Origin of the sequence: Ureibacillus sp. FSL W8-0352, assembly GCF_038004345.1 — a bacterium.
Taxonomy (GTDB): Bacteria; Bacillota; Bacilli; order Bacillales_A; family Planococcaceae; genus Ureibacillus; species Ureibacillus thermosphaericus.
The window spans coordinates 2690515-2805857 of record NZ_JBBOQT010000001.1 but is presented as its reverse complement, the minus strand read 5'-3'; the positions used below and the strand labels follow the sequence as shown (position 1 = coordinate 2805857).

General features: G+C 36.8%; 112 protein-coding genes, 5 tRNA genes, 3 rRNA genes, 11 pseudogenes and 3 riboswitches (1 of these 134 running past the window's edge). Of the genes and pseudogenes, 25 read left to right on the top strand and 106 right to left on the bottom strand.

Annotated features, from left to right (window positions below; translation table 11 throughout):
- Nucleotides 1-125 precede the first annotated feature (125 nt).
- Complete coding sequence (locus tag NST98_RS14155; RefSeq protein ID WP_340704611.1) at nt 126-626, bottom strand: pyridoxamine 5'-phosphate oxidase family protein; 501 nt, start codon at nt 624-626, stop codon at nt 126-128.
- Between the two features lie 197 nt (nt 627-823).
- On the opposite strand from NST98_RS14155, the gene NST98_RS14150 reads away from it, so the two are divergent.
- A complete protein-coding gene (locus NST98_RS14150) occupies nt 824-1051 on the top strand; it encodes a phosphate-starvation-inducible protein PsiE (RefSeq protein WP_096550153.1) in 228 nt (75 codons plus the stop codon).
- Between the two features lie 44 nt (nt 1052-1095).
- Here the strand turns inward: NST98_RS14150 and NST98_RS14145 are convergent, their stop codons facing one another.
- A complete protein-coding gene (locus NST98_RS14145; protein ID WP_340715360.1) occupies nt 1096-1464 on the bottom strand; it encodes a thioredoxin family protein in 369 nt (122 codons plus the stop codon).
- Between the two features lie 34 nt (nt 1465-1498).
- Between NST98_RS14145 and NST98_RS14140 the strand changes: the two genes are divergently transcribed.
- Nucleotides 1499-1762 carry a YqhV family protein gene (locus NST98_RS14140; RefSeq protein WP_016839055.1) on the top strand — a complete coding sequence of 88 codons (264 nt, stop codon included), beginning with the start codon at nt 1499-1501 and terminating at the stop codon, nt 1760-1762.
- Between the two features lie 9 nt (nt 1763-1771).
- Here NST98_RS14140 and corA read toward each other — a convergent pair whose 3' ends face one another.
- The 14 genes and pseudogenes from corA to NST98_RS14075 all read right to left on the bottom strand — a co-directional run bounded on the left by corA (nt 1772) and on the right by NST98_RS14075 (nt 15273).
- Entirely contained in the window at nt 1772-2722 is a 951-nt protein-coding gene (gene corA / locus NST98_RS14135; RefSeq protein WP_340715359.1) for a magnesium/cobalt transporter CorA, read from the bottom strand.
- A gap of 39 nt (nt 2723-2761) precedes the next feature.
- On the bottom strand, nt 2762-2938 hold the full coding sequence (locus NST98_RS14130) for a hypothetical protein (protein WP_016839053.1): 177 nt from the start codon (nt 2936-2938) through the stop codon (nt 2762-2764).
- 10 nt (nt 2939-2948) lie between these two features.
- Nucleotides 2949-3233: a Ger(x)C family spore germination C-terminal domain-containing protein gene (locus NST98_RS14125; RefSeq protein ID WP_340715358.1), complete on the bottom strand. Its 285-nt coding sequence runs from the start codon at nt 3231-3233 to the stop codon at nt 2949-2951.
- Nucleotides 3234-3388: 155 nt separating this feature from the next.
- Nucleotides 3389-3562 (bottom strand): hypothetical protein, encoded by a 174-nt coding sequence (locus tag NST98_RS14120; RefSeq protein ID WP_340715357.1) that lies wholly within the window; start codon nt 3560-3562, stop codon nt 3389-3391.
- A gap of 22 nt (nt 3563-3584) precedes the next feature.
- Nucleotides 3585-3734 carry a Ger(x)C family spore germination protein gene (locus tag NST98_RS17350; protein ID WP_445684060.1) on the bottom strand — a complete coding sequence of 50 codons (150 nt, stop codon included), beginning with the start codon at nt 3732-3734 and terminating at the stop codon, nt 3585-3587.
- A gap of 518 nt (nt 3735-4252) precedes the next feature.
- Complete coding sequence (locus NST98_RS14115) at nt 4253-5221, bottom strand: bile acid:sodium symporter family protein (protein WP_340715356.1); 969 nt, start codon at nt 5219-5221, stop codon at nt 4253-4255.
- 258 nt (nt 5222-5479) lie between these two features.
- Nucleotides 5480-6358, bottom strand: coding sequence for a LysR family transcriptional regulator (locus NST98_RS14110; RefSeq protein ID WP_340715355.1), 879 nt, complete (start codon nt 6356-6358; stop codon nt 5480-5482).
- A gap of 361 nt (nt 6359-6719) precedes the next feature.
- Nucleotides 6720-7868, bottom strand: a pseudogene (locus tag NST98_RS14105) (methyl-accepting chemotaxis protein); the annotation flags it as partial.
- A 497-nt stretch (nt 7869-8365) separates the two neighbouring features.
- A complete protein-coding gene (locus NST98_RS14100) occupies nt 8366-9199 on the bottom strand; it encodes an SPL family radical SAM protein (protein WP_340715353.1) in 834 nt (277 codons plus the stop codon).
- A 250-nt stretch (nt 9200-9449) separates the two neighbouring features.
- Nucleotides 9450-10010, bottom strand: coding sequence for a DUF4256 domain-containing protein (locus tag NST98_RS14095; RefSeq protein ID WP_340715352.1), 561 nt, complete (start codon nt 10008-10010; stop codon nt 9450-9452).
- A gap of 173 nt (nt 10011-10183) precedes the next feature.
- Entirely contained in the window at nt 10184-11047 is an 864-nt protein-coding gene (locus tag NST98_RS14090; RefSeq protein WP_340715351.1) for a thermonuclease family protein, read from the bottom strand.
- 673 nt (nt 11048-11720) lie between these two features.
- Nucleotides 11721-13001, bottom strand: a complete 1281-nt coding sequence (locus tag NST98_RS14085; protein ID WP_340715701.1) for an IS4 family transposase — start codon at nt 12999-13001, stop codon at nt 11721-11723.
- Nucleotides 13002-13445: 444 nt separating this feature from the next.
- Nucleotides 13446-14570 (bottom strand): IS4 family transposase, encoded by a 1125-nt coding sequence (locus NST98_RS14080; RefSeq protein ID WP_339287653.1) that lies wholly within the window; start codon nt 14568-14570, stop codon nt 13446-13448.
- 118 nt (nt 14571-14688) lie between these two features.
- Nucleotides 14689-15273 (bottom strand): hypothetical protein, encoded by a 585-nt coding sequence (locus NST98_RS14075; RefSeq protein WP_340715350.1) that lies wholly within the window; start codon nt 15271-15273, stop codon nt 14689-14691.
- A 170-nt stretch (nt 15274-15443) separates the two neighbouring features.
- Between NST98_RS14075 and NST98_RS14070 the strand changes: the two genes are divergently transcribed.
- A complete protein-coding gene (locus tag NST98_RS14070; protein ID WP_340715349.1) occupies nt 15444-16877 on the top strand; it encodes a DDE-type integrase/transposase/recombinase in 1434 nt (477 codons plus the stop codon).
- 382 nt (nt 16878-17259) lie between these two features.
- The gene (gene mscL / locus NST98_RS14065; RefSeq protein WP_016839032.1) at nt 17260-17655 is read left to right on the top strand and encodes a large conductance mechanosensitive channel protein MscL; all 396 of its coding nucleotides are present in this window, start codon (nt 17260-17262) and stop codon (nt 17653-17655) included.
- 85 nt (nt 17656-17740) lie between these two features.
- Here the strand turns inward: mscL and NST98_RS14060 are convergent.
- Nucleotides 17741-18004 (bottom strand): annotated as a pseudogene (locus NST98_RS14060) (GyrI-like domain-containing protein); the annotation flags it as partial.
- Between the two features lie 301 nt (nt 18005-18305).
- Between NST98_RS14060 and NST98_RS14055 the strand changes: the two are divergent.
- Together NST98_RS14055 and NST98_RS14050 are read left to right on the top strand one after the other, a co-directional pair.
- Nucleotides 18306-18797, top strand: a complete 492-nt coding sequence (locus NST98_RS14055; protein ID WP_340715348.1) for a hypothetical protein — start codon at nt 18306-18308, stop codon at nt 18795-18797.
- A gap of 225 nt (nt 18798-19022) precedes the next feature.
- Nucleotides 19023-19359, top strand: a pseudogene (locus tag NST98_RS14050) (winged helix-turn-helix transcriptional regulator).
- A 587-nt stretch (nt 19360-19946) separates the two neighbouring features.
- Here the strand turns inward: NST98_RS14050 and NST98_RS14045 are convergent.
- The 3 genes from NST98_RS14045 to NST98_RS14035 are packed head-to-tail and all read right to left on the bottom strand — an operon-like array spanning nt 19947 to nt 21591.
- Nucleotides 19947-20591, bottom strand: coding sequence for an FMN-binding negative transcriptional regulator (locus NST98_RS14045; protein ID WP_340715347.1), 645 nt, complete (start codon nt 20589-20591; stop codon nt 19947-19949).
- A gap of 5 nt (nt 20592-20596) precedes the next feature.
- On the bottom strand, nt 20597-21118 hold the full coding sequence (locus NST98_RS14040; RefSeq protein WP_340715346.1) for a GNAT family N-acetyltransferase: 522 nt from the start codon (nt 21116-21118) through the stop codon (nt 20597-20599).
- Between the two features lie 20 nt (nt 21119-21138).
- Entirely contained in the window at nt 21139-21591 is a 453-nt protein-coding gene (locus tag NST98_RS14035) for a MarR family winged helix-turn-helix transcriptional regulator (protein WP_016839016.1), read from the bottom strand.
- A gap of 173 nt (nt 21592-21764) precedes the next feature.
- Nucleotides 21765-21876, top strand: a riboswitch (TPP riboswitch).
- 53 nt (nt 21877-21929) lie between these two features.
- Between NST98_RS14035 and NST98_RS14030 the strand changes: the two genes are divergently transcribed.
- The 6 genes from NST98_RS14030 to NST98_RS14005 are packed head-to-tail and all read left to right on the top strand — an operon-like array spanning nt 21930 to nt 27730.
- On the top strand, nt 21930-23018 hold the full coding sequence (locus tag NST98_RS14030; protein ID WP_340715345.1) for a LuxE/PaaK family acyltransferase: 1089 nt from the start codon (nt 21930-21932) through the stop codon (nt 23016-23018).
- Entirely contained in the window at nt 23015-24454 is a 1440-nt protein-coding gene (locus NST98_RS14025; protein ID WP_340715344.1) for an acyl-CoA reductase, read from the top strand. The genes NST98_RS14030 and NST98_RS14025 overlap by 4 nt, the downstream gene beginning before the upstream one ends.
- A gap of 12 nt (nt 24455-24466) precedes the next feature.
- Nucleotides 24467-25216 (top strand): ABC transporter ATP-binding protein, encoded by a 750-nt coding sequence (locus NST98_RS14020; RefSeq protein WP_340715343.1) that lies wholly within the window; start codon nt 24467-24469, stop codon nt 25214-25216.
- On the top strand, nt 25213-25962 hold the full coding sequence (locus NST98_RS14015) for an ABC transporter permease (RefSeq protein WP_340715342.1): 750 nt from the start codon (nt 25213-25215) through the stop codon (nt 25960-25962). Before NST98_RS14020 ends, NST98_RS14015 begins: the two co-directional genes overlap by 4 nt.
- Nucleotides 25932-26969, top strand: coding sequence for an ABC transporter substrate-binding protein (locus NST98_RS14010; RefSeq protein ID WP_340715341.1), 1038 nt, complete (start codon nt 25932-25934; stop codon nt 26967-26969). The genes NST98_RS14015 and NST98_RS14010 overlap by 31 nt, the downstream gene beginning before the upstream one ends.
- A complete protein-coding gene (locus NST98_RS14005) occupies nt 26966-27730 on the top strand; it encodes an SDR family oxidoreductase (protein ID WP_016839010.1) in 765 nt (254 codons plus the stop codon). The genes NST98_RS14010 and NST98_RS14005 overlap by 4 nt, the downstream gene beginning before the upstream one ends.
- A 196-nt stretch (nt 27731-27926) precedes the next feature.
- On the opposite strand, the gene NST98_RS14000 is transcribed toward NST98_RS14005, so the two are convergent.
- The 20 genes and pseudogenes from NST98_RS14000 to rocF all read right to left on the bottom strand — a co-directional run bounded on the left by NST98_RS14000 (nt 27927) and on the right by rocF (nt 45648).
- Nucleotides 27927-28115, bottom strand: coding sequence for a hypothetical protein (locus NST98_RS14000; RefSeq protein ID WP_340715340.1), 189 nt, complete (start codon nt 28113-28115; stop codon nt 27927-27929).
- Nucleotides 28116-28420: 305 nt separating this feature from the next.
- Nucleotides 28421-28825 (bottom strand): annotated as a pseudogene (locus tag NST98_RS13995) (Lrp/AsnC family transcriptional regulator); the annotation flags it as partial.
- A gap of 438 nt (nt 28826-29263) precedes the next feature.
- Nucleotides 29264-29743, bottom strand: coding sequence for a GNAT family N-acetyltransferase (locus NST98_RS13985; protein ID WP_016839575.1), 480 nt, complete (start codon nt 29741-29743; stop codon nt 29264-29266).
- A gap of 17 nt (nt 29744-29760) precedes the next feature.
- Nucleotides 29761-31062 carry an NAD(P)-binding domain-containing protein gene (locus tag NST98_RS13980; protein ID WP_340715339.1) on the bottom strand — a complete coding sequence of 434 codons (1302 nt, stop codon included), beginning with the start codon at nt 31060-31062 and terminating at the stop codon, nt 29761-29763.
- Nucleotides 31063-31064: 2 nt separating this feature from the next.
- Entirely contained in the window at nt 31065-31271 is a 207-nt protein-coding gene (locus tag NST98_RS13975) for a hypothetical protein (RefSeq protein WP_016839577.1), read from the bottom strand.
- Nucleotides 31271-31687 (bottom strand): arsenate reductase (thioredoxin), encoded by a 417-nt coding sequence (arsC, locus tag NST98_RS13970; RefSeq protein ID WP_016839578.1) that lies wholly within the window; start codon nt 31685-31687, stop codon nt 31271-31273. Before arsC ends, NST98_RS13975 begins: the two co-directional genes overlap by 1 nt.
- Before the next feature lie 19 nt (nt 31688-31706).
- Nucleotides 31707-31853: pseudogene (locus NST98_RS13965) on the bottom strand (ArsB/NhaD family transporter); the annotation flags it as partial.
- A 168-nt stretch (nt 31854-32021) separates the two neighbouring features.
- Nucleotides 32022-32312 (bottom strand): ArsR/SmtB family transcription factor, encoded by a 291-nt coding sequence (locus NST98_RS13960; RefSeq protein WP_340715338.1) that lies wholly within the window; start codon nt 32310-32312, stop codon nt 32022-32024.
- Nucleotides 32313-32420: 108 nt separating this feature from the next.
- A pseudogene (locus tag NST98_RS13955) lies at nt 32421-33297 on the bottom strand (IS982 family transposase).
- 267 nt (nt 33298-33564) lie between these two features.
- Nucleotides 33565-33910, bottom strand: a pseudogene (locus NST98_RS13950) (transposase); the annotation flags it as partial.
- 344 nt (nt 33911-34254) lie between these two features.
- A complete protein-coding gene (locus NST98_RS13945) occupies nt 34255-34887 on the bottom strand; it encodes a LysE family translocator (protein WP_016839582.1) in 633 nt (210 codons plus the stop codon).
- A 57-nt stretch (nt 34888-34944) separates the two neighbouring features.
- Nucleotides 34945-35634, bottom strand: a pseudogene (locus NST98_RS13940) (YqcI/YcgG family protein).
- A gap of 568 nt (nt 35635-36202) precedes the next feature.
- Nucleotides 36203-38005: a glutamine--fructose-6-phosphate transaminase (isomerizing) gene (gene glmS, locus NST98_RS13935; RefSeq protein ID WP_340715337.1), complete on the bottom strand. Its 1803-nt coding sequence runs from the start codon at nt 38003-38005 to the stop codon at nt 36203-36205.
- 643 nt (nt 38006-38648) lie between these two features.
- A complete protein-coding gene (locus NST98_RS13930; RefSeq protein ID WP_168412075.1) occupies nt 38649-39179 on the bottom strand; it encodes a type 1 glutamine amidotransferase domain-containing protein in 531 nt (176 codons plus the stop codon).
- 427 nt (nt 39180-39606) lie between these two features.
- A complete protein-coding gene (glmM, locus tag NST98_RS13925; protein WP_340715336.1) occupies nt 39607-40959 on the bottom strand; it encodes a phosphoglucosamine mutase in 1353 nt (450 codons plus the stop codon).
- Between the two features lie 108 nt (nt 40960-41067).
- A complete protein-coding gene (locus NST98_RS13920) occupies nt 41068-42102 on the bottom strand; it encodes a CdaR family protein (protein WP_016839587.1) in 1035 nt (344 codons plus the stop codon).
- Nucleotides 42095-42931 (bottom strand): diadenylate cyclase CdaA, encoded by an 837-nt coding sequence (gene cdaA, locus NST98_RS13915; protein ID WP_016839588.1) that lies wholly within the window; start codon nt 42929-42931, stop codon nt 42095-42097. Before cdaA ends, NST98_RS13920 begins: the two co-directional genes overlap by 8 nt.
- Nucleotides 42932-43404: 473 nt before the next feature.
- Nucleotides 43405-44025: an anti-sigma factor family protein gene (locus NST98_RS13910; RefSeq protein ID WP_016839644.1), complete on the bottom strand. Its 621-nt coding sequence runs from the start codon at nt 44023-44025 to the stop codon at nt 43405-43407.
- A gap of 12 nt (nt 44026-44037) precedes the next feature.
- Nucleotides 44038-44601, bottom strand: a complete 564-nt coding sequence (gene sigW / locus NST98_RS13905) for an RNA polymerase sigma factor SigW (protein WP_016839643.1) — start codon at nt 44599-44601, stop codon at nt 44038-44040.
- Between the two features lie 141 nt (nt 44602-44742).
- Nucleotides 44743-45648, bottom strand: a complete 906-nt coding sequence (rocF, locus tag NST98_RS13900) for an arginase (RefSeq protein ID WP_016839642.1) — start codon at nt 45646-45648, stop codon at nt 44743-44745.
- Between the two features lie 170 nt (nt 45649-45818).
- On the opposite strand from rocF, the gene NST98_RS13895 reads away from it, so the two are divergent.
- A complete protein-coding gene (locus NST98_RS13895; protein ID WP_340714442.1) occupies nt 45819-47252 on the top strand; it encodes a DDE-type integrase/transposase/recombinase in 1434 nt (477 codons plus the stop codon).
- A gap of 549 nt (nt 47253-47801) precedes the next feature.
- On the opposite strand, the gene NST98_RS13890 is transcribed toward NST98_RS13895, so the two are convergent.
- From NST98_RS13890 to NST98_RS13845, 10 genes are all read right to left on the bottom strand, one after another.
- Nucleotides 47802-47876: transfer RNA gene (locus tag NST98_RS13890), tRNA-Gln, on the bottom strand.
- Between the two features lie 5 nt (nt 47877-47881).
- A tRNA-Tyr gene (locus NST98_RS13885) sits at nt 47882-47966 on the bottom strand.
- Nucleotides 47967-47988: 22 nt separating this feature from the next.
- Nucleotides 47989-48064, bottom strand: a tRNA-Val gene (locus tag NST98_RS13880).
- Between the two features lie 18 nt (nt 48065-48082).
- Nucleotides 48083-48154, bottom strand: a tRNA-Glu gene (locus NST98_RS13875).
- A 149-nt stretch (nt 48155-48303) separates the two neighbouring features.
- Entirely contained in the window at nt 48304-49083 is a 780-nt protein-coding gene (locus tag NST98_RS13870; protein WP_016839641.1) for an ABC transporter ATP-binding protein, read from the bottom strand.
- A 78-nt stretch (nt 49084-49161) separates the two neighbouring features.
- On the bottom strand, nt 49162-50409 hold the full coding sequence (locus NST98_RS13865) for an ABC transporter substrate-binding protein (RefSeq protein WP_016839640.1): 1248 nt from the start codon (nt 50407-50409) through the stop codon (nt 49162-49164).
- A gap of 39 nt (nt 50410-50448) precedes the next feature.
- Complete coding sequence (locus NST98_RS13860; RefSeq protein ID WP_445684059.1) at nt 50449-51510, bottom strand: branched-chain amino acid ABC transporter permease; 1062 nt, start codon at nt 51508-51510, stop codon at nt 50449-50451.
- A gap of 5 nt (nt 51511-51515) precedes the next feature.
- On the bottom strand, nt 51516-52397 hold the full coding sequence (locus tag NST98_RS13855) for a branched-chain amino acid ABC transporter permease (RefSeq protein ID WP_016839638.1): 882 nt from the start codon (nt 52395-52397) through the stop codon (nt 51516-51518).
- On the bottom strand, nt 52372-54291 hold the full coding sequence (locus tag NST98_RS13850; protein WP_340715334.1) for an AMP-dependent synthetase/ligase: 1920 nt from the start codon (nt 54289-54291) through the stop codon (nt 52372-52374). Before NST98_RS13850 ends, NST98_RS13855 begins: the two co-directional genes overlap by 26 nt.
- Nucleotides 54285-55076 (bottom strand): ABC transporter ATP-binding protein, encoded by a 792-nt coding sequence (locus NST98_RS13845; protein ID WP_340436456.1) that lies wholly within the window; start codon nt 55074-55076, stop codon nt 54285-54287. The genes NST98_RS13850 and NST98_RS13845 overlap by 7 nt, the downstream gene beginning before the upstream one ends.
- A 385-nt stretch (nt 55077-55461) precedes the next feature.
- Between NST98_RS13845 and NST98_RS13840 the strand changes: the two genes are divergently transcribed.
- Nucleotides 55462-56586 (top strand): IS4 family transposase, encoded by a 1125-nt coding sequence (locus NST98_RS13840; RefSeq protein ID WP_339287653.1) that lies wholly within the window; start codon nt 55462-55464, stop codon nt 56584-56586.
- Between the two features lie 344 nt (nt 56587-56930).
- Here NST98_RS13840 and NST98_RS13835 read toward each other — a convergent pair.
- From NST98_RS13835 to NST98_RS13820, 4 genes are all read right to left on the bottom strand, one after another.
- Nucleotides 56931-57005, bottom strand: a tRNA-Asn gene (locus tag NST98_RS13835).
- A gap of 1109 nt (nt 57006-58114) precedes the next feature.
- Nucleotides 58115-58230, bottom strand: a 5S ribosomal RNA gene (rrf, locus tag NST98_RS13830).
- Nucleotides 58231-58298: 68 nt separating this feature from the next.
- A 23S ribosomal RNA gene (locus NST98_RS13825) occupies nt 58299-61225 on the bottom strand.
- 137 nt (nt 61226-61362) lie between these two features.
- A 16S ribosomal RNA gene (locus NST98_RS13820) occupies nt 61363-62915 on the bottom strand.
- The 16S, 23S and 5S rRNA genes sit together here, the layout of an rRNA operon.
- A gap of 243 nt (nt 62916-63158) precedes the next feature.
- Between NST98_RS13820 and NST98_RS13815 the strand changes: the two genes are divergently transcribed.
- On the top strand, nt 63159-63809 hold the full coding sequence (locus NST98_RS13815; protein ID WP_096550122.1) for a hypothetical protein: 651 nt from the start codon (nt 63159-63161) through the stop codon (nt 63807-63809).
- 101 nt (nt 63810-63910) lie between these two features.
- Here NST98_RS13815 and NST98_RS13810 read toward each other — a convergent pair whose 3' ends face one another.
- On the bottom strand, nt 63911-64585 hold the full coding sequence (locus tag NST98_RS13810) for a KinB-signaling pathway activation protein (protein WP_096550121.1): 675 nt from the start codon (nt 64583-64585) through the stop codon (nt 63911-63913).
- A 153-nt stretch (nt 64586-64738) separates the two neighbouring features.
- On the opposite strand from NST98_RS13810, the gene gerD reads away from it, so the two are divergent.
- Complete coding sequence (gerD, locus tag NST98_RS13805) at nt 64739-65359, top strand: spore germination lipoprotein GerD (RefSeq protein WP_340715333.1); 621 nt, start codon at nt 64739-64741, stop codon at nt 65357-65359.
- A gap of 101 nt (nt 65360-65460) precedes the next feature.
- Here the strand turns inward: gerD and NST98_RS13800 are convergent, their stop codons facing one another.
- The 4 genes from NST98_RS13800 to NST98_RS13785 form a co-directional block, all read right to left on the bottom strand.
- Entirely contained in the window at nt 65461-66513 is a 1053-nt protein-coding gene (locus tag NST98_RS13800; RefSeq protein WP_096550118.1) for an Mrp/NBP35 family ATP-binding protein, read from the bottom strand.
- A 78-nt stretch (nt 66514-66591) separates the two neighbouring features.
- Complete coding sequence (cwlD, locus tag NST98_RS13795) at nt 66592-67305, bottom strand: N-acetylmuramoyl-L-alanine amidase CwlD (RefSeq protein WP_016839509.1); 714 nt, start codon at nt 67303-67305, stop codon at nt 66592-66594.
- 322 nt (nt 67306-67627) lie between these two features.
- Complete coding sequence (locus tag NST98_RS13790) at nt 67628-69433, bottom strand: ABC transporter ATP-binding protein (protein WP_340715332.1); 1806 nt, start codon at nt 69431-69433, stop codon at nt 67628-67630.
- The gene (locus NST98_RS13785; protein ID WP_340715331.1) at nt 69426-71165 is read right to left on the bottom strand and encodes an ABC transporter ATP-binding protein; all 1740 of its coding nucleotides are present in this window, start codon (nt 71163-71165) and stop codon (nt 69426-69428) included. Before NST98_RS13785 ends, NST98_RS13790 begins: the two co-directional genes overlap by 8 nt.
- A gap of 197 nt (nt 71166-71362) precedes the next feature.
- A riboswitch (cobalamin riboswitch) is annotated at nt 71363-71537 on the top strand.
- A gap of 88 nt (nt 71538-71625) precedes the next feature.
- On the opposite strand from NST98_RS13785, the gene cobT reads away from it, so the two are divergent.
- Nucleotides 71626-72696, top strand: a complete 1071-nt coding sequence (gene cobT / locus NST98_RS13780) for a nicotinate-nucleotide--dimethylbenzimidazole phosphoribosyltransferase (RefSeq protein WP_340715330.1) — start codon at nt 71626-71628, stop codon at nt 72694-72696.
- 233 nt (nt 72697-72929) lie between these two features.
- Here cobT and NST98_RS13775 read toward each other — a convergent pair.
- A pseudogene (locus NST98_RS13775) lies at nt 72930-73603 on the bottom strand (SOS response-associated peptidase).
- Nucleotides 73604-73740: 137 nt separating this feature from the next.
- On the opposite strand from NST98_RS13775, the gene NST98_RS13770 reads away from it, so the two are divergent.
- Both NST98_RS13770 and NST98_RS13765 read left to right on the top strand, forming a co-directional pair.
- Nucleotides 73741-74595: a carbon-nitrogen hydrolase family protein gene (locus NST98_RS13770; protein ID WP_340715329.1), complete on the top strand. Its 855-nt coding sequence runs from the start codon at nt 73741-73743 to the stop codon at nt 74593-74595.
- A gap of 13 nt (nt 74596-74608) precedes the next feature.
- Nucleotides 74609-75274: a GNAT family N-acetyltransferase gene (locus tag NST98_RS13765; protein ID WP_340715328.1), complete on the top strand. Its 666-nt coding sequence runs from the start codon at nt 74609-74611 to the stop codon at nt 75272-75274.
- A gap of 65 nt (nt 75275-75339) precedes the next feature.
- Here NST98_RS13765 and NST98_RS13760 read toward each other — a convergent pair whose 3' ends face one another.
- From NST98_RS13760 to NST98_RS13740, 5 genes are all read right to left on the bottom strand, one after another.
- Nucleotides 75340-76410, bottom strand: a complete 1071-nt coding sequence (locus tag NST98_RS13760; RefSeq protein ID WP_340715327.1) for a PQQ-dependent sugar dehydrogenase — start codon at nt 76408-76410, stop codon at nt 75340-75342.
- A 134-nt stretch (nt 76411-76544) separates the two neighbouring features.
- A complete protein-coding gene (locus tag NST98_RS13755) occupies nt 76545-77366 on the bottom strand; it encodes a cobalamin-binding protein (RefSeq protein ID WP_096550111.1) in 822 nt (273 codons plus the stop codon).
- A gap of 37 nt (nt 77367-77403) precedes the next feature.
- Complete coding sequence (locus NST98_RS13750; protein WP_168412782.1) at nt 77404-78795, bottom strand: ABC transporter ATP-binding protein; 1392 nt, start codon at nt 78793-78795, stop codon at nt 77404-77406.
- The gene (locus NST98_RS13745; protein WP_016839499.1) at nt 78796-79860 is read right to left on the bottom strand and encodes a FecCD family ABC transporter permease; all 1065 of its coding nucleotides are present in this window, start codon (nt 79858-79860) and stop codon (nt 78796-78798) included.
- Nucleotides 79826-80800: an ABC transporter substrate-binding protein gene (locus NST98_RS13740; RefSeq protein WP_016839498.1), complete on the bottom strand. Its 975-nt coding sequence runs from the start codon at nt 80798-80800 to the stop codon at nt 79826-79828. The genes NST98_RS13745 and NST98_RS13740 overlap by 35 nt, the downstream gene beginning before the upstream one ends.
- Before the next feature lie 150 nt (nt 80801-80950).
- Nucleotides 80951-81150: riboswitch (cobalamin riboswitch) on the bottom strand.
- A gap of 150 nt (nt 81151-81300) precedes the next feature.
- Here NST98_RS13740 and NST98_RS13735 point away from each other — a divergent pair.
- Nucleotides 81301-81933, top strand: coding sequence for a LysE family translocator (locus NST98_RS13735; RefSeq protein ID WP_016839496.1), 633 nt, complete (start codon nt 81301-81303; stop codon nt 81931-81933).
- 179 nt (nt 81934-82112) lie between these two features.
- Here the strand turns inward: NST98_RS13735 and rpsI (NST98_RS13730) are convergent.
- A pseudogene (rpsI, locus tag NST98_RS13730) lies at nt 82113-82181 on the bottom strand (30S ribosomal protein S9); the annotation flags it as partial.
- A 352-nt stretch (nt 82182-82533) separates the two neighbouring features.
- Here rpsI (NST98_RS13730) and istA (NST98_RS13725) point away from each other — a divergent pair.
- From istA (NST98_RS13725) to NST98_RS13710, 4 genes are all read left to right on the top strand, one after another.
- On the top strand, nt 82534-84066 hold the full coding sequence (istA, locus tag NST98_RS13725) for an IS21 family transposase (RefSeq protein ID WP_016839663.1): 1533 nt from the start codon (nt 82534-82536) through the stop codon (nt 84064-84066).
- On the top strand, nt 84063-84818 hold the full coding sequence (gene istB, locus NST98_RS13720) for an IS21-like element helper ATPase IstB (RefSeq protein WP_016839664.1): 756 nt from the start codon (nt 84063-84065) through the stop codon (nt 84816-84818). Before istA (NST98_RS13725) ends, istB (NST98_RS13720) begins: the two co-directional genes overlap by 4 nt.
- 910 nt (nt 84819-85728) lie before the next feature.
- A complete protein-coding gene (locus NST98_RS13715) occupies nt 85729-86253 on the top strand; it encodes a hypothetical protein (RefSeq protein ID WP_016839624.1) in 525 nt (174 codons plus the stop codon).
- 47 nt (nt 86254-86300) lie between these two features.
- Nucleotides 86301-86870, top strand: coding sequence for a hypothetical protein (locus NST98_RS13710; protein ID WP_016839623.1), 570 nt, complete (start codon nt 86301-86303; stop codon nt 86868-86870).
- Between the two features lie 296 nt (nt 86871-87166).
- Here the strand turns inward: NST98_RS13710 and NST98_RS13705 are convergent, their stop codons facing one another.
- The 3 genes from NST98_RS13705 to NST98_RS13695 form a co-directional block, all read right to left on the bottom strand.
- Nucleotides 87167-88441 (bottom strand): ISL3 family transposase, encoded by a 1275-nt coding sequence (locus tag NST98_RS13705; RefSeq protein WP_340715043.1) that lies wholly within the window; start codon nt 88439-88441, stop codon nt 87167-87169.
- Nucleotides 88442-89010: 569 nt separating this feature from the next.
- Entirely contained in the window at nt 89011-89664 is a 654-nt protein-coding gene (locus tag NST98_RS13700; protein WP_016839622.1) for an IS3 family transposase, read from the bottom strand.
- Nucleotides 89621-89848: a hypothetical protein gene (locus tag NST98_RS13695; RefSeq protein WP_016839621.1), complete on the bottom strand. Its 228-nt coding sequence runs from the start codon at nt 89846-89848 to the stop codon at nt 89621-89623. Before NST98_RS13695 ends, NST98_RS13700 begins: the two co-directional genes overlap by 44 nt.
- A 64-nt stretch (nt 89849-89912) precedes the next feature.
- Between NST98_RS13695 and istA (NST98_RS13690) the strand changes: the two genes are divergently transcribed.
- Entirely contained in the window at nt 89913-91427 is a 1515-nt protein-coding gene (istA, locus tag NST98_RS13690) for an IS21 family transposase (protein ID WP_050988866.1), read from the top strand.
- A 54-nt stretch (nt 91428-91481) separates the two neighbouring features.
- On the opposite strand, the gene NST98_RS13685 is transcribed toward istA (NST98_RS13690), so the two are convergent.
- The 37 genes and pseudogenes from NST98_RS13685 to rpsC form a co-directional block, all read right to left on the bottom strand.
- Nucleotides 91482-91970, bottom strand: coding sequence for an ATP-binding protein (locus NST98_RS13685; protein WP_016839619.1), 489 nt, complete (start codon nt 91968-91970; stop codon nt 91482-91484).
- Nucleotides 91963-93489, bottom strand: coding sequence for an IS21 family transposase (istA, locus tag NST98_RS13680; protein WP_340715746.1), 1527 nt, complete (start codon nt 93487-93489; stop codon nt 91963-91965). The genes NST98_RS13685 and istA (NST98_RS13680) overlap by 8 nt, the downstream gene beginning before the upstream one ends.
- An 84-nt stretch (nt 93490-93573) precedes the next feature.
- A pseudogene (locus tag NST98_RS13675) lies at nt 93574-94122 on the bottom strand (transposase); the annotation flags it as partial.
- 49 nt (nt 94123-94171) lie between these two features.
- On the bottom strand, nt 94172-94897 hold the full coding sequence (gene istB / locus NST98_RS13670; RefSeq protein ID WP_016839616.1) for an IS21-like element helper ATPase IstB: 726 nt from the start codon (nt 94895-94897) through the stop codon (nt 94172-94174).
- Nucleotides 94890-96320 carry an IS21 family transposase gene (gene istA / locus NST98_RS13665; RefSeq protein WP_016839615.1) on the bottom strand — a complete coding sequence of 477 codons (1431 nt, stop codon included), beginning with the start codon at nt 96318-96320 and terminating at the stop codon, nt 94890-94892. The genes istB (NST98_RS13670) and istA (NST98_RS13665) overlap by 8 nt, the downstream gene beginning before the upstream one ends.
- Nucleotides 96321-96638: 318 nt before the next feature.
- Nucleotides 96639-97913: an ISL3 family transposase gene (locus NST98_RS13660; RefSeq protein ID WP_026019163.1), complete on the bottom strand. Its 1275-nt coding sequence runs from the start codon at nt 97911-97913 to the stop codon at nt 96639-96641.
- A 106-nt stretch (nt 97914-98019) separates the two neighbouring features.
- Nucleotides 98020-99594, bottom strand: coding sequence for an IS66 family transposase (gene tnpC, locus NST98_RS13655; RefSeq protein WP_445684046.1), 1575 nt, complete (start codon nt 99592-99594; stop codon nt 98020-98022).
- A gap of 48 nt (nt 99595-99642) precedes the next feature.
- Nucleotides 99643-99996, bottom strand: a complete 354-nt coding sequence (tnpB, locus tag NST98_RS13650; protein WP_197722754.1) for an IS66 family insertion sequence element accessory protein TnpB — start codon at nt 99994-99996, stop codon at nt 99643-99645.
- Nucleotides 99986-100183, bottom strand: a complete 198-nt coding sequence (locus NST98_RS13645; protein ID WP_016839676.1) for a hypothetical protein — start codon at nt 100181-100183, stop codon at nt 99986-99988. The genes tnpB and NST98_RS13645 overlap by 11 nt, the downstream gene beginning before the upstream one ends.
- A 271-nt stretch (nt 100184-100454) precedes the next feature.
- A complete protein-coding gene (rpsI, locus tag NST98_RS13640) occupies nt 100455-100847 on the bottom strand; it encodes a 30S ribosomal protein S9 (protein WP_016839401.1) in 393 nt (130 codons plus the stop codon).
- Nucleotides 100848-100869: 22 nt separating this feature from the next.
- Nucleotides 100870-101307, bottom strand: a complete 438-nt coding sequence (rplM, locus tag NST98_RS13635) for a 50S ribosomal protein L13 (protein ID WP_016839400.1) — start codon at nt 101305-101307, stop codon at nt 100870-100872.
- 163 nt (nt 101308-101470) lie between these two features.
- Complete coding sequence (gene truA, locus NST98_RS13630; RefSeq protein WP_339287623.1) at nt 101471-102211, bottom strand: tRNA pseudouridine(38-40) synthase TruA; 741 nt, start codon at nt 102209-102211, stop codon at nt 101471-101473.
- A gap of 15 nt (nt 102212-102226) precedes the next feature.
- Complete coding sequence (locus NST98_RS13625; protein WP_339287621.1) at nt 102227-103024, bottom strand: energy-coupling factor transporter transmembrane component T family protein; 798 nt, start codon at nt 103022-103024, stop codon at nt 102227-102229.
- A complete protein-coding gene (locus NST98_RS13620; RefSeq protein WP_016839397.1) occupies nt 103021-103890 on the bottom strand; it encodes an energy-coupling factor ABC transporter ATP-binding protein in 870 nt (289 codons plus the stop codon). The genes NST98_RS13625 and NST98_RS13620 overlap by 4 nt, the downstream gene beginning before the upstream one ends.
- Complete coding sequence (locus NST98_RS13615; protein ID WP_339287619.1) at nt 103866-104711, bottom strand: energy-coupling factor ABC transporter ATP-binding protein; 846 nt, start codon at nt 104709-104711, stop codon at nt 103866-103868. Before NST98_RS13615 ends, NST98_RS13620 begins: the two co-directional genes overlap by 25 nt.
- Nucleotides 104712-105080: 369 nt before the next feature.
- Nucleotides 105081-105461 carry a 50S ribosomal protein L17 gene (gene rplQ, locus NST98_RS13610; RefSeq protein ID WP_016839395.1) on the bottom strand — a complete coding sequence of 127 codons (381 nt, stop codon included), beginning with the start codon at nt 105459-105461 and terminating at the stop codon, nt 105081-105083.
- Between the two features lie 42 nt (nt 105462-105503).
- Complete coding sequence (locus NST98_RS13605; RefSeq protein ID WP_016839394.1) at nt 105504-106448, bottom strand: DNA-directed RNA polymerase subunit alpha; 945 nt, start codon at nt 106446-106448, stop codon at nt 105504-105506.
- 128 nt (nt 106449-106576) lie between these two features.
- A complete protein-coding gene (gene rpsK / locus NST98_RS13600) occupies nt 106577-106966 on the bottom strand; it encodes a 30S ribosomal protein S11 (RefSeq protein ID WP_340715325.1) in 390 nt (129 codons plus the stop codon).
- Nucleotides 106967-106990: 24 nt separating this feature from the next.
- On the bottom strand, nt 106991-107356 hold the full coding sequence (rpsM, locus tag NST98_RS13595) for a 30S ribosomal protein S13 (RefSeq protein WP_016839391.1): 366 nt from the start codon (nt 107354-107356) through the stop codon (nt 106991-106993).
- A 21-nt stretch (nt 107357-107377) separates the two neighbouring features.
- A complete protein-coding gene (rpmJ, locus tag NST98_RS13590) occupies nt 107378-107491 on the bottom strand; it encodes a 50S ribosomal protein L36 (protein ID WP_000868344.1) in 114 nt (37 codons plus the stop codon).
- Nucleotides 107492-107527: 36 nt separating this feature from the next.
- Nucleotides 107528-107746: a translation initiation factor IF-1 gene (gene infA / locus NST98_RS13585; RefSeq protein WP_016839390.1), complete on the bottom strand. Its 219-nt coding sequence runs from the start codon at nt 107744-107746 to the stop codon at nt 107528-107530.
- Between the two features lie 409 nt (nt 107747-108155).
- A complete protein-coding gene (locus NST98_RS13580) occupies nt 108156-108812 on the bottom strand; it encodes an adenylate kinase (RefSeq protein WP_096550073.1) in 657 nt (218 codons plus the stop codon).
- A 58-nt stretch (nt 108813-108870) separates the two neighbouring features.
- A complete protein-coding gene (gene secY, locus NST98_RS13575) occupies nt 108871-110166 on the bottom strand; it encodes a preprotein translocase subunit SecY (RefSeq protein WP_340715324.1) in 1296 nt (431 codons plus the stop codon).
- Nucleotides 110166-110606, bottom strand: a complete 441-nt coding sequence (rplO, locus tag NST98_RS13570) for a 50S ribosomal protein L15 (protein WP_016839387.1) — start codon at nt 110604-110606, stop codon at nt 110166-110168. The genes secY and rplO overlap by 1 nt, the downstream gene beginning before the upstream one ends.
- Nucleotides 110607-110641: 35 nt before the next feature.
- Entirely contained in the window at nt 110642-110824 is a 183-nt protein-coding gene (rpmD, locus tag NST98_RS13565) for a 50S ribosomal protein L30 (protein ID WP_016839386.1), read from the bottom strand.
- A gap of 12 nt (nt 110825-110836) precedes the next feature.
- Nucleotides 110837-111337, bottom strand: coding sequence for a 30S ribosomal protein S5 (gene rpsE, locus NST98_RS13560; RefSeq protein WP_016839385.1), 501 nt, complete (start codon nt 111335-111337; stop codon nt 110837-110839).
- 21 nt (nt 111338-111358) lie between these two features.
- Nucleotides 111359-111718 carry a 50S ribosomal protein L18 gene (rplR, locus tag NST98_RS13555; protein ID WP_016839384.1) on the bottom strand — a complete coding sequence of 120 codons (360 nt, stop codon included), beginning with the start codon at nt 111716-111718 and terminating at the stop codon, nt 111359-111361.
- Nucleotides 111719-111749: 31 nt separating this feature from the next.
- A complete protein-coding gene (rplF, locus tag NST98_RS13550; RefSeq protein ID WP_016839383.1) occupies nt 111750-112289 on the bottom strand; it encodes a 50S ribosomal protein L6 in 540 nt (179 codons plus the stop codon).
- 30 nt (nt 112290-112319) lie between these two features.
- Complete coding sequence (rpsH, locus tag NST98_RS13545; protein ID WP_096550071.1) at nt 112320-112718, bottom strand: 30S ribosomal protein S8; 399 nt, start codon at nt 112716-112718, stop codon at nt 112320-112322.
- 32 nt (nt 112719-112750) lie between these two features.
- Nucleotides 112751-112936 (bottom strand): type Z 30S ribosomal protein S14, encoded by a 186-nt coding sequence (locus tag NST98_RS13540; RefSeq protein ID WP_016839381.1) that lies wholly within the window; start codon nt 112934-112936, stop codon nt 112751-112753.
- Between the two features lie 18 nt (nt 112937-112954).
- Nucleotides 112955-113494, bottom strand: coding sequence for a 50S ribosomal protein L5 (rplE, locus tag NST98_RS13535; protein WP_096550070.1), 540 nt, complete (start codon nt 113492-113494; stop codon nt 112955-112957).
- Between the two features lie 27 nt (nt 113495-113521).
- Nucleotides 113522-113830: a 50S ribosomal protein L24 gene (rplX, locus tag NST98_RS13530; RefSeq protein WP_016839379.1), complete on the bottom strand. Its 309-nt coding sequence runs from the start codon at nt 113828-113830 to the stop codon at nt 113522-113524.
- A gap of 37 nt (nt 113831-113867) precedes the next feature.
- Nucleotides 113868-114236: a 50S ribosomal protein L14 gene (rplN, locus tag NST98_RS13525; protein ID WP_016839378.1), complete on the bottom strand. Its 369-nt coding sequence runs from the start codon at nt 114234-114236 to the stop codon at nt 113868-113870.
- A 44-nt stretch (nt 114237-114280) separates the two neighbouring features.
- On the bottom strand, nt 114281-114544 hold the full coding sequence (gene rpsQ / locus NST98_RS13520; RefSeq protein WP_016839377.1) for a 30S ribosomal protein S17: 264 nt from the start codon (nt 114542-114544) through the stop codon (nt 114281-114283).
- Nucleotides 114545-114562: 18 nt separating this feature from the next.
- Nucleotides 114563-114763, bottom strand: a complete 201-nt coding sequence (gene rpmC / locus NST98_RS13515) for a 50S ribosomal protein L29 (RefSeq protein WP_016839376.1) — start codon at nt 114761-114763, stop codon at nt 114563-114565.
- A complete protein-coding gene (rplP, locus tag NST98_RS13510) occupies nt 114753-115187 on the bottom strand; it encodes a 50S ribosomal protein L16 (RefSeq protein ID WP_016839375.1) in 435 nt (144 codons plus the stop codon). Before rplP ends, rpmC begins: the two co-directional genes overlap by 11 nt.
- 2 nt (nt 115188-115189) lie before the next feature.
- Nucleotides 115190-115343: the final stretch of a 30S ribosomal protein S3 gene (gene rpsC / locus NST98_RS13505; protein ID WP_016839374.1), read on the bottom strand. 503 nt of this gene lie beyond the right edge of the window; 154 of the gene's 657 nt are visible here — the last part of the coding sequence; its start codon lies beyond the right edge, outside the window; it ends in the stop codon at nt 115190-115192.

Sequence of the window (115343 nt, the reverse complement as noted above, 5' to 3'; positions counted from 1 at the left end):
AAGCCTTAAATTAGAAATAGCCGTAAACATTTTACAATCGTAAAATGTCTTCGGCTATTTTTACCACTGAAGCGAATTTGCGCCTAGCCTTCAATCGGTTTGTTATGCAACTTAATCACTATCTACTAATGACTTAAAGCCTCACTCCATTTTCCTGTAACATTTTCAATGTCTACTTCAAATAGTTCGGTTTTTGGCAAAGCAGGATAACCACCTTTTTCAAATTGCCAATTTGGATCGCCATACTTTTTCCAAAGGCGATCATAAAACCATTCTTTCTTTTGTTCATCTTCAATGCGATGAATCGTCCCAAATAATACGACGCTTGTATAAGCTAAAGCCGATTGACAAGCGTATTTCTTTCCAGGAACGATAGCTCCCATTTCACAAACTTCAATACTTACCCGCGGATTCTTTTTAACATTTTCCCAAAAATGACTTTCTCTTAAATTGCCTATATGCAAGTACAATTTTTTCCCTTCTTCATAAACAAAAACAAACGGAATGACATAAGGATAGCCGTCTTCTCCTACTGTTGCAACATGAGCAACTTTCGCTTCCCGCAAAAAAGCTAATGCATCATCAACTGAAATTTCTCTTTTTTTGTTGTTTATAATTCCTCTCACTTCTCCCAACTCCTTTCTACAAATATATATTCTAAATACTTCTTTAAAACCCTTTTAAAATAGCAAAATTTTTATCATGGATAAAACTAGTGCACCAATTCCATTAAAATTCCATTTTTCAAATATATTTCAATATCCAAAAAAGTATAATATTATGGTACTATGAACTATAGGAAAGATTTTAGGGGGGAATAAAAATGGGTAGCAAAGCATTGAATACAAATGCCAAAATTACACCTGAACGCGTAGATGAAGCATTAGACATTCGTGACCGTTTAATTATCGAATTGTTAGTAAGCGTACTTGACGAAAAACAAGTTATTGAACGCCATATTTTAAAAGAGCGCCTTGCTAACTTAATTCAACTTTCCGATCACGATGATGAATTAAAAGAAACAATACATGCGCTTGTGAACAAGCTATAAAAAGGAAAAGGAGACGTCAAATTGGAACGCCTCCTTTTTCTTTACTATTTTTCTTCATACAATTGCACAATTTTATTTAATTTTTCTTTTAAAATATCCATGTGCACAAATCTTGCTTCTCGAATAAATTCTTTTCCTTCCACCAAAAACAGTAGTACAGGCACTGTAAATATCGAAAAGCGTCCTGCTGTCTCCTCCACTTTATCTACTTTTATATACCCAAAAGCGATTCTAGGATAATTTTTTAACATTTCCTCTACCCGAGGAAGTAATGCATGACAAACCCCGCAATTCATTCGTGAAAAGTAAAGAAAAGTAAGTGGGTTTCTTTCAATAAAAGAATGAATTTCATCCAACGTAGATAGCTCAATCATAATCTCACCAATTGTTAATAATATTTCTTGGCCAAGCATATCATTTTCCAAGAAACAGTGGAAGGATGACGAATTGGAAAGTGCACTTCTTTATATGGTGTTGTTAAGATATTTATCTGGAAGTATCGAATTATCAATTGCCACACTGATGTGGAAGTCCAATGACTTAGAAAAAGCGTTGATGCTCAATTCAATGTTAGCGTTAGTTGGTCCAACTATCTTAATAGTGACAACTGGAATAGGAATTAGCGGACTTTCTGAAAAAATTTCTTTCTTAAAAATGCTTTGTCTATTTTCAGGCATCGTGCTCATTATTATCGGCATGAAAATGAAATAATTCAGGATATTATCTGAACCAGCCTTTTCTTTTAAACCACAAGAGCATCGATATTCCAATGAGGAACATTATAAAAAGAATTACAAAATAACCATATTTCCAAGATAATTCAGGAATGTTTTTGAAGTTCATCCCATAAATACCTGCAATAAATGTTAATGGGGCAAAAATAGATGTAATAATTGTCAGTAGTTTCATGACATTATTGGTTTGATGTGCATTTAAGGAAATATAACTGTCACGAATATCTGCCGTTACTTCTCGATTAGACATGACCATTTCGGATAATTTTAATAGATGGTCATGAATATTTGAAAAGTATTCTCTTCTCTCGTCAATTTGATTTAAATTCAAATGATGAGAGTTTAACATGCGATATAATAAATCCCTCATAGGATTGACAGAATGCAACAACTGTAAAAGCATATTTCTAGCTTCCATCAAGCTATTCATCGGTTGAATGCCTGTTTGTATAATAATTTTCTCAAGTTCATCTTCTATTTTATAGATAATGGGAAAATAATTATCGACAATTTTATCTAATAATTCATAAAATACATAATACGTATCCCATTGTTCGATTGAAGTTTGAGCAAGCAATTCACTCCATACTTTTGTAACTTCTACAGAAGGATGTTTGTGAAAGGTAACAATAAACGATTCTCCTACAAAAAAATCTAGCTCCTCTTTAATTAGTCTACCGTTTTCTTCACGAACTGTATGAGTAACGAAAAAGGTGTAATGATTAAAATAATCTAATTTCGGCCTTTGAAGATCTTGTACACAGTCTTCTATTGCTAAAGGATGAAAGTGGAAGGTATTTGATAAATGCTTCATTTCTTCTTCTGTCGGTTCGCTAAAATCTACCCAAAACCATTTATAACTGGTAATGTCAATATTATTTATTGAATCTCCTTTTTCTAAATGGTTATCTTTTGTAATGCCTATATAGTAAATCATGAAATGCTCCTTTTCTTTCGAAATTCCGATGAGCAATTTCTAATTATCTTGCTGTTCTTCATTATTTCCTTTTAACCGATCCTCTTGTTTCCAAGGTGGATCCATCACAATATGAATTTTCTCATTAATTTTGTACACAGTAAAAGGAACTAAAAATGCGAAAACTGTGCAAACAATTGCATATGTTGTAGGTAAATGCTCGATAATAAATTTCATGTGCATCACCTCATTTAGATGTTGTTTTATTAATGCTTCCTGGTTCCTCGATTACGATCTTCACTTCACAATCGATATCACTTTTTGAGAAATAATTTTTCCCATTATCCCATTCATCTTGTACTTCCTTCCATATTTTTGGATAATAACGGTTTAAATACTCCCCCAATCCCATGGCATCTGTTTGAAAATCATTTTGAATTTTATCAATTGTATTCTTCACGATTTTTTCTATTCTATCGCTCGTTTCTTCATGAAACTTATTTAGCACTTCATATTTTTTAAATTTTTCCATCCTGACTGGTCAGCAATTGATCCCTTTATTTGAATTTTAATATGGTATTGTAAATGATTTGGATCCTTATTCATTAGTGTAATTTTTCTTTTTATCGTAAGCACTTCAATCGTCTGTCCACCATCGACTTCTGTATTAATGGAACCATTATTTTTTTAACCTCTGATATAACTTAACGCTTTCGCATCGTCTCCTTTCAAAACTCCTACCATCCGCTCTTCTTTACCGTTATAAATAGCCATTCCTTCATAATCAATGACTGTGGAACTTATTTTTGTTGGGTATGGTAAAGGGAAACTTGTCTCTTCATATAGCTTTTCATCGACCAAATCAGTAATATCCCATCTTTTTTTATAAATTTTTTATATATTCTGCTGGTATTTTTTCATGTTCCGCTTCAACATATAGTAAGTCTTCCGCTATCCCATTTGTAACCGCTAACTGAATGCCTCTACGCATGCGTTTTTTACGAAAAAATACATTAAAATGTTCTTGATAAATCGAAGGTCGGAAAGATCATATTCCTCATCGTCGTATTTCCAAAAACGATGGCATTGGCACTGGTTACCTTGTTGAAACTGTACATTTTGATTTGGTTATATGATTCGAACATCTTGGCTACGTTGCAATCCAGAATTCTCATTATTTAAATTCCTTCGTGTTCCTTGTATATGTTGAGCATTTTGATTCAAATGAATATTGTGATTTTGCTGAAACTGAAGAGTGCCACAACATTGACACTGTTGTACATTATTTTCTTGTTGAATACCATTTATGTCATTTTTTATGTGTTAAGTATTTATGTTATTTTGATGCTTGTTTATTGGATTTTTTCTAGGCACTTTTCGATAAAATCGTCTCATACATATACTCCCACTAATAGCATTTACCATTAATGTGGTTCATATATTTGTTTTTATACCATCTACTGTTACCTTTATTAATTTATTGCATAAATACAAAAGACTGCTCAAAGCATGTATCACTTTGAACAGTCTCCCAATTAAACATTTGTTTACTTAACTTTTCACTTCATTTCCAACATTCCGATCAAACTTCTCTCGATATTTCTCCAACCCTTTACTAAATTGTGATGCCAATACTTGTTGGAACAGCATACCAAATACAACGGGAAGCACTACTCTTGATGGGAAATATGTACTGGCCACAACAACACCAACCGCTATGTTGCGCATTCCACCTGTAAAAACAAAGGTTGTAATCAAATCGATTCTTCTCCATAAAAAATGTCCAATAATCAGACAAAAGGTATAGCCTGATAAAGATACAACTAAAACTAATAGAATAATTCCAACTATATCCCACGAGATATTTTTTAAATAGGGTGCAATGACACTACTATTGATAAACACGATGAGGAATATACTGACTTTCTGAAAAGGAGCGAAAGTTCGGGATAATTTTTTGACAAACTCACTTTTTCCCCACTCATTCATCAACATGCCAAGCATGGATGGAAATGCAATCATCCAAAGTAAATCGATCATGATAGACGTGGTGTCAATCGCTACTATTTGTCCCGCAGCCAATTTAGCTATGAGCGGTATGATGATGGGAGAAAGTATTGTATCAATTAATATAATAGACAAGCCAAGTGGAATATTCCCTTTACAAATGTTAATCCAAATAAAACTTGTCACACCTGTTGGAACTGCTACTGACAAAATAAAACCAACCGTCAATAAATGATCATTCACTATTAGCGCTGACAATACGTAAGCCCAAATCGGCATCAATACATGTAAAAACAAAATCGTAATGAAAATGAACTTTGGATATTTTTTTAAAGTTTTTAATCCTTCAAAGTTGATGCTAAGACTACCAGCAAAGGTCATAAAAGCAAATATCCAAGGAACTAGGAAAAGCAAATGCCCACCGACTTTTTCAAATATCACCCCTATCATTAGACTTAATGGCGTCAAAATAGGCATTAACTTTTGCAAGTATGCGTTAAAACGGTGTAACATTTAGCAAAGCCTTCTTTCATTAGATGTCTTTATATTTTATCAAATTTTAAATAAGAAAAATTCCTATTTGATAAGTTAAAGAAGAAACTTGTTATTTAAGTGTTCATACCGTCTTTAGTTTTCAAAAATGGATAAGTCTTTAGTAATTTTGGCAAATTACCGCTAAATTGGACCCATATTGTTTTGTAAAATTAAATTCCAAAAGTTGAACTTCTTATGCTGAAAATAAAAAAGCAGCACAAATCATGATTTGTACTACTATTGATTGAAATGCCCATGCATGAATCGCTTATTTTCTTCAATTGTTTCTATAAATTTTTCCATACTTGATGTTAAATACGAATCGGCCCTTCTTATAAAAACAGTTTTTACTTTACTATATTTTTCAGGTAAACTATAATAGCGAATTTCTCCGCTTTGTTCTAAATGAGCAACGGCGGATTTCGGTACGAATGAAACACCGAGCCCCATAGCTACACTTCGTAAAATCGTTTCTAGGGTTCCAAATTCCATGATTTTTTGTGGTGTGATGTTCTGATCCTTGTACCACTGTTCTAAACGTGCACGATATCCACAACCATTGCTAAAACATAAGATTGGTTCATCTTTTAATTCTTCCATCGTCAGTTCCCGATTATCTGAAATTAATACTAACTCTTCATCAAATACATCATACGTCTCCAATTCAGGATGAAAATCCGACTTCGTGACAAATGCCCCATCCAATTTATGATTTAATACTTCTTCTTCTAAACTGTCCGTTACCCCTGTAAAAAGAGATAACTCCACATTTTTATATTTCTTTATATAATAAGAAAGTATTACGGGTAAATGATAAACTGTTTCGACTGTACCAATCTCTAACTTTCCAGAAGGTTCGTCATGATTTTGGACAGCCTTTTTCATTTCAGCTGTTAACCTTAATATTTTTTCACTGTAAGATAATAGTTTTTTTCCTTCCGGTGTTAAGGTCATCCCTCGACGATGACGATGAAATAAAGGGGTATTCAGCTCCGCCTCAAGTTTTTGTATACGAGATGTAATGTTCGATTGAACATAATTTAATTCCTTTGCTACTTCGGTAACTGTCCCTTTCTCCGCCACTAACTGAAAAATCTCCAAATCCTTTAATTCCACTTTCAAACCTCCTAGGAATTCCTATTAACTATTATACTATCAAAAATAATGATAATAATCTTCCATTTCACGCAATATTTTTGATGTTAAGGCGATTTTTTGAAAGGAAAATTATTCATATTGCAAATAGAAAGAGGCTGTCCAGAAAGTTGAACACTTTCTGAACAGCCTTACTTCTTATTAGTAATCTTCTCTTAAAAACTGTGCTTCTGCGGTGGTCACATCAAACGCACCTTCTCGTCGCAATTTATCTGCGGCGAAAGCTCTAGCGACAGCCGCAAAGGGGGCGTCTCAAAATGACTTTTTAAGACGCCCCCTTTACAAACAGTATATTAAATTTACTTATCCCGCCCGATGCTCTCTATAGATTAACAGTTTTTTCATATAATTCTCTTGCTTGATTAGCAACCTTTAAAGTATATTGATTGATATTATCTATGGTTTCAACGAGAGTTTCTATGTCATTACCAACCGTTTCAATCTGCTTTTTATTTTCTTGCAGTGCATTTTCAATTTGATTAAATGTCTTTTTCACTTTTATTCCACTTTCTAACCCGATTGTTACCGTTTCTCGAATAGTCCGAGTTGTAGAAACTGTATTTTCCGTAATTTTAGATGTATTTTCTATAATCTCAGTAATTTGTTTTACTGATTCTTTAGACTGGTTCGCTAATTTTCGTACTTCTTCTGCTACAACCGCAAAACCTTTTCCGTGTTCTCCAGCTCTTGCAGCCTCAATTGCTGCATTTAACGCTAAAAGATTTGTTTGGTCAGCAATTTGGGTAACGATGGATATAATGTTATTGATTTTTTCAGAAGATTTTTGTTGTTCTAAAACAAGATCTTCCATTTCTTTTGTTCTCTCTGAAATGGATACGATTTTTTCCTCCAAATGTTCCATTAAAATATTTCCACCGCTAGTATTCTTCTCCATTTCTTTTACTTGACCAATATAACTTTTAATATCGTTTTTAATTTCTAATGAATAATCGATAATTTCTTTGATAGAATTTGTTGTCTCCTCTGACAATTGCGTTAAATTTTTCATAATGAGGGAAAGATTATTTTTTAATTCATCTTTCACTTGATTATGCTGTAATTCGATATATTGTTTTTTCTCTTTTTCATACTCTTCTAAAACTATTTGTGTTTCAAAATTTATAAGTTTTATACTTAGTACTGTTGCTTTTTCGATACTTTCTTTTGACCAATTACTTCGATTGATAATGTTAATAATTGAATTTAAGATATTTTGAAAAGCCCCAATATACCATTTCGGCAATAAGCCAATTTTTAAATGTACTTGGGCAATGCGCATTCTTTTCTGAATAAATTCTTCATTTATTTTTCCAGAAAACATTTCTAATATATGTACACTAAGGGTCTTTTTCAATCGTTCCACTGTACTATGTTGATTAATAATACTCTTTAGTTGTGGAATGGAGGTTAATGCATCATAAAAAGTATCTACTATTTCTTCAATTGATTTTTCAATGTATGGTTTAATACAAGCTAATAAGTTTAAATCTTCTTCTGTTAAATGAATCAATTTTAATTGTGCATAAACGTCTGAATCTCTACTAATTTCCAGTAAATTTTCCTGTTGGCTGTTCACTCCAATCCATTTAGGCTCTTCGTAATTAGGATTTTTACTGATTCTTCTAAAAATGGCCAACTCTACCCCTCCTTTTTAACCAATTGACACTACAACGCACCATTATATATTCCCCATTCCCCTTATAACAAACAGGAAGATAACTTGAATATAAATTACTTTTTTCTTATTATCATACTATCATTTTTTTATAAATCATGTCTTTATAATCGAAATATCCATAGAAAAATTTATCAAAAACAAAAATATAGACAATATTAACTATTATTTTAAAACATTCACAATAGTTTTTGTTAATTTTAGGAATAATAGTAATGAAATGTTTGTGACAATTTATCTATCCAACAGAACATTCCGACTATTATTTCTCATGTACTTTCTAAAACGAATATTTATTTTAAAAAAGCTTCTTGTTTAGAAACCCGAATCATTTCGTTTGGAAAATATCGCTTAAAATATTCCGCCACTTTTATATGTAAATCTTGTTTGTACCATTCTGAAAAATGATTTTCTACAAAAAGATCTGGCATTTTTAATCGCAACGAACGTTTCCCGTCCGCACCGTCGCCAATTGTTAATGTATCAATCCAAATATAATCCACTTTATCTTTTAACCTTTTTGGGAATTCATGAGTAAATGGTAATACAGGGGAGACGGCAGCTTGAGTTGTAATATTAGCATCATGCAATTTTTTAAGAACCTCTAATCTCTTGTTAATACTTGGGGCATAAGGAGCAAAAATTTGTTTCACATCCTCTCGATCAGTTTCAATTGTCAGTGAAACAATCAGCTTACATTTTTCTTTCAGTTCAACAAGTAAATCTATATCTCTTTCTATTAAAGTACCTCTCGTTTGAATGACCAATACATCAGGTTGGTATTCCAGCATCTCTTCCAATACTCCCCTTGTAATTTGAACTTTCCTTTCTATGGGTTGATAAGGATCTGTTGCAGAAGACATATAAATATTTACTGGTTGTTGTTTTCGACGAAGGCTTTTCATCTCTTTTCGATAATTTTCCCTTGCATTCTTTTTTATATCAATCCATTGTCCCCATGGAATCCCTTTAAACCTTTGGATTGGCAATTCTCGAACATAACAATACCGGCAAGCGAAAGCACAACCACTATAGGGATTTAAAGAATGAGTAAAACCGATATCTAAATATCCCGTCGCTTCAGTTAAAATCTTTTTTGAATTTATTTCTTTTAATTGGATAGCCATTATCGTCTACTCCTTCCGTAAACTTTCAAACGACGCAATGTTACTGTTATTCTGCGAATTGCTCAAAAAATCAATGAAGGAGGGCACATTTAGTAATATGGTAACCATTCTTCTTCTGGCCCATATTCTCAGACAGTCTAAAGCTTTACAAATGACAATTGATATAGGAAAATAATTTCCAATATACAACGTTAAAATCGAAAGAACTTAGGATTATCCTAATCTCTTTCGATTGAATACTGCGAATTGATTATACCTTTAATAACCCACGAAATCCTCTTGAGCTGTAATAAGAATCAGCTCCGTTGTGGTAAACAAAAACGTGGCCATAGCGATAATCACAAAATAAAGCTCCACCCCGTTCTCGGATATCTGCCGGCGTCTTTATCCAACTGGAAGTTTTTGTATCAAACGGCTCTAACTTTTGCAGTTCTCGATATTGTTCTTCCGTTAGTATTTCAATTCCCATTTCTTTTGCCATATCCATGGCGCTATTTTCTGGTTTATGCTTTTTCCTAGCTTCTAATGCCTCTCGATCGTAGCACAAGCTTCTGCGTCCTTTAGGACTTTCTTTCGAACAATCACAAAAAAGATATTCTCCTGTCTTCTCATCAAACCCGATGACATCTGGTTCGCCCTCCGTTTTTTCCATTTCATGTAACGACCATAGCTTCATAGGATTCGCTTCAAGCTTTTGTTGAACTTGATCCCACTTAAGTCCTTCATGACGGTGCATATTTTTTACAAACCGTTCTTTCAATACGTTAAACAATTCTACTTTTTGCTCCTCGGTTAATTCGCGATTTTCCATGTAGAACCTCCTCTTATTTCCCCTTTGCAATTCTAAGGTCTCAACAAGCATCATTTTCGTTTTACTTTCTATTTTACCCCTTTTAAAAGGATATAGTCTGATATCATTTCAAAAAAGGAATTGAGATAAAAAATGCCTCTACATAATAGTAGAAGCAAAAATTATTTTGATGATTATCTTTGACTTGGTCTGAATCCTGCTTGTTCCGCTTCTTCTCGACTGCAGAAGTATCGCTCACCTTTTGAAAGATCGATTTTGGTCACATCATAAAATTGTTGACCCGGCATGTGATAAATTTTTTCACCATTTGATGAAATATTTCCTTTGATATTACAATCTCCTGAGGTGTTTGAATTTGGTTGATTATTTGTTTTTTCATTATTCCCTACATGTTCTTCTATTACTTCTTTATGAAATCCATCTTCTTGTGCATAGTTTTCAATGCTCCAAATACCAATCCCTTTCTTTTGAGCCTCTTTTTGAATTTCATAGTATCGGTCTACATATTTTGTATTCGGTACATAGACGTAAGCAACCCTTGCTAGTCCATTTCTTAACAATTCTTCTTGAACACTTTTCCCATCAACATAAACGTAATATAAAAGGCGACCGTATTTATCCCGTTCACTCACATCTTTTTCAAGTTGAACAGTTTTGCCTTCTAACATCTTCTTCGTAAAGGCTTTTGCCTCTTGGCCAAAGGGTTGTTCACCGAGCCGTGGATGGTTTGTTTCCGGTGTATCTACAAGTAAAAATCTTACGGATTCTACTTTTCCATTAATCTTTACTTTAATAGTATCTCCGTCCACAACTGATACGACTTCCGCATCGAATGTTTTAATATCCGCTGGCAGCTCAGAGTTTACCGGAATTTGTTGTTCTTCATTGGGGTTAACATCTATCGATTCATCCGCTCGATCTTCTATTAGATTATCCTCTAGTTCTTTTTCATCTAAATAATCTGCACCTTCACTGGCACAACCAAATAACATCACGATGGAAAGTAAAACATATAGTAGGAACATTCTTTTTTTCAATGTTGCTCTCTCCTTTGTTGCATTGGCATATACATTTTTCTACAATACTTCATTAGTATATAAAATATTTAACTGTTATTGTAACAATTACAAATAAAGTTTTTTCTTTGCTGTATAATTATTGAATTTATCGATTCCAACATATTAAATTAATAAATTTTTGTAAAATGCATTTACAAAGAATCAATAAATTAGAGAGTATAATTAACTTTCATAACTCACTATAACAGACTATATTATAAATAATAAGAGGCTGGGACATAACTAATAAAGTGAACGAGCTGCAAAAAGATTTTTTGTAAAAAATTGATTGGAGTGACGGGGCGAGTGCTCCTGTCGCGCACGCTTAGTCGCAAAGCGGAGCAAGCTCAAGGAAGTAAATTCAAAGCTTTCCTGCGACGAGCCCTCTCGAGACCCCGCAGGAGCGAAGGATTGAATCAGAGGAGACTCGAGCCCAATGTCAGAAACTTATACAACCAATAATTTACAGTTAGTAGGCAACCATCTGGTTGTCTACTTTTAAAAATACTATTCAACCTACAAAGTGTTGATAATTTTCTAAAATCGGCTAAAAAAGGCAATAGGATGCCCGGGGCTTAAATTTTTATTTTTTTAAGCCCCTAATTTATTTACATTTAATAAACAAATAGGATATATTTATCCTATGTATTGTTTATAGACACCTTTTTTGGTTTAGGGGATACTTTGTTGAGGACAGACCATTCCTTCGTGGGTAGCTTCTCCCAAACCGAATAGGTGTCTTATTTCTTATAATCACTTTCATGATTTTTGTAAACATTCTCTCTCTTTTGATTGGACAATCTTCTAATAATAAGTGAACCATCCTATCTTTTAATTTTCCTATTAAGATATTTGTGTTTACTTGATAATCATGTTTTCGTCTTTTTTTCTTACTCTCCTCATTAATTGTTTCATTGGCATCATTTCTCAATAAACTGACCATATTCGATAAATATATTGATGCATAGAAATCTTGTTCAATTGCGATTTTCGAACTACCCGTGAAATTTTCTATTTCGATTTTATTTTTCACATCATTATATTCTGTTTCAATTCCCCAGCGTTTAAAATAAAGAGATTTAAACTCAGAGATATCAAACTCTTCCTCGGTTAAATTTGTGACAAGTATTTCTTCCGTGCCAGAATCCAGTGGGAATCTAACTACACGAGCAGTAATCACTTGTTTCCTATGTATTATATGAATGTTTTGATCAGCATCTTTCGCTTCGACAATTTCCTTTATCGTATTTTTTTGACATCGCATCACATATTTGATACCAAGGGCATCTAAATAGGCAATAAAATCTCTCGATGGATACCCTCGATCAAATAAAAAAAGATCATTTTTTAATCCAATTTGTACGAGTTCTTCAATCATATCCTTTGCACTATCTCGCTCAGCTACCTTATATGGATTGATTCTAGAAGTAATAATGATTCCATTCTCAAGATCGTAAATACAAGAGGCACTAGCTCTTGCATAACTTGTCTTATGATTTTTTCCATACCCAAAATAATTTCGAAGCTCCTCAGTATCAGGGATTTGGAGCACACTTCCATCGATTGCGCAAAGTCTAAATCCACGATAAGTTTTAAAGGAATTTTCTTCATAATACCAATTCACAATCGCTTTTGTAAGTTTTACAAAAGCGAGAGGAGAAATCTTTTTTCGTGCGGCTGAATAGCCTTGTTTGGAAATACTAATTTCTGATAAATTAAATTTGTCGAAAAAGTCGTCAAGTTCAATTTGGAGGCTCTTTTTAACAAAGTTTAAGCTAAATAGAATAGTATTTTTAAAATTTAACTTCTTTTCTTTTCGTGTAAAATACGTTTCTTTTGTCCGAGATTCAAGCATAAACATCACATCATTCAGCAACTTTCGAGTAATCTCAATTGCCCCTAAAAAAGTACTTTTTGTTTTCAAAAAAACCACCATCCTCGTTTTATTAACTAAAAATTGGATTCTAAAACGATTTTGGTGGCCTTTTTAAAATTACAAGAGGCTTATTACCTAATTTTATAAAAGTTAAATTAAATATTATTTTCCATTAAATGTAACGTTAAGTTGATGACATTGGACTCGAGCCGGGCCCGCGGAAAGCGTCCCCGGAACGGAAATCAAATTTTCTTCAATTATCAAAAAAACACCATTTTCTCCCGTGAGAAAATGGTGTTTTTTTATCTTTTGTCCCAGCCTCTATTAAAATTTATCTTCTTAAATAATATTTGAAACACTACCGTCGCATAAATGATGTCTGAATTTTCAGTTTTATTTTTTCTGGACTTTAGAGAAAAAACGAAAACACCTAAGCGAGGGTAGTAAACATCCATTTTTTTACTATAACCTATGACTTGTGCAACAACGACTGGCAAACCTTTATGGGACGCCGTTTCCTTCGATTTTTCGTAACCAAATGTGAGCGGATTTCCACAAAGAAGCCTTCAAATAGCGACTAATTTGTAAGTAACTGCGTTCGCTATTCGTGTTCAACTGAGCTAAAACATTCAGACAGTACACTATCATGGCTACGTACACTTGATTATGTACAGCTTGTTCACTGTGACCAAAAAACTTTTTAATGTTCAGATGTTGTTTCATCCATTTGAAAAAAAGTTCGATTGCCCAACGTGATTGGTAGATTTCTGCAATTTCATCTGCGTCAATGTCAAACCGATTTGTCAGTAAATGAAGCTCATTTCCTTTTGTATCATGCAATTTGAGTAAGCGAAACACGTTTTCAGAACGATTTTGTGGTGTTCCAATGACAACCATTTCATCAGAGAATACGGGTGAATCTTCTGGTAACGAAAAGGATTCTAACACTCGGACAACAGCGTTTTTACGCAAACGGGTCACAAAGAAATAGCCATCTTCCGTCATTTGATCAAAGCGCCCATAATCCAAGTAACCACGATCAAACACGTACATGCATTCTTTGTCATCCACGAATACTTCTAGTTGACCACGATCATGTTCGTTGGCATTCGTGAGTACGGCTTTATCTGGATAGGAGAGTCCTTTTTCCATAAAAACAAGTCGTAAGTGAAGCTTTACTCCTGATTTTGTTTTTCGAAACTCTGCCCACTTATGATTGGTCAAATTAAGCGGTAATGTACTCGAATCAATGATTTTCAAAGGCGTTGTCACTTTTCTTCTTGTTTGGAAATTGGTTTTCCGATGAATTTGTGCCACTAAATCGAGAAAAATCGTTTGAAAGAACTCAGTTGGGATGGTATTGATTCGTCTCCCTAACTGTGAAAAACTAATCGATTCCAATCCCGTTGCTCGTTGTAATTCTTCTAAAAAGACAGCGTCACTCAACGCCCGTAAACTCTCGGTTTCATGGAGTTGGGCATACAAAAGCAGTTTCATAAATGAAGCCATATAAAGCTTCTTGGTATAGTGATTTAATTGATGTGTTTTCACTAGGTCGTCAAATAATGGACGATTAATCGGTGAAAACCATTGTTCAAATGATGTTTTTCGTGTAAACTTATCCATGGTTTTGTCCTTTGTATTGGATTTGGATGGTTTACTACCACCCAACCATTATAAAGGATTTTTTTGTGTTTAGATTATATTTCAGAAAATTCGGTTTATTTGAAGGTGTTAAATTATTTTAATGCGACGCTAGTGTATTTGAAATTACATAGGAAAAGATAAATGTAAAGAATACGATTGCAAGTACAATGCCTAAAACAATTGCTACAAGTACAGATTTCCAAGTGTAGCCCTTCAATTCCTTTACTGAAGAATAATCAATTTTTCGATTGTGGATAAGCAGCGAAACATTTGCTGTTATCAATAGTAAAATTGTGATTCCAACAAACATTCCAATCATATCTGGCCGGAGAAAATTCACTGTAGAATTCCAATTCATATAAGATTGTAGTAATGCAATACAACCTATTATCAAATAAACAATGTTTTTTAATTTGCTCTGCTTATACCATTCATCACCTAGTTTTTCTTTTTCATAGATCGCTACTTTTTCATAAATTGGAATGATTGACTTTGTAGACCCGCCTTTTTTCATCCGAACACCCGCATGAATGAAACATAGTATCCCTAGTACAAGAAGAATATGGGCAATGTTCATTGAAAAAAATATCATTAAATAAAAAAGTATAAGGCATGATAACAAAATGACATTTGTTACGGCTAATTGCTTCATTCTTAAATTTTTGATTTCATGTCCATTCATTTCTCCCACCCCTCAGGTATTTACGTATTGTCAAAACTTTATATAGAAATAGGTTATAGAATCCTATATTAGAGGGCTTTATAAGCAAAAAACTTGCCACCCCCTAAATTCTAGGGTATTAGTGAGGTAACCACACCAACACAAAATCCCTAGAAAGGAGAAGTGGCAAGTTGTTACCTCAAATTATAACCTATTTACTTACTTTTATAAACTTTCAAGAACAAATTATTCGAACTCTACTTACCCTACTAATTGGAAGAAGCATGTTCGATAAACCCAAAGAAGCTCCTGTTAATCAGCCTTATCGAAAGCTTCAAATTGATGATTTACCTATCATTGAAAAGGTAGAAAAGCTCGATTATCAGCTTTTATTAACGGAATATCTTCAATCCAAAGGAAAACAGTTAAAACCAGTACGCCGTCGAGCCAATTCTACGCCCGTACCGTCTACCTTATGTTGTCCTAAGTGTGGTGCTCCTTCTGCGTATTTGTACGCAAATAACGGAGGAAAAGGACAATATCAGTGTAAGGTGTGTGCGTGTGTTTTCAATAAAAAAAGTCGTTATCAGAAAGAGGCCATTCTTAAGTGTCCTCACTGCCTTAAAACGCTTGAAAAAATTAAAGAACGAAAAGATTTTCACGTGTTTAAGTGCAAAAATGATATGTGTACCTATTATCAAAAAAACTTGAGCGCCATGACTAAAAAAGAGAAAAAACAGTTTAAAGAAGATCCACAATCGCTGAAAGTTCGCTACATTTACCGGAAGTTCCACATCGACTATCAACCGTTATCCAAACAATCACCAAAGCAGCCAAAAGTCGATTTATCAAGATTGTATGTTTCACCGCATACACTTGGGCTCATCTTGACGTACCATGTCAATTACGGATTATCGGCCCGTAAAACGGCAGCGATCATGAAGGATATTCACGGCGTGTCTGTCTCCCATCAAAGTATCCTAAACTACGAAAACAGCGTCGCATTATGGCTCAAGCCTTATATTGACTACTTTCCGTATGAGCTGTCGGATCAATTCTGTGGGGATGAAACGTACATCCGGGTCAACGGTCGTTGGCATTATCTGTTTTTCTTTTTTGATGCGGTCAAGAAAGTCATTCTTTCGTATCCAGTGTCACCAAATCGCGACACCGCAACAGCAATACGAGCGATTGATGAAGTACTAGTGAAGCTGAAAGAAATACCCGAAAACCTACAATTTGTAGTAGATGGTAACCCTATTTACTTGTTGGCACAGCATTTCTTCGCAGAAAACCACATATCGTTTGACGTAAAACAGGTCATCGGGCTAACAAATGAAGATGATGTCTCCAGAGAGTATCGACCTCTCAAGCAAATCATCGAGAGACTAAATCGCACGTTTAAAGGAAATTATCGATCGACACACGGCTTTGGTTCTGAACAAGGTTCTGTTTCTTTTGTGACATTGTTTGTGGCTTACTTTAACTTCTTGCGCCCACATTCTTCACTTGAAGGTAAAGTGCCAGTAACAATTCCAGAATTAGAAAAGCTACCAACCATGCCAGCGAGATGGACAGCCCTTATTGGGTTAGCTCAAGACTGGATTCAACAACAGTCAGCCTAACTTTTGTTTAGCTGAGCCCTATTCAGCTATCGGCGAAGCGAACTCTTGACAAACCGAACTTACCAATGGTTTAAAATGGAAAAAGTCAAGGGTTTATTTAGCATGCCTTCTTTTGTTCCCTTCGCCCTTGATTGACCTCTGAATAAACCATTGGTGTGTTTGTCAAGAGCGATAGCGTGGCATTTCCACCTAATAAATGGTAGGTAGTATGAACCGTGCTAGTTTTTCATAGAACTTTTGACACTACCGGTATTTAAGTGTTTTGTAGAAAATATTTCTATATTTATTATACACAATCTGTTAATTCCTGAGAACCAAGTGGTTTATGATATAACATTTAAGGGAATAGGTTAACGAAATGCATTAATATTGGAGGCTTTTTATGTGGAAAGAATTTAAAGAATTTGCTATGAAAGGAAATGTCATTGATCTTGCCATTGCGGTCGTGATTGGTGCTGCATTTGGGCAAATTGTTTCTTCTCTAGTGGACAACATCATCATGCCGCTAGTCGGCATTCTTACAGGAGGAATAGATTTTACGAAGTCATTTATATGGCAAGTGGGAGATGCAACTGTTTCCTTTGGAATATTCCTTCAAAGTGTTATTGACTTCTTAATCATTTCTTTTGCCATATTTATGTTTATTCGAATCATAAATAAGATAGCAAAAAAGAAAAAAGAAGAAGCTGTGGAAGAAAGCGCACCTGAGTTAGATACGAAGGAAGAGTTATTAAAGGAAATTCGCGACTTATTAAAAGCCCAAAATACAAATAATTAAAGTTTGTAGTGATTGGGTAAAAAATAGGCATAACATATTCTATTAAATATGTTATGCCTATTTCTTTTACTCATACTCTATTAATTTAACTTCCCTTTTTCTTTACAGCAAACCAAATCTCGCTATACACATTGTTCATATCACTTAAATCGCCTGTAAAGGAAATGTTGGGAGCTTCTACTAATTCATAATCCGATGAAGGTAGCCATTCTGAAGCAACTTTTGCCCAAGTCTCTTGCATGACGTTTGGAAATGGCCCTTTTGATGAAAAAATCGCCCAAGTAAGTGCAGGAACTTCAACGACATCAAATTCTTCAAAATCTAAGTTTTTTGTAGTTAAGTAGCCAATCGTAAAAACATGTTGTGGAAAACTCGGTAGATACGGAAATCAAATTAATAAAATCTGAAACACCAAAGACCCGAAAACATAAATTCGGGTCTTTGCAAGTTTTATCCAAAGTCTTTTTACATCTTTCCAACATATAATGATTTAAATCCAAAAAGCTTTTCTCAATTTACATTATCCAAAGGCACGTCAAGACCGAGTGGAATGAACCATGTAGCGGTGTATTTCTCAATTTACATTATCCAAAGGCACGGTGTAATCAATTATAACTGGTATTCCCCCATAATTTTATTGGAGGTTTTTTATGACGAATTTTTATTCATTCAGTGGAACTGTTACTGCCATTAGTGATTTTTTTACAAGTCAAAGTGGTGAAATCGAGGGCTGCAATAAATTGTTTACCGTAGAAAATGACGATGGATTAATTGTTCATTTCATTGTTTCTCCTTCAACTTACTTCATTGATCAAGAAACGGTCAAAATTGGGGATAAGGTGACTGGTTATTACGATGGAGACTTACCTGCCATCCTCATTTACCCACCCCGATATCAAACGATAGTGATGGTGAGAGAGTATCCAAATCGAAATGTAAAAGTAAGTTATTTTAACCATCAACTATTGAGCAGTGATGGCCAATTGCAATTACATTTAACTCCTTCTACTCCCATATTGTTAACAAATGGTCAGTTCTTTTCAAAATATCCTGGGAACCGCGATTTAGTCGTGATTTATGGTCCAACAACTCGTAGCATTCCTGCACAAACTACTCCATATCGCATCATCGTTTTATGTTAAACTTACTATTTCTCCATGATGACAATCCCCAATCGTTAGAAGATCTTCTTACAATTGGGGATATTACTTATTTCACCAATTATGCGTTCTATCGTATTTAAGCGCTCCTCTAGAACCCCTCTTTCAAATTTCTGTTCACAATGCTAATATAGTCAGTAAAGTAAAAAAAGAAGTACAACTAAAAAGCATCATAATTGACAAAAAGATACTAAAGGAGTAATTAGAATAAATATAGAACCAGATTTTTGTCGTGTTGAAGATGCTTTAGGCATATTAGTCGGAAAATGGAAACCCATTATCTTATTGCATTTATTGAAAAATGGTACTCAAAGATTTAGTGATTTAAAACGAAGTATACCTGGAATTACACAAAAAAATGCTGACCAATCAATTACGTGAGTTAGAAAACGAGGATATTATTCAGCGTGTTGTCTATCCATAGATTCCTCCTAAAGTGGAATATTCGATTACCGAGTACGGCCGGAGCTTAGAACCAATCTTACACGCAATGCACGAATGGGGAACAAACCATATCCAGCATAAAAAACAAAAAAATGAATGAATCGATGAGTAAATAAATACTTAAAACACCCAGCTTCTTCGCTAGATAGCTGGGTGTTTTCAAAAAAGTAAAAGAAAGAATCATTCACATTCTGGCTCAATATCCAATTATCCTAACCTTCATTTCACCTTGCAATAATATGACTTGCTTAAACGACGGTTTGCTTCCCACCATTATCTTGTGCTTTTCCCTTGAATGTGTAATGTGTTAACACTTCTTTTTGCGGTTGCTGCAAATTGAAAAATCATCATTATTAGAACAATCACATTTACTTTCCTCTTTTCTCCGTTCTGGGTTGTATCAAATATTCTGTTAATGTTATTAAATTCTTCCATTCTAATTAATAGAAAAGAAGTTGATACTTAACTGGCTTAAATATAATAAAAAAGGAGAATCCTTCTTTTACTTCTGTACATGATGAATGGAATGGATATCCTGACAGTTTTCACATTCATCCTCGTTTAAAACCTAAAAAAAATTTAAACCCATGAAATTTTGCAATGTGCAAAACTTCATGGGCTATTTTTCTATTTAGGAGGATTTTGTCCCAGCTCCTCCTCAATTTCTATTCTAATAATCTCATCTTGTTATTCAGATTTTCCTAACTCGCCTTTTTTATTTTTTATTCTTCTTTTCATTACTTTTGCCATTTGTTTAGAGCTTAAATCGCCTTCGCATTCCAATTTTTCAATGATGTTCAGATAATCCTCTTCATTTCGGTTTTGACTTAATTTATAGGCAGCTTGCAATTCTTGAATTTTAATTTTTATTCCAACAATTCCTTTGATTTGTTTTTTTGTTTGAGCAGAAAGATTTTCCCATAATACAGGATTGTCACGATGCCCTTCATATTTTTTTAATAATAAAATAAGGTCTTCTTCTAACTCAGTTTTGTTCATAATACTAGCTGTTCCATAAACATGGACAGCTTGATAATTCCAAGTTGGTACATTTTCATGGCTATACCAAGATGATGAGATATATGCGTGTGGACCTTGGTAAATTACAAGCACGTTTTCATTTTGTGATTCAAAGCTTTTCCATTGAGGGTTGTTGATAGCTAAATGTCCCGTTATATAATAATCATCTCCTTGCTTTCGCAACTCCAACGGTAAATGAGTAGCAATTGGTTTATTTTCAAATGTCGAAACAATTGTGCCGAAGGAGTTTTTCTGAATAAAATCAATGATTTCGTCTATATCCGTCACTGTAAAATATTTCGGTATATACATGCTAATCAACCTTCCAATGTTTTGATCATAATCAAGTCAGTCTGCTCTTCATCCCCCATATAAAAGGAATGAGATTCTTTTTGAACAAATCCCATTTTCTTATAAAAACCAATTGCATTTTCGTTCTTTTCCCAAACCCCAAGCCAAATTTTCTTTTTATTCCATTCCTTTGCAACTTCAATCGCTTTATTTAGCAAGACTTTTCCAAGTCCATGCTTCTGAAATTTCTCTCGAATATAAATTCTTTCAATTTCAAGGAATTCATCGCCCATTTTTTCCGTCTGAGCATCATCACTATTGACTTTTAAGTAACCCGCCAATTCATTTTGGTAATAGACAAAGAAAAATTGTGAATGAATATTGGATAGCTCTTTCTCTAATTGTTTTATATTAAATGCCTTTTCTAAATATACTTTCATATTTTCAGGTGAATTTTGATCTTTAAATGTGTAATAAAACGTTTCAATGCCCACTTCTTGTAATGTGTGCAAATCTTCAAGGGTACATGTTTTTATTTTGATTGTCATAGTGAACATCTCTCCTCATATCAATAATTTCGTTTGTTTCCCTTCTTAACGTATTCCCAATCTTTTTCAACATTTTTTCTTACCCGCTGCAAAAGATTGAATAATGTTTCCACTTCTACTTCAGATAATCCTTGTAAAGCTACAGCGTTAGAATGATCATGTTCTCTTATTAAAAACGGATAAACATTATTGCCTTTCTCGGTCGCATAGAGTTTCTTAATTTTTTTATTTTGTGGATCCTCTCGCTTTTCAACAAATCCGTTCATTTCTAGTTTTTTTATTGCGCGTGATGCAGTTGTCCGATCCACTTTGATCATTTCAGCCAACTTTTCTTGAATAATTCCTGGGTTCTCACATATTCGTACAAGGTACAAATACTGACCTTTTGTTAAGTCATATTCTTTAAACTCGATATTACTGATTGAATCTAGTGCTCGTGCTATCATCCCAATTTCACGAAGAACTTCTTTCATAATGAACCCCTCTCATTTTGTTGTAAATGCAATATTTTTAGTTCATTATACTCAACTTTTGTTGCATTTACAATAAAAAATAAAACCAATTGAATATCTACATAATCTTAGGATGAAAATTCAAAAAAATTTGCAATCTTTCACAAGAATAAGTAGACTTTATATTGAAACTGAATATATTAACCGGGGGCTTGCGGAAGCAGGCTGAGAGTACGACTAATCCGTCGTTGACCGTTTGAACCTGATTTGGGTAATGCCAGCGCAGGGAGTGTAGTAAGTCGAATTATGCACTTTGCTTAGGCAGAGTGCATTTTATTTTGCGGAAAGGGTGAAAACCGATGACTCAGCAACGAGAAATCATAGAGGAACTTTCTCAATTTATCAAAAAGAATCAAGCTTCAGAAGAAGAGTTTAATAGCTTGGCTTTACATATTTTTAATTATCAATACAAACATAATCTCCCCTATCAAACATTTTGCCGCCAAAAAGGAAAGACACCGCGGCTTGTGAAAAATTGGCGAGACATTCCTTATGTGCCGATGAGTGCCTTTAAAGAGGTTCCATTGACATGTTCAGATCCAGAGGCAGCGGTTAGAGTCTTTATGACAAGCGGAACAACCCAAGGAAAACAAGGCAAACACTATCATTCCACTCTCGAAATCAGAGAACTTTCCATGATTATCAACTTTAAAGAACGGTTTATGAAAGAAACAAATCGCATCCGCATGGGAATTTTGTTTCCAACTGAAGAGAAAATGCCGCACTCATCCTTAGCCCATTATTTAGCTCTTGTCATGAAAGAGTTTGGCACAGAGGACAGCTGCTATTTATTAAAAGAGAACGGCGTACATATTCAAAAAATCATCAGTGAGTTGGAACATGCCGAAAAAACAGGAGAACCATTTGCTTTGCTCGGAGCAAGTTTCAGTTTTGTTCATTTGTTTGAGGAATTGGAGCGTTTAGGAAAAACGTTTAATCTGCCGAAGGGAAGCAAAATTCTTGATACTGGTGGTTATAAAAATAAATCAAAGGAATTGGATTTAAATGAATTTTATCAGTTGCTTGAAAGATATTTCGGTGTAGATAGAAGCAATTGTATTAATATGTACGGCATAACAGAGCTAAGCACGCAATTTTATGATGATGGCAATGAGGTCGTTCCATCTATAAAAACTGGACCTAGTTGGATTCGTACGAGAGTCATCAATCCGTTAACAGGTGAAGAGGTTCCAGAAGGAGAACGTGGTGTTTTAGTTCATTATGATTTAGCGAACTTTAATTCCGTAATGGCGGTTGCTACTGAAGATGTAGGAATGGCGGTTGATGAAGGATTTTATCTGTTCGGTAGAGTTCAAGGTGCCGAGGCAAGGGGATGCTCGCTAGCGGTAGAAGAGTTTATTCAATTGGCGAAAGGAACAGCAAAATGAGAATAACAGCTGGATATATTCCAAATATCGGAGAAACGAAATTTGATAAGAAAATCCTGAAGTTTCAGGATTTAGAAGTGGAACTGCCTCTCCTTACATTAGAGCAAATGCAGAGGGTCATTGACACGGTGAAAAGAGAAAGTGCGGAAATCTTAAAATCACTGTCGGTATCAACAGTAGTGGACATCATCGGTTATGTAACGGAACAATTTTTGGACCGCAGTTCATCTTATCGACAGCAGGCGGAAAAGTTGCTTCCGATTGTCACCGGCTATGATGAGGAGGTAATTCGCCTTGGTCTTACATCTTTTTTAAAAACATTTCGCAAGCACGAACTCCAGCGTTTCCTAGTAGAAGATTTAGGAAATCCATTATTATTAGATCATTTTCAGCCGCGCGCAAAAGGTGGTTTTTCAAAAGCAATTGGACCAGAACTCATTACCCATGTATGGGCAGGGAATGTTCCAGCACTGCCTATTTGGAGTTTCGTATCTGGTCTGCTAGTAAAAGCAGGAAATATCGGAAAAGTTTCAAGTTCTGAACCTCTTTTTGCCGGCTGGTTTGCAAAAGCCTTAGCAGAGGCCGAGCCGAGTCTTGCCAATTGCTTTGCAGTTGTGTGGTGGAAAGGCGGCGATGAAAAGCGAGAGAAGATGATATTTGAAAAGTCGAATCTCGTTATCGGATACGGTAACAACGAAACGCTGCAAGCTTTAAAAAAACAAGTTCCCATTACTACTCACTTTTTGCCTTTTGGTCATAAAGTAAGCTTTGGCATCATTTCAAAATCTGCCTTAGATGCGCACAAAGCATGGCGAATTGCTCATCAAGCCGCACTTGATGTCATTCGTTACGATCAGCAAGGTTGTTACTCACCGCACTTATTTTATGTGCAAAAAGGCGGAAAAGTATCGCCAGTGGAATTTGCCCGCTTGATTGCGGGGGAGCTAGAAAACTTCGAAAAGCGTTATCCAAGGCGTAAGCTTTCCATGGAAGAATCAGTTGCCCTTGCTTCATGGCGGCAAAAGGAAGAAATGAGCACTTTTACAGCAACAGGAAAAGAAGTGCTTGGAACTTCCACACATCAATGGACGGTTGTTTTTGAAGAAGAGGAAAAAGTTTTTACGGCAAGCCCGTTGAATCGAGTTATTCGGGTTATTTCTTTTGAAAAATTAGAAGACATTCTGCCATACATCAAGCCATACCGCTCATTTCTTCAAACGATTGGTATGGCCGCAACCCCTAAAGAACTTTTCCACTGGGCAGAGTTGTTGGCTAACGTTGGCGTAACACGAATCACAGCACTAGGAAAAATGACTTCCCCTGAAGCAGGTTGGCATCATGATGGACGCTTCAATCTAATGGATTTAATTCAAATGGTAGACATCGAATCATCGGCAATAGTGGATAGTGAACAATTTGCTCCTTATGTTGATTAGGAGGTTTTTAATATGAGTTTTTTGGTAATGGAGGATGTAACGTACAGTTACGAACAAGGAAAAAATCAAATTTTACGTGGGATTAGCTGGGAAATCAATAAAGGAGAGTTTCATTGTCTGCTTGGAAAAAGTGGCTGCGGAAAAACGACCTTATTAAAGCTTGCTGCTGGCCTGCTTTCATCTGAGAATGGAAGCATTCGCCTGCAAGGAAAGGAAATAATCAAACCTTTACCTAATTGTAGTTTTGTCTTTCAAACTCCAACTCTATTGGAATGGAAAACAGTTATTGAAAATGTGCTTCTCCCTATTAAATTGAAACGGAAAATCAGAAGTGAGGATATGGAGCAGGCAATGGAATACTTAGAGCTTGTTGGGTTAGCCTCTTATCGAGATTGTTACCCTTTACAGCTTTCCGGTGGACAACAAAGCCGGGTCGCTCTTGCACGGGCCTTAATGCAAAAACCTTCTTTATTATTTTTGGACGAGCCTTTTGCAGCATTAGATGCCATTACAAGAGAAGAACTGCAAGATGATCTTTTAAGAATGTGCTATATGCATAATATTACTGTGCTCTTTATTACCCATGATATTGCGGAAGCTGTATATTTATCCGATAGAGTTGCTGTCATGGCACATGGAGAAATTGTCTATCAAACCCCAATCATGCTTGAACGCCCACGTAGAATGGAAATGAGATATGAGCCTTATTTTAACGAACTATGTTTCACGTTACGTCAAGTGATGAATGGTGAACGCTTATGAAAAAAACATCCGTTTATTCATTCTTATTATTCATTTTTTTACTAGTTATTTGGGAAGTATCATCCAAGTCCTATTCCGAACTTGTATTACCAGCTCCTTCTGTAATAGTACTCACCCTTGTTGATGGACTTTTAAGCGGCTATTTTACACAGCATATTCAGCGGACTGCCGCTGAGGTAATTCTTGGTCTCTTTTTTGGTGGTGTAGCTGGATTTACGGTAGGAGTTCTAATGGGAGAAGTGGCCTTTTTACGTAAGCTTCTCTTTCCTTATATTATAGCGAGTCAAGCAGTTCCCAAGCTGGCATTGGCTCCGTTATTTATTCTTTGGTTTGGCTTCGGCATGACGTCCAAAGTTGTTATTACTGCGCTTGTATGCTTTTTCCCATTGCTTGAAAATACAGTAACAGCGATTCAGTCAAGCGATACACAAAAGCAGGAACTATTTAAAATGCTTGGTGCAACACGGTTACAAACATTAATTCACTTAAAAATTCCTTCTGGTATGCTGGGTATTTTAGCTGGACTTCGTGTTTCGGTTGTCCTTGCAATTGTGGGTGCGGTTGTCGGAGAATTTATCGGCGGCAGTGAAGGACTAGGGGCGCTTATTATCGCAACCCAAGCAATGATGGATACCGCCCTTATGTTTGCCACATTAATTTTATTAACAATTTTCGGTATGATTCTTTACTTAACTGTATCTTGGCTTGAAAAAATGTGGATAAAAAGATTGAAGAAGGAGATATGAAAGATATGAAGTTGAAACATATAATCATCGCATTTCTTTTATTACTTCTAACAGCATGCGGTTCAAAAGAGGAAGGCTCGAATGAAAAAGAATCATTTGCACAGCTGACAGTTGCACTCTGGAGCCAGCCTATTACAGAATCCGTCAACCTATTAGTCGATGATGAAAAAGGATTTTTCAAAGAAAAAGGCATTGATTTAAAGGTGATTCCCGGTGCTGGTGGTGGAGATGCTATTAAAAATATTCTTTCCGGTCAAGCAGATATTGCCTTTACTGACCCTGGATCTCTTTACTTTGCTTTAGACAAAGGAGAAAAATTAAAAGTTATTTATAATATTTATCCACAGAACGTGTTCAATATTGTGGCGTTAAAAGAAAGCGGTATTGAAAAGCCAGAAGATTTGAAAGGAAAAACAATTGGTGTTTACAGCCTAACAAGTGGAACGCGACAAAACTTATTAATCCTTCTCCACCAAGTTGGTTTGACGGAGGATGATGTCAAGATTGTGGAAACAGGCATATCAAATTTTGCCCCACTAATACAGGGTCAAGTGGATGCAACTGCAGCAACGGATACCGGATTATACCTTGCAAAACAAAAAGGATTAGGCGATGTAAATATAATTGAAGTGAGAGATTATTTAAATATACCAAGTGATGTCTTTGTTGTGACAGAAAAAACGTACGAAGAGAAAAAAGAGGAATTGAAGCGTTTCGTTGCCGCATACAGAGAAAGCGCCCAATGGATGCTTGAAAATCCGGAAGAAGCTGCAAAACTTGCGAAAGAATTTGCTATTGATGGAAAAGATGAAAACATCAATTTAGAGATAATTAAGCTACGTAATGCTTCTTCAGTTTCAGAAGATACGGAGATAAAAGGATTAGGGGCTATTGATGCCGATGTATTACAAAAGGGAGCAGACACATATCAACAGTTAGGTTTAGTGAATAATCAATTGGACATGTCTCAAGTCGTGACTGAGGAATTTTTGGAGGTAGAGCAATGAACTTTGAGGGGAAAGTTGTCCTAGTTACCGGAGCAAGCCGCGGCATTGGTGCAGCAATTGCTCGTGCTTTTGCAAAGGAAGGGGCTTTTGTCATTGTCAATTATTTGCAGAATAAAATGCTTGCTGAAAAAGTGGCAGCTGAATGCATACAGCTTGGTGGTGACGGTTATGCCATTCAAGGAGATGTTACATCTGAAGAGGCTGTGAATCAAATGATTGAGGAGATTATGTTAGAAGCAGGCAAAATTGATGTAGTCGTTAACAATGCCTTTAAATCCTTTCAGTTTAATCCTGAAACTCGCAAGTTAGCTTGGGAAGTGCAATGGGAAGACTATCAGGGGCAAATTGATGGAGCAGTACGCTCAGCCCATTATATTTGCCAAGCAGTCATCCCCATCATGAAAAAACAAAGCCAGGGCAGTATTATTAATATCATTACAAACTTAGTTGAACGCCCCATCGTACCGTATCATGAATACAATACTGCCAAGACCGCACTTATGGGGTATAGTAGAAATTTGGCTGTCGAAGTCGGCTCCTTTGGCATCCGCGTCAATTGCGTCGCCCCTGGTCTAGTTTATCCAACAGATGCGAGCCGAACAACAAAGGAAAATCTAAAGGAGCTGATTATCGCTCAAACGCCGTTAAAGCGAATTGCCACTCCAGAAGATATTGCTGGTCCTGTTCTGTTCTTAGCCTCTGACTGGAGCCGCTTTATGACTGGACAAACTCTTTATGTCGACGGCGGGTTTGTAATGTAGTAAGGGATTGCTCGCAGTATTTTATGCTGCAGCAATCGCTATTTATTTTTAAGACAAATTATATAAATAAAAAAACTCCTATTTGTATTGCAGTACAAATAAGAGTTTAAATAAAGTTTGTTTCCATGCTACCTCCTGAATTTCTGTCGTTAATAAGAGGGATCGGGTTTCAATATTCTATAATACAAATACTATTTCATTTATCAGAATTCCCATGCTCACTGTCTACAGCAAAGTCAGCAAATTTACGTATTGCTCCATCGACAAACATTTGATGGTCAATATCCAGTTGATTATATAAAGCTTCAAATTCTTTTTCATCCATTATTTCGATTTCGTTCATGATTTTAGCCACAATTTCTTTTTGCTTAGAATTACTCACCATACCACTCAACTCCTTTCATTGATTTATTAATTTAATCATATTGAATTTTTTAATTACCATTTTTTACAATACCGTGTCGTTCTTGAACAATCTATGTAGTTTATTTTTTATACCGTATACTCCGTTTCGAAATGAAAAGGTGCCAATACAAAATAAAAAAGACTGAATCCTAATTGGATCCAGTCCGAAACTATCAATTATATATGGTTGCCTGCTTTCTAACAGGAGTAGAAACGACTTCGATAACTTTATTCACTTAGGAAAGATTATATTTTTTTACATGATTTCTATTGATAAAAATACTCCTACAAAATGGCGTTGATTGGATGAGTATTTATAACTTCACTAATAGATATGCGTAATTGGTAGTTTCCAAATTTTGAAATTTCATCCAATAATGAATTTAATGTCTCTTGGATATCAAACTTAACTTTTAATAAGAAACAGCCGCTCCCTGAAATACGATGTGCTTCAATAATTTCTTTTTTACTGTTTATAAAATGTTTAAATGCCTCGTGATTATTTGAATCAAGGAAATAATAATAAACGCTGTATAAGTAAGACCTAATTTTGATTCATCTACCATCAAAGAATATGACTTAATGACTCCACTATCTTCTAATTTTTTTAATTCTATTTCCTATTGCTTGACCAGACATATGAATCAATTCTCCGAGATCTTTCCATTGAATACGAGCGTTATGCGTGAGTTAAATGATGAACAGACTTACATTTTAGATATCCTTTATGTTAATGAAACAGAAGGATTGAGGAAGTAGTCTATTATTATCCTACTCTCTATTAAACAATAAGACCTATCCTTCTTATGTTTGGATAGGTATTAAAATTTTCTTTAGTTCATGAATTTATTAGTCGTCAACAACATGTAAACAAATAATAAAGCTGTGAACTATCAACTCTTCAAATCCGCATTTTATATGACTAACTTTTGAAAAATAATAAAGTTATGAACCTAAAAACCATTTTTATCCACTTCAAATAAATTGGAATGAATAATAAAGTTGTGAACTGAACTTCCGTTATTTGTAAATGCTGCTTATAAAAAATACAGCATACTGTTTTTTACTACAATACTCTGTAAACGCTCCCGATTGTTGAAGATTATTTATATTTATAACTGTTAAACGTTAATCAAGAATTAAATGTTTATCCATCAATATTGTGTTCGTCCATTGGCCATTCTTTTTAGCAATCCCTTTTCGTACACCCACAATTACAAATCCTGCCTTTTTGTGAAGGTGGATACTAGCTAAATTCACTTCAAATATAGATGCTTGCAACATCCAGTAACCCGAGAGTTTGGCTTTCTCAATTAAATGTTGAAGTAATTGTGTACCTACCCCTTTGCCCTGTGCTTGAGGGTGAACATAAATACTAACTTCTCCTACGCCTTTATAAACCTCTCTTGAAGAAACAGGTGTAATGGATACCCAACCCAAAATCTTTTTATTTTCTTCATAGACATATCGAAGATACGGATGATATTTTTTGTCCCATTCCTTTATAGAAGGAGCTTTTGATTCAAATGTAGCAATTCCCGTATCAATTCCTAATTGATAAATTTTTAGTACATCTGGTATATCTTCCTTTTCTAAAAAACGAATCATTATACAAAACCCCTTTATTATTGGCAACACCCATCAATACCTGTATGACAAACACCCGTTTCAGGAAGTGATAATTTCACATCAAGAGCTGCTTCTGTATCTCCTGCAAGATGCGCAACAATTGAACGTACTTGTTCATAACCAGTAGCCATTAAGAATGTTGGAGCGCGTCCATATGATTTTGAACCAACGATATAAAAATTCGTTTCTGGTTGACGCAATTCCTTTTCTCCATGTGGTGGAACAGTCCCGCAACTATGCAAGTTTGGATTAATAAGTGGTGCTAATTTTGTAACAGCTTCTGTTGCAGGATCAACCTCATAACGTAGTTCACTAATAAATGAGAAGTCTGGACGATTGCCAGTATTGACAATTAATTCGTCGAACGGACCAATTTTTTTATCTGTACCTTTAAGAATCAATCCTTCTTCTTTTTCGAAAATAGATTGAATATAAAAAGGTGTTTCTACATAAATCACTTTTTCAGAGAGGATTTTTTTCATTTTTAAGCCAAGTTCACCACGTGCAGCTAATTCATCGGCAGTTCCACCACCTAGAGCATCTTCCACTCGTTTTTTGCGTAAAATCCATGTAATTTCAGTTTGTGGATGGGCATCTTTTAATTCCACTAATTGAAGTAGTGAATTGATTGCTGAATGTCCTCCGCCTATAACTGCAATCCGTTTGTTTGCATAGCGTGAAATATTAGCTGGCACGTTAGGAATTTGATAATTAATTTTATGTCTGGCTGCTTTTTCGCTTGGTAACATTACCCCATGACTAGCAGCAGGATTCGGATTTCCCCATGTACCTGTCGCATCAATAATTGCGCTAGCTTTATACATCTTTGTTGCCTGCCCGTTTTTAGTGAAAATTAAAAAAGGCTTATTTGCTCGATTAGACGATTTCATTTTATCAGTATCTAATTTTGTAATCGCAATTACTTCTTCATTCGTATGAAGCTGCTCTTTAAATAGCTCACTTAGAGGAAGTAAATAGTCTTCTCGTAATGCTTTACCTGTTGGAATTTCTTCTTTATTCGGCATCTTCCAGCCGTTTTTTTCTAATATTTGTTTAGCAGCACTGTCTACATTATATTTCCAAGAAGAAAATAGCTGAACATGCTCCCAAGAAGCAACATTTGCAGCAACCTCATTTTTTTCGAATATGATAAATGGCAGATTGTAAGACTTTAAATGGGCAGCGGCAGCTAATCCAATAGGACCTGCACCAATGATAGCAACTGGATATTTTAATTCACAACACCCTGAATTAGGTGTGCAACAAGATGAATTTGGTAAGATAGTAAAAAATTCCATTTTCATTCCTCATTTCTTAAAATTATTTGAAGCGCCTGTTTAAAATTAGCAAGCGTAATAGGACCAAGTGAAGATAGATCACTTTGAAAAAAGTGTTGAGTCATATATTCTTCAAGATTTTCAACTGTAGTGATGTTAGTTTGTAAAACAAGTTGCATATATGACGTGAAAAATTCGACTGATTTATTGCCAGATTTGTGTATTCGCATCAGTTTTTCTCCCTAGCAAACAATCGTATTCGTTCTTCAATCGCATCCCGTACTGTTTTAAATACAAGCCATTTTTCTTCTTCTGTTCCACTCGCTTTTGCTGGATCATCAAATTTCCAATGTTCTCGTTTTACATGAGGTGGCGTTACAGGACATTTGTCAGCTGCATCTTCACACAGAGTCACGACGAGCGTGGCGTTATTTAAAATATTGTGGTCAATGGTATCTGACGTTTGATTTGAAATATCGATGCCAACTTCAGCCATTGCTTTTACAGCCATCGGGTTTAATCCATGTGCTTCAATGCCCGCACTTTTAATATTCCAGTCTGATAAATATTTTTTGGCAAACCCTTCAGCCATTTGTGAACGACATGAGTTGCCAGTACATAAAAAATACAACGTTTTCTTTTCCATAAAATAAACACCTTTCATTAAAAATACGTAGTGCGACATAAAGACCGATTAAAGTAAACAACAAAATAGGTATCGTTAATAGAATCCCTGTTTTCAAATACATCCCCCATGAGATTTTGACCCCTTTTCCTGAAAGTACATATAACCACACAAGAGTAACGGGCGATTTGAACTAACAGCATAGCATTCATTCTATTGATTACTAAGCCAACATAAGAGAAATAACAATGCCAACAAGTAAGACTATTACAGCTCCTTCCATAGTAGTCCCACCAATATTCAGTCACCTAGGCTGCCAAATAACAAACATTTATGTTGTGATAGAGAGTTCTTGCTAACAAGAACATGTATTTCCTCCTTCATTAGTTTTTAATTCGTTAATAACTGCTTCGACAACAGGGGACAGTTGATCAGCAATTCGATAATATTTCCACGTACCTTCTTTTCTTTCTAAAATTATGCCTGCATCTTTTAACTTTTTTAACTGCTGGCTAACAGCAGGTTGCGAAATACCGAGCACTTCAACAAATTCACAAACACATACCTCACCATTTTTCATACAAGCTAAGAGCGTTAGACGATTTTTATCTGCCAATGCTTTTAATTGTTTTTCTAATAAATCCAAAATGAAACCTCCAATTCTTTATATAAGCAATTGCTTATATATAACATACCATCATTCTTTATATAAGTAAATACTTATGTATCAAAAACCCGTGGTGCTAGTTGAGTCTTAACGCTCAACTAGCCCAAGAACAACAAGGAGTAAGCCAGTAAAATACCATCCAGTGCCGTTTCAAATCCAGAAACCGAGTTTGCTCGAATCTCGGTGATCCGATACGAATCGACTAAAATCGAAAACACGGTTTCCACCACTTTACGTTTTCGCTTCATCCACTGTTTCCATGCGTCCGATTGGCGAATTCGCTGATTTTTTCGAACGGGCGTCCAAAAAGCGATTCGATGCTCTTCGTACAGCTTCTTTTGCAGCTTTTGGCTGATATACCCTTTGTCACCTAGGTTATACGGATGTGGAATTTGTGTCATGACGGTCTCCGCAGCCATCCGATCATGACAAGACGCTTCAGTGACGACATATCCCATCGGAAGCCCTTGGTCGGTGACCTGCAGATGAAGTTTCAACCCATAGAAAGCGATCTTTTTCGAAGCACAATAGCCAATATCGGCAATTCCACGAAACCGTTTGGCACGATACATTCGGGATGAATGACACCGATCGATCGGCAAGCTGTCCACGACCGCATACGCATGGTCTGCCCGCGTTTGGCCAGCTGGTGCCGTATCCACTTGGTCGCAAAGCCAAGCGCTCGGTAGCGATGGTTGTACCGAGAACGTTCAGGGAACAAGGCCTTGGGAAACAAATTCCCGATCACAAACTGGTGCCAAGCCCGTTCGGAAGTGAAGCCCAGCAACTTTCCAAGGACATGGATGGTGATGATGACTTCGTCTTTCTGTTTCAACCAATGACGATTTCGACGTTGAAGATGAATCTGGATGCTCGACAGTTGAGCGGATACAAAGAATAAAATCGCTGCATATTGTTTTTGAAGTTTGGCTCGATCTGTTGTAAGATGAAAGTGCTCTTGCATGGGGATTCTCCTTTTGATGTTTGGTCGCACTTTCATTTTAAGAAGATCTCATGCAAGGGCTATTTTTATGCTTATCTGATTTTATTAATTAGAATTTATTTATTTAAAATGAGGATGTCCCAAAAGCGAACGCTATGCGAACACTTTTGGGACATCCTCATTTCATTGAGAAATTTGAGATGCAACATAATCAAGATTATCGGAACTCAAATGTATCTAGAATTATAAAATATCCCCGTTCATCAAATTGATGATGGTGTTGCAAAACTAGAGTAAAAACTCGAAGTTATGCATAAGGATGCAGCATAACACATGTAGTAAATATCGATGAAATCCATACCATCGTGGCTGTTCCACCCCATCACTCTTTCGCTCGTTAAATACCCGTTCAATCCCGCGGCGAAGCCCAAACAGCCATTGGCCAAACCTCGTTTTCAAAAAGACAGGAAGAACCCGGCCATAGGCATCTTTCCGTTCCTCGCTATTTTCGGCGGTTGATGGGAGAAAGGAATAAGATTCCTGCTTGTTCGGCTGTTTGTCGAATCTTTTCGCTGCCATACGCGGCATCGCCTAACACAAACTCAATATCCCATTGCCCTAAAGAAATTACCATGGAATGGGGGGGATTTGTGTTGCACACAATTTGAAAAAGTGGGCGGCCACCGTCCACCCAATAAAAAGAAAAAGGGAGAACATACGGGGATGAGAAGAAGCAGATCCTTTGAGAGAACAAAAAATATCCAAATAATGTAAAAGAAAAAGCAGGAGGCTGTCCTCAAAAAGGTCGTTTTACCGATCTTTTGGGACAGCCTCTTTGTTACGTTTTATCAGGCCCTGCCTGATTCCACACCTTCAGTGAGGGCAAAAATTCCTTATGCTCTTACATGAGAAACCATAAATGTGGTAACTCGTCAACCTTCATTCTGTCAGATTTACCGTCGACAAACACCAAATAATTTAAATCAATTGTTTAACTGCAGAAATAGCTTCATAAACAAAATAACCCGAAAAACCAATTAACACTATACCAGCAATAATAGAACTTACTTTTATCATCGAACGGCTCATTAACTTTCTTGTAGTAGAAACAATGGTTAATAAGCCAATGTCATGTAGTAAAATTCCGGTTAACACACCCGTCCCAATGGTGATAAATTTAATTGGATTCGCCATATCATATGAGTTGGTAAGAACCGACCCGAATACGCTTAGCCAAAACACTATATTCCCTGGAGATATCGCAACAAGAAAACCATTTCTATATGAAGAAAACCAAGATTTTGTTGGCTTTTCACCTGATAATGTGATATCATGATCCGCATTTTTAATAGAATCATAACCAATTAAAAACAAAAATACTGCACCAACAATCCACATCGGGATTTGAATAAACGGTTGCTTCAAAATGGAGGCTAATCCGAAATAAAATGCTGCGATTAAAGCTAAATCAATCGTCATACCTCCTAATCCAACAGCCCAACCATGCCAAAAGCCATTCTTGAGACCTTGCTTGATCATTTCTACAGAAATGGCTCCAATTGGCATGGCAATAGAAAGGCCCACAATAACATAAGTAAGATACAATGCCATAAAACCCCACACACCTTTATAAACTTAGTATGATGTACAAATCAGTAATTCTGATTATCAAGATTTAGGATGGAATGGACATACCCCTTTTCTTGGATTATTGTCATCAGTGATTATATACTGTTTCCATTCTCTGTTGCTTTCGTCTCCATATCTTCCTAGATCCGGATGGATTGGGAGATTTTCTATCGACTCTACTTTTGATCGAATTAAATCAATAGCCTTTGGAGTAATATCAGCAAAAATTCTTCTAGGTTGAAAGATCAATATAAGGCTTTTTCCCATGTTCCTAGTAATTCTATGTTTATATGCTGGCATATTAGCTTATACAAAAATAGGTTCTCCATCAAAACAAAATTCCCAAAGTGGATCATCTGGATCAGTTGGAATATTTGCATTCCATTCTTTTTCATCATTCTCATGTAGATATTTTAAAATATTCCAAAAATAATTTTCATAGTAATCAAATGACTGTTCTGGAATTTCAGGTTGCACAAAAACAACCAAAGCATGTTTATTATGCTCATTTTCTCTTGATAATTTCAAAAACTCTCTTAATACATTCGGTAGAGGGCTTAAATCATGATTTTCTATATAAAAATATCTTAAATCGCCTTTTTTCTCAGCGATAGTTCCAAAGTGGCAAGGGAAATTCTTATCAGAAACAACTTTTTCCCAATAAGAATATTCATCTTTTAGCCATTCTGGTATATTATTACCATATTTGAGATCTGATTTGGTTAACATTGAAATGGCTCGTTGCAACACTTTTCTACTCAACTTCACTCAATTCCTTGTCAAAATTCTACATTTATTTTCTATTTTTCCTAATAAAAAGTATAGCACAAAATCTTTAATCCATAGCAAATAATTCCATAATATTTTTCACCCTTCAATTAATTGTATACGTGATTAAATACAGATATTTAACGTATTAATAATACGAATTATCTTTACACCATATGTATTAAAAATAAAATATCACCTTCAAACGAGAAGGTGATGATATAAATTCATAAAAAATGTTGTTCCTCAATATAGAAAACAATGCTGATTTTTCTACGGAATAGCACCCTATCGTTGAAGAGCACATTAGTTTTTTAGATAGTATTGAAGGCTGAGTAGTTAGCTTTCGTTCAAATAGATTTATCTAAATGCTACCTCCGCAACATAGATGTAGTTGAAATTCGATACACATTGCATACTCCATATTTAAAATAAAAAATAAAACCTATCCATCACCTTATTGAGGATAGGTTTTATATTAGTTCACAACTTTTTTACTTTAACAAAAGGTTAAAAGTGTATTGATTATTTACTCCACTGTTACAGACTTCGCCAAATTTCGCGGTTTGTCAACATCGCATCCACGATCTAAAGCAGCATAGTAACTAATGAACTGCAACGGCACTACAGCAACAAGCGGCGTAAGAAGAGCATGCACTTTCGGAATGACAAGTCGGTCTTCGTCTTCATTTAACCCTTCCATTGAAATAACGCACGCATTAGCACCACGTGCCACTACTTCTTTCACGTTACCGCGAATATTTAACGCTACTGGCTCTTGTGTAACGAGAGCAAAGACAGGTGTTCCATTTTCAATTAATGCGATCGTTCCATGCTTTAACTCCCCACCAGCAAAACCTTCCGCTTGAATATACGATATTTCCTTTAATTTAAGTGCCCCTTCTAAACTTACATAATAATCGATATTTCGACCAATGAAGAACGCATTACGAGTATGATTTAAATATTCATTTGAGATAATATGCAGTTCTTCTTTGGAATCCACGATTGTTTGAATTGCATTTGCAGCAAAAGCAAGCTCTGTTTTTAAATCGAAGTTTATGATGTTTCCTTTGCTTTTACCCGTAACATAAGCAGCAATTGCTAAAACGGCTAATTGTGCCACATATGCTTTTGTTGAAGCAACGGCAATTTCAGGACCAGCGTGTAGTAATAGTGTGTAATCCGCTTCACGGGAAAGCGTTGAACCCGCAACATTTGTAATGGTTAACGCAGGATAGCCTAATTCTTTTACTTTTACAAGCACCTGTCTGCTATCCGCTGTTTCGCCAGATTGAGAAATAAATATAAAGAGCGGCTTTTCAGATAGTAATGGCATATTATAGCCGAATTCGCTAGAAATATGAACTTCCACTGGAATTCCAGCAAGCTTTTCAAAGTATTGTTTTCCTACAAGTCCTGCATGGTAGCTCGTTCCTGCCGCAATGATATAAATTCGATCCGCATTGCGTAAAGCAGATAATATTGCTTCATCAATTGTTAATTCTCCAGCATTATTACTATATTCTTGAATGATTTTTCGAACGACACCAGGCTGCTCATCCATTTCTTTTAACATGTAATGAGGATATGTTCCTTTTTCGATGTCGCTAGCATCTAGCTCCACTGTATAAGGTTTTCGTTCAATTTGACGTCCATCTATTGTAGAAATTTCAACTTTATCCTTCGAAACCAATACAACTTCTTTATCATGTAATTCAATAAATTGATTTGTCACTTGTAACATCGCCATTGCATCGGATGCAACTACATTAAATCCTTCACCTACACCGACAAGCAATGGTGATTTGTTTTTAGCTACATAGATGGTTTCAGTATCTTCCATATCAAGTAAAGCAATCGCATAGGAGCCATGCAATAAAGATAGGGTTTTACGAAACGCTTCTTCAGTTGAAGAACCTTCATTAGAGAATAATTCTACAAGCTGTACAATTACCTCTGTATCTGTATCTGATAGCATTGGAGCATCTTTTAAATACTCTTTTTGTAGTAGGTGATAGTTTTCAATGACTCCGTTGTGTACAATCGTAAATCTGCCAGAAAGACTTTGATGAGGATGCGCATTGATTTTATTAGGCTCTCCGTGTGTTGCCCAACGTGTATGACCAATGCCGATGTTTCCTTTCATTTTGTCGTCTACAATTTTGCGTAAGTCAGCAATTCTTCCTTTTTCTTTGAAAACTGTAATTCCTTCTTGATTTTGAATGGCTATACCTGCTGAATCATAGCCGCGGTATTCAAGCTTTTCTAGTCCTTTTAATAAGATTTCCTTTGCATCTAAATATCCGTTATATCCAACTATTCCACACATTTACATACCTCCGTCAATAAGCGATACCATACTATCAATTTTCCAAAAAAATTGTAGAATTTTGTTTCCTGAAAAAAGGCAACAGAAAACTAAGCCTACTTTTTTGCTCTTTTTTTGAATTTGAACTCTGTCTAGTTCAATATGTCCAAAAAAAGAATTGTAGGTTTGATATCGCTATTTAATTTTTATTGCTTTGCCTTTTCGTTCCTTTGTCCATAAAATTGCTTTTATGTTTTAAGAACGAAATTGCGACCGGGCAATGCGATCGGGAGGCATCCGCCGAATATTTCGATAAACCTCCACCTCGTCAACTAAGGATTGATTGCCGTCCGATTTCCTTAGTCCTGGCGCTTTAATTGTTTTCCATCGCATTTATATAGCGCGAAACTAACCTCCTTTACCGCGCTCGCTTAATTTTTCTAAAAACTGGAAATTATATTTATAAAAAATTAAGCATTCTCATCATACAGAATATGTATCTATACGTCAATGATTTACTAATGTTACTTATTATTTTTAGATATCAAGAGTTACAATATTCCAAACAAATTTGCCCAAGGTAGGAAAATTCCTAGCTTGGGCAAGCAAATTCATATAATTTATTTTTATTTATAAGGGGGTATCAAAGGCAAGGAATGTTATTTTATTTCTGAAACTCTTTCTCCTTTAATAAATTTACAATTTCTCGGTTAAATTCAGGTAAATCATCTGGTGTTCTGCTTGTAACTAACTGATTGCCACATACAACAACTGGCTCGTCATGGAATTTTGCACCGGCATTTTCTAAATCGACTTGAATCGACTTATATCCTGTCACGTCACGTCCTTCTAATTCTCTAGCAGAAATTAAAAGTTGAGGCCCGTGACAAATGGCAAATACAAGCTTATTCGCTTTCATAAATGATTTAACAAATGCCACTACTCGATCATCATCACGCAACAAATCCGGTGAAAATCCTCCTGGTATGAATAAAGCATCAAAGTCATCTGGATCTACATCTTCAATTCCATAATCAATGTCGACTTTTGCTTCTCCCTTTTTGCCTCTAACGGTTTTGTTGCCCACTTTATCAATCGTCACAACTGTATGACCAGCAGCTTCTAACGCTTCTTTCGGACTTGTAAATTCTACATCCTCAAATAAATCTGTAATTAATGTCGCGATTTTTGCCATCATTTCACACTCCTTTTCATATTTCACATTTAATACTATTGCCGATTCCTTCTGTAAATAATCAAAAAGATGGATGAAAAACATCATGCGGGGATATTACACAAATGTAGTTTAAACTCGTATGGATATGATTGATGGCCCACTTGTGCAGATAACCTCTTCACTTGTGTGGATAGGGTACTAGCTTGTGTAGATAAATTAACAATTTGTGTGGATATAATTCCTGCTCGTGCTGATGTTTCCGTAACTTGTGTGGATGCAACTTTAGCTTGTGCAGATGAATACCTACCTTGTGCAAATAATAATTATTCATGTGCAGATATAACTCCCGATAACTTAGAAACTTATCCATTCTTCTATCCAGACATAATAAAAAAGCTGTGTGTAAAGTCAATGTATTTTGACATTACCCACAGCACTGTTTATGTTATTCAGTAATACCCATTTCTTTTTTTACAACTTCTGCAATGCGATTTACATAACTTTCGCATTCTTCGTCAGTTGGTGCTTCCACCATTACTCGAACTAATGGTTCGGTTCCAGAAGGACGAACTAGTACTCGACCATTGTTTCCAAGTACATCTTCCACTTCTTTAATTGCTTCTTGTACTTTTGGATTGTCTTTCACTTTATTTTTATCCGTAACACGTACGTTAACTAAACGTTGCGGGAATATTTTCATTTCTGATGCTAGTTCAGATAACCGCTTACCTGTTAATTTCATTATATTTACTAATTGGATAGCTGTTAGCATACCATCGCCAGTAGTGTTGTAATCAAGGAATACGATGTGGCCAGATTGTTCGCCACCTAAGTTGTAACCATTTTTACGCATTTCTTCAACGACATAACGGTCACCAACAGGCGTTTGTACACTAGTCATTCCGTTTTCTTCTAATGCTTTATAGAATCCCATGTTGCTCATCACTGTCGAAACGATTGTATTTTTCTTTAAAAGCCCTTTACTATTTAAATATTTCCCGATGATAAACATGATTTGGTCGCCATCGACAATATTCCCTTTTTCATCGACTGCAATCAATCGATCTCCATCTCCGTCAAAGGCTAGCCCAACATCCGCTTCTCTTTCCACAACGAATTCTGCCAGCTTTTCAGGGTGTGTAGAACCTACTCCATCATTAATATTTAATCCATCCGGAGAAGCACCCATTGTTGAAATATCTGCCTCTAAATCTGCAAATAAATGCGTTGCTAATGAAGAAGTAGCTCCGTTCGCACAGTCAATCGCAACGTGAATACCTTCAAAATCTTCATCAACCGTTTGCTTTAGATAGGAGATGTATTTCTGACCACCTTCAAAATAATCGCTGACTGTGCCTAAATCTGCCCCAATTGGTCTCGGCAGTGTATCTACCTCAGCATCTAGTAATTTTTCAATTTCTTCTTCTTGTTCATCTGTTAATTTATAACCATCTGGACCGAAAAATTTAATTCCGTTATCTTGAACTGGATTATGTGAAGCTGAAATCATAATTCCTGCATCTGCATTCATTACTCGAGTTAGATAAGCAACACCCGGTGTGCTAATGACACCTAATCTCATGACTTCAACCCCAATAGAAAGCAAGCCAGCAACTAACGCTCCTTCTAACATATGACCAGAAATTCTTGTATCTCGACCAATGATGACTTTTGGTCTTTCATTAGCATTTTTGGTTAAAATGTATCCCCCTACACGACCTAATTTAAATGCAAGTTCCGGGGAGAGCTCTGTATTTGCGACTCCTCGTACGCCGTCTGTTCCAAAATATTTTCCCATAACTATTCTCTCCTTCAACACTTGACATTCCATATTTGAATAATTCATGGAATCAAAACCAAGCAATTTATGTTATTTGAGTAGTTTTTTATTTTGAAATTCAAGATTTTATTCGCTTTTTATTTCCTCATCAACACCATTTGGCTCATCCATACTTTGGTCTTCATCGGTTTCTTCATCAACTGAATCTGGTTGAGTTGGTGTTTTTGTAACATTAGCGCGTACAATAATTTTATCAGTTCCTAATTTAGTAGCTCCCTTCGGCAAGTTTAGGTCCACTTCATAATTTCCTGAGTGGTCAACCTTCGATACGTCAAATTCTACGACTAAAGACTTTAGGGAGTCAATAATAGATTTTGGACCAAACAATTCAATCGTCTTTGTATCTGTATTTAGTTCATTAATTACTACACCTTGTTGTGGTGTTCCTATTTGCCTGAGTGTGATTGGAATATCTCTGCTATATTCCTCCACTTCAACAGTCACATTAACCGTTTCTGGTTGAATAGATACATCTAGTTTATTTAAATTACTATCTAATACTTTGACATTCGCTTCTTGGGTAAAAGATTCCTTAATTCCTTCCGGTGCTGAAACTGTTGCTTTTACATAACTTATGTTTTCAATTATGCTCTTGGCACCTGTTACAATCACTTTACTCGGCTCAGCCATCATCGATTTTAACACATAACCTTCCGCAAACAATCGGTTATTGATTTCAGGATCTACCCTAAACTCTTGAGTTACTTTTTCTTCAATAACAACATCCACTACCTCTGGGTCAATTGTCACATTCAGTTTATCAGAAAAATTTTCATGCTGTATTGTAACTCTATGTTCACCAATTAACAATGAATTTAAGTCAACAAATACTTTAAAATCTTTTTGGAATTTTGTTTTTAACACAATTTGCATTGGGCCTTCAATTGTTACATCTACAGTTTCTGGCAACCCAGTAACAATTAAATTTTCGGAATCATAATAGACCTCTAAAGGAACATCCGTAATAATATCTACATGATTATTCGATGTAGATTCTTTTCCACCACCAGTTAATTCCGCTTTCACGTAAAAGAAGAGAAGAAACGCTAATATGAAGGCTGTTGCTCTCAACACCCATATATTATCAAAAAATTTATCCATGTTTTTTCCCCCTCCAAGTCCACTTAGAGGATGCGTCTAGTTCCATTTCTGGCCCAAACCATAATGTTCTAAGTAAAGATTCGAAATTTTCTAATGTGAGATTTCTATGTAGATTGCCATTCACTGCAATACTAACTGCACCTGTTTCTTCCGATACAACAACTACGATAGCATCTGTAACTTCACTTAACCCAAGAGCAGCTCGATGCCTTGTACCAAGTTCTTTTGATATCAATGTGCTTTCTGATAATGGTAAATAACATGCCGCTGCTGCTATTCGATCTTTTTGTACAATTACTGCTCCATCATGAAGTGGGGTATTTGGAATAAAAGTATTAATAATCAATTCTGACGTAATATGGGCATCAAGTCGAATACCTGTTTCGATATATTCGTTTAAGCCTGTTTCTTTTTCAATGGAAATGAGTGCACCAATTCGTCTTTTCGCCATATAACTTACAGCTTTTTTCATTGCTTCAATAAGACGCGCTTGTTCATCTTCCAATTGATTTACTGGACGTTGAAATAACCTACCGCGTCCAATTTGTTCAAGGGCTCTTCGAATTTCAGGTGTGAAAATAATAATAATCGCTAAAAATCCCCAATCAATTACTTCTTGGAGCATCCAGCCTAATGTATCCAAACCAAAGATTTCAGTTGCAATTCTTGCAATGATAATGACGAATAAACCTTTTAATAACTGAACGGCTTTCGTCCCTTTTATAAGGGTTAAAATTTTATATATAACGTACCAAACAAGTATGACGTCCAATAAACTAAAAATAATATTTACAGGAGTAAAGTCAGTAAATTGCTCAATTATATTCATGTGGCATCCCCCACTTAATTCACCAAATCAATAACAAAAAACACATGCGATATAGTTTATGCATTTTTTATAAAAATAGTATATAAAAAATTCCATTTTTATAAATTTAAAAAATTCCCAATTATACTATCAACAAGTATATCATAATCAAATCCATAAAGCTTTTATAGTATTGACGAAACTTTTATATCAATTGTTTCTTTTTTTCTTTTCTTGTCTAAAAATATCGATTTTGATTAATAACAAAAAATTATCATCCATTTTCGGATGATAATTTTTTGTTTAAATCATTATTGTTTCAAAAGAAGAACATATTAGCAATGCTTCTTTGCCACTTTTCAGACATTACTTTCCTTAAGAATGCATGCATAGAAACTGTCTATATGTCCACGCCACATGTAAGATTACAGTTCTTTAAAAACACATTTAATTTTTGTTACATCTACTTGCTGCTGAACAATCCAATTCCTATTTTATTCTTCATCTTTTTCAAACAGTGTCACAAAGTCCGATGCCATTCGTTTAATCTCATACCATATCCATTCAAACACTTGATCAATTTCTTGAATCTGTCCCGATACAACTGCCGTAGATGCCATATACTCCCCATTAATGACGATTATATTGCCATCTACTTCTCCTTCAACTACAATATCTCCGTTTTTTACAACAATATCACCTTTTACGACTTCACCTTCAGGAACAATGACCGTTTGCCCTTCAACGATTAAGTTTGGTTGTTTCGTTACTGAAAATTTATCATCATTAAAACTTCCAAATAACGTTGCACTCATAAATAAAACAAACATTGCGGCCGCTACTAAAAATGGATGTCTTCTAAGCCATTTTTGCACGCCTACTCGACTTTTCGGTCTAGGCAGACGCTTCATTACCTTTTCCTCAAAATGTGGAGGTGCTGTAATATGCGCTGCACTTTTAATAAATGCAATCGTGTCACTCAGTTGATGCATATGTTGTTGACATTCCGTACATGTCTTCAAATGCTGTTTTAGCACTTGTTCGTGTTCACGGCTAATGTCGCCATCTAAATACTCGTGCATATAGTCAATAATGTGTTGTGGACACGTACTCATGCAATTCCCCTCCTACAATTTGTTAAGCTGCTTTCTTAACGCTTCACGGCCTCTATGAATTCTAGTTTTCACCGTTCCCAAAGGCAAGTCAAGTATTTCACTTATTTCTTGAAGAGAACATTCTTCAATATATTTTAGTACTATCACCGTACGATATTTCTCAGGTAATCTGCTAATTTCATATTGGATGCGTTCTTGAAATTCCATTTGGAGAGCTACATCTTCAGGTAGATCTTCTTCATTTGCAATATGTGAATACATATTTAATCCATCAGTACCATCTACCTCAGCATCTAAATAGTAATCTGGCTTTTTCTTACGAATTCGATCTATACACAGGTTCGTTGCTATGCGATAAAGCCAAGTTGAAAATTTCCTATTTTGATCGAACGTATGTAAATTAATATACGCCCGAACAAAAGCTTCTTGAGCAATATCTTCCGCCTCTTGTTTATTTCCAAGCATTCGATAACAAATTTGGTATAGCTTGTGCTGGTAGAGGCTCACAATATCTGAAAATGCGTTTTGATCACCTTTTAGCACTTGCTTTATTCTTTTGTTCACTAACGCATCCATGTGTTTCTCTCCACCTTTTTTGGCTTAACGTAATATACGAATGAATTCTTCACAAAGTTTCATTTTTTAGTTGAAATACAAAAAAGAATTCTGACCCTAATAAAGTATAAAATACCAAATTTATCAAATAAATAGTGCATTTTACACTAATTTTTCGCCTAGCAACGACCCCATTAATGCTACCGCAGTATCAGCCGTTTTATTGCGCTCATCAAGAATTGGATTTACTTCCACAAATTCACATGATGTAATAATTTTTGCCTCTTCCAACATTTCCATTGCTAAGTGGCTTTCTCGATAAGTAATTCCTCCAGGTACTGGCGTTCCTACTCCAGGTGTATAGATAGGGTCCAAAGCATCTAAATCAATGGAAATATGCACCCCATCAACTTCCCGTTCTCTTAAATATGCCACTGTTTCTTCTATTACTTTTGTCATACCCACTCGATCGATTTCATGCATTGTAAAAATTTTAATCCCCTTTTCTTTAATTAAAGCTCTTTCTCCCTCATCAATCGAACGAGCGCCTATAATGACCACATTTTCATATTTAATCGTTGGTGCATTTTTTGCGATATTAATTAATCGTTCATCACCAAGTCCAAGGTTTACCGCTAAAGGCATACCATGAATATTTCCGGAAGGAGTTGTTTCCGAAGTATTAATGTCTGTATGAGCATCAAACCAAATAACACCTAAATTGTTATAATGTTTTCTTATTCCAGCAATGGAACCGATAGAGATACTATGGTCTCCTCCAAGAATTACAGGAAATCTTCCTTGCTGAATAACTTCATCCACTTTGTCCGCTAATTTTTCACTAACCTCTAGAACTTCTTCTAAATTTAACAATTTCTTATCGCTAATCTCACTTTTTTTCGTTTTATGAACTGATACATTTCCTTCATCAATCACTTCATATCCTAATCTTTCTAATCTTTCAATTGCGCCAGCGTATCTCATCGCGCTTGGCCCCATATCTACCCCTCTACGTTGTTGACCATAATCTGATGGAACTCCTATAATTGATATTTTTTTTCTTTCCATAAAAACACCCCCTGATAAATTTACGTATTGTCAAAACTTTATATAGAAATAGGTTATAGAATCCTATATTAGAGGGCTTTATAAGCAAAAAACTTGCCACCCCCTAAATTCTAGGGTATTAGTGAGGTAACCACACCAACACAAAATCCCTAGAAAGGAGAAGTGGCAAGTTGTTACCTCAAATTATAACCTATTTACTTACTTTTATAAACTTTCAAGAACAAATTATTCGAACTCTACTTACCCTACTAATTGGAAGAAGCATGTTCGATAAACCCAAAGAAGCTCCTGTTAATCAGCCTTATCGAAAGCTTCAAATTGATGATTTACCTATCATTGAAAAGGTAGAAAAGCTCGATTATCAGCTTTTATTAACGGAATATCTTCAATCCAAAGGAAAACCGTTAAAACCAGTACGCCGTCGAGCCAATTCTACGCCCGTACCGTCTACCTTATGTTGTCCGAAGTGTGGTGCTCCTTCTGCGTATTTGTACGCAAATAACGGAGGAAAAGGACAATATCAGTGTAAGGTGTGTGCGTGTGTTTTCAATAAAAAAAGTCGTTATCAGAAAGAGGCCATTCTTAAGTGTCCTCACTGCCTTAAAACGCTTGAAAAAATTAAAGAACGAAAAGATTTTCACGTGTTTAAGTGCAAAAATGATATGTGTACCTATTATCAAAAAAACTTGAGCGCCATGACTAAAAAAGAGAAAAAACAGTTTAAAGAAGATCCACAATCGCTGAAAGTTCGCTACATTTACCGGAAGTTCCACATCGACTATCAACCGTTATCCAAACAATCACCAAAGCAGCCAAAAGTCGATTTATCAAGATTGTATGTTTCACCGCATACACTTGGGCTCATCTTGACGTACCATGTCAATTACGGATTATCGGCCCGTAAAACGGCAGCGATCATGAAGGATATTCACGGCGTGTCTGTCTCCCATCAAAGTATCCTAAACTACGAAAACAGCGTCGCATTATGGCTCAAGCCTTATATTGACTACTTTCCGTATGAGCTGTCGGATCAATTCTGTGGGGATGAAACGTACATCCGGGTCAACGGTCGTTGGCATTATCTGTTTTTCTTTTTTGATGCGGTCAAGAAAGTCATTCTTTCGTATCCAGTGTCACCAAATCGCGACACCGCAACAGCAATACGAGCGATTGATGAAGTACTAGTGAAGCTGAAAGAAATACCCGAAAACCTACAATTTGTAGTAGATGGTAACCCTATTTACTTGTTGGCACAGCATTTCTTCGCAGAAAACCACATATCGTTTGACGTAAAACAGGTCATCGGGCTAACAAATGAAGATGATGTCTCCAGAGAGTATCGACCTCTCAAGCAAATCATCGAGAGACTAAATCGCACGTTTAAAGGAAATTATCGATCGACACACGGCTTTGGTTCTGAACAAGGTTCTGTTTCTTTTGTGACATTGTTTGTGGCTTACTTTAACTTCTTGCGCCCACATTCTTCACTTGAAGGTAAAGTGCCAGTAACAATTCCAGAATTAGAAAAGCTACCAACCATGCCAGCGAGATGGACAGCCCTTATTGGGTTAGCTCAAGACTGGATTCAACAACAGTCAGCCTAACTTTTGTTTAGCTGAGCCCTATTCAGCTATCGGCGAAGCGAACTCTTGACAAACCGAACTTACCAATGGTTTAAAATGGAAAAAGTCAAGGGTTTATTTAGCATGCCTTCTTTTGTTCCCTTCGCCCTTGATTGACCTCTGAATAAACCATTGGTGTGTTTGTCAAGAGCGATAGCGTGGCATTTCCACCTAATAAATGGTAGGTAGTATGAACCGTGCTAGTTTTTCATAGAACTTTTGACACTACCTAAATTTAATTCTATAAGAGAATGATGGTTTGACTCAACTTGACAAAAAATTGTATAAATATACATAAAAAAACACAGAATATAGCGATTTCTTCATATAGAATGTATTTCAAAAATACGTTTTAACCAATCCATTAAACTTGTAAGCATGGAATTAAATTATAGTTTTTCGTGTACTCTTGACCTTTATACAATAAAAAAATCCTTTACTCATTGAGTAAAGGATTGACTAGTTAAAATTATTTATTCGATTAACACTTTATTGAAGGGTAATATACAATCTTAAGCAATATTATTTTAGTGGCTGGGGTACCAGGATTCGAACCTGGGCATGACGGAATCAAAATCCGGTGCCTTACCGCTTGGCTATACCCCAATAAATGGTGGAGGGGGGCGGATTCGAACCGCCGAACCCAAAGGGAACGGATTTACAGTCCGTCGCGTTTAGCCACTTCGCTACCCCTCCAAATGTATATCCAAACAATATATGGTGGAGGATGACGGGATCGAACCGCCGACCCCCTGCTTGTAAGGCAGGTGCTCTCCCAGCTGAGCTAATCCTCCTAAATTAATAAAAAATAATGACCCGTACGGGATTCGAACCCGTGTTACCGCCGTGAAAGGGCGGTGTCTTAACCACTTGACCAACGGGCCATTGTCTCCTTAACAAGACAATAATTATAATATCATGTATTACTGAACTATGCAATAGAAAAATTAAATTTTTTTCAAAAAAATTTATATCTACCTTAAAAGTATGCTAATACCTTTAAGGTAGCCAATTCTATAATTGTAAATACTTCTTACCAAACAATTCTTTGTCGGCGCCGATTGCTTCTACCTTCTTTTATATCTTTTCCAGTGCCTAAATAATGTTCACTAATATTTTTATCTTCTAATAATGCCGATGCTTCACCTTTCATTACAACCCTACCATTTTCGATAATATATCCATAATGTGCTATAGAAAGGGCGATGTTAGCATTCTGTTCGACGACTAATATCGTCAAACCTTCTTCTTCGTTAATCTTTTTTATATTCTCAAAAATTTCCTTTACAAGCAATGGGGCAATGCCCAGTGATGGTTCATCAAGCAGTAATAATTTTGGTTTTGCCATAAGTCCTCTGCCAATGGCCAACATTTGTTGTTCTCCACCAGATAAGTAACCTGCTTTTCGATGTTCAAGCATTTTTAATTTTGGGAAATATTCATAAATCTTTTCAATGTCACTTTTAATTGAAGAGCGATCTTTTCTTGTATATGCTCCTGCATATAAATTTTCTTCCACCGTTAAATCTTTAAATATTCTACGACCTTCCATACACAAAAAGATTCCCTTTTTCACCAACTGATCGGGAGAAATATTGTTTATGATTTCTCCTTGAAATTCAATTGTTCCGTCCGTAATATGTCCGTCTTCTGCAGCCAATAAACCTGAAATGGCTTTTAAAGTTGTTGATTTCCCCGCACCATTACTGCCAAGCAGTGCAACTATTTGCCCTTCTTTAACATTAAGCGAAATTCCTCGCAATGCTAGAATCATTTTTTGATAAACCGCTTCTAAATTACTCACACGAAGCATTTTTTTATCTCCTTCCATCAATCGTTAAAGAGAAAAAGGGACAATAGAATGTTGTCCCTTTCATTAATTTTGATTTTTTCAATCTTTATAGCTGAAGTAATCAGTAATTGGCTCCCATTTTCCGTTTTTCACAATACCAAGTCGAGTCATTTCTGTACCAGCATGATTATCTGGAGCAAAGGATACATTTGCAGCTAAACCGCCTAAATCTAAGTTTTGAATGGATTCAAGACCTTCGCGAATTTGTGGTCCTGTTAAATCGCCTTCAGGATATTTTTCTGCAGCGATTTTAATTGCTTCAACCATAATTTTTGCTGCAACCCATCCTTGTACAAATTTTTGGTTAATATCATCAACTGTCTTACCTTTTGCATCTAAATATTCTTTGATCTCCGCCATACCAGGCATATCTTCATACGGGAATGCATGGGAAAGGATACCTATATATCCTTCTGCAACATCTGCACCTGCAATATCAATAATTCCTTCACCTGCTGCCCAGTTTAATCCGATAAATTGCGTATCAATGCCTAATGTTTTTGCATCACGTAAAATTGTAGATGTAGCTCCCCAAGTTTGTTGAATAATAGCATAATCTGGATTTTTCTTTTCCATATTTAACAATTGAGATTGAGCTTCTGTTGCTTGAACATCAATAACTTGTTCATCAACTACTTCCACTCCAACTTCTTTTGCATATTCTTTAATATCTTCAATTGGTGAACGCCCAAATGCTGTGTCATTGTAAAGCAATGCTAAAGTTGGAGCATCGTCTCCTTCATGGTTTTCAACAATCCATTTAAGAATTGCTCGTCCTTGATCTGAATAGGAAGCAGCTGTTAAGAAGTTGTATGGACTTTCATTAATATTTTTCAAGTTTTCAGAGTAAGAAGCTGAAATAAATGGTAATTGGTCTGTAGCTACTTGCTGTCTTAAAGCTTCCGTGTCACCTGTACCCCAACCTAAAATAGCAACAGCCTTTTCCTTATCACGCAATTCTTGATAAATTTTTTGCGCTTCTGGAATTTGGTAGGCGTAATCTTTACCGATTAATTTTAGGTCAAGTCCTTCCACTCCGCCTTTCATTTCTAGATACTCAAAATATGCTTTTTCTCCTTCCGCATAAGGTGTTCCTACATCTCCAGTACCACCTGTGATATCATACAAACCTCCAACAACGACTGTGCGTTTGCCTCCACTATCGCTCGAATTCGATGAACTACCATCGTTCGAAGTGCTTGGATTTGCTGAGTCTCCACCTCCACAAGCTGAAAGGATGATGAGCAACACCCCTAGCATAATCCCCAAAAGTTGTTTGCTTTTCAAAACAAAATCCCCCTTTTTATATAAAATTTATTAACTAACTTAATAAGAGAATGGCCAAACTCTGAAATAGTTTTTTATGTTATGCCAAATATGAGCTAAACCACCTGGTTCAAAAATTAAAAACAGAATAATCGCTAAACCGAAAACAAATTCTTTAAAGGCTGAGAATAATTGGTATAAGTTAGGCATGTATGCAGTTAATAAATCAACAATAGATGTTAGTCCTACAGGTAAAAGGGTAATGAATATAGCCCCTAAAATAGATCCTAAAATGCTTCCTAACCCACCAATCAACACCATGGCGAGGTATTGAATGGAAACATGGATATTGTATAGTTCAGGACTCACAATCATTGTGTAATGAGCTAATAATGCTCCCGCAATCCCAACGAAAAAGGAACTTATAATAAAGGCTAGTACTTTATAGTAGAATAAGTTAATCCCCATAATCTGCGCAGCAATATCTCGATCTCGAACAGCTAAAAAGGCTCGCCCGACTCTCGTTCTTAATAAGTTCACCGAATATATGACGGTTAACATCAAAATGATAATCGATAAATAATAATAAGATGCGTTAGACATGAAAGAGTAGCTTCCGATGCTAGGCCGACTCAATACCATTCCTGCTGTTCCACCTGTGACGCTATCCCATCGGCTGATGATGAATGTAATAATCACTTGTGCTGCCAATGTGGCAATGGCTAAATATAACCCTTTTAGTCTTAAAGATGGGATTCCAAACAATCCTCCAACCAATGCTGTCACAATACCAGCTAGCGGGAGAGAAACCCAGAAACTTAAACCATAAGTTGTAGTGAGTATCGCTGTTGTATATCCTCCTACCCCTAAAAATGCACCAACTCCGATAGAGATTTGTCCAGTAAATCCGGTTAAAATGTTTAAGCCAATTGCACCGATAGCGGAAATAGCACAAAGGGTAAGAAGCCCTACCCAATAATTCGATACGTAGAGCGGTAATGTTAGTAAAATGATTAACAAAATAAGCCATTTTACGATTTCACTCTTCGTTCCAAAGAATTTCATATCTTCTTTATAGGATGTTTTGTAATTTCCACATTCTCTTACAAACAAATTCCTCAACAACGTCACACCCTCTCAATACCACGGCTACCAAACAAGCCATGTGGTTTTAACATTAGGATTAATAGAACCACAATAAATGGCACTACATCTTTTAATCCTCCTCCTACGAGAGGATCTAAATAACCTCCTGCCAAGTTTTGTATAATGCCAATGAGAAAACCTCCAATAATTGCCCCCATTACACTATCAAGTCCTCCAAGAATCACAACCGGTAATACTGTTAAACCAATTGCTGACATAGTAGGGCTAACTCCATTAATATTTCCAAGCAATATTCCTCCTATTGCGGCTACCATGGAGGCAATCATCCAAGTCATCGCTAAAACGAACTTTACGCTCATCCCCATGGATAATGCAGCTTGTCGATCGTCTGCAACCGCACGCATCGCTAGACCAATTTTGGAGTATTTGAAAAAAATTGAAAAAATAACTAATAAAATCATGACAATAATAAAGGACCATAAATAGACTGGTGTAATTATGATTCCTCCTATATTCAGCGGCGTCTGCGGGAACACCGGTGGAAAAGTTCTAGTTGTATGTCCCCAAATAATATGAACAGCACCAGCTAGTAAACTTGATAATCCTAGTGTTGCCATAATGACAGAAATTGTCGGTGCATTTTGTAATTGCCGAATGACTAGTCGCTCAACGACTAACCCTAAAAATGCACTAAATAATAACGTCCCTATAAATGCAACAAGGAAAGGCACGTTTAAAGCCGTCATAATGACTAAACAAACATATGGGCCAAATAATACAAATTCACCATTAGCTAGGTTTAGCGCTCCACTGGCTCGGTAAATCAAAACAAAACCGAGAGCTACAAGACCATAAATACTACCAACGACAATTCCATTAATAAGCATTTGCAAGAAGAACATCCTCAGGCACCTCCAAATTCTGCTCCAATTGAACGATGCGCAATGGAATCTCCTCTACTGATTCTGTTTCCGATATGCGCACTTGAATCAATTGATTATTTGAATACATTGCATCGATTAGCTCTTTATAAGCATTTTCAACGAAATTCCTTCGAATTTTTAATGTTCTTGTCAGTTCTCCTGCATCTGCTGAAAATTGTTTGTGTAAAATGATAAATCGCTTTACCCGTTCTTGTGGAGGTAATTCCTCCATTAACCTTTTTACTTCTTGTTGAATTAATTTAATCACTCTGTTATTTACTGATAAATCAGAAAATTCTGTATATACTATGCGCTCTTTAGCCGCCCATCTTCCAACAGTAGTCATATCGATATTAATAAGTGCAGATAAAAATGGACGATTTTTTCCAAACACAATGGCTTCTTGAATATATGGACTGGACTTTATTATATTTTCAATTTTGTGAGGATAAATTTCTCCTTTTGGCATGACGATCACATCTTCTTTTCTATCCAAAATATAGAGATGACCATCCTTATCAATAAAACCTTTATCTCCAAGGGAAATCCATCCATCAATCACCAATTCCTGATGTTCTTCGTTTAAATATCTAGAGAAAATGGCATTGTTTTTTAAATATACTAGTCCATCTTCTCCAATTTTTACTTCCGTATTTGGAAGCGCCATACCAGAACTGCCCACTTTGATATCATCATCTCGTTGAACAATGGCAATTCCCGCTACTTCTGTTCCACCATACGTCTGCTTCACATTTACACCGATGCTATGATAAAAATATAATGCTTCAGGGTGCAATGCTGCTCCTGCAACATATGCTCTTCTCGTTCTCGCTAAACCTAAATGATCGCGAATTGCACTAAAAATAATGACATCTCCAAGGAAGTACATAAAACGTTCAAATGCAGTAAGCTGGAGATTCTCCAACTTTGCCTTTGCGCGCTTATCACCATATTTTTTAAATAGTTGATATACTTTTCTTTTGAACCAACTAGCTCCTTCCATACGAACTTGAACATTTGACATGATCGATTGATACACTCTCGGAGAAGCAATTATTGTTTGTGGTCCAATTTCTCTTAAATCACCAATAACTGTATCCGAACGTTCAGGGAAATTTACTGTCAACCCAATAACTAAAGGAACCACAATCCCCATAATTTGCTCATGTATCCAAGCAAGCGGGAGAAATGAAAAATAATCATCCGTTTTTTTCATTTCATCTAGTTGAGTTAAATTTTTGGCTGCTTCAATTAGTTGATAATGGGTGTATACGGCTGCTTTTGGGTTTCCACCTGTTGCGGCACTGTAGGAAATAAGCGCTTCTCTTTGCTCTTCTAAGAGGCCAATCTGTTCTTCAAAAAAATTCGGATGTTCTTTTAATCGTTCTGCACCAATATTCAGTAATTCTTCCAAGTAAATTAGTTTTGGGTGACGATAATGTCTTAAACCTCGAGCATCATAATAAATAATATGTTCTATGAATGGGACTTCATTTTCAATTGCTAATAATTTATCCACTTGCTCCTTATCTTCAACAATGACGATTCTCGGTCTTGTATCATTCAAATAAAATCGAATTTGCTCTTGTAAAGATTCTTGATAAATTCCTACTGAAATTCCACCAATTGTCTGTGCTGCAAGCTGAGCATATAGCCATTGTGGTTTATTTTCCCCTATAATGGCTAGCGTTTCTCCTTCTTTAAAATCATAATGTTTCTGTAAAGCAATCGATAATCTCTTTACATTCTCTAAGTAATGACTCCACGTGAATTCTTTCCATATTCCCAATTGTTTCTGTCTAAAAGCTACTCCTAAAGAATCGATTTTCGCTCGTTCAAATAAAAGTGACGGTAACGTGACCGTTGTTACCATGTTTTTCCCCCTTCAATAACTGTTTCTTCTCCAATATAAGCTTTTATTACATCTGGATTTTCTCTTACTTCCTTAGGTGTTCCAAAACCTATGCGTTTCCCAAAATCCAACACTGCAATGTGATTAGATAAGCTCATTACAACACCTAAATCATGTTCAATAAGTACTACTGTAATTTTCATGACTTCATGCATATCTAATATAAATTGAGACATTCTTTCTTTTTCGGCACCATTCATCCCCGCCATTGGTTCGTCCAATAAAATCAGCTCGGGATTTAAGGCTAACGCTCTGCCTACTTCTACTCTCTTTTGTAGTCCATATGGAAGAGTGCCAACGGGTTTATGTCGAATATCCTGTAACTCTAAAAACTCTATTACTTCTTCTACTTTTTCACGATGTTCTATTTCTTCTTTTGATGCTTTACCTACATAAATTCCACCACTAAACACACCTGATTTCATTAATGTATGTCTACCTAATTTAATATTGTCCAATACTGACATATGCGCAAATAACGCTATATTTTGGAAAGCCCGTGCAATTCCGAGGGTTGTTCGTTCATAAGGTTTCATATTAGTTATATCTTTCCCTTTATAGCGGATTGAGCCGCTTGTTGGATGATACAATCCACTGATACAATTCAACATGCTCGTCTTTCCTGCACCATTTGGACCTATAAGTGAGAATATTTCTCCTTCGTTAATATGAAATGAAACTTGATCTAAAGCTTTCACTCCTCCAAAGTGTAATGAAACATTTTCTATCTCCAATATCGGCCCCAATAAAGTTCCCCCTTTTAGTTTATTAGTTACATTAGCAGTTAATAGATGAGATGTTTTGTATAATATACTAATCTTTTTTCTTATTTATGAATAAAATTTTCTAATTTTTGAGATTTTTTATAACAAAATACCCCCTTACTTTTTATTAGTAAGAGGGTATAAAATATTAAATTATTCTAATATGATATTTTAGTCATATGGAACATTAATAGTGTTGTGCTGATTTAAGAAAATTGTTTTATCATAAAATCACTAGCGTCGCATTAAAATAATTTAACACCTTCAAATAAACCGAATTTTCTGAAATATAATCTAAACACAAAAAAATCCTTTATAATGGTTGGGTGGTAGTAAACCATCCAAATCCAATACAAAGGACAAAACCATGGATAAGTTTACACGAAAAACATCATTTGAACAATGGTTTTCACCGATTAATCGTCCATTATTTGACGACCTAGTGAAAACACATCAATTAAATCACTATACCAAGAAGCTTTATATGGCTTCATTTATGAAACTGCTTTTGTATGCCCAACTCCATGAAACCGAGAGTTTACGGGCGTTGAGTGACGCTGTCTTTTTAGAAGAATTACAACGAGCAACGGGATTGGAATCGATTAGTTTTTCACAGTTAGGGAGACGAATCAATACCATCCCAACTGAGTTCTTTCAAACGATTTTTCTCGATTTAGTGGCACAAATTCATCGGAAAACCAATTTCCAAACAAGAAGAAAAGTGACAACGCCTTTGAAAATCATTGATTCGAGTACATTACCGCTTAATTTGACCAATCATAAGTGGGCAGAGTTTCGAAAAACAAAATCAGGAGTAAAGCTTCACTTACGACTTGTTTTTATGGAAAAAGGACTCTCCTATCCAGATAAAGCCGTACTCACGAATGCCAACGAACATGATCGTGGTCAACTAGAAGTATTCGTGGATGACAAAGAATGCATGTACGTGTTTGATCGTGGTTACTTGGATTATGGGCGCTTTGATCAAATGACGGAAGATGGCTATTTCTTTGTGACCCGTTTGCGTAAAAACGCTGTTGTCCGAGTGTTAGAATCCTTTTCGTTACCAGAAGATTCACCCGTATTCTCTGATGAAATGGTTGTCATTGGAACACCACAAAATCGTTCTGAAAACGTGTTTCGCTTACTCAAATTGCATGATACAAAAGGAAATGAGCTTCATTTACTGACAAATCGGTTTGACATTGACGCAGATGAAATTGCAGAAATCTACCAATCACGTTGGGCAATCGAACTTTTTTTCAAATGGATGAAACAACATCTGAACATTAAAAAGTTTTTTGGTCACAGTGAACAAGCTGTACATAATCAAGTGTACGTAGCCATGATAGTGTACTGTCTGAATGTTTTAGCTCAGTTGAACACGAATAGCGAACGCAGTTACTTACAAATTAGTCGCTATTTGAAGGCTTCTTTGTGGAAATCCGCTCACATTTGGTTACGAAAAATCGAAGGAAACGGCGTCCCATAAAGGTTTGCCAGTCGTTGTTGCACAAGTCATAGGTTATAGTAAAAAAATGGATGTTTACTACCCTCGCTTAGGTGTTTTCGTTTTTTCTCTAAAGTCCAGAAAAAATAAAACTGAAAATTCAGACATCATTTATGCGACGGTAGTGTCATAAAATAAATAAACTATTCTTCTATTATAAAATTTTTCCTACTTGTATACTTTATATTGTATTGTAAACATGGAAACTGTATTTAAAAATAATAGATGTTTTGCTGAGGAATTTGGAATATATCTAATAGAATGGTGTTAACGATATTGTAAGAAAATTGATAGAGGCATTGTTATTGTAAAAATGCAAAAAAAAATGGCTCCGAAGGTAGGATTCGAACCTACGACCAATCGGTTAACAGCCGATTGCTCTACCACTGAGCTACTTCGGAACAATGAAAAATTTATAATGTTATTGCATACAAAATATATTATATCCATTTTTATCATTTTTACAAGTGGATTATTATATTTTTTTGCCGCTAAATGTTATTTTGCTCTCATCTTTTAAACCGTTAGATTTTTACTTGCGAAATAAGCACCACTTTGCCGTGGTATTATGGAAAAGCAACGTCCTACCCTCACAAGGGGGGCCCCTTTCTACCATCGGCGTTAACTCCGAAGCACGTTGACCGGCGAATTTCTGTGTCAGCTTCCGCAGTCCGGTGCTCGTACACTGTATCTTCTCTTTTTTATTGAAATTAAATGTTATATATGCTTTTTCTTTTGTAGTGTTTCTTTAGTTGTACTGCGGTTTATTGAACTCGAGTGGACTTTTTGTCCTTGTTGTTATTTTCAATTAAATGCTGTAAATATTAACTATTTATTGTTTTTTTAAACCGTTGGGTTTTCACTTGTGAAATTGGCATTTTACAGTGGCATATTAAAAAACAACGTCCTACTCTCACAAGGAGGGCCCCTTTCTACCATCGGCGCTAACTCCGAAGCACGTTGACCAGTGAATTTCTGTGTCAGCTTCTTCAGTCCGGTGCTCACGTACATAGTACGCTCCGCTCCGGGCTGCCTCGCTTCCTTGAACTTCTTGGTCTCCGTGCTTCTCGTTTCCTCCAAATAATTGTTTTTCTTTCGTTTTAAATGCCACTCCTCTATCGCGCCGATCGGACTTTCAGTCCTTGGTAGTAAGGGGCATAAAAAAAGCCACTACCGACCTTACGTCAGTAATAGCTTTTTGAGCCTAGCAACGTCCTAATCTCACAAGGGGGACCCCTTTCTACCATCGGCGCTAACTCCGAAGCACGTTGACCGGCGAATTTCTGCGTCAGCTTCGGCGGTCCGGTGCTCACGTACACAGTACGCTCCGCTCCGGGCTGCCTCGCTTCCTTGAACTTCTTGGTCTCCGTGCTTCTCGTTTCCTCCAAATAATTGTTTTTCTTTCGTTTTAAATGCCACTCCTCTATCGCGCCGATCGGACTTTCAGTCCTTGGTAGTAAGGGGCATAAAAAAAGCCACTACCGACCTTACGTCAGTAATAGCTTTTTGAGCCTAGCAACGTCCTAATCTCACAAGGGGAAGCCCCTTACTACCATCGGCGCTAAAGAGCTTAACTTCCGTGTTCGGTATGGGAACGGGTGTGACCTCTTTGCCATCGTCACTAGACTCATTTGATTATGTATGTAATTTCAGAGAGGTTATTCTCTCAAAACTGGATAACGACATTGAAATGATTGGTTAAGTCCTCGATCGATTAGTATCCGTCAGCTCCACACGTCACCGTGCTTCCACCTCGGACCTATCTACCTCATCGTCTTTGAGGGATCTTACTTGCTTATGCAATGGGAAATCTCATCTTGAGGGGGGCTTCATGCTTAGATGCTTTCAGCACTTATCCCGTCCACACATAGCTACCCAGCGGTGCCTTTGGCAAGACAACTGGTACACCAGCGGTGTGTCCATCCCGGTCCTCTCGTACTAAGGACAGCTCCTCTCAAATTTCCTACGCCCACGACGGATAGGGACCGAACTGTCTCACGACGTTCTGAACCCAGCTCGCGTACCGCTTTAATGGGCGAACAGCCCAACCCTTGGGACCGACTACAGCCCCAGGATGCGATGAGCCGACATCGAGGTGCCAAACCTCCCCGTCGATGTGGACTCTTGGGGGAGATAAGCCTGTTATCCCCGGGGTAGCTTTTATCCGTTGAGCGATGGCCCTTCCATGCGGAACCACCGGATCACTAAGCCCGTCTTTCGACCCTGCTCGACTTGTAGGTCTCGCAGTCAAGCTCCCTTATGCCTTTACACTCTGCGAATGATTTCCAACCATTCTGAGGGAACCTTTGGGCGCCTCCGTTACCTTTTAGGAGGCGACCGCCCCAGTCAAACTGTCCACCTGACACTGTCTCCCAAGCCGATCAGGCTTGCGGGTTAGAATTTCAGTACAACCAGGGTAGTATCCCAAGGGCGCCTCCAGGGAAGCTGGCGCTCCCCCTTCTACGGCTCCTACCTATCCTGTACAAGTTGCACCGAAATTCAATATCAGGTTACAGTAAAGCTCCACGGGGTCTTTCCGTCCTGTCGCGGGTAACCTGCATCTTCACAGGTACTATAATTTCACCGAGTCTCTCGTTGAGACAGTGCCCAGATCGTTACGCCTTTCGTGCGGGTCGGAACTTACCCGACAAGGAATTTCGCTACCTTAGGACCGTTATAGTTACGGCCGCCGTTTACTGGGGCTTCAATTCGGAGCTTCGCTTGCGCTAACTCCTCCTCTTAACCTTCCAGCACCGGGCAGGCGTCAGCCCCTATACTTCACCTTACGGTTTTGCAGAGACCTGTGTTTTTGCTAAACAGTCGCCTGGGCCTATTCACTGCGGCTCATCAGGGCTTGCACCCCAATGAGCACCCCTTCTCCCGAAGTTACGGGGTCATTTTGCCGAGTTCCTTAACGAGAGTTCTCTCGCTCACCTTAGGATTCTCTCCTCGACTACCTGTGTCGGTTTGCGGTACGGGCACCTCCCGCCTCGCTAGAGGCTTTTCTTGGCAGTGTGAAATCAGGAACTTCGCGCGTAACGCGCTCCCCATCACAGCTCAGCGTATTAGGAAGCGGATTTGCCTACTTCCACGCCTTGCTGCTTGGACACGCTCGACCAACGGCGTGCATTCCCTATCCTCCTGCGTCCCCCCATCACTCAAACGGCGGGGAGGTGGTACAGGAATATCAACCTGTTGTCCATCGTCTACGCCTTTCGGCCTCGACTTAGGTCCCGACTAACCCTGAGCGGACGAGCCTTCCTCAGGAAACCTTAGTCATTCGGTGGATGGGATTCTCACCCATCTTTCGCTACTCATACCGGCATTCTCACTTCTAAGCGCTCCACCAGTCCTTCCGGTCTGACTTCGACGCACTTAGAACGCTCTCCTACCACTCGTGCAACGCACGAATCCACAGCTTCGGTGAATCGTTTAGCCCCGATACATTTTCGGCGCAGCGTCACTCGACCAGTGAGCTATTACGCACTCTTTAAATGATGGCTGCTTCTAAGCCAACATCCTGGTTGTCTAAGCAACGCCACATCCTTTTCCACTTAACGATTACTTTGGGACCTTAGCTGGTGGTCTGGGCTGTTTCCCTTTTGACCACGGATCTTATCACTCGTAGTCTGACTCCCGTGTATAAATAGCTGGCATTCGGAGTTTGTCTGAATTCGGTAACCCGAGGTGGGCCCCTAGTCCAAACAGTGCTCTACCTCCAGTATTCTTCACACGAGGCTAGCCCTAAAGCTATTTCGGAGAGAACCAGCTATCTCCAAGTTCGATTGGAATTTCTCCGCTACCCACACCTCATCCCCGCACTTTTCAACGTGCGTGGGTTCGGGCCTCCAGTGAGTGTTACCTCACCTTCACCCTGGACATGGGTAGATCACCTGGTTTCGGGTCTACGACCACGTACTCAAAACGCCCTATTCAGACTCGCTTTCGCTGCGGCTCCGCATTTTCTGCTTAACCTTGCACGTAATCGTAACTCGCCGGTTCATTCTACAAAAGGCACGCCATCACCCGTTAACGGGCTCTGACTACTTGTAGGCACACGGTTTCAGGTTCTCTTTCACTCCCCTCCCGGGGTGCTTTTCACCTTTCCCTCACGGTACTGGTTCACTATCGGTCACTAGGGAGTATTTAGCCTTGGGAGATGGTCCTCCCGGATTCCGACGGAATTTCACGTGTTCCGCCGTACTCAGGATCCACTCAGGAGAGGATGGATTTTCGACTACAGGGCTTTTACCTTCTCTGGCCGTCCTTTCCAGAACGGTTCATCTAATCCATCCTTTTGTAACTCCGTATAGAGTGTCCTACAACCCCAAGAGGCAAGCCTCTTGGTTTGGGCTGTTCCCGTTTCGCTCGCCGCTACTCAGGGAATCGATTTTTCTTTCTTCTCCTCCAGGTACTTAGATGTTTCAGTTCCCTGGGTGTGCCTTCTTAACGCTATGGATTCACGTTAAGATACTGTTCCATTACGAACAGTGGGTTCCCCCATTCGGAAATCTCCGGATCAAAGCTTACTTACAGCTCCCCGAAGCATATCGGTGTTAGTCCCGTCCTTCATCGGCTCCTAGTGCCAAGGCATCCACCGTGCGCCCTTAATAACTTAACCAAAATTAAGAACTTTACAGTAAATATCTTGCTTTCAATGTCGTTTATCCAGTTTTCAAAGAACAACACTATAACTTTGAAGGTCATAAACCTTCAAAACTGAACACAAAACGCTAATGCTTCCGTAAATATCCTTAGAAAGGAGGTGATCCAGCCGCACCTTCCGATACGGCTACCTTGTTACGACTTCACCCCAATCATCTGTCCCACCTTCGGCGGCTGGCTCCCGAAAGGGTTACCTCACCGACTTCGGGTGTTACAGACTCTCGTGGTGTGACGGGCGGTGTGTACAAGGCCCGGGAACGTATTCACCGCGGCATGCTGATCCGCGATTACTAGCGATTCCGGCTTCATGCAGGCGAGTTGCAGCCTGCAATCCGAACTGAGAACGGTTTTTTCGGATTGGCTCCGTCTCGCGACTTCGCGACCGTTTGTACCGTCCATTGTAGCACGTGTGTAGCCCAGGTCATAAGGGGCATGATGATTTGACGTCATCCCCACCTTCCTCCGTATTTGTACGGCAGTCTCCTTAGAGTGCCCAACTGAATGATGGCAACTAAGGACAAGGGTTGCGCTCGTTGCGGGACTTAACCCAACATCTCACGACACGAGCTGACGACAACCATGCACCACCTGTCACCGCTGTCCCCGAAGGGAAGGCTATGTCTCCATAGCGGTCAGCGGGATGTCAAGACCTGGTAAGGTTCTTCGCGTTGCTTCGAATTAAACCACATGCTCCACCGCTTGTGCGGGCCCCCGTCAATTCCTTTGAGTTTCAGTCTTGCGACCGTACTCCCCAGGCGGAGTGCTTAATGCGTTAGCTGCAGCACTAAGGGGTGGAAACCCCCTAACACTTAGCACTCATCGTTTACGGCGTGGACTACCAGGGTATCTAATCCTGTTTGCTCCCCACGCTTTCGCGCCTCAGCGTCAGTTACAGGCCAGGAAGCCGCCTTCGCCACTGGTGTTCCTCCATATCTCTACGCATTTCACCGCTACACATGGAATTCCGCTTCCCTCTCCTGCACTCAAGTCTCCCAGTTTCCAATGACCCTCCCCGGTTAAGCCGGGGGCTTTCACATCAGACTTAAGAAACCGCCTGCGCGCGCTTTACGCCCAATAATTCCGGACAACGCTTGCCACCTACGTATTACCGCGGCTGCTGGCACGTAGTTAGCCGTGGCTTTCTAGTAAGGTACCGTCAAGGTGCAGCCAGTTACTACTGCACTTGTTCTTCCCTTACAACAGAGCTTTACGATCCGAAGACCTTCTTCGCTCACGCGGCGTTGCTCCATCAGGCTTTCGCCCATTGTGGAAGATTCCCTACTGCTGCCTCCCGTAGGAGTCTGGGCCGTGTCTCAGTCCCAGTGTGGCCGATCACCCTCTCAGGTCGGCTACGCATCGTCGCCTTGGTAGGCCGTTACCCCACCAACAAGCTAATGCGCCGCGGGCCCATCCTATAGTGATAGCAGAACCATCTTTCAACATCAAAGTATGCACTCTGATGTGTTATCCGGTATTAGCACGCGTTTCCGCGAGTTATCCCAGTCTATAGGGCAGGTTACCCACGTGTTACTCACCCGTCCGCCGCTAACCTCATGAAAGCTAGGCTTTCAATTGGTTCGCTCGACTTGCATGTATTAGGCACGCCGCCAGCGTTCGTCCTGAGCCAGGATCAAACTCTCCATAAAAGAAAATTTGATTTGCTCAAAATTTAATGTCCGAATCTAGTTTGTCAACGAGGGTTAACAACTAGATAATTTATTGCATTAACGTTTTGTTGTTCAGTTTTCAAGGTTCATTTGACATATTTCGCTGTCTTTCGACGACTTTTATATATTAACATCTTTCATTCATGAAAGTCAACACTTTTTCATAAGTTTTTTTAGGAACCATTTTTACTAAACAAAATCCTATAAAAAGGGGACAAACTGATGTTTCGTAAAATGATATTGGCACTATTTATAGTAATGGTGATTTCTTTTTTAATTTATCCTCAGAAAACTTCGATTGTTTCAGTTTTTCGAATGACCCATGAACCGCTAGTTATATCTAAGGGTAATTATGGACAATCATTAATAGTGGAAATTTCTTTTACTCACGAAGGATTGCCTGAATGGTTGGAATCACTTCATGCTCCTTATCCTATATTAATGCTGGATGCAAAATGGATTGAACGTTCTCCAAAGCTAGTAGAGTTAATTCAGAAAAAAAACATTTCCACTGGCTTACTCGGAGGTTATGGTAAAGAAGAATATAGCATAAAAACTTTTAATAAAGAAGTGGAGATTTATAAAAAATATTTTAATCAGAAGCCTCTATGGTTTATGACGAAGGATTATGAATTTCCTGGAGAGTTGAAACAAGCTGCCTTTCACGAAGAAATCAATTTATTATCACCATCTCACATTTATGAAGAAGGTAACCACTATCATGATGTAAAAGGTGCTATCATTAGTTTACAACTAGATGAACAATCAAACCCTAATTTCAAAAATATTTCGAAATTTATTCAGCAACATAAATTCATTTCATTAGAAGAAAACATTTTCGGTTACTCCATTAAATCGACAAAAATGCCATGAAAATAATTAATAACATTACATCCAACAGAAAAAATATTAAATAAAAATTGAAGGCATCCGACTTGTGTAGTTGGATGCCCTTGATTATTTTTTAAATATTATTATTTACCAACATTCTTCTGCTTTCTTGTTTTTTTGCGCTCATCTAATTTTTTTCGATCTTCATTGGATTTTTGATTGTATTTTGGCAAAGCTAATAATTGATAAGCGTTTACTGCAATTAGAGGGAATAATAATAGGGCTACATATGTATCAATATTGCCCTTACGCCCCATCAACGGAATAATCCACTCTAAACAAGTAATAACAATCATAAAGAACAAAGATGAAATTAAAATATGTTTTTTTCCAGTTAATTGAACTTTTTTTATAGCAGTTGCAATAGCACTAGAGATTAGAAAAATTAATAGTCCTCCATAGAAGAGCCAATCTTTCGCGCTCTCGGCAACCGGAGCAAAACGGAAAATAATTAAATCTCCGACAACCACGATCATCAAAAGAACTTGTACCCAATTCCATAAAGTTAATGTTTTAAAAACACCGACTCCAATTTGATGAATTGTTAAATATGCAAAGAAGCCTGCTTGGGCAATTACGCTCATTGTAAAACCTAAAAAAATCATCCATACAAATGCGGCAAAAAACTCTACTATTTCTCCTGCGGCTAAATATGAACTAAAAAAATTCCATCGAATGATGATGCCTGCCACTCCTGTGACAACACCGCCAATTAACATACACATTGAGAAAAATTTTATCCAATTTCGTATTGTCACGACACAATGCTCCCTTTATTTTTTTCAATCTCTTCATTATTTTATCAATGGTTTTTTAAAAAAGCTATCGAAGTTATAAACATGTACATATTATGAAAAGAATTGTGAAGAATAAATAAAAAGAGAGCCTTTATATAGAAAGGACTGAGAAAGTTGAAAAATCCCCTGTTTAATCGATTATTGATCCTATTCTTCATGTTGATATTGCTCGCGAGTTGTTCCGATTCACCGAATGCCCAACCGTCTTATGAAGAAGTAAAGAAAATTGTCGTCGATGCTATTCAAACAGAAGATGGAAAAAAAGCAATTAGACAATTATTGGAAGATCCTAGTTTTAGGGAGTTAGTTATTTTAGAACACGATGAAGTGGAAACATCAATCAATAATTCATTATTGTCAGAGCAGGCCCAAGAATTTTGGAAAAAAACCTTTGAGGATCCAAAATTTAAGGAATCAATGGCTAAAAGCATGAAAGAACAGCAAACTGAAATTATGAAGCAATTAATAAAAGACGCCTCTTTTCAAGAAGACTTAATTGCATTTTTTGGACAACCTGAAATGAAAAAAGAATTAGAATCCATCTTAAAAAGTGCAGAATTAAGGAAAGAAATTGAAAAAGTTGTAATGGAGACAATTGAAAATCCGTTGCTGCAAACAAAATGGCAAGAGTTAATTAAAAAGAGCGGTGAATCTGGCGGTTCAAAAGAAAAAGGTAAAGAAAGTAGTAGTGGGGGACAAGATGAGCAAGGTCAAGACCAAGGTGGCAGCAGTTAATTATTTAATAAGAAAAGCAAATTGCGATTATATACTCGTTACTCAAAATTTTAGAGCGAATTGGAAAACATATCGTTTTCTCAATTCGCTCTTTTGCTATCCTATTCCAATTTATTAATAACTTTTTGAGCTATATCTAAATAGATTTTTCCTGTTGGATGGTTTTCTTCATAGATTGATGGAGCGAAATCCTCGTTATCCCAGTCAGGTTGTCCAAGCGGAATTTGTCCTAATAAATCTGTGCGCAATTCTTCAGCAAGCTTTTGTCCTCCGCCTTTACCAAAAACATATTCTCGCTCACCAGTTTTCGACTCATACCAAGCCATATTTTCAATAACACCAAGAACTTCATGGTTAGTTTGAACAGCCATTGCACCAGCACGTGCTGCAACAAATGCTGCTGTTGGATGTGGTGTTGTGACGATAATTTCTTTGGATGTAGGCAACGCTTGGTGAACATCCAATGCTACGTCTCCAGTACCTGGTGGTAAATCTAATAATAGATAGTCAATATCTCCCCATTCTACATCACGGAAGAATTGATCTAATACTTTACCAAGCATTGGACCACGCCAAATAATCGGTGCATTGTTCTCCACGAAAAATCCCATGGATATCACTTTTACCCCTTTACGTTCCACAGGATAAATTCGATCATTTTTTACAATCGGCATTTCCTCAATTCCCATCATATCTGGGACACTGAACCCATAAATGTCCGCATCAATTAAGCCCACTTTTTTCCCTAAACGAGCTAAAGAAACAGCTAAATTTACTGATACTGTGGACTTACCTACACCACCTTTTCCTGAGGCAATGGCAATCACTTTTACTGTTGATAATGGTGATAGAATATCTCGGGACTCGGCTTCATTTGCTTTTCCACGGAAACGTTCAAGAACTTCCGTTGGCAACTCTTCGAATCGAATTCCTACAGTTGAAGCACCGGCTTCTTTTAATTTTTCAACAATTTTCATTTGCAATTGTAATTGTTCTGGGGTATTCGTTTTAGCAATCGCAACTTTTACACTCACATGATTTTTTTCTTCTTTTATTGATACATTGACAATACCGTTTGTTTCTTCAAGCGTTCTATGTAAAAACGGGTCTTGTAGTTGTCCTAAAATTTCACGGACTTGTTGTTCATTGATCACGATAAACACTCCCCTATATTAGCTTCCGATTGATAGTATAAGTATAACATACCAAGTGTTTAATCATAGCGATATTGCTTATTCAATCTCCAAATTTACATAATTTTCAATTCCGTTAACAATTGCATCTGCCATTTTGTCTTGATACTTTTCATCTGCCAATAAACTTCTTTCCTCAGGATTGCTTAAGAATCCAGTTTCCACCAGAACCGCAGGAACTTCGGTTTTTTTCAGTAAATAGATTTGTTTGATTGCCAAAGCCTCTCGATCTGTATTTTGTAACTTTTCTCTTATTGAAGATTGAATGGCTTTAGCTAGCAGCTCACTGTTTGGGTGCCCTTCTTTATGATAAAATACTTGAGCGCCTCGCCACTTTTCTTCTGGGATAGCATTTGCATGAATCGTAATGAAAATATCGGGCTCATTTTCTTTTACAATTTTTTCTCTTAAGAAAATATCTTGTTTTTTCCTTTCTCTTAATGTAGAGAACTCTTCACTTGGTGCGTGTTCCGAAAGAACATCGCCATCTGAAGTTCTTGTCATCACAACTTCCGCACCCATTCGTTTTAATTTTTGTTCAACCTTTTTTGCAATTGCTAACGTAATATCTTTTTCAATAACATTTTCTGCCGATGCTCCTCCATCAATCCCACCATGGCCCGCATCAACGACGATTTTAACTCCTCCTAATGGTTCAGGAAGGAAAAATCGATTGTCCGATGCGCTTGTCTCATACATAACCACTAAAAAACAGCAGAGCAAAATGACAATTAGTGCAATCCATCGTTTCAAATCTACTACACCGCCTTTTGCAACCTTTTGCACTACTATACGCTGAAAGGAAGGCTTGTATGCATAAAGAATTTCTATAAAAAGTTGATTATTTTTATTACCCAACTTGCTTGTTAAAAGACTTTGTTCATCCTAATCTTTGTTTCAGTCATCTTAAAATTCAAATGATTATTAAGAAACGAATAGATTTAAAATGATTCCTGAAAGACACAAACTGAATACTTTACTAAACTCAAATATTTTATTCATGTATCCGAAATTTGATGATGATAGAAAAAAACTGCCCCCTATGCTTTGTAAACATTAGTGGGACAGTTTACTGCTAAATTTCTGCTTGATGATATTGTTTTTGCAATTGGGCATAAAATCCATCTAAGGACATTAAGGAATTATGATTTCCTTGCTCGATTATTTCTCCATCTTTTATGACTAAGATTCGATCTGCATTTTCGATTGTTTTTAAACGGTGGGCAATGACGAAACTCGTGCGGCCTTGCATTAAATTGTTTAATCCTTTTTGAATATGCCCTTCTGTCATTGTATCAACACTTGAAGTGGCTTCATCCAAAATTAGAATATCCGGATCTTTTAAAATAGCTCGTGCAATCGCAATCAGTTGTCTTTGCCCTTGACTTAAGTTTTTACCACCTGATTCAAGCAATGTATCATACTGCTCCGGCAAATATTTTATGAAGGAATGGGCATAGGCGATTTTTGCTGCCATTTCTACTTCCTCATCGGTAGCATCTAGTTTTCCATATCGGATGTTTTCTCTTACCGTTCCTGAGAATAAATACGTATCTTGCAATACAACACCTATTGAATCTCGTAAATGTTCCATTGAGTAAGATTGAATATTTTCACCATCTATTAAAATTTCACCTTCAGTTACATCATAAAAACGGCTTAATAACTGTACGATGGTTGTCTTCCCTGAACCAGTTGGGCCAACAAGAGCAACAATTTCACCAGCATTCGCTTGAAACGAAATGTTTTTTAGCACCGGCTTATCTTTTACATAATAAAAACTGACATTTCGAAATTCAACATTTCCTTCTAGAGATCGTCTAGGCAGAGAATGAGGTGAATCCATTAATTCAGTTCGTTCATCTAGTACTTCAAATACCCTCTCCGCTCCAGCAATTGCAGATTGAAAAGTATTTAATAAGTTTGAAAGTTGGTTAATTGGGCGGAAAAACTGTCTTGCATATGTTAAAAATGACGTTATAACACCTACCGTAACGAGAGAATTGGCCGTCATAATAGCACCAACTCCAACAATTAAACCTGATCCGAGGTTATTGATAAAGTTATTCGTTGGTCCTAACAAACCAGATACTATTTCTGATTGCATTGCAGAATAACGCAACTTCTCATTCGCTTCTTTAAATTGTTGAATAGTTTGTTGTTCTTTTCCAAAGAGCGTCACAACTTCCGAATTAGAAATCGTTTCTTCAATAAATCCATTTAAATTTCCTAAATCTCGTTGTCTATTTCGATAATTCATGCTACTACGTTTCACAATCTGTTTTGTAGCCCAAACAATTAACGGAACGACCAAAAGGGTAACAATGGCTAATATCCAATTTAAATACACCATCGCAATGGCGGTACCTACAAGAGATAATACAGACGATACGATTTGAATGACGCTTTGGGAAAGAGCGAAATTCAAATTGTCGATATCGTTCGTCATGCGGCTCATCAAATCGCCTTGCTGTTTTTGATCGAAAAACGAAATCGGCAATGATTGCATTTTCTCAAACAGTTCGATTCTCAAATTTTGAATTGTTTTTAAAGATGCTCGAATCATGACAAAAGTTTGCAACCAAGTTAATAAGGATGATGCGATAAAAATTGCTGCAAGCAACATTCCCATCCGAATAGTTCCTTCAATGTCGAGGGGAAGAATATAGTTATCTATAATAACACCAATCATCAAAGGCCCTAAAATATTTAACACCGATGTAATCAGCACAAGAATAATAACAAAATTAATGCTGAGTCTTTGTTTCTTTAAATAACTCCAAATTCTTTTAATTGTAGCCTTTTGATTTTTAGCCTTTGCTGCTGGACCACGGCTTCGACCACTACCTCTACCAGTAAGGGATTCTTGTAGCCTATTCATCAATCGCACCTCCCCTTTCAACTTGAGTTGCTACAATCTCTTTATAATGCTCGCTCATTTTCAGTAATTCTTCGTGGGTTCCTTGGGCAACAATTCGACCGTCTCCTAGCACAAGAATCAAATCTGCGTGTTTAATAGAAGAAATTTTTGATGATACGATAAATTTCGTATTGTCTTTAAGAGCTTCTTTCATGTTTCGCTGGATTATCTTTTCAGTGATGCTATCTACCGCTGATGTTGTATCATCTAATATTAAAATTTTTGGTTTTCTTATAATTGCACGACTCATTGCCAAACGTTGCTTTTGCCCACCGGATAAGTTCGTAGCTCCCTGCGTTAATTCATGTTGTTCTTTATGATCCAATTTTTCCACAAACTCAAAGGCGTTTGATGCAAAGAGCGCTTCTTGAATGTCTTCTTTAGTTGCGTCAATTTTTCCATACTTTAAGTTTTCTTCAATCGTTGTTGAAAACAATGTTGCCTTTTGTGGGGCAAAAGCCATAGCATTTCTTAACATGTCAATGTCATATTGCTGTATGGGAATGTTATCAATGTAAATAGTTCCTTCATCGACATCCATGAGTCGACCGAGCAATTTGATTAATGTCGATTTTCCACTGCCTGTCATACCGATAATCCCTACTGTACTGCCGGCTTTCGCTTCAAAGGAAATCTCTTTCAACACCGGTTCAACGTGTTTGTTATAAGAAAAACTAACCTTGTCAAATTTCACATTTCCTTGAATTTCTTTTTTCACTGGGTTTTCAATATTCGTAATATCAGACTGCTCTTCCAATACGACAACGACACGTTCTGCACTTGGTATAGCCCGCGCAATTTGAATCAGTACGTTGCTGGAACTCATAAGGCCGTTCAAAATCATCATCAAATAGTTGATGAATGCAACAATTACCCCAATTTCAATAGCTCCTGCATCAACTTTCACGACACCAAGCATAAGTGCAAGTACAATTCCGATGTTGACAACAAATTGGGTAATCGGCATTAAGGCAGCTACCACTTGATCTGCCGTCATATTGCGTTTCGTTAATTGATGATTGACAGTTGCAAATTGCTTCATTTGATATCGCATACGGTTAAATGCTTTAATGACGCGAATCCCCGCCAAGTTCTCCTGCACACGTGTATTCACTTGATCGATTGATTCCTGCACCTTTCGAAACAGCTTAATCGATAATTGAATAATAATATATAAACTGATGATTAATACAGGCACCACAAAAAATAGTACTGGAAATAAATCTCTTGCCGTAAAAAATACGACAATGACCGCCCCAACAAACATAAAAGGCCCGCGAACGAATATTTTTAATAACATGTTTAAGGCCCTTTGCAACATTTCGATATCATTTGTTAAGTTGGTAATCAATTTTCCTAAAGTGAACTTGTCCTTATTGCTATTCGCAAAATATGTAATAGTTTCATATAAATCCGCTCGAACATCAGATGCAAAGTTTACCGCCGCTTTCGAACTGAAATATGTACAACCTGCACCCCCAAGCCAACCTATCATTGCACACAAAATCATCGCAGCAAACATCATAATGATATACTGTGTATCATTCGTTGCAATTCCTTTATCGATTATTTTCTGCATAATTGTTGGCTGAATTAAATCCATCCCTACTTCCAACACCATAAGTATCGGCGCTAAAATCGCAAAATGCTTATAGGGCTTTAAATATTTTGAAAGCTTTAACGCTGCACGCATTTTGTTACTCCTTTTCTTTATTACCATCGTTTAATTTTTGTATACAATTGTATACTAACCGTCAAGTTGATACCCTTACATTTCCAACTATAACTGAATAGATTCCTTAATATTTCTCCACTAAAATAATCTTTTAGGCAATGGAAGTTTTCAAAAAACTTGACTAAAGTTTCATTTCATTTTAGATTATTTTAAAAAGTATATCTATGTAATTAGGTGCCCTTTTTAGGGAGAATAGGGAATAAAGTGAGAATCTTTAGCGGACCCACCACTGTATCGGGGAGCAATATAGAAAATGCCACTGGGAAACTGGGAAGGCCTATATTTGCGATGAACCTAAGCCAGGAGACCTGCCTAATTACTTGAAAACATACAGTACGATGGTAAAGTCTGTAGTTTATTTGGCATGCCAATAAACTGCAGACTTTTCTTATTTCAATAATCGATGGAGGAGATTCAATTGGAACTATTGCAATCGACATTACAAAACATTAAACAACTTAATAAAGAAGTGATGGGAAAAGCAAGAGAAAGAGTAGATGCTCTTTGTAAACCACCTGGCAGTTTAGGAAAATTAGAACAAATCGCGATACAACTTGCTGGAATAACTGAGAAACTAGAGCTTGATGTATCCAATAAAGCGGTTATTTCATTAGCTGCGGATCACGGTGTATATGAAGAAAATGTTTCAAATAACCCCCAATTTGTAACGGTAATGCAGGCAATTGGCTTTGCTAAAGGTTTTACAGGAGTATGTGCTATTGCAAAAGCAGCAGGTGCAAAAGTCGTTCCAGTAGATATTGGCATTAAAGAAGATTTACCAAAAGATTCTGGAGTCATCGTCAAAAAAGTGAAATACGGAACGGATAATATGGCTAAGGGACCAGCAATGTCACGTCAAGAAGCGATTCAAGCGATTGAAGTAGGTATTGAAATTGCCAATGAACAAGTGAAACAAGGTGTCAATGTTTTAGCAACTGGAGAAATGGGAATTTGTAATACCACTCCAAGTAGTGCTGTCCTGTCAGCATTCTGTGGTTGTGACCCGGCTATTGTAACAGGTATGGGAGCTGGGGTAGATTGTCTTCAACATAAGATTGACGTCATTCGAAGATCTCTTGACATAAATACGCCAAATCCAAATGACCCAATTGATGTGTTAGCTAAAGTTGGCGGTTTGGAATTAGGGGGAATGGCAGGCGTAGTCCTAGGTGCTGCAGCAAATCGTATTCCTGTAGTAGTGGACGGTTTTATTTCCACAGTTTCTGCACTTATTGCTTATAAATTAGAACCGAAAGTGAAGGATTACATTATTCCATCCCATCTGTCAGAAGAGCCTGGAGCAAAAATTGTAAACGAGTTATTAGGGTTAGAGCCTATGTTGAATATGAATATGCGATTAGGCGAAGGTTCAGGAGCAGCCCTTGCTTTTCCTATTCTTGATGCCGCATGTTCTATGATGAACACCATGACTACTTTAGAAGAATCTCATCAATATATGCTAAAAATCATGGGGAGTCAAACAGTTTAAAGGATAGAGGTTGGGACAAATCTAAAAAAAACATCATTTTCTCCAAGGAGAAGATGATGTTTTTTTGATATGTTATTAAAATTGATTTCCGTTCCGGGGACGCTTTCCACGGGCCCGGCTCGTCGCAGGAGTCGCCCCGTCACTTCAATCAATTTTTCGTTAGTTCAATTTTTTATCAAAACTATTTCAACTCCCCCTTTCATTTTTTGTTTATGTCCCCGCCTCCTTTATTATCATAAAGAAACTCTTTCAATTAATTCCTTTGAATTGTTTTTCGGAGAATTTACTAGATTAAATACTGGATAGGCAGTTAACCACTCTGAAAGGCAAGGTTTAAGCAGCGATTTTAATTTCTTTCACCCCTAATGAGAGTCTAACCATTCTTTTTGCTGTTCCTTATTTAAAATGACCGGCATTCGGTCATGGATTGGGGCCATTAATTCATTTTCCTTCGTTGTTAAGATCGTACACGTATGAATCTTTTCTCCCTCTTGACTGCGCCAAGTATTCCATAATCCCGCAACTGCAAATACTTCGTCATCTTTCCTTTTTATTCGCATTGGGACTTTCGAATTTCCTTCCCTTTTCCATTCGTAAAAGGAGTCATCGGGATAATACATCTCCGTTCATAAAATGATTTTTAAAAACTTGCTTTCTCGTCGACAGTTTCAGATCGGGCATTGATTATTTTTGATGCGATATTTCCGTCTTTTGCCTACGAAGGAAGGAATCCCTATTTTAAGAACCCCATACGATTTTTATCTCCATCATTAATGATTGCTACAATTTGTTGACTTGGAGCAATATTATAACTTTCCTTATATAACTCCTCGGAAAAAGCCTCTGCTACATCAAATTCTTCAATCAACTGATGATACGAGCAAAACAACGTAAATCGACCGCACATAGCCATCCCCCAAAAAATTAAAGTTTCCATTATAAGTATTTTCTACTTCATTTCATCATAAAAAAACAGTATGATAAAAATACAGTATGGAAAGCAATATCCGAACTTTCAATTACTGTAATAAAGGAGCAAAGCATATGAAATTAAGAGTATCTGCAGTTCAATATCATTTACACACGATTCAATCATTCGAAGATTTTGCCATGCAATGTGAACACTACATCAAAACCGCTTTGGAATTTGATTCGGATTTTATCGTGTTTCCAGAATTTTTAACAACTCAATTACTTTCTTTCAAAAAGCAAAATGGTTCAAATCAAACAATCCATGATTTACCTAGTTATACAGAACAATATGAAGATTTATTTATTAAATTCGCTAAAAAATACAATATCCATATTATCGGCGGAACACATGTAGTAGAAGTTAACAATCAACTACGAAATACCGCATTTTTCTTTGACCCTGAAGGCCGCATTATGCGACAAGAAAAGCTGCATATCACGCCAGTTGAAATCAGCGCTTGGAATATGGCAAAAGGAGAAGAATTAAAAATTTTTGACACCAAATATGGAAAGATTGCGATTTTAACTTGTTACGATATTGAATTTCCTGAAATTGTACGTATAGCGAAAGCGCGAGGAGCCGATATCATTTTTTGTCCTTCCTGTACCGATAACCAACACGGGTATTATCGTGTTCGATATACAAGTCATGCTCGGGCAATAGAAAATCAAGTATATGTCGTTCTATCTGGAACAGTAGGTTCACTTCCGACTGTTGATTTTATGAGATCGAACTTTAGTCAAGCAGCTATTATCACTCCTAATGATATTCCTTTCCCTCCAAAAGGGGTTTTAGCAGAAGGAGAAGTCAATCAAGATATGATTATTACCGCTGATTTAGATTTAAATCTTCTCTATGAAGTAAGGAACCATGGTTCAGTAACAACCTGGAAAGATCGTAGAACCGATTTATATACGGATTGGTAGAGGAGGAGAATCCATGTACAGAAGCGAACAGTTTATTTTAATCGGACAAAAAGCCGTTCCTATCGTCATTCGTAATTATAGAAAAGAAGATTTTATACAGCTAATCGACCTTCAAGTTGAATCTTTCCCTCCACCATTTCCACAAGAACTATTGTGGAATGAAAAACAATTAAAAAATCATATTAATATTTTTCCCGAAGGTGCTATATGTGTTGAAATTGATGGAAAACTAGCTAGTTCCTTAACAAGTCTCTGTGTACAATTTGACCCTGCCAAACCAAAACATTCTTGGGCAGAAATAACCGACAATGGTTATATTACAAATCATGATGCAAATGGAAATACTTTATACATTGTCGATATTTGTGTTCGACCAAGCTTTCGTTCATTAGGCCTTGGTAAACTCATGATGCAGACAATGTATCATATTGTAATCGAAAAGAAACTAGATCGCCTTTTAGGTGGTGGAAGAATACCGGGCTATAGCAAATATGCGAATAAGATGAGTGTGGAAGAGTATTTAGAGGCGGTCATCAACGGAACATTACAAGATCCCGTTATCACTTTTCTGTTAAGTTGCGGGCGTGTCCCTATTGCGATTGTTGAAAACTATTTAGAAGATGAAGAATCCTGTAATTATGGAGTGTTAATGGAGTGGAAAAATCCGTTTAAAAAGTGAGCAATAATGGGGCTCTCAAGGAATCATGACTGTGAGCAGCCCCATGTTTTTTCAATCTTTTCGATTTAATCGATAGCTGATAGCGAAATGCGATATAATTTATCATCATTTCTTTCTGGGTTTCCACGACCGTCTGTATTATTGGTGATAAAGTACAAGTTATTCTCCTCAATTAAGACATCACGAATTCTACCAAGTCCATTAACGATTTCTCTATTTGCACCAGTATTTAAGTTAAATTCCAATACAGCACTACCCCTTAAAGCGGCAACGTAAAGCTTGTTATCAAAATAGGCAATTCCGGAAGGAGCCCACGTATTGTCTGAGCCTGATGTAAAGAGAGGAGCAACCATATTTTCTTTTTCTCTAGTTCCTTCAATCTCTGGCCAACCATAGTTTTTACCAGGTTCAATACGGTTTATTTCATCATTCGCATTATTGCCATGTTCACTTGCATACATCGTTCCATCTGGTGCCCATGTTAAACCTTGAGGATTTCGATGTCCAAAACTATATACGTAAGAGTTAGGAAAAGGATTATCGGATGGAATCGATCCATCTAAGTGAAGTCTGAGAATTTTTCCACCTAATGAGTTAACATCTTGAGCGCTATCAGACTGTAATGCATCGCCAGTTGTTGCATAAAGTTTACCATCTGGGCCAATTTTAAGTCGACCTCCATGATGAACCCGTCCACTTGGAATTTGATCTAGTAGTACTTCCTCTTCTCTCCAAGTATCATTTTCTAGCTTTAAGCGAACAATGCGATTAAATTGACCTGTATCATCTTCGTAAGTGTAATATCCGTAAGCCTGATTTGATTCGACAAAGTCTGGTGCTAAGACAAATCCTAAAAAACCAGCTTCCGATGCCGTTGAAATAGGTTTTTCGAGTTGTAATTGCTGTTTTTCCACTTGTCCGTTTTCTACTTTTACAATATTTCCGCCACGCTCAGAAAGGTAGAATGTATTCCCTATTTTGTTGATGGACCACGGAATTAGAAGATCAGTTGCTATGATTTCTATTTGTTGGCTTGCTGTAGTTTCAGTCTTTTGTTCATTTGCTTTCGGTGGTTGTTTAGGTGAACAACCAGTTAAGACTAAAGCAATTATTAAAAAAGGAATATAAATCTTCATGTCCGTCCCCCTTGAGTTTTTTCTATCATTAACTTTAACCATTTTTTGATACACTAATCCTTTAAGATGAATCTTAATAGCTATAATTGAATGATTGCAACCAAACAAAAAATCCTACTCTCTATGAGCAGGATTTACTTATTATCTAATAATGGATCTTTCTTTTGATCATACGAAGGATAAATATGAGGATGTAAGATAGAACCTAATTTCACTAAACCTTGTGCGAGTTTTAGTGAAGGACGGCAAAATAAAGATTCTTCTAAAATATATAATTCATTGATTTGAATTGCTTTTATCTCATGTACACCTGGTCTTTTTAATATTACTTTTGGATTGACTCTTTTCGTTTCAACTCCTACCCAAGCCACACAAAATACGTCTGGATTTCTGCTTTTCACTTCTTCCCAATCTGTTTGGACACTTGATTTGTGTATATCTTGGAAAATATTTCGCCCTCCAGCAAGCTCACACATTTCGGTTAACCAATTCGTTGCACCAGGGGTAAAAATCGGTTTTGCCCACCATTCGAAGTAAACGGTTTTTGGATTATCAACTTGTTCTGATAAACTGCGATATTGTTCAAGCAAATGAATATATTGATCGTACAATTCCTTGGCCTTGTCCTTTGTGTTTGTTGCATTGCCAACGAATAATAAACTTTCTCCCACTTCCGTTAATGTGTTTGGATTAGGTACTATACAATATGGAATATTCCGTTTTTCCAGCCTTTCAATATTCTTTTCCATGCCCGGTACTGAGAGGGATGCCAATACTAAATCAGGCTGCAATGCTTCTACTTTATCTATATCAATATCTAAATCAGGACCTAATCTCGGCAATTGATGAATATCTTCTGGCCAGTCGGAGTAGTCATCTACTCCAACAAGTGAAGGTGTCAAACCTAAATAACCTACTAGCTCTGTATTGCTTGGACAAATGGAGATTAATCTCACCATACTCCCCCTTTATTGAAAGTATTCAATTGTTCAATCAAACAACAACTTTTTCTTTTTGATATACTTGTTTTACAGCAAGTTGTACCATCTCTCGCAAAGTTGCCTCGACAGCTCTTTGCGTTACTGACTTATCACCTTTTTGCGTAACCGCTAAATAGAGAGCCTCATTTGTTTCATTAGCTTCATCCATTCCAAATTGTTGCATTGCTTTCATTTTTTCTTTTGTTGCAATAAGCAAACTATTAACTAAAGCTCCCTCGTTAAAATATCCATCCATAAAAACCATCATATTGAATCCGCGAATTTTTTCATTCATTTTCGTAGGTGTAACGATGATGAGAATTTTTGTATCCTCAATTTCTCTCTCAACTTCAACGACATCACCTATGTTCCCTTCAACAATTGTGGCAACTGTTTGTTCGGGAGTAATAGAGTATTGTTCCATGATGGTTTGTATTTCTTCCTCTGGGGGAATTGTGGAATATTGTTTACACGAAAAGATGCAATAATCTTTTATCCACTGTATACCATTTCCTACCATTCCATTTGATATCGTTCGTAGTGGTTTTTGAAATTGAACATGAACAAATTGTTCATTGTTGTTTATTTTATAATTTCCCTTAAAGAACGTAGAATGTGTTGAATTCGGTAAACTTGGTGCTAGTAATAGTTGCGGTTTAGGGACTGTTGGATGCGGTTGGACATGGATTTGTACTTGATATATTTTATTTAAAGTATCTACTTCCTTTAGTAAGCTTGCATCCCCAACTTTTAATAAACTACCGTTGTACAGCAGTGCGAATCGGTCTGCATAAAGCGATGCCACATTTAAATCGTGTAAAATTGAAAAAATCGTTAATCCTTTTTCTTCTTGCCTCTTTTTTAATAAATCTAATAGTTGAAAGGTATGTTTTATATCTAAATGATTTGTAGGCTCATCTAACAGTAGTAGCTCCGGTTCTTGAGCCAACGCTTTTGCTAATAGCACCCGTTGCTTTTCACCGCCGCTAATCTTTCGAAATTGAGTATGCCTAAATTCAGTTACTTTCGTTAGTTCCATTACTTCTTCAATTATATGCCAATCTTTTTTTGATAAATTTTTCAATATTCCTTTTTGATGAGGGTATCGCCCAAGACTGACGATTTCTTCAACTGTATAGTCAAAAGAAACAGAAGTATCTTGGGAAAGAACTGCGATTTTCTTTGCTTTTTCTAATTTTGAATAAGATGAGATATCCTTACCCGATAACAATACTTTCCCCTTTTGAATAGGCAACTGACCGGTAATTAATTTAAAGAGCGTTGTTTTTCCACTTCCATTTGGGCCGAGAAGGGCAAAAAAATCACCATTTTGTACTTCTATATCAATATTTCTTAGGATCGGGTTATTGCTATATCCACCCGTCACATTTTGAATCTTTAGCATCTATTTTTGCCCCCTTCCAATCTTTTCTCTTATTAGCAGAAACGCAAATACCGGTGCACCGATAATCGCTGTTATAACTCCAATTGGCAATTCTCGCGGTGCAATAACAATTCGAGCCAGCAAATCCGCAAACATTAGAAAAGTACCACCAATGATAAATGACAACGGTAATACATGTCGATGATTTGGTCCAACAAGGAGTCGTACAAGATGAGGGATGACGAGACCAACAAAACCAATGGAACCAGAAACAGCAACCGATGCTCCAGTTAATAACGATGCACCAATTAATATCATAGTCTTGCCTCTTTTGACATTGACACCAATATGATCTGCAGCCTCTTCACCAAGTGCAAAGGCATTTAATTCTCGAGAATGAATTAACAAAATGAATGTCCCCAATATCATAAACGGGATGATGAGTTGTATGTATTCCCAACCTCTCATTCCAACGCTCCCATATAACCAATAAAGAATTTGGGTCATTGCATCTCGATCTCCCAATGAAATGATTAGAGAGACAATGGCACTGATAAAGGAACTGACGATAATACCTGCAAGCACAATCGTTTCGATTGCTAAACTTCTACTGCTTAGCCTTACCAACCCAAATACAATTAATAAAGTGATAAAACCACTTACAATTGCGACGATTGGAAGCGTAAAATTTCCTAATCCTATTATGGTAACTTGGAAAAATATAACTAACACTGCTCCTAAAGAGGCGCCTGATGATACACCAATTGTATATGGATCTGCTAATGGATTTCGTAAAAGGCCTTGGAAAGCAGCCCCCGCTAGCGATAGGGATGCCCCAACACAAAAGGCAAGGATGACTCTCGGCAATCGAATATTCCAAATAATCATTTCCTCATTTTTTGGTACTTCCATCCAAGTGATATGGAGGGTTTTCTCAAATATTATTTGGATAATTTTTTCCACAGCAACGGGTACACTGCTTATAAATAAACCTAAAATGATTGCCGCGGCAAAAAGAATACCACTCCCTACATAAATCCAACCAATTTTATTATTCAAAAATTTCAGGATAAATAAGTTTCGCAAGGGTCTCGACTCCTTCAATTAAACGAGGGCCTGGTCTTGTTACTGTATCGCTGTCCACATCGTAAACTTCGCCATTTTTTACCGCAGGAACCGCTTGCCAACCATCACGAGCAAGTACTTGTTCCTTTGGATTCTCTATATAATAGCCGTATGTCGTTATAATCACATCCGGGTTTAATTTTACTATTTCTTCCTCATTCATCTTTACCCATCCTACTTGATCACCTGCTACGTTAATGGCTTGGATGGATTCTAACATTTCATGCATAAATGTATTTTTTCCAGTCGTAAAAATATCTGGTTCTGGTGATACTTCAACCCAAACTCTTTTTTTATCTGCAATGGCTTTCGCTTTCTCTTTAATGGCTTCATGACGTTTTTTCATATCAGCAATAATCTCTAAAGCTTTATCTTTTGTTCCAGTGGCTAAACCTATCATTTCAATGTTTTCATAAACATCTTCAAAAGATGCTGCACTACCAACGACGATGGTTTGAATACCCGCCTCTTCAAATTGTTTTAATACCGTCGGATGAGCTTTGTAATGATAATCTGTCACTAATGCTATATCTGGAAGTAGAGATAGAACTAGCTCCACATTAATGTCCTGTCCTCCCACCTTTGTAATATTTTCTGTTTCAGCCGGGTAATTACAATAATCTGAAACACCGATAATTTTGTCGCCTAGTCCAAGAGCAAAGGCAATTTCCGTATTACTTGTTTGAATGGAAACGATTGTTTCTGGTTCTTCTTCAATCGTAATTTCCCTGCCTGCATCATCAGTAAATGTAACTGGGAAAGTAGCATTCTTCGATTCGTTTTCTTTTGTCACCGTTTCCTGGGTGTTATCATTTGTTTCATTGCTAGCACAACCAGCAATGAATGGGATGGTTAATAATAAAACTAATGCTAGAAGTATTGCTCGATTCATTTTTAACATCTTTCGTCTCCTCCTTTTATAAAAAATAAAAAACGCTTCCCCCTCTTGGAAAGCGTTGTAAAGGCAGATATGTATACTCTAACCATATGCATAATGACACATATACATTCAATTGGTATCTGCTCTTTAAACATCCCTTTCCTCGAAGGATGTTTAAAATACAAATAGGCAGGTCTCCTGACTTACGGATCATCGGTTTGTTACTCCTTCCCATGTTAAAAACACAGTGGATAATCGTAACATTCCTACCCGATTACAGTGGCGGGACCGTGTTGGATTTTCACCAACTTCCCTCTTAGTCTTAAATGTAATGAATTTACATTTAAGAAACCTATTTGTTTGTTATTCAATTATTCGTTCTAGTGCCATTATAGTAGAATAACCGTACCTTGTAAAATAATTGTTTTTTATCTTGCTCCTGGCCATTGAAAAAAACACTAATACTGAATACAATTTAACAATAAATATTCTGAAATTTCGTGTTCGAAAGGAATGAAATGATGGAAAACTTTTTTCTATTTGTGTTGATGTGTGTTTTGTTAATCCTTTTACCTGGCCCTGATTTTGCCATCGTCACTAAAAACACTGTTACTCGTGGCAAATTTGGCGGAATGAAAACTGCTTTAGGTACTTGTTGTGCCCTGCTAATTCACACTACTGCCGCGATATTAGGATTATCTGCGCTCATTGTAAAATCAGCCTTTTTATTTTCTATTTTTAAGTATGTTGGAGCCATTTACTTAATTTATCTTGGAATTAAAACTTTTTGGTCTTTGAGAAAAAAGAAAGATGAAGTAGAGGTAGAATTTGTGCAAGAAGGTACATTGAGTAATACATCTTGTTTCAAACAAGGATTTTTAACTAATATATTAAACCCTAAAGTTGCACTATTTTTCTTAACCTTCTTCCCTCAATTTGTAAATACTAGTAGCGATACATTTATGCCGTTCCTTATTATGGGAATTACTTATACCATTCTTACGGCCCTGTGGTTCATTTTCTATATTTATTTAATCGATCATATTAGTGCATTTATAAAAAATGCTCGCACTCAAAAAGTTATCGAAGGAATTACTGGTGCCATCTTGATTGGTTTTGGTTTAAGACTTGCCCTTGAAAAAGCCAACCCATAATAATTGAGACCCTCGAATTAGTCGAGGGTCTTTGTTTTATTAGCGGATAAAAATTTATGAAATGAATGTCTACGGCTCACGTTAAAAATACAAATTTAAGCGGTATCAGCAAAACAAATTTCTCATAAAAACACCCCTCTTCCCGAAAGCGAGAAGAGGGTTTGATAACGTTGATAATATTAACGTTTTGAGAATTGTGGTGCGCGACGAGCGCCTTTAAGACCGTATTTTTTACGTTCTTTTATTCGCAAATTTTACTACTTTATATAAACTTACACAGGACCTTGATATATCAATTTTTTATAGTTTTGTAGAATAAATCATAATTTTTATATTTTAATATAAAAATTACAGTCAATTTACATTCAATTTATAGTCCCCTACATTCATTCTTTTTATTCACATAAAGACATTTTAATATATCCACAAATATATATACGTATATTAAATTGTAAACGCTAAACTAGAATCAACAGTTTTCCACAAATAGAACTCAACAGAATTCCCCAAATAAGATTAAACAGTTTCCCCACCATCAATCACTTTCAAATATACTGTTACTAGTCTATTGAAAGTGAGGAATTAGGAGTGAACAGATTTATGCTTTACATCGAGATTCATCGTTTATACAAAGAGGGATTCTCCAAGAGTGCTATTGCAAGAAAACTAAATATTTCAAGAAATAGAGTGATAGATTATTTGAATATGAGTACTGATGAGTTTGAAGAATTTTTAAGTACATTACGTACAAGAGAAAAGAAACTAGACCCTTATCATGATCAAATTCTAGGGTGGTTGAAGGAACATCCTGATTTAACTGCTGCACAAGTTTATGATTGGTTGGAAGAAAAGTTAGGTTTCAGGGAAGTCGCTGAGAACACTGTACGAAATTATTTAAACGAAATGAGGGATTACTATCGGATTCCAAAGGTAAAGGTTCAGAGGACATATAGTGTAGTTCCAGAATTACCAATGGGAAAACAGGCTCAAGTGGATTTTGGACAAACTACCGTCAAAAACAGACAAGGTGAGAATAAAAAGTTGTATTTTATCGCATTTGTTTTATCACATTCAAGATATAAATATGTAGAATGGCTCGATCGACCTTTTCGTACTTCCGATATGATTCGAATGCATGAAAATGCATTTGAATACTTTGGAGGAATGCCAGAAGAAATGGTCTATGACCAAGATGCGTTATTAGCAGTTAGTGAAAATGCAGGTGATTTAATTCTTACAGCTGAATTTACTAAATATCATCATACCCGTAAATTTAATGTTTATTTATGTAGAAAGAGTGATCCGGAATCAAAAGGTAAAATTGAACAGGTTGTGAAATTTGTAAAAAATAATTTTAGCAAAAATCGAGTATTCGATCATCTTTCAGATTGGAATCAATCGTGCCACGCTTGGTTGAAAAGAACAGGAAACTATAAAGTTCATCATAATACGAAAAAGAGACCTTCTGAAGTGCACGCCCTGGAAAAGCAACACTTAAAGAAAGTCTCTGGTACTTACATTTTCGCAAATGTTTCAACTCCAAGTATAACAAGAAATATCCATAAGGACAATGTTATTCGTTATGAAGGAAATCGATATAGCGTTCCTAAAGGAACATATAGAGCAGATGCCCCAAATCTTGCTTATTTACAAGAAGAGGATGGTTGGTTAATTATTCGACTGAAAGAAACTGGGATGGAGTTAGCAAAGCACCGAATATCCGAAGGAAAAGGATTGATTATTACAGATCCCTCCCATCGGGAACATAGCACAAGTAAACGAGATCTTTTAATTCATCAAATTCAAGAAACATTCATAGATAAAGAGAATATTCAATGGTTAATACACAAATTGAAAGAACGATATCCACGTCATTTAGTGGATCAACTCAAAGTACTACAACAAGCCATCAGAATTTACCCAAATCATTGTGAGGAAGCTTTATCTGAAATGAAGAAACTTGGAATGACCAGTGCAAATGATTTTCGGGATATTGCACATGCATTATCTGTACAATATCAAAAAAGTTCACCTAAAATCGTTGAATTGAATGAGAAGTATAAAGATTTATCAGCACCAGAACGATCCGAAGACATTTATTTAAAAGTCTTATCTGGAGGTGAAAATGAATGAATCATCATCCCTATGAAATTTTACAAGATAAATGTCGTACCTTGCGCCTCGCTGAGACGGCTAAAGAATTACCGAATTTACTCCGTGAAGCTGAAGCAAAGAATTGGACATATCATGAACTGGTTTATGAAATCTTAAGCTATGAGATGCGATGTAGAGAGCAGAAAAATAATGAGAGATTAATGAAATGGGCAGAGTTCCCAGAAATATTGACGTTTGATACCTATGATTTGAAGGAACAAACAGCTCTTGGTGAAAAACAACTAAATGTATTAAAAGAACTGAATTGGATTGAAGAATTTTTTACTTTAATTTTGATGGGACCAACAGGAGCAGGAAAAACACATTTATCCGTTGCATTAGGAATACACGCTGTGGAGAGAGGATACAAAGTATCCTTTGTCTCCATGAATCAGCTTATGTATATTTTAAAAACAAAAGAATATATCAATAAATCTAAAATACGCTACAAACGTATTATAGCTTCGGATTTAATTATTATTGATGATGTCATGTACATGACTTACGAGACTCAGGAAGCCAATCTATTTTTCCAGTTTATCTATGATTTATATGATAAAGCAGCATTCATTCTAACCTCTAATAAAGGGCCAAATGAATGGGGAAAATTTCTTGGTGATCCTACTTTAACAACAGCTATACTTGACCGTTTATTACATAGGAGTGAAATTATCACTTTCGATAACGAAACGGATAGCATTCGTATGAAATACAGAAAGGTATTATTTTAATTTAGCAAACTGTTGAATCTTAATTGTAGAAAACTGTTTAAAATTATTTGTGGAAAATTGTTTAATTCTACTTGACGGTTACATAAATTCACCTGTATATTCATACATTTATATATCCTATACCTGTATATTTACATATCTATATATGATATATTTGTAGACTTGTTTATTTATATACCCATATATTGATATATCCGTATACATGGTTATTTTAGCGTCTCATTGTAGAATGATAACGCAAAATTCATTAGACCCAATACCCTCAACATTTTGAGTTATTCTCCTCTATGTAGAATAACTCAAAAACAACTCAAACTAACGTTCTATTCTGGTGCTTATTGGTGCAATTTTTAGGCAAAAAATATCAGTAAGCATGTTTATAGGAATGGGTGAGTTTTTTAACTAAGGATAAAAAACACCTAAAAAGTGTAGCTATTTTTGCATACGAATTAACTTTCATGAATGTATGGAAACGGCGGGAGTCGAACCACTTTTACACAAAATAACTACAGATCAATAAATAATTAGAAGTATTTTTGCACAAATCAAAATACATCAAATGCCATTCTAAATGCCATCTACAAAATGTTGTTGGGGGCAAGTTTAAAATTTATAATAATTTCTACACATAAGTAAACTTTAAATGTTGGATCACTTATTTTAACCGTCACACTTGAAAGAATAGAAACTCTTTCAATTACTATAAAACTATAAAAATGTTGTTATTACTAATATTTTCCTTATTTAGAAAATGATTTACACTTTATTACATAATCTATATTTTACAAAATTGGTAATTATATACTATTCCTTGTATTAACTGGTTGATTTTATAATATAAATAACTCGAGTTATAAATGGTACTATGCATAGTAATAACTAAAATATTTTTATAGGGTGGTAGATAAATATGAGTACAATAAAAAAATTTTTAATATATTTTTCAGTTTTAATATTATTAGTATCAAACATTCCAATGGTTAATGCTCAGGAAAATAATAACTTAGAAAAGGAATCTTTCATAGTAAACGAAAAAGAGTTCTTAGTTGAAACGGATAACTCAGTACAGCCTGCTGCTTTACCATTACTTGTAGTACCAGCAATTGCTATCTCTGATTATGTTTGGGCAGCAGCAGGATTAACTGTAGCAGCTGGAGTTTATCAATTATGGTTGAAAGAACCAACTTTAGTTGAAAATATTAATATAGCATACAAAGCAATTCCAAAAAAACTATTAAATAATGATGGTTATGTAGATTTGGGTAAATTTACCGATAAAGTAAATGGGAAAACTGCCTATAAAGATCCAAAAACGGGATGGCAAATAGATAAAGATACAGCAGGACATGGAGGTAGAAAATGGAAACTAAAAGATAATAAAGGAAATACTGTTGCTTCATTAGATGAAAAAGGAAAAATATTGAATAGATATTAAGATAGAAAAGTGGTGTTTATTATAAATTGAAAGAGAACTATAATAATATGACATATAAAGAAATAATTGCTTCATTTAATCTTTCAATTCCATTTGATAGTGATGGATTTATTAATGAAGAAGAGCTTTTCAATTTATATCCAGAAAATTTTGTATTGATAGATCGTTTTCCAATGATAATTAATAAAACTATGGAATGGTTTTCTCCACTAGATGTTTTTTTTACTCGAAAAGAGCAAACAGTAAATGAATATTTTGAAGTTGAAAGAAAATATATCAATACTTTAACAATATTGTCCTGCTATAGTCCGTTATGGGTACAAAGCTCTTTTTACTTCTCAAAAAGATTACCAGATTACCTCTCTGAGGAAGAAAGAAATTACCTTATAAAAATTAAGGATTATCTATTCATTCAAGTTAATACCCCCATAGAATTAGCATGTCTCTTAAAACTGAGCCTTAGAGGGTATGAACAAACTATAATCTATTTACCAGAATTAAAGGTGATTGCTTGGGTAAATGAATTAATAGTTTCTCTATATTATCAAGATGAAAAATCTAGAAAGCTTATTGAGATGATTACTACAACTGAAGGATTATATTTAAGAAAAAAATAAGTATTATTTATTATTTGAACTATTTTTTAAATGCCATCTAACCTATTTTCATATATAATTGCAGAGGCAGCTGCCCAGAAAGTGAAATGGTCCCTATTAAATAAATAGATAAAAAATCATCTCTCATTAATAGATGGCTTTTTATTATGACTCTTCAATATGTGGTGTTGGTGAGAAAAACCAGCACCAATTTTTTGTAAAAAGGGGTTCTTTGTCAAATGGTGTTGGTGAATAAATTTTAGTGACATTATTTGGTAATATGTAATCGGATGGCTTAGGGGAAATTCGAGGTTCCCCTAAGCTGTTTTTATTTTCGCTAAGTTTTGGGTAATGAATATTCGGTTTCTAAAGTGATAGAAGGATCGATAACCGAAAGAAATGCGTTTAATCACTTTGATTTTGTTATTAATCCCCTCTAAAATGCCGTTATTATAATCGTACTTTAGCGTATTCTCGACATAATTGATGTATTTGTTGATTGTCTTGATGGCGGTTTTCATATAGCTGGAAACGATATTTTGTTTATTCTCTAATGTTTTCTTTAGGAGCTCAAAGTCTTTGGTTTTGATGTAATGTCGAACGTATTGGTATAACTCATAGGACGCTTTTAATTCAGAATCTAAATCAATGAGATAGTGGAGAATCTCCACCTCACACATATGCTTTTTAAAGCAACGATGATATGTATAGTTCTTATAATCAAGTTTTGTTTGATCTTTCAGAAGGAGCTTCCAGTATTTTTTCAATTTATTGTAATTCTTTTTATCCCGATTCATGACGTTGATGCGCGTTTTGTTTAAAGCTCTGCTAAATAGTTGGAGGATATGGAATTTGTCGAGTACGATTTCCGCTTTAGGGAAAACTTCTTGGATTAAGGAAATATAAGGGCTATACATATCGATGACAATCGTTTTTACCGCATCTCTCGCCTTCTTGGAATACCGTAAGAAATACTCTTTGAGGACAGATAATCTCCGGTCCTCCACGATATCCACAATCTCCCCCGTTTCAGAGTCGCAGAAAATAAAGGACATCGCTCCAGCTGCGGATTTCACTGATTTAAACTCATCAAAACACAAATGCTTTGGAAGGTAGTGAACATTTGGTTGATAGTAGCTATAAAAGCTGTCAATGACACGACTGACAGTGGCATGAGAAACATTATGTTTCATCGCAATATCTTTTTCGGATATTTTATCTTTGGCGTTTAAAGCAATCGATACTTTGGTATTGTTGGAAATACAACAGTTTTTAGCCACGACGCTCGTTTTTAAAGTAAACGTGGAATGACAATGTTTACAGAAATAACGCTGTTTACGCAATTTTAAGTAGGTATGAAAACCTGAAATGCTAGGCATTTTAATGAGAGACGTTTTAAAACCGTGTTTAATGATTTGATCATCGAAGACATGTCCACAAGCATAACAAGCTTTTGGTTGATACGTTAACGTCCCATGAAAGACTTTCGCTTTTACTTTTTTGATTGTTTCGGTAGAACAAAAATTTTCATCAAATGTGATATTTTTGTCTTTTATATTGAGTAGGTTTCGTATAGAATGATGGTGAGACATGTGACACAACTCCTTTGGAAAATGTGTTTTGGCGATTACATTTTACCAGAGTTTTGTCACTGTCTCATTTTTTTTGTTCAAAAAAATTGGTGCTGGTTTATACTCACCAACACCAAATATTATAGAGCCTAAAAAGGAAGGGACTGTCCAGAAAGTCAATCACTTTCTGAACAGCCTCAATTTTTATATTAATATTCTCTTAAAAAACTTTTCTCTTGTTATGGTAACATCAAAATATCATCATCCTTATCACAAGGAAGGAGTGGAATGTCAACATTAAATTGAACAATATTTATAAGGGTTGGCCTAGTTTAAGAATTCTTGCTCTCCTTAAAAATTTCTTATGTTCCAAGTGGCTTGACATGGAGCCTCTACGGGCATGACTCTCGAGCCAAGGAACCAGCTTTATAATATGGCTGGCTCTGCCAATCAAGGCAGTCATGCCCACCTCTCCATGTAAAGCCTTTCTTCAATTAGATGTTTTCTTATCCCTTGCTTTGCCCATATTTTTGCTTATACTCTACTGGTGTTAAATAACCTAATGTTTCATGAATTTGTATGTGATTGCACTAGTTAACATGATCCCACATTTCGATGGTGAGTTGTTCAAGTGTTTGGAAGGTTTTCTGATACACAAATTCAATTTTGAAACTTTTAAATGTTGCTTCTGCTACGGCATTGTCATATGGACATCCTTTGGTACTTAAAGATCGCTGGATACAAAATGTTTCAATTGCTTCAACGATTAATTGATTGTTAAATTCTGAACCACGATCTGTATGGAATAATTGGACATTCATTAAATTCCCTTGAATGCTACTTAACGCCTTATAGACTAAGTTGGTATCTTTGTTTAGTCCTACACTTGTACCTACAATTTCCCTATTGAACAGGTCGACAAATAAACATACATAGTTCCACCTTTTTCCGACACGTACGTATGTTAAATCACTGACCAGTACAGAGAGTTTCTTTTCTTGTTGAAATGCTCGGTTTAAAATATTGGCGATTTTGGCTTCATTACTTTGTTTTTTCGGTGGTTTGTAATAGGCAACCGTATAGTTTGACACCAAATTTAACTGCTTCATGATTCGACCAATTCGGCGACTTGAAACAATCTTTTCTTTCTTTTCTAATTCTTTTTTGATTTTACGAGTACCATAGTTATTGCGACTTTGCTTAAAAATCTTGTAAATAAGCTTCTTCAGCCTGTCTTTCATCATCTTCACGTTTCTTTATGTGATGATAATAGGTACTTCTTGGAATTAGTAGGACGTCACACATTGTGACTGTCGCTTCGCTTTCGTCACATAAAACATTTGCTGATACCGAATGTATTTGATAATTTAATTTTGAGCCATTTTTAAGGCTTTCGATTACATATAAAATGAGCCACCCTATTTCCAATTTTTATCTTCCCTCTTAAGATTGAGTAATTCCGAATACTCAATCGAAGGAGAGATAAAAAAGGATGATTAAGATGGCTCAATTTCATATTATCAAATATCTATATGAGGTAGAAGGTTTATCTCAACGAAAAATAGCTAATAAACTTGGCATCTCAAGAAATACTGTAAGTAAATATTTGAAATCGAATCAGCCACCAACCATTATTCAACGTGAAAAGTCCTATGGAAAGAAGGAATTCTCAAGTGAAACGAAACGAATATTGCCTATTATCGATCAATGGCTTGAAGAAGATTTCAAACGATGGGGAAAACAGAGACATACAGCTGCGAATATTCATCGAAGGCTCGTTCGTGAATATGGTTTTAAGGAGTCTGAATCCAACATTAGAAAAATTGTGAGAGAACGCAAGAAAGTACTACAAGAAGTCTTCATTCCACTTGAATTCCAACTCGGCCACCAATTCCCATTCGACTGGGGAGAGGCGGATATTATTCTTCAGGGTAAAAAACGACGCGTTTTCCTCTTTTACGCTCAACTTTCGGCAAGTCGTGTACGTTTTGTCAGAGCGTATCTCCACGAAAAACAAGAGGCTTTCTTAGATGGCTTTGTTCATGCGTTTGAATTTTTTGGAGGTATCCCTACAGAAGGACTCTTTGATAATTTAAAAACATCTGTGCAGAAAATTCTTCAAGGAAGAAATCACTTAGAGCAGGAATCATTTCTGGCTTTACAAACCCATTATCTCTTTAAAGCAGAATTCTGTAATCCTAGCTCAGGTAATGAAAAAGGACGAGTTGAAGGTTCCGTTGGTTATGTACGAAGAAATGCTTTGGTGCCTGAACCTGAAGTTCAATCGATTGAAGAATTAAATGAATACTTATTCCATTGGTGTTTGGAAGATGCTAAGGAAAGAAAAGTTCCTCATTCCAACGAATTAGTTGTTGAAATGTGGGAAAAAGAAAAAGAATACCTTCATCCTCTCCCAGAACAACGATTTGAAGCCTGTAGGCTTGTTTCTCCCATTAATAAAACATTAGAAACCTATGATTTTAGCTTAATGCCCAGTTTAAACAAAAATCGATTGATGAAACTTGCAAAAGGTGAGTTTGTGGAAAGGAAAGAGAATATTATTTTCTTAGGCAATAGTGGTACTGGTAAAACTCACCTCGCAATCGCTCTTGGGATGGAAATGATTCTGAACGGCTACAAAGTAAAATTTACAACTGCCTACGAATTAGTGGAACAATTACTCATCTCCAACGACGAACATAAGCTAGGTGCATTTGAAAACAAGTGGCTCAAATATGATGTAATCATCGTGGATGAATTAGGGTATGTTCCGTTTTCTAAGATTGGAGTCGAATTACTGTTTCAGTTCTTTTCCAATCGTTATGAACGTGGCAGTGTAATGATTACAACTAATCTAGAATTCTCTGAATGGACAAATCTGTTTGGTAATGAAAAAATTACGACTGCATTACTAGATCGCTTAACTCATAAAGCACATATCCTTTTGCTTAATGGTGAACCCTATCGTTTCAGAGAAAGTTTAAAACATCGAAAAACAGAAGAATAATAATCAATCCACAAGGAGTGAGAGGATAATGTCCCTCTCCAAGGCATGATCTCCTCACTCCAAATTCTCCATTTTGTAAATTTCATTCAGTAAGTGGCTCAATTTTATATTGACAAAAACAATTAAATCTCCCATGGTGACAAAATATACTTGATATCCTTTTTCAATCGCTTCAATTCCCAAACCAACCGATAATAATGTTTTTCCCGCTCCTGGCGGACCAAGCAAGATGATATTGTAAGTTTGTTCAATCCACTGATACTCCCGGAGCTGTTTTAACTGACGTTCTGTAATCGCTGTTTGCTCGTTTATATCAAACGTTTCGATCGGTTTATGGAATGGAAAACGAGCCCAGTTTAATCGCTTTTGAATACTTTTTTCTTCGCGCCTTTTTAATTCAAATGTAGTCAGCTCCTCTAAAAATTCTAAATATGTCCATGAGGATTGCTCTGCTTTGCGAAGGAGCTCGGGGAGCTCCTCCGCTGTCTCTGCTAACCGCAATTGTTTAAAGGCTTGTTGAATTTCCGTGACACTCTTACTCATGCATATTTCCTCCCATTCGTTGAATGTAGTCCTTCAAATCTCTTGTTTCTACAGGTATTGAAACAGAGGTGGCGGATGCTACATGAATTTTGGGAATGGGATGCAATTGTTGCCGTTTTAAATAATCCACAACATCACGAAAGGCATTCGCACTATACAATTTTTCACCCATACACTTCTCAAGTGCAGCTGAAATCCATTGGGGATTCTCTTCGGCTACTTTTTTTAATAAAAGTAATTGGTCACGGCGATAACGCCCATAAATATGACAAATTTCCTCAATATACTGTTTTGCTTTTTCTTCTCTTTGAAAAAGGTTCAATACATGTCGTTTAAGTGCTTCTATTGATTTAGAACGATCTCTCGTATGATTCGTATTTTTAATCAGCTTTCCTTTTTCTGAACTAATTGTATGTTTGGCAAGAATCTCACCTGTAGTTGAGTTTACTATGATTAGTTGTTGCCCGTTGATTTGTAGCTTCACTTGAGGACACTTCGTGTATGTGCCAATCGGCACTGAATATCGATTCGATTGAAAACGAATCGTGTTGTCCTTATTCACATTCCTTGTTATAATTTCTGTAGGGTTGCTTTCAACTTCTGAAAGCGGTGAAGAGATTTTTCGTAAGTGTTGCTTTTCCAGGAGAAACACTTCGAAAGGTCTCTTTTTTATGGTTTGATGCACTTTGTAATTACCCGTTCGTTCTAGCCATTTCCACGCTTTTTCATTCCAATCTTCAATCGTTGAAAAAACACGATGAAGAGCGAAATTCTTTTTCACATACTTCACTACATTTTCAATTTTTCCTTTTGATTCTGGATCAGCCTTTCTACAAAGGTAAACCTTAAATTTTCGTTCCTTTACATACTTTTGAAATTCTTTTGTTAAAATAATGTCTCCTGCATTTTCATTCACTGCAATTAGATTGTCTTGACCATAAACAATTTCTTCGGTTACTCCTTCAAAAAATCGAAATGCATTTTCATGACAACGAATGGTATCCTGTGTAGTAAAAGGACGGTCCTGCCACTCCATATACTTTTGCCGAGAATGAGCCAACACAAAGGCAATAAAATAAAGCTTTATTTCTTTTTTCTGAGTGTTTTTCTGAATTGTTTGGCCCCAATCAACTTGCATCTGTTTGCCTGGTGGTTGCTCGACAACTGCTTCGTATTCTCTAGGTTCATTTGTTTTTTCAATATGATAGATTTCTCTCATTTCATTGACATATCTTCGAACAGTGCTTTCTCCAACTACAATGTCAGGAAACCTTTCTTGAAGCCAATCTAAAATTTGCGCTCCACTGATACTTGGATATTCTTGTAACCAATTCACAATCCAATCCCGATAGGGATCTAATTTTTTCTTTCGCTCAATTGGACCAAATTCTTCAACCGCTTCTTCAAATGTCATACTTAAATACTTATAAACTGTATTATGAGAAATTTTTAACTGCTTTGCAATTTGTGAAATTCGTAATTTCCTATCATGCAAGCGGTGAATATCTACATATAACACTAACTTCTCCTCCATTAGTACAGCCTCCAATAAACTAAAACTACTAGTTTACTAGAAGTGTATTGAATAGTGAAAAAGTGTTCAATCCAAATGAGCAAATTCTGTTGATTCTATTTTAGCGTTTACAAATTGAAAGTATTCCTTTAAATAAGCGTTTACGCGTTCGACTGCTGTACGTTCTTGATAAAGCAGTTTCCATCGTTCTGTCCCACGTGCTGGATAGGTAAATTTACGGATATCTATATCACATTTGATTTTGAAAACTTTTTGGCAAAGGGTGTCTTCTCGTAATGGGCAAGTTGCACATTCCTTTGGACGTGTGAATTTTAATGTATTGTACTTAGCGTCAAAGCTGTCATATTGGTAACTATGTTCACGCACACAGGTTGGACGAAAATGTTCATCGAATCCTATATATTCTCCTTCTCGGCGAACGTTGTAAGGAATCACGACTCGCATGGACTGTGATACGGCTTGACGGTAAATAGGTTCAACATCATAACCAGCATCAAATATAGCTATTGTAAATTGACCGTTTCCTAAGTGATGAAGTTTTTTCAATAATGGAATCGCAGCTTTACAATCACTTAAATTACCTGAGGACATCAAACGAGTTGTATTTTGCAAGATAAAAGTGCAGAGAATTGCAATGAAAAATGCAGAGTGTTGCCACCCATTATTTTTACTGTTTTCTCGACAATGCATTCGCTAAACGGAAGCTCTGTCCCGTATAAGAGATGATGTGGGCATGGTGAATTAATCGATCCACCAGAGCTGCCGTTAAACGCGAATCTGAAAAAATACGATTCCACTGACTAAACTCTAAATTTGACGTAATAATCAAACTTTTTTGTTCATAAAACTCTGAAATAATTTGAAAAAGTAACTCTGCTCCTTCTTTTCCAATTGGAAGATAACCCATTTCATCCAATATCATTAAATCATTTTTTTCTAACTTCTTTCTAAATTGCTTTAGTTTCCCTATATTCAAAGCCTGTTCCAATTCTTCAACTAGATGCGAAACTCGATAAAAGCGTACTTCAAAACCTTGTTCACAAGCTCTTCTACCAAGTGCGGATGCTAAATGTGTTTTACCTGTTCCAGGTGCTCCTACTAAAATGACATTCTCTTTTTTTCGAATAAAATCAAGTTGCACCAACTCTTCTTTGGATAGATGGCTAGGTAAACAAATATCTTTGTGCCATTCATAGCTCTCTAATGTTTTCATATCGATAAATCGGGCATTTTTTAAATTTCTTGCAACTTTTGCTTGTTCTCTACCTTCTTGTTCTTTTAATAAAAGCTGGTAAATATATTCTTCCGGTGTTGTAAATGGAACTTCGTGTATTGCTTCAGCGATATATGCTAATCGCAATTGTTTACACAATTGTAAAATGGCATTATTCATGACCAGATTCCCCCGTTCCTTTTGGAGATAGTGCATCATAATCAGTCCATTTTACACCGTAAGGATGTTCTTGTTCTTCTGTGTTGTTTCCAATTAATTCGTAAAAGTTCTGATTAATCTCCTTCATATCATGGTTTATTAAAAGTGTAATCAATTCATTTATTCGTTGTTTTCTCAATGAGTAAGAAGGGACCGTTAAATATTCCTTTATACGAGTTGGTAAGTAACCTGAATATCGTGAATAATCAACTACTAGGGGCTTTTTCAACCAATCTTTTAATATATCTTTCCAAGGAATGAAACGTCGTTTCTTCATATATGGTCTTGCATCTGATAATAAAATTTCTCCTTCATTTGTAATCACTTTGAATGAATCCCAATACGTAATGCAATATAACTGTACATAACTACGCGCTCTAGGCACATGAATTAAATGCTTATCCAATTTAAACTCATTATATTTATTAAACTTGATTGGAAATTGTTTAAATACTGGATACGGCTCTTTTGGTAATTTGTTTAATTGCTTTTGCTCTTGTTGCCATAAATCCTCAATGAGTTCTCCCTTTTCATAATGTAGTCGATTACGATCGTCCTTCAATTGTTTCTTTAGTTTCTCCGTTAAATCTTCAAAGTCTTTTATAACTGGTGGTAAGCTGAAGAAGTTATATCGAACATAACCCACTTTATTTTCCACATTTCCTTTTTCATTACCTCTCGATGGATTACACACTTGTACCTTAAAGCCATAATAGTTTTGAAAATGGCGAAATGCTTCTGTTAATTCAGCTTCTGTATCACCGTTACGTACTTTTTTGACCGCAGGTGTTAAATTATCAATTCGAATACTAAGGGGCACTCCACCAGCTTGCTTAAACAGTTCTTGTAATCCACCTAAGAAACACTCTAAATTTTCTCCAGGCATCGGTATCGCAAACCCTGTATTACTTGCCGGGAACGTCATCACTAAAACATGAACATCGACAATCTCTCCGTCTTGCACAGCTTCCATTACGCCAAAATCTAATTGTGCTTCTCCTTCTGGATGGTCTAATCGCTCATGTCCTTTACTGATTTCATCATCTTCTCTGGCACGCCATTCTTGAATAAAATTACAAACTGTTCTATAGGACCCTTGAAAGCCCATCTCTTTTAAATCTTCAACAATTTTTTTGTTTGTTCGACGAAGTTTTTTCTTTAACTTGAGATCTTCCTCAAGCCAGTCTATAACGATTTGTCCCCATTTCTCTTCATACATCATCCCTTTTTTAATATGCTTTTTTTCTTGAGGTAATTGATCGCCATCACCATACTTCTTGGCGGTACGCCAATTCACATTCATAGTTTCTGCAATTTTGGAAATAGACAATCCTTTTTCATTTCTTAAAGTTTTGATACAATTAATTTCAGACATTGCTAGCATCCTTTCAAACCACCACTGGTAAAATTCGACACTTTTACAGTAGAGGGACTTGGGGTGGCTGGCAAGTCTTTTTTTTATTGCACTAAAAAAAGTGCTAGACTCTGTACAAATTCGTTGCACTAGTCTGCACTTTTATTATGCAATAAACAGCAAATCTTAAATATCTTGAAAGAGTCATAATAAAATTCCGAAAAAAATTACATTCAAAATACATTCAAATACAACTTTTTATGGTTCTTTGTCAAATAGTGTTGGTGAAAAAATTTTGTGACTTTCCTGGTATATGCAACCGCACAGCTTAGAGGAACTTCGATTCCTCTAAGCTTTTTTCATTGTCATTAAATTTTGGGTGATCAGAATCCGAGTTTTAAAATGTCGGAAACAGCGATAGCCGAAAGAAATACGCTTTATCACCTTAATTTTGTTATTAATCCCTTCTAAAATACCGTTGTTATAATCGTATTTCAACGTATTCTCCACGTAATTTATGTATTTGTTTATTGTCTTGATGGCGGTTTTCATATAGCTGGAAACGCTGTTCCGTTTATTCGCCAAGGTTTTCTTCAAGAGCTCAAAGTCTTTGGTTTTGATGCAATGTCGAACGTATTGGTATAACTCATAGGACGCCTTTAATTCAGAATCCAGATTAATGATGTAGTGTAGAATATCCACCTCACACATGAGCTTTTTAAAGCAGTGATGATATTTGTAGTTTTTATAATCGAGTTTTGTTTGATCTTTCAGAAGGAGCTTCCAGTATTTTTTCAATTTATTGTAATTCTTTTTATCCCGATTCATGACGTTGATGCGCGTTTTGTTTAAAGCTCTGCTAAATAGTTGGAGGATATGGAATTTGTCGAGTACGATTTCCGCTTTAGGGAAAACTTCTTGGATTAAGGAAATATAAGGGCTATACATATCGATGACAATCGTTTTTACCGCATCTCTCGCCTTCTTGGAATACCGTAAGAAATACTCTTTGAGGACATGTAATCTCCGGTCCTCCACGATATCCACAATCTCCCCCGTTTCAGAGTCGCAGAAAATAAAGGACATCGCTCCAGCTGCGGATTTCACTGATTTAAACTCATCAAAACACAAATGCTTTGGAAGGTAGTGAACATTTGGTTGATAGTAGCTATAAAAGCTGTCAATGACTCGACTGACAGTGGCATGAGAAACATTATGTTTCATCGCAATATCTTTTTCGGATATTTTATCTTTGGCGTTTAAAGCAATCGATACTTTGGTATTGTTGGAAATACAACAGTTTTTAGCCACGACGCTCGTTTTTAAAGTAAACGTGGAATGACAATGTTTACAGAAATAACGCTGTTTACGCAATTTTAAGTAGGTATGAAAACCTGAAATGCTAGGCATTTTAATGAGAGACGTTTTAAAACCGTGTTTAATGATTTGATCATCAAAGACATGGCCACAAGCATAACAAGCTTTTGGTTGATACGTTAACGTCCCATGAAAGACTTTAGCTTTTACTTTTTTGATCGTTTCGGTAGAACAAAAATTTTCATCAAATGTGATATTTTTGTCTTTTATATTGAGTAGGTTTCGTATAGAATGATGGTGAGACATGTGACACAACGTAAGCCCGAAATATGTGAGATAAATAAAAAAATGCGCACCCTTCTGGTACACACGACGAATAGCCCTTCAATCCCAAGTTTTTTCGGATTGAGGGCTATTTTGCCATTGCACATGATTCACAAATTGTTTTCGACCATGGCAAATAGCGATCTAATATTTCTGGCTGTTGATGGATTGGTAAACTTGGGAGTTCCGACAATACTTTCACTAAGTATTGATAAAAATCAATTCCATTAGCTTTTGCCGTTTCAGCCAAGCTTAAACAGATGGCATTCGCATCGGCTCCAGATTCACTGACGGAAAACAGCCAGTTTTTTCTTCCAATGACATTTGGCCGAATCGCATTTTCAGCTGGGTTATTGTCCATTTCAATGCGCCCATCATACAGAAAAGCTTTTAAGCCTTCGGCATGCTTCAATGTATACTCCGCAGCTTTGGCAAGGGCATTCTTTCCATAGAAAGGAGATTCATCAATCCATTTGAAAAATGCCTCGACGATTGGTTTGGACTCCTTTTGTCTTGCTTTTCTACGTTCACTCGGTCGAAGTTTTTTAAATTTACGTTCTAACCGATAAAGTTGATTGCAATAATCCACACCAATCCGTCCATTTTTACTATCAGCTTTTAACCAGTATCGACGAACATGAGCCCAGCAGTTGGCAAAATGAATATTCGATACATCATGATATGCAGAATATCCATCGCAGATCATCGTTCCTTTAAAGCCTTTTATAAAGTCAGTCAAAATTTCCCGACTTCGAGATAAAGCACTATGGAACAGAACAATTGCTGGACCTTGAGATGCTACGCTACGGAATACCCAGTTGTAAGCCTTAGACTGGGCTGGCTTCCCATCAGAGCGGTTCAAAACTTGGGCATAGGTTTCATCGACATGAAGGATAGATTTTTTCAAGAGCGTTTCTTTCATCCGATTATATAATGGAAGAAGCCAATCTTCTGCAGTGCGAATCACCCAGTTGGATAGGTTCTTATCATTGGTTAGTAAACCATAACGATGCCATTCCTTTACCTGCCTATATAAAGGTAAATAAAGAATAAATTTATCATAGATGAGTTTTGCTAAGACCGTTGGTCCTGCGATACTTCGCTGAATGGCAGGTTGCGGTGCTTTTCCACGTTTGATTTGTGAGTCTTTATTCGAATCTTTTTTACAAGACCTGCACTCATAAGCGTGTTCAATATGCTGAACACGCTTCATAGTAGCTGGTATGAATTTTGCTTCTTCTCGTACAATCGTGCTGCCAATCTCTGTCATAGGTGATTGACAACACTCGCATTGTAAGTTTTCTGGATGATGATGAATTTCTTCAATTTCTAAACCATCCATAAAAGAATCATTTCGTTTTTTCTTGTTATGTCGTTTACGAACAACTGTGTATGTCACAGTGTCCGTGCTTTTTTCTCCTGTGTGCTCAGGTTCATTAAAAAAAGAGTCGTCATCAAACAAAGAATACTGTCCGTCTGGAGCTTGATACTTTGATTTTTCAGATTTTGAGCCATAAAGCCGTTTAGTTAAATAACGAACTTGTTGTGACAATAATTCAATTTGTTTCAACAGTTCATCATTTTTTTGATTGGCATGAGCTAGTTGCTCTTCTAATAACTGAATTAACTTTTCGTTTGAATCATTGTTCACAACATCCACCACTTTTCCGTACTGATTCTATATAGAGTTGATTATATCATGAATCGGTATTTAGAAGGCACCTTTTTTCGATTTTTGGATGGCTTTAGGTTGTTGAATCGAGAGCCCTTCGAGCAACCATCGAAGCTCCTGTTGAGTCAAATTTCGAACCTCATTTTCATTTCTGGGCCATTGGAGTTTGCCGTTATCGATTCGTTTGTATAACATGGCGAAGCCATCTCCATCAAAATACAAACATTTATAGCGGTCTTTCTTCCGTCCACAAAATAAGAAAATGGCGTTGCTATATGGATCCAGTTCGAAAGAATCCTGAATTAAGGTGGCAAGACCATCAATTCCTTTTCTCATATCCGTACGACCACAAATGATATAGATATTTTTACACTTAGTAAAATCATGAATCACTGCTATTCAACTCCTTGATGACCGTTTGAATGATGTGAGGTTTTACACCGGGGTAAAAGGAGATTTTAAAATTTGTTGCTTGAATAACGCATACAGGTTTGAGAGGACCACGACTCGTTGAGGGTGGAGTTGAATCAGAATCGGATTCCAAATTGACAGGGACGATATTTAGTTTTTCAACTGCCAAACAAAAACACCTCCTCTGTAATCGATAACTCTATCTTACAGGGAGGTACGATCGATTGATATGCGTCGTTTGAATTCGGGCTTACGACACAACTCCTTTGGGAAATGTGGTTTGGCGATTACATTTTACCAGAGTTTGTCACATGTTTCATTTTTTTGTGTAAAAAAATTGGTGCTGGTTGTATCCACCAACACCAAATATTATAGAGCCCTTTTTATTAAATATACAGCCCATTCTAAAAAATCCAGAATGGGCTGTAAACGTTGATAAATTAACGTTTTGAGAATTGTGGTGCGCGACGAGCGCCTTTAAGACCGTATTTTTTACGTTCTTTCATGCGTGGGTCACGAGTTAGTAAACCAGCTTGTTTTAAAGCTGGACGGAAATCTGGATCAACTTGAAGTAACGCACGAGCGATACCGTGGCGGATAGCGCCAGCTTGTCCAGTATAACCTCCACCTTTAACGTTTACTAATACATCGTAACTACCTAAAGTTTGAGTTAATTTTAATGGTTGTTTAATCACTTCACGTAATGTTTCGAATGGAATGTACTCTTCTACATCACGTTTATTAATAATGATTTTGCCTTCGCCAGGTACTAAACGTACACGAGCTACTGAGCTTTTACGACGACCTGTGCCAGTATATTGAACTTGTGCCAAGTGAATATCCTCCTCTAATTAATTATCCGCGAAGCTCGAAGCTTTCTGGTTTTTGTGCAGCATGTGGATGATTTGGACCAGCATAAACATGAAGCTTTTTGAACATTTTGCGTCCTAAAGAGTTTTTAGGAAGCATTCCTTTTACTGCTAATTCGATCATTCTTTCTGGATTTCTTTCAAGCATTTCGCCTGCTGTACGTTTCTTTAAACCGCCAGCGAATTGAGAGTGACGGTAGTAAATTTTATCTTCTAATTTGTTACCAGTTAAATGAATTTTTTCAGCGTTAATTACGATTACATAGTCACCAGTGTCAACGTGTGGTGTATAAATTGGTTTATGTTTACCGCGTAAAATAGCAGCGACTTCTGAAGCTAAACGACCAAGCGTTTTACCTTCTGCGTCAACTACTAACCATTTACGCTCTACTTCATGACCTTTCGCCATAAATGTTGTACGCATGTATATATCCTCCTAATCGATTTCATGAACCGTTAATTTTCCATTTTTCTCACTAATAAGTTTCGGGGCTTATAAGTGGAATGAAAATACCATATGTTATAATATTATAATTCAAAACATAAGTCAAGAAAAATGTTGAACACAAGGAAAAGTTGTTATCGCATTAATAGTATACTTTTTCTAAATATAGCCCGTGGGGAGGAGCCGTTGTTCCTGCCATTTCGCGATTTTTCGATTCAATAATGTCCTTAATAGATTTTGCCTCTCTTTTTCCAATCCCAACTTCCCATAAAGTACCAGCAATAATCCGAACCATATTATATAAAAAGCCACTACCCTCAATGACCATATGAAGTTCCTGATCGTGCCACTCAAAATCGATGGAATAAATCGTGCGAACTTTGTCATCAACAGGTGTACTCGCTGCACAAAAACTAGTAAAGTCATGAGTACCAACTAAATAAGCTGCGCCGTTTTCCATTTTACTTACGTCCGGCTTTCTTCCTCTCGTTTCAACAGTATAGTTTCTCTTGAAAGGACTTTGGACTTCATCACAATTCCATTTATACCGGTATCGTTTTCCTTTCGCATCAAATCGAGCATGAAAATCAGGGGAAACTTCTTCCATATCGAGTATTCGAACATCAGCTGGCAATTGTGCATTTAATGCCACTTTATAGTTTTCTGCTGGAATCGAAAGAGTCGTATCAAAATGAATGACTTGTCCAGTGGCATGAACACGCGCATCTGTACGTCCGCTAGCAAAAATGCGTATGTGTTCGCCCTTATGCATTACTGTTAATACCTTTTCAATTTCAGATTGCACCGTTCTTTTTCCCGGCTGCGCTTGGTAGCCAGAAAAGTGCGTTCCATCATAAGAAATAATTGCTTTTAAGCGTCGCAAGTCTCTCACCTTTTTCTAACTGCGGAAGAACACTAAAAGAGCAGTCATCAATACTAATGCAAAAATACAGGTTGTATCTTTCGCATCCCATTTTAACTGGCGATATCGAGTGCGTCCTTCTCCTCCTCGATATCCCCGCACTTCCATTGCTGTTGCTAAATCTTCTGCCCGTTTAAAGGCGCTTACAAATAAAGGCACCAGAAGGGGAACAACCGCTTTAATTCGATCTTTTATTGGTCCTGCTCCTAAATCGGACCCTCTCGCCATTTGTGCTTTCATGATTTTATCCGTTTCATCCATTAGCGTTGGAATAAAGCGTAACGCAATGGACATCATCAATGCTAATTCATGAATCGGCAATTTAAATTTCTTCAAAGGATTTAATAGTACTTCAAGTCCGTCTGTTATTGAAATAGGAGAAGTTGTTAATGTTAAGATTGTTGTAATAAATACAAGTACAACAAAACGGATCGATATGAAAATTCCTTGTCTTAAACCTGCTTCATAAACCTTTAGAAAACCAAGGTTCAGTAGTACATCTCCTTCTCTAGTAAAGAGAATGTGAATGAGAAACGTGAAAATTACTAAAATGATAACCGGTTTTAATCCATTTATTAAAAAATGTAATCGAATTCTTGAAATCAAAATGACAAACAATGTAAAAATTAACAATAGGCCATATGTAGCCGCATTGTTCGCTAAAAATACAATAACCACAAAAATAAACGTAAATATGAGTTTGGAACGTGGATCTAACTGATGTACGAAGGAATCTCCTGGGATAAATCGTCCGAAAATCATTTTCTCCATCATGAATGATCACGCTCCTTTAACGACCGAGCAATCTCATCCGCTAGCTCTTCCTCAGTTAAACAAATTTTTGAAAGTGGCTTTCCTATTAACTTTTCAATCTTTTGTTGAAATTTCACGATACGAGGAATTTCTAATCGATATTTTTTTAGCGTTTCACTTTCTGAAAATATTTCCCGTGGAACACCTGTTAACACACAGCGTCCTTCATGCATAATCGAAATTTGATCTGCGTATTTCGCCGCATCTTCCATGCTATGGGTGACTAGAATGGTTGTTAATTCTCTCTCTTTATGCAGACGATAAAACAAATCCATAATTTCTTTCTGTCCTCTAGGGTCGAGCCCAGCAGTAGGTTCATCTAATACAATCACATCTGGATTCATTGCAAGTACTCCAGCTATTGCAACCCGTCTCATTTGTCCGCCTGATAAATCAAAAGGCGACTTGTCTAACACTTCTTCAGGCAATCCAACTTGTTTGATGCCTTCGCGAGCCCTCTTCTCCGCTTCTTCTTCAGAAACACCAAAATTCATCGGACCGAACATAATGTCTTTTAATACTGTTTCTTCAAATAGTTGGTGCTCTGGGAATTGGAATACAATACCTACCTTTTGACGAATTGGTTTTAATTCTTTTGCCTTTTTTCCCGCTTCGATTTTTCGCTCTCCAATATGTACGATTCCTTTTGTTGGCTTTAATAATCCATTGAAATGTTGAAGAATCGTTGATTTACCAGAACCTGTATGTCCAATGATTGCATGATAGGTTTTAGATGGAATATCCATCTCCACATCAAATAAAGCATACTTCTCAAAAGGTGTACCTGCTGAATATGCATAGCTTACTTGCTGAAGTTTGATGTCCATAGATCATTCACCAACTCTTCTTCTGTTAAATTATTGCCTGATAAATGTACACCTTTTGCTTGGAGCAGCTCTGTCATCCTCATTGCAAAAGGCAATTCTAAACCAAATTCAGTCAATTTATCCCCTAATGCAAAAATTTCTTCTGGTGAACCTTCTGCATATTTCTTGCCCTGGTTCATAAAAATAACTCGGTCTGCGAGAAGTGCTTCTTCAACATCGTGCGTAATCGATAAAACTGTTAAGCCAATTTCTTTTCTTAATTCTAGAACTGTTTGCAATACTTCTAGTCGCCCTTGTGGATCAAGCATGGAAGTTGCTTCGTCTAAAATTAATAGTTTCGGATGCATTGCAAGGGCTCCGGCAATGGCAACACGTTGCTTTTGACCACCTGATAAATGATGGGGTTCATGGTTTAAAAACTCATACATTTTGACTTTCTTTAAAGACGAAGAAACCCGTTCAACCATTTCTTCAAAAGGCACTCCGTTGTTTTCTAATGCAAAGGCAACATCGTCTTGCACTGTCGCTCCAACAAATTGGTTATCTGGATTTTGAAAAACCATTCCAATTTTTGAGCGAATATCCCAAAGAGTCTCTTCATTTAATATGCTCTGCATGACGCGAATTTCCCCCTCCTGCGGGAAGAGGAGACCACAAACCATCTTCACCATTGTAGATTTGCCTGAACCATTATGACCGACAATGGCAATCCACTCACCCTCATTAATTGAAAACGAAACATTTTGAACAGCTTTACGGGCATCAGGTTTTTCAGGTGTGTATGAAAAAGATACATTATGAAATGATAGAATTTCGGTCACATCTATGCTCCTCTCTCCAGGGCTCTACATTTCTAGTTCTAAATGAATCTCCTATATATAAAAATAAAACACGTTTAAAAATTTTGAAAATTACAAGAAGAAACGTATTTTATTTTTACATACTCTTTAATAGATTTTGGTTTGAATAAAAAAGCGCGCACCTCATTCAGGAGAAATGCGCTAATAACATTTATAGAAGTACGGTTTATTAACGTTCCGTAATCTGATGAATGAGGTGCGGAGAGCTAGACGATACGAATTTTTCATTCGATCATCATAACGCTCATGTGCCATTTTATTGTCGTATAAATCACACATTTGTAAAAAAGGGGGGCGAGTTCAACCGGAAACCCGGACACCCCCTAAAAATTAAACTAACTCGATAATTACTACAGGCGCTCCGTCACCACGACGAGGACCTACTTTTAAGATACGTGTATAACCACCTTGGCGATCAGCGTAACGTGGCGCAACATCATCAAATAATTTTTGAAGAGCGAATTTAGTTTTTTCGTTTCCTTCTTCATCAGTAGTTGTCACTACTTCACGACGGATGAATGCTGCAGCTTGACGGCGAGCATGTAAATCTCCGCGTTTACCTAAAGTAATCATTTTCTCAACAACTGAACGTAATTCTTTTGCACGAGCTTCAGTTGTTTCAATGCGTTCATTAATAATTAAATCAGTTGCTAAATCACGTAATAACGCTTTACGTTGAGAACTTGTACGGCCTAGTTTTCTGTAACCCATGAATGTTCCCTCCTTTATTCGAACATAATAAATAACGATTGCTTAGTCTTCTTTACGTAAAGATAAGCCAAGCTCTGCAAGTTTTGCTTTTACTTCTTCTAATGACTTACGTCCAAGATTACGAACTTTCATCATATCGTCTTCAGACTTATTCGTAAGTTCTAATACTGTATTAATACCTGCACGTTTTAAACAGTTATAGGAACGAACAGAAAGATCTAATTCTTCGATCGTCATCTCTAATACTTTTTCTTTTTGGTCCTCTTCTTTTTCTACCATGATTTCCGCTGCTTGTGCTTCATCTGTTAGACCAACAAAAATATTTAGATGCTCTGTTAATATTTTCGCTCCGAGTGAAATCGCTTCTTTCGGACCGATGCTACCATCAGTCCACACATCAAGGGACAATTTATCGTAATCGGAATTTTGTCCTACACGAGTATTTTCCACTTGATAATTAACGCGTGAAACTGGAGTGTAAATAGAGTCGATCGGGATCACGCCGATAGGAAGATCCTCACGTTTGTTTTGATCAGCAGGAATGTAACCACGGCCTCTCTTAGCATACATACGTATACGCAAATGACCGTTGCTTGCGATTGTTGCTATATACAAATCTGGATTTAAAATTTCAACATCACTATCATGTGTGATATCACTTGCTGTAACTGTTGCTTCACCTTTCACATCAATCTCGAGAATTTTTTCCTCATCGGAGTAGATTTTCAGTGCAAGTTTTTTTAAGTTTAAAATGATTGAAGCAACATCCTCTACTACCCCTTCAATAGTTGAGAATTCATGTAATACCCCATCAATTTGTACAGAAGTAATCGCTGCACCCGGTAATGAGGATAGAAGGATACGACGTAAAGAATTACCCAAAGTAGTACCATATCCACGTTCTAGTGGTTCTATAACAAACTTACCATATGTGGAATCTTCGCTGATCTCAACAGTTTCAATCTTTGGTTTTTCAATTTCGATCATTCAATTTACCCTCCTTCAAAACATCGACTGTATAGGTCATACCATCATAATAGTCAAAAAATCTTGACTTTATAAATTTGTACAATTCTTCTTGCACAAGAATGATGTACTCCAAAGAGTTGCACCCATTACACACGACGACGTTTTGGCGGACGGCAACCGTTATGTGGAACTGGTGTAACATCTTTAATTGCTGTTACTTCAAGTCCTGCAGCTTGAAGTGCACGGATAGCCGCTTCACGACCTGCACCTGGACCTTTAACAGTTACTTCTAACGTTTTTAAACCATGCTCATGGGAAGCTTTAGCAGCGGCTTCAGCAGCCATTTGAGCAGCGTATGGAGTAGATTTACGAGAACCTTTGAATCCAAGAGCACCTGCACTTGACCAAGAAACTGCATTCCCTTGCATATCAGTAATCGTTACGATTGTATTGTTAAATGTAGAACGAATGTGTGCAATACCTGATTCGATATTCTTTTTCACACGACGTTTACGTGATTGTTGTTTACGAGCCATTACGGAAGGAACCCCCTTTACTTATTATTTTTTCTTGTTCGCAACAGTTTTACGAGGACCTTTACGAGTACGTGCATTGTTTTTCGTATTTTGTCCACGAACAGGTAGACCACGACGGTGACGGATACCACGATAGCAACCAATTTCCATTAAACGTTTAATGTTTAGTGATACTTCACGACGTAAGTCACCTTCAATTTTGTACTTATCTAATTCTGTACGGATTCTGTCTAATTCATCTTCAGTAAGATCACGTACACGAGTATCTTCAGATACACCAGCTGCAGCTAATACTTTTTGAGCAGTTGGTTTACCAACACCATAAATATAAGTTAATGAAATTACTACGCGTTTATCGCGAGGAATATCAACACCAGCAATACGTGCCATTTATTCGCACCTCCTTAAAAATTATCCTTGTTTTTGTTTGTGTTTTGGATTTTCACAGATTACCATTACTTTACCGCGTCGGCGAATAACTTTACATTTTTCGCAAATCGGTTTTACAGATGGTCTCACTTTCATTTAACTCAACCTCCTTAGTCTTCGGAGTGCAAAAGATTATTTAAAACGGTATGTGATACGACCGCGAGTTAAATCATAAGGAGATAACTCAATAGTAACCTTATCTCCAGGTAAAATTCGAATGAAATGCATACGAATCTTTCCGGAAACGTGTGCAAGCACCGTGTGCCCATTTTCTAATTCTACCTTAAACATCGCGTTTGGCAAAGTCTCAACAACTGTTCCTTCGACTTCAATTACATCGTCTTTCGCCATCAACCCTGTCTCCCTTCTATATGTGCTAAATCGTTCTCCCTAGAGAACACTCGCAACAGATTTTACAGGTTAGAAGCAACTCCATTAACAAACGTTGGATTGTATGAGAGATGTTCGAAAGACGCTCGTCTGGTTTCGCTTCACACAATCCAGGGAATGAACAGATCCGGTAAGGAAACTGTATTCCTTTGTTAAAATGTCCGGATATCATGGAAAATTCACACCCGTTCACTTGATGCTTCCACGAAACCCATAACACTCTTCACAAAAGAACTTTCTAAGTAAGTATAAGCACTTTCGCAAGTAGTGTATACCGGGCACTAATATGCTTTTGCAACTCTCAATATTTTATGTTGCCTCCGATTACCCCTCGCGAAAAGTATTATGACTTTCGAAAGAATGACGGGTATCAGCTGCGACTGCCCTGTAATAATAGAGCGTCAAGATCAGCAAACACTTTTTCAATCTCTTGCTGACCATTAATATTTGTTAATAAACCTTTTGATTCATAAAAATCAAGTAAAGGTTGTGCTTGTTTCATATTTACTTCCAGGCGATTAGCAACCGTCTCAGGATTATCATCAGCTCGAGTGTATAATTCTCCGCCATCCTTATCACATTTTCCTTCCACTTTAGGAGGATTGAAAATAACGTGATAAGTAGCACCGCAAGTTTTACAGATACGACGACCGCTTAAACGTGCAACTAGTTCATCTTTTTCAACTTGGATATTGATTACATGATCAATTTTTTTACCAAGTTCTTCTAAGATGTTATCTAATGATTCAGCTTGAGGTACCGTGCGTGGGAACCCATCAAGTAAAAATCCATTTTCACAGTCTTTTTGTGCAAGTCTTTCGCGCACGATGCCAATAGTAACCTCGTCTGGAACTAATGCACCTTGATCCATATAGGATTTCGCTTTAAGACCTAGTTCCGTACCTTGACTGATAGCAGCACGGAACATATCACCTGTAGAAATATGAGGGATTTCGTACTTATTCACGATTTTTTCTGCTTGCGTACCTTTACCAGCACCTGGCAAGCCCATTAAAACGATATTCATACGGTTATTTCCCTCCTAAGTGCTGGCATAGGAAACAATAATGTTTCCTAACCAACATTTATTTCATAAAGCCTTTATAATGACGCTTAACTAGTTGGGCTTCTAATTGTTTCATTGTTTCTAATGCCACACCGACAACGATGATAACACTCGTTCCACCAATTTGAGCGGAAGCCGGTAAATTCATAAAATTAATGAATAAGATTGGCAAAATCGAAACAACAGTCAAAAACAGAGCACCAACAAATGTTAAACGATATAACACTTTTGTTAAGTAGTTTTGTGTATCATTCCCTGGACGAATTCCAGGAATATATGCACCTTGTTTTTTCAGGTTATCTGCAACGCGTTCGGGATTTACTTGAATAAATGCGTAGAAATAAGTAAACGCAATAATTAAAGCAATATAAATAATCATTCCAACAGGTTTAGTATAGTCAAACGTGTTGATAATGAACGTGGTGATTTTGTTCTCACCGAAGAACGCAGCTAAAGTCTGAGGTGTAATGATGAACGCTACTGCGAAGATTACTGGAATAACTCCTGCAGCGTTCACTTTTAAAGGTAAGTGCGTTTGTTGTGCACCAACATTCATTGCTCGACCGGAAACTCTTTTTGCATACTGAATTGGAATCTTACGTAACGCTTGTTGTACGTAAATTACTCCAACAATTATAGCCAACATTATTAATGCAAGAAGTACTAAAAGGACAATGCGGATGAATAGTTGATCCCCTGCACCTTCAATTTGTTGAGCATAAATTTGGTTAACCGTTGTAGGTATTGCAGCGACAATACCAGCAAAGATAATGATTGAAATACCATTACCAACGCCGTGTGCAGTAATTTGCTCACCAAGCCATAACAAAAATGCTGTACCAGCCGTAAGCACTATCGCTATTGTCAAATAAGATAAAACACTAGTATCTGTAATTAATGTTCCACCATATAATTGGTTAAAACCGAACGACATAGCGAAGGCTTGGATGAAAGCTAACACTACAGTAAAGTAGCGGGTAAATTGGGCTAACTTCCGGCGACCTACTTCACCTTGACGTCCCCATTCTGCAAACTTAGGCACGACATCCATTTGTAACAATTGAACAATGATTGAGGCAGTGATATAAGGCATAATTCCCAATGCAAAGATTGAGAAGTTTGCTAATGCACCGCCACCAAACACGTTAAGAAAACCAACTAAGTTAAATTGATCCGTTACTTTTAATACATCTGCATCTACGTTAGGTACAGGGATAAATGTTCCTAAACGAAAGACGATAAGCATTAATAATGTGAAAAAGATTTTATTTCGAATATCACGAACGCGCATAAAGTTTGCGAATGTTTGAAACATTAAATCACCTCAGCTGTTCCGCCGGCGTTCTCGATTGCTTCTTTCGCAGAAGCAGAGAACTTGTGAGCTTTCACGTTAAGCTTTTTATTAAGCGTTCCGTTACCAAGAACCTTAATACCAGCTTTTTCTTTGCTCACGATACCTGTTTCGATTAGTAATGCAGGTGTAACTTCTGCACCATCTTCGAAACGATTTAATGCATCTAGGTTCACGATTGCATATTCTTTACGGTTCACATTTGTAAAACCACGTTTTGGTAAACGGCGGAATAGTGGGTTTTGACCACCTTCAAATCCTGGACGTACACCGCCTCCAGAACGAGCGTTTTGACCTTTTTGACCGCGACCAGATGTTTTACCGTTACCAGAACCGATACCACGACCAACACGGTTACGTTTTTTACGTGAACCTTCTGCTGGTTTAAGTTCATGAAGTTTCATTATAGGTGGCACCTCCTTGTACATTTTATAAATCATTAAATTTCTTTAACTGATACTAAGTGTGACACTTTATTAATCATACCACGAATAGCTGGATTATCTGCATGTTCTACAGTAGAATTAACCTTTTTTAAGCCTAAAGCTTCAACTGTTTTACGTTGTTTTTCATTAGCTCCGATTACAGATCTTTTGAGGGTGATTTCTAATTTGTTAGCCATGATTATCCCCCCTTATCCTAATAGCTCTTCTACTGTTTTACCACGAAGTTTTGCAACTTCTTCAGCACGTTTTAATTGTTTTAATCCCTCAACTGTAGCACGTACCATATTAATTGGTGTGTTAGAACCTAGAGATTTTGAAAGGATATCCGTAATTCCTGCTAACTCAAGTACTGCACGTACTGGTCCACCAGCGATTACTCCAGTACCTTCAGAAGCAGGTTTCATTAAAATTTCTCCTGCACCGAAGTGACCAATTACCTCGTGTGGAATAGTTCCACCTACACGTGGTACTTCGATTAAGTTTTTCTTCGCATCTTCTACAGCTTTACGAATCGCATCTGGTACTTCTTGAGCTTTACCAGTACCAAATCCTACATGACCGTTTTTATCTCCTACTACTACTAAAGCTGAGAAGCGGAAGCGACGTCCACCTTTAACAACTTTCGCAACGCGGTTAATCGTTACAACGCGTTCTTCAAGTTCCAGTTTGCTTGCGTCAATACGACTCATGAAGTATGTCCCTCCTTCTTATTAAAATTGTAAACCGTTTTCGCGTGCAGCATCTGCTAATGCTTTTACACGTCCATGATATAAATAACCACCACGGTCAAATACAACTGTAGTAATATTTTTCTCTAATGCACGTTTTGCGATCAATTCGCCAACTTTTGCTGCAGCATCTTTATTGTTACCAGCACCTTCGAAATCTTTTTCTAATGTTGAAGCACTAACAAGTGTATGTCCTGCAACATCGTCAATGATTTGTGCGTAAATGTTTTTGTTAGAACGGTATACGTTTAAACGTGGACGTTCAGGTGTACCGTGGATTTTTGTACGCACACGTGCATGACGTTTTTTACGAACTTTATTTTTATCTAGTTTCGTAATCACAGTGGTCACTCCTTTCTAAGGATCAAGCTAATTATTTACCTGTTTTACCTTCTTTACGACGTACATATTCGCCTTCGTAACGAATACCTTTACCTTTATATGGTTCAGGTGGACGTACAGCGCGAATGTCAGCTGCGAATGCACCTACACGTTCTTTGTCAATTCCTTTAACAACAACTTTTGTATTTGAAGGAACTTCGATTTCGATACCTGGTTCAGCAGTGAATTCAACAGGATGTGAGTAACCAACGTTTAATACAAGTTTTTTTCCTTGTAATTGAGCACGGTACCCAACCCCAATAAGTTCTAAAGAACGAGAGAATCCTTCAGATACACCTTTCACCATGTTTGCAAGTAACGCACGAGTTGTACCGTGGATTGTACGGTGTTCTTTTGAATCAGAAGGGCGAACAACAGTAATTACGTTGCCTTCTTGCTCGATTTTCATATCTTGATTGAATTGACGAGTTAGTTCGCCTTTCGGCCCTTTTACTGTTACAGTGTTGTCCTCAGCAACTGTTACTGTAACGTTAGCAGGAACTTCGATCGGTTTTTTACCTACACGAGACATTTCATTGCACCTCCATTCACAAATTACTTATTACCAAACGTAAGCTAAAACTTCTCCGCCCACTTTTTTAGCACGTGCTTCTTTATCAGTTAACACGCCTTGAGAAGTTGAAAGAATTGCGATACCTAAGCCGTTTAACACTTTTGGAATTTCGTCAGTTTTCGCATATACGCGTAAACCTGGTTTAGAAATACGTTTTAATCCAGTAATTACACGTTCGTTATTTTTTCCATACTTTAAGAAAATACGGATGATACCTTGTTTGTTGTCATCGATATATTCAACGTCACGGATGAAGCCTTCTCGCTTAAGGATTTCAGCGATTTCCTTTTTAATGTTGGAAGCCGGTACTTCTAACTTTTCGTGACGAACCATGTTCGCATTACGGATGCGAGTTAGCATATCTGCAATTGGATCTGTCATTGTCATATTCTTATTACCTCCTTCCCATTTTTTGGGGATTACCAGCTAGCTTTTTTCACACCAGGAATTTGTCCTTTATATGCAAGTTCACGGAAACAAATACGGCAAAGTTTAAATTTACGATATACAGAGTGTGGACGACCACAGCGCTCACAACGTGTATATTCTTGTACTTTAAACTTAGGTTTACGTTTTTGTTTAACGATCATTGATTTTTTTGCCACGTTTTCGCCCTCCTTTTATTATTTTTGGAACGGCATACCGAATTGTGTCAATAACTCGCGAGCTTCTTCATCAGAGTTCGCTGTCGTTACGATCACGATATCCATACCGCGCACTTTTGAAACTTTATCGTAATCGATTTCAGGGAAAATCAATTGTTCTTTAACACCTAATGTGTAGTTTCCACGACCATCAAATGCTTTTTTAGAAACACCGCGGAAGTCGCGTACACGCGGAAGTGCGATAGAAATTAATTTATCAAGGAAATCATACATACGTTCACCACGTAATGTAACTTTTGCACCAATTGGCATCCCTTCACGTAAACGGAATCCAGCGATTGATTTTTTCGCTCTAGTAACAACAGGTTTTTGACCAGTAATAATAGCTAGTTCTTCAACAGCAGCATCTAATGCTTTAGAGTTTTGTACTGCGTCACCAACACCCATGTTAACTACGATTTTTTCAACTTTTGGAACTTGCATGATTGATTTATATCCAAACTTATTCATTAAAGCAGGAACTACTTCGTTGTTGTATTTTTCTTTTAGGCGGTTCATGTTTGTACCTCCTTTCAAAATTTCTTATTAGTCGATTACTGCACCTGATTTTTTTGCAACACGAACTTTTTTGCCGTTTTCGATTTTATAACCTACACGAGTCGGCTCGCCAGTTTTTGGATCGATTAGCATTACGTTCGAAACGTGGATTGGTGCTTCTTGGCTTACAATACCACCTTGTGGGTTTAATTGATTAGGTTTTACGTGTTTTTTAACGATGTTTACACCTTCAACAATTACCCGATCTTTCTTTGGAAAAGCAGCAAGTACGATACCTTCTTTACCTTTGTCTTTTCCTGTAATAACTTTTACTTTGTCGCCCTTTTTAACATGCATTATGTGTCGCACCTCCTTAATTGGTACTATCAGATAATTAAAGAACTTCTGGAGCTAGGGAAATGATTTTCATAAAGTTGTTATCGCGTAACTCACGTGCAACCGGTCCGAAAATACGAGTACCACGTGGTGACTTATCGTCTCTGATGATAACGCATGCGTTTTCGTCAAATTTAATGTAAGTGCCATCTTTACGGCGAACACCAGATTTAGTACGTACTACAACGGCTTTTACAACGTCACCTTTCTTAACAACGCCTCCTGGTGTTGCTTTCTTAACTGTGCAAACGATAATATCACCGATGTTTGCAGTTTTACGACCAGAACCACCAAGCACTTTAATTGTTAACACTTCACGTGCACCTGAGTTGTCAGCAACTTTTAAACGAGATTCTTGTTGGATCACTTAGGTTACCTCCCTTCGGAATTCGCGTATTTTCCGAATTTCTATTAAATAATAACCGCTTTTTCTACTACTTCTACAAGACGGAAATGCTTTGTAGCTGATAGCGGGCGTGTTTCCATAATGCGTACGATGTCACCGACTTTTGCTTCGTTGTGCTCATCGTGAGCTTTGAATTTTTTAGAATACTTTACACGCTTGCCGTATAATTTGTGTTTTTTATAAGTTTCAACTAGGACAACGATTGTTTTGTCCATTTTGTCTGAAACTACACGGCCAGTGTAAACTTTGCGCTGTTTACGCTCAGTCATATTAGCGGACCTCCTTTATCAGTTATCTCCACTGATTTCTCTTTCACGAATCACAGTTTTCATACGCGCAATCGCTTTACGAACTTCACGAATGCGAGCTGTGTTTTCTAATTGACCAGTCGCCAATTGGAAGCGAAGGTTGAAAAGCTCTTCTTTCAGTGATTTAACTTTTAATTCGATTTCAGAAGTGGCAAGTTCACGGATTTCTTTAGCTTTCATTAGAATCACCACCAGTTTCTTGACGTTTCACAATTTTACATTTCACAGGAAGTTTATGTGATGCCAAACGAAGCGCTTCGCGTGCAACTTCTTCAGAAACACCTGCAACTTCGAACATAACTTTTCCTGGTTTTACTACAGCTACCCAACCTTCTGGAGAACCTTTACCGGAACCCATACGTACCTCAAGAGGTTTTTTCGTATAAGGTTTGTGTGGGAAAATTTTAATCCAAACTTTACCGCCACGTTTCATGTAACGAGTCATCGCAATACGAGCGGCTTCAATTTGACGGTTAGTGATCCAGCTAGCAGTTTGAGCTTGAAGACCCCATTCACCAAATTGTACTTCACGACCGCCTTTTGCTTGACCGCGCATTTTACCGCGATGTTCGCGACGATATTTTACACGTTTTGGCATTAACATAATTATTTTCCTCCTTCCGCAGAGTTTTTCTTCGTAGGAAGGACCTCACCACGATAAATCCATACTTTTACACCTAATTTTCCGTATGTTGTATCTGCTTCTGCGTGAGCGTAATCGATGTCTGCACGAAGCGTATGAAGTGGTACAGTTCCTTCA

Coding starts and splice junctions, on each gene's coding strand:
- NST98_RS14150 (WP_096550153.1), top strand. CDS start 824: ATGGGTAGCAAAGCATTGAATACAAATGCCAAAATTACACCTGAACGC.
- NST98_RS14145 (WP_340715360.1), bottom strand. CDS start 1,464: ATGCTTGGCCAAGAAATATTATTAACAATTGGTGAGATTATGATTGAG.
- corA (WP_340715359.1), bottom strand. CDS start 2,722: ATGATTTACTATATAGGCATTACAAAAGATAACCATTTAGAAAAAGGA.
- NST98_RS14130 (WP_016839053.1), bottom strand. CDS start 2,938: ATGAAATTTATTATCGAGCATTTACCTACAACATATGCAATTGTTTGC.
- NST98_RS14125 (WP_340715358.1), bottom strand. CDS start 3,233: ATGGAAAAATTTAAAAAATATGAAGTGCTAAATAAGTTTCATGAAGAA.
- NST98_RS14115 (WP_340715356.1), bottom strand. CDS start 5,221: ATGTTACACCGTTTTAACGCATACTTGCAAAAGTTAATGCCTATTTTG.
- NST98_RS14100 (WP_340715353.1), bottom strand. CDS start 9,199: ATGGCTATCCAATTAAAAGAAATAAATTCAAAAAAGATTTTAACTGAA.
- NST98_RS14095 (WP_340715352.1), bottom strand. CDS start 10,010: ATGGAAAATCGCGAATTAACCGAGGAGCAAAAAGTAGAATTGTTTAAC.
- NST98_RS14080 (WP_339287653.1), bottom strand. CDS start 14,570: ATGGATAAGTTTACACGAAAAACATCATTTGAACAATGGTTTTCACCG.
- NST98_RS14075 (WP_340715350.1), bottom strand. CDS start 15,273: ATGAATGGACATGAAATCAAAAATTTAAGAATGAAGCAATTAGCCGTA.
- mscL (WP_016839032.1), top strand. CDS start 17,260: ATGTGGAAAGAATTTAAAGAATTTGCTATGAAAGGAAATGTCATTGAT.
- NST98_RS14055 (WP_340715348.1), top strand. CDS start 18,306: ATGACGAATTTTTATTCATTCAGTGGAACTGTTACTGCCATTAGTGAT.
- NST98_RS14045 (WP_340715347.1), bottom strand. CDS start 20,591: ATGTATATACCGAAATATTTTACAGTGACGGATATAGACGAAATCATT.
- NST98_RS14040 (WP_340715346.1), bottom strand. CDS start 21,118: ATGACAATCAAAATAAAAACATGTACCCTTGAAGATTTGCACACATTA.
- NST98_RS14035 (WP_016839016.1), bottom strand. CDS start 21,591: ATGAAAGAAGTTCTTCGTGAAATTGGGATGATAGCACGAGCACTAGAT.
- NST98_RS14030 (WP_340715345.1), top strand. CDS start 21,930: ATGACTCAGCAACGAGAAATCATAGAGGAACTTTCTCAATTTATCAAA.
- NST98_RS14025 (WP_340715344.1), top strand. CDS start 23,015: ATGAGAATAACAGCTGGATATATTCCAAATATCGGAGAAACGAAATTT.
- NST98_RS14020 (WP_340715343.1), top strand. CDS start 24,467: ATGAGTTTTTTGGTAATGGAGGATGTAACGTACAGTTACGAACAAGGA.
- NST98_RS14015 (WP_340715342.1), top strand. CDS start 25,213: ATGAAAAAAACATCCGTTTATTCATTCTTATTATTCATTTTTTTACTA.
- NST98_RS14005 (WP_016839010.1), top strand. CDS start 26,966: ATGAACTTTGAGGGGAAAGTTGTCCTAGTTACCGGAGCAAGCCGCGGC.
- NST98_RS14000 (WP_340715340.1), bottom strand. CDS start 28,115: ATGGTGAGTAATTCTAAGCAAAAAGAAATTGTGGCTAAAATCATGAAC.
- NST98_RS13985 (WP_016839575.1), bottom strand. CDS start 29,743: ATGATTCGTTTTTTAGAAAAGGAAGATATACCAGATGTACTAAAAATT.
- NST98_RS13980 (WP_340715339.1), bottom strand. CDS start 31,062: ATGGAATTTTTTACTATCTTACCAAATTCATCTTGTTGCACACCTAAT.
- NST98_RS13975 (WP_016839577.1), bottom strand. CDS start 31,271: ATGCGAATACACAAATCTGGCAATAAATCAGTCGAATTTTTCACGTCA.
- arsC (WP_016839578.1), bottom strand. CDS start 31,687: ATGGAAAAGAAAACGTTGTATTTTTTATGTACTGGCAACTCATGTCGT.
- NST98_RS13945 (WP_016839582.1), bottom strand. CDS start 34,887: ATGGCATTGTATCTTACTTATGTTATTGTGGGCCTTTCTATTGCCATG.
- glmS (WP_340715337.1), bottom strand. CDS start 38,005: ATGTGTGGAATAGTTGGATATAACGGATATTTAGATGCAAAGGAAATC.
- NST98_RS13930 (WP_168412075.1), bottom strand. CDS start 39,179: ATGGCAAAAATCGCGACATTAATTACAGATTTATTTGAGGATGTAGAA.
- glmM (WP_340715336.1), bottom strand. CDS start 40,959: ATGGGAAAATATTTTGGAACAGACGGCGTACGAGGAGTCGCAAATACA.
- NST98_RS13920 (WP_016839587.1), bottom strand. CDS start 42,102: ATGGATAAATTTTTTGATAATATATGGGTGTTGAGAGCAACAGCCTTC.
- cdaA (WP_016839588.1), bottom strand. CDS start 42,931: ATGAATATAATTGAGCAATTTACTGACTTTACTCCTGTAAATATTATT.
- NST98_RS13910 (WP_016839644.1), bottom strand. CDS start 44,025: ATGAGTACGTGTCCACAACACATTATTGACTATATGCACGAGTATTTA.
- sigW (WP_016839643.1), bottom strand. CDS start 44,601: ATGGATGCGTTAGTGAACAAAAGAATAAAGCAAGTGCTAAAAGGTGAT.
- rocF (WP_016839642.1), bottom strand. CDS start 45,648: ATGGAAAGAAAAAAAATATCAATTATAGGAGTTCCATCAGATTATGGT.
- NST98_RS13870 (WP_016839641.1), bottom strand. CDS start 49,083: ATGCTTCGTGTGAGTAATTTAGAAGCGGTTTATCAAAAAATGATTCTA.
- NST98_RS13855 (WP_016839638.1), bottom strand. CDS start 52,397: ATGTTCTTCTTGCAAATGCTTATTAATGGAATTGTCGTTGGTAGTATT.
- NST98_RS13850 (WP_340715334.1), bottom strand. CDS start 54,291: ATGGTAACAACGGTCACGTTACCGTCACTTTTATTTGAACGAGCGAAA.
- NST98_RS13840 (WP_339287653.1), top strand. CDS start 55,462: ATGGATAAGTTTACACGAAAAACATCATTTGAACAATGGTTTTCACCG.
- NST98_RS13815 (WP_096550122.1), top strand. CDS start 63,159: ATGTTTCGTAAAATGATATTGGCACTATTTATAGTAATGGTGATTTCT.
- NST98_RS13790 (WP_340715332.1), bottom strand. CDS start 69,433: ATGAATAGGCTACAAGAATCCCTTACTGGTAGAGGTAGTGGTCGAAGC.
- NST98_RS13785 (WP_340715331.1), bottom strand. CDS start 71,165: ATGCGTGCAGCGTTAAAGCTTTCAAAATATTTAAAGCCCTATAAGCAT.
- NST98_RS13770 (WP_340715329.1), top strand. CDS start 73,741: ATGAAATTAAGAGTATCTGCAGTTCAATATCATTTACACACGATTCAA.
- NST98_RS13765 (WP_340715328.1), top strand. CDS start 74,609: ATGTACAGAAGCGAACAGTTTATTTTAATCGGACAAAAAGCCGTTCCT.
- NST98_RS13760 (WP_340715327.1), bottom strand. CDS start 76,410: ATGAAGATTTATATTCCTTTTTTAATAATTGCTTTAGTCTTAACTGGT.
- NST98_RS13750 (WP_168412782.1), bottom strand. CDS start 78,795: ATGCTAAAGATTCAAAATGTGACGGGTGGATATAGCAATAACCCGATC.
- NST98_RS13740 (WP_016839498.1), bottom strand. CDS start 80,800: ATGTTAAAAATGAATCGAGCAATACTTCTAGCATTAGTTTTATTATTA.
- NST98_RS13735 (WP_016839496.1), top strand. CDS start 81,301: ATGGAAAACTTTTTTCTATTTGTGTTGATGTGTGTTTTGTTAATCCTT.
- istA (WP_016839663.1), top strand. CDS start 82,534: ATGCTTTACATCGAGATTCATCGTTTATACAAAGAGGGATTCTCCAAG.
- istB (WP_016839664.1), top strand. CDS start 84,063: ATGAATCATCATCCCTATGAAATTTTACAAGATAAATGTCGTACCTTG.
- NST98_RS13715 (WP_016839624.1), top strand. CDS start 85,729: ATGAGTACAATAAAAAAATTTTTAATATATTTTTCAGTTTTAATATTA.
- NST98_RS13710 (WP_016839623.1), top strand. CDS start 86,301: ATGACATATAAAGAAATAATTGCTTCATTTAATCTTTCAATTCCATTT.
- NST98_RS13705 (WP_340715043.1), bottom strand. CDS start 88,441: ATGTCTCACCATCATTCTATACGAAACCTACTCAATATAAAAGACAAA.
- NST98_RS13700 (WP_016839622.1), bottom strand. CDS start 89,664: ATGATGAAAGACAGGCTGAAGAAGCTTATTTACAAGATTTTTAAGCAA.
- istA (WP_050988866.1), top strand. CDS start 89,913: ATGATTAAGATGGCTCAATTTCATATTATCAAATATCTATATGAGGTA.
- NST98_RS13685 (WP_016839619.1), bottom strand. CDS start 91,970: ATGAGTAAGAGTGTCACGGAAATTCAACAAGCCTTTAAACAATTGCGG.
- istB (WP_016839616.1), bottom strand. CDS start 94,897: ATGAATAATGCCATTTTACAATTGTGTAAACAATTGCGATTAGCATAT.
- istA (WP_016839615.1), bottom strand. CDS start 96,320: ATGCTAGCAATGTCTGAAATTAATTGTATCAAAACTTTAAGAAATGAA.
- NST98_RS13660 (WP_026019163.1), bottom strand. CDS start 97,913: ATGTCTCACCATCATTCTATACGAAACCTACTCAATATAAAAGACAAA.
- rplM (WP_016839400.1), bottom strand. CDS start 101,307: ATGCGTACAACATTTATGGCGAAAGGTCATGAAGTAGAGCGTAAATGG.
- NST98_RS13625 (WP_339287621.1), bottom strand. CDS start 103,024: ATGATGGAGAAAATGATTTTCGGACGATTTATCCCAGGAGATTCCTTC.
- NST98_RS13620 (WP_016839397.1), bottom strand. CDS start 103,890: ATGGACATCAAACTTCAGCAAGTAAGCTATGCATATTCAGCAGGTACA.
- rplQ (WP_016839395.1), bottom strand. CDS start 105,461: ATGGGTTACAGAAAACTAGGCCGTACAAGTTCTCAACGTAAAGCGTTA.
- NST98_RS13605 (WP_016839394.1), bottom strand. CDS start 106,448: ATGATCGAAATTGAAAAACCAAAGATTGAAACTGTTGAGATCAGCGAA.
- rpsK (WP_340715325.1), bottom strand. CDS start 106,966: ATGGCTCGTAAACAACAATCACGTAAACGTCGTGTGAAAAAGAATATC.
- rpsM (WP_016839391.1), bottom strand. CDS start 107,356: ATGGCACGTATTGCTGGTGTTGATATTCCTCGCGATAAACGCGTAGTA.
- rpmJ (WP_000868344.1), bottom strand. CDS start 107,491: ATGAAAGTGAGACCATCTGTAAAACCGATTTGCGAAAAATGTAAAGTT.
- infA (WP_016839390.1), bottom strand. CDS start 107,746: ATGGCGAAAGACGATGTAATTGAAGTCGAAGGAACAGTTGTTGAGACT.
- NST98_RS13580 (WP_096550073.1), bottom strand. CDS start 108,812: ATGAATATCGTTTTAATGGGCTTGCCAGGTGCTGGTAAAGGTACGCAA.
- secY (WP_340715324.1), bottom strand. CDS start 110,166: ATGTTTCAAACATTCGCAAACTTTATGCGCGTTCGTGATATTCGAAAT.
- rplO (WP_016839387.1), bottom strand. CDS start 110,606: ATGAAACTTCATGAACTTAAACCAGCAGAAGGTTCACGTAAAAAACGT.
- rpmD (WP_016839386.1), bottom strand. CDS start 110,824: ATGGCTAACAAATTAGAAATCACCCTCAAAAGATCTGTAATCGGAGCT.
- rpsE (WP_016839385.1), bottom strand. CDS start 111,337: ATGAGTCGTATTGACGCAAGCAAACTGGAACTTGAAGAACGCGTTGTA.
- rplF (WP_016839383.1), bottom strand. CDS start 112,289: ATGTCTCGTGTAGGTAAAAAACCGATCGAAGTTCCTGCTAACGTTACA.
- rpsH (WP_096550071.1), bottom strand. CDS start 112,718: ATGACAATGACAGATCCAATTGCAGATATGCTAACTCGCATCCGTAAT.
- rplE (WP_096550070.1), bottom strand. CDS start 113,494: ATGAACCGCCTAAAAGAAAAATACAACAACGAAGTAGTTCCTGCTTTA.
- rplX (WP_016839379.1), bottom strand. CDS start 113,830: ATGCATGTTAAAAAGGGCGACAAAGTAAAAGTTATTACAGGAAAAGAC.
- rpsQ (WP_016839377.1), bottom strand. CDS start 114,544: ATGACTGAGCGTAAACAGCGCAAAGTTTACACTGGCCGTGTAGTTTCA.
- rpmC (WP_016839376.1), bottom strand. CDS start 114,763: ATGAAAGCTAAAGAAATCCGTGAACTTGCCACTTCTGAAATCGAATTA.
- rplP (WP_016839375.1), bottom strand. CDS start 115,187: ATGTTAATGCCAAAACGTGTAAAATATCGTCGCGAACATCGCGGTAAA.